Origin of the sequence: Aeromonas sp. s11, assembly GCF_040907945.1 — a bacterium.
GTDB classification, from domain to species: domain Bacteria; phylum Pseudomonadota; class Gammaproteobacteria; order Enterobacterales; family Aeromonadaceae; genus Aeromonas; species Aeromonas veronii.
The window spans coordinates 53,136-166,959 of sequence record NZ_JBFOCU010000004.1; the positions used below are offsets into that span (position 1 = coordinate 53,136).

The following is a 113,824-nucleotide window of genomic DNA, read 5'->3' on the forward strand; positions in this document are numbered from 1 at the left end:
AGTTCCAGAACACCAATCAGGAGCTGGATATGGCGGTGGTCGGTGCCGGTTTCTTCGGCGTCGAGCGCCCGGATGGCGAGACGGCCTATACCCGTAATGGTCAATGGCATCGCAATGCCGAGGGGCAACTGGTTAACGCGGATGGTTTGCCCATGGTGCCGCAGATCCAGATCCCCGATAACGCCACCAAGATCTCCATAGGTACCGACGGCACTGTCAGCGCCTCGTTGCCCGGTCAGCAAGAGAACGTCGAGCTGGGCCGCATCACCCTGACCAATTTCGCCAACCCGGCCGGTCTGGAAGCGCTCGGTGGCAACCTCTACCGTGCAACCGGCGCGTCCGGTGAGCCCATTGAAGGTGTACCGGGTGAAGAGGCGATGGGGGCCGTCAAGCAATTCACGCTGGAGAGTTCCAACGTGAACGTGGTTGAGGAGATGGTCGACATGATCACGACCCAGCGGGCTTACGAGATGAATGCCAAGGTGGTCTCTTCCGCCGACCAGATGCTCAAGTTTGTCACTCAGGCTCTGTAATGATGAAGTCGATGCTGCGTTATATCTGGTTGGTATTGTTGCTGGGCGGCTGTGCCACCTATGAGCTGCAGGCACCCGAGCCGGGTGACGAGAAATGGGCACCATCCCGTCCCAAGGTGACCGCGACTGCGCAGGGCGAAGATGGTGGCCTCTATCGGGGCAACTACATGATGACCCTGTTTCAGGATCGGCGTGCTTACCGTGTTGGTGACATTCTCACCGTGGTGCTGGAAGAGCGTACCCAGTCGAGCAAGAAAGCCAATACCAGCATGAGCAAAAACAGCAGCATGAATGTGCCGGCCCCCTCTATTGGCGGTAAACTGCGCCCCGACTGGGGGGCCGCCCTCAGTGCGGATCGGGATTTTGATGGCGGAGCGACCTCCAGTCAGCAAAATACCCTGGCAGGTTCCATTACCGTGACCGTGGCAGAAGTGATGCCCAACGGAGTGCTGGGGATCCGCGGTGAAAAGTGGATCCGTCTCAATCAGGGGGATGAGTATATCCGCTTGGGCGGCATGGTGCGGGTCGAGGATATTGATCAGAGCAACCGTATCTCGTCCCAGCGCATTGCCGATGCCCGCATCACCTACGCCGGTCGCGGTGCCCTCGCCGACAGTAACCAGATGGGGTGGCTGGGCCGCTTCTTTAGCTCGGCGTTTGCGCCATTTTGAGGAATCACATGAACAGATGGTTTATCGCCCTGCTGTGTCTCTGCTTGCCCTGGGTTAGTCAGGCTGCCGCACCGGCCAAACGAGCCTTGCTGGATATTGCCGATGTGCAGGGGCTGAGAACCAACCAGCTGGTGGGTTATGGTCTGGTGGTCGGTCTCTCCGGGACCGGTGACAAAAGCCAGGTCAAATTTACCGGCCAATCCATGGCCAACATGCTCAAGCAGTTTGGCGTGCAGTTACCGGACGATCTCGATCCCAAGCTCAAGAACGTGGCAGCCGTTTCGGTCCAAGCCACGCTACCAGCCTTGGCTGGCAAGGGGCAGTTGCTCGATGTAACCGTGACTTCCATTGGGGATGCCAAGAGTCTGCGTGGCGGTTCTCTGTTGCTGACCCCCCTGCGTGGTATCGACGGTGAAGTCTATGCCGTGGCGCAGGGCAATTTGGTCGTCGCCGGGGTGAAAGCGGAAGGGCAATCAGGTTCATCGGTCACGATTAACGTGCCGACAGCCGGGATTATCCCAAATGGCGCCACCATCGAGCGAGAGGTGGTCAGCAATTTTGCCGAAAAGCCGGAAGTGACCCTCAATCTACACCAACCCAACTTCAAGACGGCCCGCAATGTGGAGCGTGCCATCAATCATCAGCTGGGGCCGGTTGCCCGCGCGGTGAGTGCCGGGCGGGTTCAGGTTGCTGCTCCCAGGGACGAGAGTCAGCGCATCGCGTTTATGGCACTGTTGGAAGATATAAAGGTGGATCCGGGTCAGGAGCGGCCGAAGGTGGTCTTCAACAGTCGAACCGGTACTGTGGTGATGGGGCAGGGGGTCAAGGTCCACAAGGCTGCCGTCAGTCATGGCAGTCTGACGGTGACCATTGGCGAGAGTCAGACGGTCAGCCAGCCCAACGCCTTCTCCAACGGGCAAACCACCACGACCCCCAACTCCAAGATCCAGGTCGATCGGGAACGTAACAACATGTTTGTCTGGCCGGATGGCACTTCCTTGGAAGTGATCGTCAAGGCTGTCAATTCACTCGGGGCAACCCCCGATGATGTCATGGCCATCTTGCAAGCGCTCAATGAGGCTGGCGCCCTTGAGGGTGAGCTGGTGGTTATCTAAGGATTATCATGACCAGAATTAGCTCGGATCCCGGTTTTTATCAGGATCTCAATGAATTGCAGCAAATCAAAAGCAACCCGGATCAGCGTGCCGCGCTGGATGCTGCAGCCGGTCAGTTTGAAGTCAGTTTTCTGCAAACCGTGCTCAAACATATGCGCTCGGCGACGGATGCCCTGCAGGATGAGGACGACAAGATCATCAAGGGACAATCCCTCTATCGCGATATGTATGACAGCCAGTTGGCGATGAGCATGGTCAAACGTGGTGGCATCGGTCTGCGGGAGCAGATGGTCAACCAGCTGGCTCCGTCATTAAAGAATCCGGACGGGATGGTCGCTTCAGAGCAGCAGACCCTGGCTGCGTTCAGCCAGCCTCTCAACTCGGCAAAAATGAAGAAGGTTGACTGATGTCACTGCTCAATATCGGCGCCAGCGGACTAAATGCAGCCCAGATTGCATTGAACCTGACCGCCCAGAATATCGCGAACGTTAAGACCATCGGGTATAGCCGTCAGGAAGCCATGATGGGCAGTCTGTCCGGTTTCGGGCGGTTGGATAATGGTGCCGGTGTCGAGGTGACAGGTGTACGCAGGGTAACGGATGACTATCTGGTTGCTCAACACTGGCGTAGCCGTTCGGCCACCGGTTCTTCTTATGCCTTTCATCAGTACATCAATACGACAGAGCAGTTGCTGGGCAGTGAGTCGATGAATATCGCAAAAGGGCTCGACAGCTTTTTTGCCTCGCTCAGTGCTGCGCTCGACAGTCCGGAAACCCCGGCACAGCGCAGCCAGATCGTCAGCTCGGCTGGGGCGCTCGCCAACCGCTTTACCCAGCTGGACGAGAGCCTGGTCACCCAGGAAAAACAGATCGACGATCAGTTGAGCAGCACGGTTTCCCAAGTGAACAGCTACCTGTCACAACTGGCCGAATTGAATGTCCAGATTGGCGATCAAGCAGCCAAGGGAGTCAATACCTCAGCGCTGGAAGATAGTCGCGAACAGGTTGTTCGTGAGTTGTCGACCTATATGGAAGTGCGGGTTAATCGTCAGAGTGACGGCGCTTTCGCGATCAGCCTGCCCCAAGGACAGCCGCTGGTGTTGGGGGGAAGCAGCAGTACTCTCGCGCTTGCTGGCGATAAACTCAGCCTCGCTTTCGGTGGTCAGACGTTTGAAGTTCCTAAATTGCACGGTGGTTCGCTGGCGGGGGTGATGGATTATCGCACCACAGTATTGCGGCCGACCAGAGAGGCGTTGAATCAGATAGCGGGCAAGCTGGCAGAGGATTTCAATGCCAAACAGGCCGGTGGTGTTGACCTTCATGGAGTAACCGGGAAACGGCTATTCGCTTTTGACGAAATAAAAGATATCCATGGTAACTACATCAATGCGTTGGGTACATTGCGGGTGGCTGATGGTTTTACCGGAGACGACCTGGCTTTTGCCAAGGCAGGTGGTGGCAAGGGCGATAACCGCAACCTGCAGGACCTGCTGACGATAAAAAATGGCCAATACGATGCCTATAGTGCCCTGCTTGGCAAGATGGCGGTGCAGAGTGGGCAGGCGAAAGCGAGCATGCAGGCCGATGCCAATATGGAAAAACAGATGGCGGCCAAGCTGAGCAGTGTCAGCGGGGTGAATACCGATGAGGAAGGGGTGAAAGTGATGGCTTACACCAAGGCTTATCAGGCTAATGCCAAGGTGATCAGCACCTCGGAACAACTCTTCAATTCCATTCTGAATATGTTCTGAGGAGGGTGACCATGCGCATCAGTACCAACCAGATCCAGCTCAGCATGCTAGACAATTTGCAGCATGGCTTCGGTGAATATGCCCGGCTTGATCGCCAAATCTCCACGCAAAAACGCATTCTTCAGCCCTCTGATGATCCTGTTGGTAGTGTGCAACTGCTGGGCTTGCAGAAAGAGCAGGTGGCGATGGCGCAGTACCAGAAAAATATTGCCAACGCCAAGAGCCAGCTCTCTCAAGGGGAGCTGCAGTTTGAAACCATGACCAACATGCTGATGCGTTTGCGGGAGTTGACCCAGACAGCTGCAACAGGCTCTTTGTCGGATGCGGATCGTAAAGCGGTAGCCAGCGAGGTCGCCATTATCAAGGATGGTCTGCTGGATCTGGCCAATGCGCGTAACGAGAGTGGCTCCAGCCTCTTTACCGGTAGCAAGGTTGATCAGACTGCATTGGTAAAGCAGGCGAGTGGTGACTACAGCTACCAGGGGGACAATCTGGTGCGTGAGGTCAGTATTGCAAACGGCGTCACCGTGGGCTTGAACCAGACTGCTGACCAGCTGTTTCTGAAGCCTGACGATTTTTTCAAACGACTCGATAGCATGGTGACGGCAATTAATGACGCAGCACCTGACGCCGTCGATCAAGCCCGAGCCATGCTCGGCCGCAGCCAGACACTGCAAGATAGTATCAGCCAGGCGGTGAGCACGATTGGTGCCCGGATCAATCTGCTGGATCAGATTGACGAGAGCCATGCCGAGAAAGGTGTCTATAGCAAGGAAGTGAGCAACCAGATAGAGTCGCTGGATTATGTCGAGGCCGCGACCCGACAGGCCCATGTCCTGATGGCATTGCAGGTGCAGCAGCAAGCTTTTGCCAAGGTTAATGGCCTTAGCCTGTTCAACTACATGCCGTAACGAGTGAAGGAGTCATGATGCAGATCCAGCAAACCCGTCTTGGGGGCGTTGCCGAGGCGCAGGCAAAGCCCAAGTTGCAGGGCCGCGCAACTGCACAGGCTCACACTCCGGAAAATCGAAAGCAGAACGAGCGCCACCCCAATATTATCCGGATGGATAGATGGGCCCTGATCGGCGCAGCGCAACAGCGCATTGCCCATGCTCAGGGTGGGGAACAGGCACTCAATCAGGTTTGGGGCGAATTGAAGCGGCTGGAACGCCAGTTAGGTCAGCGTGAGCTGGCCAGCAGTGACGTTGCCAACCGCTTAAAAATGCTGGAAGAGAAAGTCACCCAACCAAGAGGCCCTTTGACTGATGAGCTCAAGCCCAGACTTCTTGCGTCACCTCAGGAGCTGCGCACCCGGTTCAGTGCCGAGCATCTGGATTTATTAAGCGCCAAAAATAGCACTGAGCGACTGGTGTTTTCTTTCCCCCAAAGCAGTAGTGCGGTGGAGGTGACCATCCCCGCCGGAGCACGAGAGGGGGAGGTCGCAACCATACTCGATCGGGCGCTGCGCAAAGAGCATATCCGGGCTCGGCTGAATGAGCTGGGCAAGCTGGAGCTCTCTGTCGCTGACCCCCATCGTCGCAAACTGGATGAGCCGGTACTGATCCGGGGCGAGGGGATTCGTATCCCGGCAGGCAACCCGATCCCGGTGCAGTTCAAGCCCAGGGCCGGAGCGCTTACTCACATGGCCGAAGGGATTGCCAAAGGGGAGATCCGTCAGGAGCGGCAGCGGCTGCAAAAAGTACTTGGCGAGATTGAGCAATCGGTTCGGGAGTTGAAACAGTTTCGCCAGAAGATGGTGCTGCAACTGGATAAGGTCAAGGCTCGCAGTCAGAACCTGAAACAGGAAGAGCTGGCACAGTTGCAATCCTCTCTGGCCGCCCGCCTCTCACAAGGCGGCTATATGGGCACCATGTCCGGTCTGCTGGCGCAGGCCAACGTCACTCGGCAAGGGGTGGTTGCGTTACTCACTTGATAGCGCTGGGCTGTCTCCTCGTAAAAAACCGCACAAGCTGACTTGTGCGGTTTTTTTATCTCTGTGATGCCCTCTTGAGCCAGTGACGACGCTATCTGCTCGCGGGCCCACTGTTTCGCATCCGAACGGGGGGCCAAGAGAAACTGCCGTTCAGCAAAAAAAGATTTAATTTTCACGACGCCGTGGTCGTTCTTCATTGGGGTCAACCCAAACGCTGCCTGTGGCAGCATCTATTTCGAGGAAACGAAAATGAGTCTGTCAATTCATACCAACTTTGCATCCATGGTTACCCAGAACCAACTGACCACCACCAACAAGCTGGCCAGCACTGCCATGCAGCGTCTGGGTACCGGTCTGCGCATCAACTCTGCCGCTGACGATGCCGCTGGTCTGCAAATCGCTACTCGTCTGCAATCCCAGTCCAACAGCCAGAAGATCGGTATGCGCAACGCCCAGGATGCCATCTCCATGATGCAGACTGCCGAAGGTGCAATGGACGAGATGACCAATATCGTTCAGCGTATGAAGGATCTGGCTACCCAGGCTGCCAACGGCACCAGCAGCGAGAAAGATATTGCCGCCATGAACGCCGAATTTGGCGAGCTGACCAAAGAGCTGAAAAATATCGCCAGCAACACCACCTTCGGTGGCGAAAACCTGCTGGATAGCAAAAACGGCAAGTTCGCCAAGGGTGAAGTGACCTTCCAGATCGGTGGCGCTGACGGCGAGCGTCTGACCGTGTCCATCGGTGATACCTTGAAGAAGGTGGTGGGGGGCAGAACACTGACTGCCGCCGAGCAGGGTATTTCAGTCGATGTTACTACCAAGCAGGGGGAGCTTAAAACCGCTACCGACGACTTCAATACAGAAAATAATAAGTTGCCAGCCCTGCAACTGACACTGACCGATGCTGAAAAGGCACTGTTGGATAACACCGATCCAGCCAAAACTGGTGGATTGCAAGCAGCAGTAACAAACGCTAAAAAAGCGCTGGAAGCACAAGAGACGGCGATCGTTCCTAAAAAAACCGCTATGGATGAGGCTACCAAAGCGTTTGATGGCGCGACTGCAAAATTAATGACTGTGGGTGATGGTCTGGATTCCGAGACGCTGAAAACCGGTCTGAAGTCACAAAAGCATGCCCAGGCTGCCATCGGCGAGCTGGAATCCTTTATGCAGGATATCACCAGCGTACGTTCCGCTTTCGGTGCCAATATCAACCGTCTGGAACACACCGTTAACAACCTCTCCAACATGAAAGAGAATACCGATATCGCCAAGGGCCGTATCATGGATGCCGATTTCGCCACCGAAAGCACCAACATGACCAAGAACCAGATGCTGATGCAAGCTGGCATGTCTGTGCTGGGCCAGGCAAACCAGATGACTGGTATGGTCACCGGTCTGCTGCGTTAATCGTTATAAGGGCCGCTACCTGTGTGGCGGCCTCTTTTCTTCCCCTTGCTGATTGAAAAGTGCTGGCGTAACAGTCTTTTTCAACAAGCAAGTCTTGCCCTGATACCGAAGGAGTTGATATATGCAGGTCGATCCCGCTTCAGCCGCGATGAATATGGTGACCAATGAGCGCAAGAATATGGACAAGCTGCTCAAGGGGCAGTTGGCCAATGTCAAGGCGCAGCAGAGTTCGCTGTCATCCATCAACTCCAAACTCTCCAGCTTTCAGACTCTGCTGAAAGATTTGAACAAGCCAGCGGCTTTGCAGGCCCAGAAAGCCAGCCTTTCACAAGAGGGGATCATGACGGTCTCCAGCAATGGCAAGGCGACCCCGGGGCAATATAACTTTGAGGTCAAGCAACTGGCACAGGCCCATCAGTTCGGGGTGCAACTGGCAGATGAAAAGGCGCTATTGCCAACCACCGGCAAAGTGTCGTTCACCCTTGATGGCAAGGCGTTTGCTATCGACTTGGCGACCTTGCCTGCGGGGGCGACAGCCCAGAGTCTGGTTTCTGCGATAAATGATTCGGCGGATAACCCAGGGGTCAAGGCAAGCCTGATCCGCACGGATGGCAAGGTTAACCTGGTGCTGACCAGCAAAGAGAGCGGAGTAGCCAAGGTGTTTACCCCCACCTATGATGGCGACCCAGCTTCTGCGTTCGGCAAGGCTTTTATCGATGGCAAGGTGATCACCCCGGGTCAGGACTCCATCATCAAGATGGGGGTTGGCGACGGTGCGCTGGAGATCAAATCGCCGACCAACAAAATTGAAAACGTAGTTGAAGGGCTGACGCTGGATCTCACCAAGGTGCAAAAGCCAACCGATGGCCCGATGCAGGTGACAGTGGCTTATGACAATGAAGCCGTCACCGGCTCATTGAAGAAATTTGTTGATAGTTACAATGAGTTGCTGGATCTGTTGAACAAAGAGACATCCACCGATATCAAGGCGAAAGGCGTACTGGCTTCTGATGCCACGGTGCGAGGTTTGAAAGGTGCGCTGGCCAACGCGGTTCGCAATCTGCCTGCAGGCATGACCCTGACTCAGCTTGGTATCAAAACCGAGAAGTCGGGCAAGCTGGTGTTTAGTGACTCTGATTTCAAAAAGTCGCTCGAGAAGGACCCTGAACTGCTGGGCAAGGCGCTGATGGGGGATGACGGTTTGCTCAAGCGGATGAGCAAGGTGCTCGACCCTTTCTCCAAGAGCAACGGGGTGATGGCCACTCGCAAGAGCACATTGGAAGCCAATCAAAAGCGACTTGATGATAAAATGGAGTCGCTGGATAAACGGATGGAGTCTGTTTACAAGCGTTACCTCAATCAATTCACCACCATGAACCAGATGATGCAGACCATGGGAGCACTGTAAGCTTTTCCCCTGGATGCACTGGTTTGAACCTGCAATAGCGAGTGACCCATGTTTGAATCTGAAGATGGCTATGATGCCTATCGATTTGCCGCCACAGAAGCCAAGGCCGCGAGTGCCGATCCATATCAGCTGGTGCTGATGTTGATGGATGGCTTGCTTGACGAGATAGCCAGAGCCGAAGGGCATATCTTGGCCAAACAGTTTGAGCGAAAAGGGTTGGCCATCAACAAGTGTCTGCAGATCCTGGGTGGGCTGGACAGTGCGCTTGATATGAATAAGGGGGGCGAACTGGCGGTCAATCTGCATCGTCTTTATGACTACTGCGGTCAAAAATTGTTCGAAATCAGCGTTTCCAACAATGTTGAGGGATTTGCCGAAGTGCGCAAAATCCTGCAAGAGCTGAAAGAGGGTTGGGAAGCAATGGCGCGTCATCCTCGTTAATACGGAAGTAGTACTTCCTTCCTCTCTGTTCTTCCTCACGCCCAACATATTGAAATTTCTTGGTTCTCGGTCTGGCCCACTCCTTGCTTGTGGGCTGGTTCATCTTCTTTTTGGGGCTCGTCATGTCAGGTATTGCTCCCGTGTTGCGTGAGACCGAACTGCAGACTCGCCAGCGTCAGTTATTGGGGTTGGGTACGCTCTTGCTGCAACAAGCGCAAGCTGGCCAGTGGGATGCAGTCAGGCTAACCGATGGGCGTTTCGCACAATTTGTCTCTCAAGTTAGCCGGAATCCCCAACTCTGGGCTGCGTTGCAACCAGCAAGAGATAAAGCCCGAATTTTGTATCGACAGGCATTGCAACTCTGCGAGCAGGAGACCCAGGTTCGTAAACAGGAGTGGCAGCAGCTTTCTTCGATTCGTGAAGGCTTGACCGCCTACGGTGAGACAGAGCAATGGGATTGATTCAATTTAGCGGTTTTGACGCTGCGTATTCGCCGGATGTCACGGCCTTGAACCGTTTGTCCGGCCAAGCCGGCAGTGAAGGGGAGTTATATCAACCGCTGGATGAGGCGGTTGACCCTCTGGTTGCATTGCCCTTGCCCGAGCTGGCTGCCAGCGATGCTGCGGTAGAGGAAAAAGAGAGCGAACAGCCAAGGATGGAAGGCGACCCGGCTGAACAGCTGCAAGCGTTTACCAATATGCCTCCTCTCTTTGTCAGAGTGAGTGATGCCGATCTTGATGGTTTTCGTTTAAGCAACGTTCAAGCCAGAGGCGAGAGTCATAGTGGTGGTGAGCTTGTCAGAGTGGACAGAGAAAAAAGTTGCCAGCCGGTGGTGGATAACAAATTGCCGCCCTCTCTTCGTGCCTTGATGGGGAGTGCGACCACACTGCCCGAGCAAGAGGTGATGCCGCGTCGTGAAACGGTCTCTGCTGCTGCAGAACAGGCGCTCTCTACGTTGCTTGTCAAATCAAATGGGCAAACCGGTGTATTGCCCGGCCGCTTCACCTTGCCTGTTATGGCTGCCGGTTTGGATATGGGAAGTGTGCCTGACACCGCTGCGGTAGAAAACAGGTTGCCAGATGCTCGCCAGCTGGCAGTCGGACAACTCGCTGCTGTACCGCCGCGTCCTGCCGACTATCAGTGGGCTCCTGTCCGGTTGTCAGACAACCAGAGCCAGTGGGGACAGCAGCTGGTTAGCCTGCTTCAGGACAAGGTTGAACTGCAGGTCAATCAACAGGTGAAACAGGCTCATATCCGGCTGGACCCGCCAGAGCTGGGGCGACTGGAGTTGACCGTCAAGCTCGATGGTGACCGGCTCAATGTCCAGTTGAACGTGACCAATCCGGCTGTGCGCGATGCGATGATCCAGTCGATGGAGCGCTTGCGCATGAGCTTGGCTCCCCATCATGCCGGTGGGGTCGAGGTCAATGTGGGGCAAGGTGGCGAACAGGGACAGCAGGAGCGGTGGCAACAGGAGAAGATCCTGGCTGGCCGCCGCCAGTGGCAGGATGATCCGGATTCCCAATGGGATACGGTGCACGACTGGCTCAATACACTGGTCTGATTTTTAACCCGTAACAGCGAGAGTGGTTTTACATTATGCGGCGTGTCATGAAGTGGTTGATGATATTCGTCATGGCTCTGTGTCTGTTGGCCATACTGGCCTATGGCGCATGGCTTAAGCGCGATGTGGTCGAAGTCTGGCTCGGATTGGCAGAGCCAAAGCCCGAGCTGAGCAGCACTCCGCTGTTCAAGCCGATGGAGCGCTTTGTTATCAGTCTGGAAGGGGGTGAACAGTCTCATTATCTGGTGCTGGAGCTGGCACTGGTGACCTACAACCCGGCGCAGGTTGCCAAGCTGGATGAACTGACGCCACTGATCCGCAATGCCATGGTGCAGTATTTCAGCCACCGCTCCCATGATGACGTAAAAGTCGAGTTGCAGAATATTTCCAAGTTGCAAGTCTCTCTGCGCGACAAGCTGGTCACTACGGTACAGGGATATGGCTATAAGCCCTATCTGGATGAAGTGCTGATCACCAAGGTACTGGTACAGTAGCCACGATATGACTGATTCCGTTTGGGATGCTCAACAAGAGTTTGCCGATACTCCGCAACTTCCTCGCACGGGAGAGCCCGCCATTCTTGCTCGCTATCTGCCCTTGGTGAAGCGAGCCGCCAGCCATCTGCGCAGCCAGGTCAGTGCCTCTTTTGATCAGGAGGACATGGAGCAGGTGGGAATGATGGGATTGCTGGAGGCGTGGCGCCGTTATGGCAGCGAGCCAGATGCCCAGTTTGAAAGTTATGCTTTCAAACGGATCCGTGGTGCCATGCTCGATGAGTTGCGCCGTCTGGACTGGCGACCCCGGCAACTGCGACAGCAGGTGCATGGCCATAATCAGGTGCAGCGTGAACTGCACAATCGTTTGGGGCGCCCCCCCTCAGAACAAGAACTTGCTGCTGCGCTCGACTGTTCGGTGGATGAGGTGCGTCAGTTGTCCTACGCCAGCCAGGCTGAAGCGCTGCAGAGTCTGGAAGAGTGGCTGGAGAATGGCGGCAAGGCGCCAACAACCGAGTCTGATGATGTCGATATGGCGATGACCATCAGCAAGGTGTTGGCCACTCTGGATAAACGCGAGCAGTTATTGCTTTCCCTCTATTACCAGCAAGAGCTCAATATGAAAGAGATCGCGCTGGTGCTGGGATTAACCGAATCCCGGGTTTGTCAGTTGCACAAACAATGCGTACTTCAGCTAAAGCAGCGATTGGTCGACTCCATATAGTAGTGCTTCACCTTTACTGGTGACCCTTCTTGTATCGTGCGGGAACATTCATGCAAAAACAGATTGGCATCGGCGTCATATTAGTGTGCGTGCTGGGTGGCTTCATGATGGCCGGGGGGAACCTCGCCGCCTTGTGGCAGCCAGCCGAACTCATCATCATTATCGGCGCAGCGGTAGGCTCCATGTTTCTTGGCAACTCGAAAGAGGTGATGCATGAAATGTGGCGGCAGATAAAAATGTGCTTCAAAGCCAACAAAGAAGAGAAAGAGGTCTATCGTGAGCTGTTGACTCTGATGCATCAACTGCTTGAAGAGACACGCAATAAGGGGATGAAGGCGCTCGACGAGCATATTGAAAATCCCCAGCAGAGCTCGGTTTTCTTGATGTATCCCCAGATTTCGGAAGATCCCCAACTGCTTGGTTTCATTATCGATAATCTGCGTCTGCTCGGAATGGGCAAGATCACACCCCATGAACTGGATACCGTGCTGGAGCAGGAGATCATGGCCATTGAAGAGGACATGCTCAAGCCTGCTCATGCCTTGCACAAAACCGGCGAGGCCTGCCCGGGCTTCGGCATTCTTGCTGCGGTGATGGGAATCATCATCACCATGCAGCAACTGGACGGCCCTCTGAGCAATATCGGTGTCCATGTGGCGGCCGCTCTGGTGGGAACTTTTATCGGTATTTTCCTCTGCTATTGCTTGCTGGAGCCAATCAGCAACGCCATGGAAGAGATGGTCAAGCGCCGTATCGGCCTGTTGATGTGCATCAAGTCGATCCTGATTGCCCAGTTGCGTGGCAAGACACCGCTGCTGGCCGTCGATTCGGGTCGCAAGATCCTGGAGCCTGAAGTCAAACCAAGCTTCCTTGAGCTGGAAGATTGGGTGACCAACAGGGCGATGTAATGCGCAATCACGAACAGATTATCGTTAAGCGCCAGCAGCGTCGTAACAGCGGTCCCAAAGGGGGCGGCGCCTGGAAGGTGGCATTTGCCGACTTCACGTTGGCCATGATGGCTTTCTTTATGGTGCTGTGGATCCTTGCTGTGTCCAATCAGGAGGAGCGGGAAGTCGTTGCCAGCCGCCTGCGGGACTACAGCATCATGGACAGTGAGGCAAACCCGTTTGATATTCGCAATAGCCCCTATCCTGTCGATCTCGGTGGCAATCCCTCAGTGATGGATGAGCTTAACCCCAAGTTCGATCAGCAGGGTCAGCTGATGCCCAAGCATATGGACCGTAATCAGAGCATTTTTTCTGACGGCCCGGGTGGTGGGTATGAAAAGCTGTTGATAGGTAAGCTTGAGGGTGAAGCCCAGATGAAGCAGTTGGCCAGCTTTATCGACCATCTTGCTGAACAGATGCAGGCGAAGAATAACCTCGAGATTCAAATTGTTCCCCAAGGATTGCGGATCCTGATCCGTGATGACGCGGATCGGGAAATGTATAGCCGCGGCAGTGCCCGCATCAGCCCTTTCTTTCGCCATATGTTGATGGCGCTGGCACCCATATTCCAGCGTATCGAGAATCGGGTCATGATTTCTGGCCATACCGACAGCACACCGTTTGCCGGTGACAACTACAGCAACTGGGAGCTATCGTCAGACCGCGCCATGATGGCAAGACGGGTGTTGCTGGTGGGAGGCATGCCACCTGAACGGGTCGGGCAGGTTGTCGCGATGGCCGATACCATGCTGGAAGATACCCGCAATCCACAAAGCAGCCGTAATCGGCGTATTGAATTGCTGGTCATGACAACTCAGGCAGAAACCAATCTGGAGCAACTTTTCAGCTCCCAAACGCAAGCGGCAGCCACCCATGCCAAGGAGATGATTTCCCATGGACGACCCTGAGATCGAGTTTCCGCTGCATACCTCGCACAATGATCCACGCCGAAAGGTGCCGCGCTGGTATCTGCACGATGGAACAACGCCTTTCGAGTCACAGAGTTGCGGGATTGCGGCCAGATTGCTGATTTCCGGATTGCTGTTTGACAAGAGCATCGGCCGCGCAGTGATAAAAGATATTGGCCCGGGCGGGGTCGGTTTCCTTGCTCCGGCCCGATTTGAATTACCCGAAACGGTGACGCTCTCCCTGTTGCCGCGAATTGCGCTGGATTGCAACATCACTCATCGTCGCGCTATTGGTCGGCAGCTCTGCTTTTACGGGGCTCGCTGGTCATATCCGGAAGAGGTTGATTTGGCTCCGGTACTGAGCCATTGGCGCCACTGTTTCATGGTGCCGCAATTAGCGGCCGCTTCTGCTGAATCCCAAGAGGATCAGGCAAGCGTTCCAGTCTGATCTCGCCTCGACTCATATCAAGCCCCCTGGCAGCTTTCAGCAACAGGGGATCATGCAGACTGTCCAGTGAGACTGCTTTGACAATGGCGGTCGCCCCTTTCTTCTGGTTGGCGGTGGGGGCTTTGCCCTTGCTGTAGACGATAGGGCAATGGGTTATCCCTTGCGCGACAGGGAGTTGCCAGGCCGGATTCCAGCGGCTGGCTTCATTCATTGATACGCCTTTTGCCTGAGCCCACGCGGGCAGTGAGCAGCCGTTCGGATGACGGAATATTTGCAAGTCATTGCCGCTGTGCCATGGCGGAAGTTGAAACTGATAGCTGTCAGCCATATCAAGCAGTCTTGCCAGCGCAACAAAGCGCGCGACATAAAAGCGTGTTTCAGTCGGAAGATCCAGTTCCCATATATTACGTGTCCCCGCTTTTAAAACCGCATTGAGTACCCGCCCTTCTCCTGCGTTGTAGGCGGCCAAAGCAAGCAGCCAGTCATTGCCAAAGAAGCGATACAGCCATGCCAGATAGGAAAGGGCAGCCTCTGTCGCCAATGGCAGTGAATAGCGCCCATCAAATTCGCTGGTGATGGGAATGGCAAATCGGGTGGCGGTATCTGGCATCAGCTGCCAGGGGCCTGCGGCGCCAGCAGAAGAGACCACATCCAATCGGTAACTGCTTTCCAGTAAAGGAACAAAGGCAAGCAAGGGCGGCAGTTTGCGTTCGTGAACCTGTTCCGCGACCCAGCGAATAACGGGCTGTGTCTCCGCAAGACGTTGTTGAAGATAAGGGCGCTGCTTCAGCAAGAATTGCTGCTGCTGACCGACCAAATCTGCCCCTTTACCCTGAATCGGGACAGGGAAACCAGCTTGCCACTGATAATTGTGATAAGCATGGCAAGATGTTGATATCATTAACATCCCGCTCATTAGCAAAAAAACGAGCCGGGTCATGAGGCAATTGTTGAGCAAGGATCGCGCAATAATAAAAACATGATATATCTCAACAGTTTTTTGAATTTAAGGTCGTCTGATCATGTGTAATCCAGGACGTAGCAAGCATGATAACACGAGTAAAAAAGAGCCCAAATTCGGGTAAAGCGATTCAGAAGTTTTTGCTGTATCTGATACTCGCCAATTTCATTCTGATGGGCTTGTACATTGGTTACGCTCAAGAGCTGACATTTGCCACCAATATTCTGCTGACATCCCTGCTGATTATTTACAATCTGTTGCTTTGTCAGTTGGTGTCTCTGCGTGCTCGCCGTTCGAAAGATGGTTACATCATCTATCCAGTGATATGTGTCAGTATTTTGCTCTGTGCAGTGGTATTGTTCCGTTTCATCATATCGCCCAGATAGTGACCGCTCACCGACTTGCTGCTTATTAATCACTTTCTGTTTTTTCAGCAATAACTCTTGGAAAATCAACCTACTCAATCCGCAGCATGCAATTGCTGCGTCAATATGTTCCCTCTGTCCCATCTCCTTGCTTGAAAAGCCCCCTGCACGTCCTTAAACTTCAAGGTGGGGAAAAGTGGATCAAAGTGGTTTTTAGAGGGGCAATCTGCCCGCTCACTCACCTTCAGGGACTGCAATTTGTTGCGTGGCGCTCATGCCATCAGCCTGGACAGTAAAGGGCGGCTGGCAATTCCGACCAAATTCCGTGATTGGCTGCGCGATGAAAGCGACGGCCAACTGGTCTGCACCATCGATATTGCCCATCCCTGTCTGCTGCTTTATCCCCTGAATGAGTGGGAAGAGGTCGAGCGCAAGCTCAAGACCCTCTCCAGCATGAATCCGCAAGAGCGCCGTTTGCAGCGACTGCTGCTGGGACATGCAACCGAATGCGAGCTGGATGGCAATGGCCGTCTGCTGCTCAGTCAGCCACTGCGCAACCATGCGGGGCTGGACAAGAAAATCATGCTGGTGGGCCAGCTCAACAAGTTTGAGCTGTGGGATGAAGCCCGCTGGCAACAACAGGTCAATGACGACATCTTGGGTCTGCCCGGGGACGATTGGGCAAGCTCACCACGACTACAGGATTTCTCTTTATAAATGCCCCAAGCCGCTGAACACATCACTGTGCTGCTGCACGAAGCCGTTGAAGGTCTGGCCATCAAGCCGGATGGTGTCTACGTCGACGGTACTTTTGGCCGTGGTGGTCATTCTCGTCTGATCCTGCAGCACCTTGGCCCCAATGGCCGCCTGATCGCCATCGACCGCGACCCGCAGGCGATCGCCGAGGCCGCCAAGATCCAGGATCCCCGTTTCGAAATCGTGCATGGCCCCTTCTCCGGCATCGCCTCCTATCTGGATGAGCGCGGTTTGCTGGGCAAGGTGGATGGCTTCCTGCTGGATCTGGGGGTCTCTTCACCTCAGCTGGATGATGCCGAGCGCGGCTTCAGCTTTATGAAAGATGGTCCGCTCGATATGCGGATGGACCCCACCTCCGGCCAGAGCGCTGCCGAGTGGCTGGCCAAGGCCGATGTGGATGACATCGCCTGGGTGCTGAAGACCTTCGGAGAGGAGCGTTTTGCCAAGAAGATCGCCCGCGCCATCGTGCATGACCGTGTGACCGAGCCTTATGTGCGTACCCGCCAACTGGCGGAGATGATTGCCCGGGTCAATCCGAGCAAGGAGAAAGGCAAGCATGCGGCAACCCGCAGCTTCCAGGCCATCCGCATCTATATCAACAGCGAGCTGGACGAGATCGAAACCGCGCTCAACGGTGCACTGGAAGTGCTGGCACCACATGGCCGTCTCTCAGTGATCAGCTTCCATTCGTTGGAAGACCGGTTGGTGAAGCATTTCATCCGCAAGCACGAGAAGGGGCCGGAAGTGCCTTATGGCATTCCGTTGACCGAGGCCCAGCTGGCTGGCGGTCGCAAATTGAAGTCGGTCGGCAAGGCACTCAAGCCTTCTGATCATGAAGTATCTGAAAACAGCCGGTCACGCAGCTCGGTGCTGCGGGTTGCCGAACGGCTGGCGGAGTAAGCGATGAGCGAAGTGCGTGTTCATCTGGCCAAGGAGATCGTTGCCGATCTCTGGCGGCACAAGCTGCAGATTTTTCTGTCGGTCGCCGTGCTGGTGACCGCGTTTGCCGTGATCCTGGTGACCAACATGACCCGTGGTCTGACGGCCAAGCAGAACGATCTGATGGCGGAAGAGGATCGCCTCAATATCGAATGGCGCCACCTGCTGCTCGAGCAGGGCACCCTGGCTGAGCACTCCCGGGTGGCGAGTCTGGCGATGGACAAGTTGCAGATGGGTCGTCCGCTGGTGACCACCGAGAAGGTAATTACCCAACCATGAAACGCAAGGCTACAGCCAAAGCTGCCAAAGCGAATGTCAAAGCGCCATCGATCTATCCATGGCGCTTTCGCACGCTTGCGGTGTTTATCGGCATCGCGTTTGTGGGTCTGATCCTGCGTCTGGCCTGGATCCAGGTGATCAATCCGGATCGCCTGCGTCAGGAGGGTGACATGCGTTCCCTGCGTACCACCTCTACCCAGGCGGTGCGCGGCATGATCACCGATCGCAACGGCGAGCAGCTGGCGGTTTCGGTACCGGTCGAGGCGGTCTGGGCCGATCCCAAGACGGTGCATGAATCCGGGGCCATTAATAACGAGCGAGCTTGGCTGGCACTTTCTGCCGTGCTCAAGCTCGATATCAATACCCTCAAACACCGTATCGCCAACCCCAGCAAGCGCTTCGTCTATCTGCAGCGTCAGGTTACTCCTGCGGTGGCAGAATATATCAAGGGGCTCAAGCTGGGTGGCGTCTACCTGCGCCCAGAAGCGCGCCGCTTCTATCCGACCGGCGAGATCAGCGCCCATCTGGTGGGGGTGACCAACATCGATGGCAGCGGTATTGAAGGGATTGAGCGCAGCTACAACGAGTGGCTGACGGCGACACCCGGCGAGATGCGGGTGCGCAAGGATCGTCAGGGGCGCGTCATCGAGCGGCTTGGCATCGTCAAAGAGGGCAAGAATGCCAACGATCTGCAGCTCAGTATCGATCAGCGGGTGCAGGCATTGGCCTACCGTGCCCTCAAGCGGGCAACCGACGAGAACAAGGCGACCTCCGGCTCCATGGTGATGCTGGATATCAAGACCGGTGAAGTGCTCGCCATGGTCAACACCCCCTCCTATAACCCGAACAACCGCGGCCAGTATCAGAGCTTCCGGGTACGCAACCGGGTGGTGACCGATACTTATGAGCCGGGTTCGACCGTCAAGCCATTGATTTTGCTCAGTGCTTTGCAGGCAGGTGTCACCAGCTGGAAGGATTTCATTCCCGGTGGTCCGCTCTTTATCGGTGCCAAGCAGATCAAGGACGTCAGCATCCACAAGGCGACCAACCTCTACGATATCCTGCGCTACTCCTCCAACATCGGTATGTCGCGCATCGCGCTGCGGATGCCGGCGCAGGAGATGATCAACACCCTCAGCATGTTCGGTTTCGGCATGGATACCGGCAGCGGGCTGATGGGCGAGAGCAGCGGCATGTTGCCCCAGCGTCGCCGCTGGTCCGATATCGAGCGGGCAACCCTCTCGTTCGGTTATGGCCTGAGGGTTACCCCGCTGCAGCTGGCTTCCGCCTACGCCACCCTGGCCAACAAGGGAAAACGGGTGCCGCTCTCCATCGTCAAGGTGACTACGCCGCCCAAGGGTGAGCAGGTTATTGATCACAACAACGCCGCTGCCATGTTGCAGGCGCTGGAGTATGTGGTCGACAACGCCATTCCAAAAGCCAAGATCCCGGGCTATCGGGTTGGCGGCAAGAGTGGTACCGCCAAGGTCGCCGTCGCCGGTGGCTATGGCAAGGACTACATGGCCTGGTTTGCCGGTTTCGCACCCGCCAGTGATCCCCGTTTCGTCATGGTGGTGGTGATCAACGAGCCAAAAGGCAGCGCCTATTATGGCGGCGCCGTGGCGACGCCACCGTTTGCAGAGGCCATGGGCGGGGTGCTGCAGCTCTTTAATATTCGTCCCGATGCGGTGCCGCCAGCGGTGCCCACCAAACTTGCCCGTACGGAGGCTTCTCTTGTCCCGCGCACTTGATGCATTACTGCGCCCCTTCGGTATCCAGGCGCCGGCGCTCACCCTGACCGATATCCAGCTGGATAGTCGGCGGGTTGGCCCCGGCTCGCTCTTCGTGGCCATTCGCGGCCATCAGGTGGATGGCAGACGGTTTATCGAACAGGCGGTGGCTCAGGGAGCGACCGCTGTTGTGTTTGAGGAGGATGGTGAATTTATCCCACCATCGACTCCGGTTCCCTGTATCGGGATGCGGGATCTGCCCGCTCACCTTTCTGCTCTTGCAGGTTATTTCTACGATCAACCAGCCAAAAAACTGGATCTGGTCGGGATCACCGGCACCAATGGCAAGAGCACTACGGCGCTGCTGGTCGCCAACTGGCGCACCCTGCTGGGTGGCAAGGCGGGTGTGATGGGCACCATCGGCAACGGCCTGTTTGGCAATTTGATCGAAGCGGAAAATACCACCGGCAGCGCCGTGCAGGTGCAAGCCAATCTGGCTGCGCTGCAAGAACAGGGCGCGGATCTGGTGGCGATGGAGGTCTCCAGCCATGGTCTGGTGCAGCATCGTGTTGCCGCACTGCCGTTTGCCGCTGCCGTTTTCACCAACCTGAGCCGGGATCACCTCGATTATCACGGCACCATGGAAGCCTATGGCGCCGCCAAGGAGCAGCTGTTGCAGCTGGTCGATGAGTCGAATGCGGTGATCAACCGCGATGACGCGCTGGGTGCCAAGTGGATCGAAAAATACCCGACAGCGGTGGCGTTCAGCGTTAATGGCCCGATCGAAAACCATTCTGGCCGTCAATTAACGGCGCAGCAGCTCGATTTTCACCAGCAAGGTTTTCGCGCGCAGATTAACTCCAGCTGGGGGAATGGTGTATTATCCGCCCCCTTGCTCGGGCGCTTCAACGTCAGCAATGTGCTTGCCGCAATGGGCGTGATGCTGGTGCTCGGTTACGACTTCAACGAGCTGCTGGCGACAGCGCCTCAATTGCAGCCGGTGACCGGTCGCATGGAGTGTTTCGGCGGTGGCGATACGCCGCTGGCGGTGGTCGATTACGCCCACACCCCGGATGCGCTGGAGAAGGCATTGCAGGCCCTGCGGGTGCACTGTACAGGCCAGCTCTGGTGTCTGGTCGGTTGTGGTGGCGACCGCGATCGCGGCAAGCGCCCCATGATGGCCGCCATGGCCGAGCAGTATGCGGATCGCGTGATCCTGACCGACGACAATCCCCGTACCGAGGAGCCGGCCCGGATCATGGCCGACATGGTGGCGGGTCTTCGCGATCCTGCTGCGGTGCAGGTCGAGCACGATCGGGTCAAGGCGATTGCGCTGGCCATCGGTCAGGCGAGCAAACAGGACATCATCCTGGTGGCCGGTAAGGGTCACGAGGATTATCAGATCATTGGAACCGACAAGCGGCACTACAGCGACCGGGAAACCGTCGCGGCCGCCTTGCACACATTATTGGAGTCATTCAAATGATGACCCTCAGGCTTGCCGAACTGGCGCAGGTACTCGATGCCCGTCTGATTGGTGACGATGGCGAGATCACCGTCGTCAGTACCGACACCCGCACTCTGGGCGCGGGTGCCCTGTTCGTTGCCCTGCGCGGCGAGCGCTTCGATGCCCACGATTTTTGCGAGCAGGCCGTTCAGGCAGGGGCCTCTGCCCTGCTGGTCGAGCGCGAACTGCCGCTGGCAATCACCCAGCTGGTGGTGACCGACAGTCTGAAGGGACTGGGCCGTCTCGGCAAACTGGTGCGTGAGCGCATCAATCCGAAAGTGCTGGCCATTACCGGCAGCTGCGGCAAGACCACGGTGAAGGAGATGGCAACCGCCATCCTGCGCAACGAAGGGGAAGTACTGGCCACCGCTGGCAACTTCAACAACGAGGTGGGCGTGCCGCTCACCCTGCTGCGCCTCGAGCCGAAGCACAAGTTTGCGGTGATGGAGCTGGGGGCCAACCATCCGGGCGAGATCGCCTGGACTACCTCGCTGGCCAAACCCGATGCTGCCATCATCAACAACGTGGCGGCGGCCCATCTGGAGGGCTTCGGCTCGCTGGAAGGCGTGTTTCACGCCAAGAGCGAAATCTTTGAGGGGCTGAGCGAAGGCGGCACCGCCATCGTCAATGCCGACAACGAATTCTGGCCGAAGTGGCGGGAACGCGGCATTCAGTGCGCCTTCTCCATCGAAGATCAGAGCCAGCCGTTCCATGCGCGCAACCTTGTACTCAACGAACAAGGCTGCGCCGAGTTCGTGATGGTGACCCCGCAAGGCGAGCTGAGCCTGACTCTGGCGATCCCGGGTCGCCACAACGTGGCCAATGCGTTGGCTGCCGCCTCGGGCTGTCTGGCCCTCGGCGCATCCCTCGACTCTGTCAAGGCGGGGCTGGAACAGATGGCACCGGTCAAGGGGCGCTTCTGCGTGCAGCGCTGGGGCGGTCTGACCTTGGTGGATGATACCTACAATGCCAGCGTGGAATCCGTGCTGGCGGGCATCGATGCCCTGACCGCCATGGGTGGTTTCAAGGTGCTGGTGTTCGGTGATATGCGGGAACTGGGTGAGGAGTCTGCCGAGCAACACGCCCGGGTTGGCCGTCATGCCCGCGAGCGTGGTCTGGATGCCGTGCTGACAGTGGGGGAAGAGAGTCGCCACACCGCAGATGCCGCGGTTGGCCGACATTTCGATAACAAGGCGTCGTTGTTTGAAGTGCTTGCGCAAATGATAAATACACATCAGGAAATTTCGATTCTGGTCAAGGGAGCACGTGGCTCCCGCATGGAAGATATCGTCGAGATGGTCAAAGACCGTCAGGAGTCAGCCATATGCTAGTCTGGCTGGCTGAACTGCTCACCCCGCACTTCACCTTCTTCAACGTCTTCTCCTACCTGACGTTTCGCGCCATCCTGTCGATCATCACCGGACTGGGGGTTGCCCTCTGGATGGGGCCACGCCTGATCCGCCGTCTGCAGATCCTGAAGTTTGGTCAGGTGATCCGCAACGACGGTCCCGAGTCCCATCTCAGCAAGCGGGGCACGCCGACCATGGGGGGCCTGATGATCATTGCTGCGATTTTCACTTCAGTGTTGCTCTGGTGCCGCCTCGACAACCCCTATGTCTGGCTGGTGCTGTTTGTGCTGGGTGCCTACGGCGCCATCGGCTTTGCCGACGACTACCTCAAGGTGGTGCGCAAGAATACCGACGGCCTGATCGCTCGCTGGAAGTATTTCTGGCAATCCGCGGTAGCGCTGGCGGTGGCGGTGTTCCTCTATGCGACCGCAACCCATGAGGGCCAAACCCAGCTGGTGGTGCCTTTCCTCAAGGATGTGATGCCGCAGCTTGGCTTGATGTTTATCGTGCTGACCTACTTTGTCATCGTCGGCACCTCCAACGCGGTCAACCTGACCGACGGTCTCGACGGCCTGGCCATCATGCCGACCGTGATGGTAGCGGGGGGCTTTGCCCTGATCGCCTGGGCTACCGGTAACGTCAACTTTGCCAACTACCTGCACATTCCCTACGTGCCCTATACCTCCGAACTGGTGATCGTCTGTACCGCCATCGTCGGGGCGGGTCTGGGTTTCCTCTGGTTCAACACCTATCCGGCCCAGGTCTTTATGGGCGACGTTGGCTCTCTGGCCCTCGGTGGCGCGCTCGGCACCATCGCAGTGCTGGTACGTCAGGAGTTCCTGTTGGTGATCATGGGCGGCGTCTTCGTGATGGAGACCGTTTCGGTGATCCTGCAGGTGGGTTCATACAAACTGCGCGGTGTGCGGATCTTCCGCATGGCGCCGATCCATCACCACTACGAGAAGAAGGGCTGGCCGGAGCCGCGCGTTATCGTGCGCTTCTGGATCATCACCCTCGTGCTGGTGCTGCTGGGTCTTGCCACCCTGAAGGTGAGGTAAGGCCATGGTCATCATCATCGGATTGGGCAAAACCGGACTCTCCTGTGTCGATTACTTCCTTGGCCGTGGCGTGACGCCACTGGTGATGGATACCCGTGCCAACCCGCCCGGCAAGGATCAACTGCCGTCTGAGGTTGAGCTCATTCACGGTCTCGACGAGGCGCTGCTCAAGCAGGCGCACATGATTGTCGCGAGCCCGGGTATCGCGCTGGCGACCCCCGAACTGAAAGCGGCTGCCGAGTGTGGCGTGCAGATCGTCGGCGACATCGAACTGTTTGTTCGCGAGACCCAGACGCCGGTCATCGCCATTACCGGCTCCAACGGCAAGAGCACCGTCACTACCTTGGTGGGTGAGATGATTGCCGAAGCCGGTCTCAATGTCGGCGTGGGCGGCAATATCGGCACGCCTGCGCTGGAGCTGCTCAAGCAGCCGATGGATCTCTGTGTGCTGGAGCTCTCCAGCTTCCAGCTGGAAACTACTCACAGTTTGCGTGCTGCCGCCTCCGTGGTGCTGAACCTCTCCGAAGATCACATGGATCGTTATCAGGGCATGGCCGACTATCGCGCCGCCAAGATGGAGATCCATCAGCACTCCAAACACATTCTGGTCAATCGTGACGATGCCCAGACCCTGCCGGATGTGGGTCAGGTGTGGCAGAGCTTTGGTCTCGACTGCAATGGTTATGGCCGCTGCCTGCTGGATGGCCGCTACTGGTTGACGTTGCACGGCGAACCGCTGCTGGCGGTAGACGAGATGAAGATCGTCGGTGCACACAATCAGGCCAACGCGCTGGCCGCCATGGCGCTGTGCGATGCGGTCGGCATTCCCCGAGCGGCTCAGCTTACCGTGCTGCGTCGTTTCGAGGGCTTGCCGCACCGTGCTCGCTTCGTGCGCGAGGTGAACGGGGTGCGCTGGATCAACGACTCCAAGGCCACCAACGTGGGAGCCACGCTGGCTGCCGTTGCCGGTGTGCGCGAGTCGGTCAAGGGGCGCCTGCTGCTGCTGGCCGGTGGTCAGGGCAAGGGGCAGGATTTTGGCCCGATCCAGGCGCTGCTGGGCAACCAGATCGATCACATGTACTGCTTCGGTCAGGATGCAGAGGTGCTGCTGGCGCTGGGCGAGCAGACCGAACGGGTGGCCGACCTGGCCGCTGCGGTTGCCAAAGCAGCGGCCGATGCGAAGCCCGGTGACTGGGTGCTGCTGGCGCCGGCCTGTGCCAGCCTCGATCAGTTCAAGTCGTTCGAGGTGCGCGGCGATCGTTTCACCGAGATGGTGCTGGCACTATGAACGCCCTTCGCGCAGCAGCAGGTCTGTTCCAGCGCTGGTTGTTACCGGCGCGTCCTGCCGGTCTCTACGATCGGCAGCTGGTACTGCTGGCGCTCTCCCTGATGGCGGTCGGGGTGGTCATCGTGGCCTCGGCGTCGATCCCCGAAGGGATTGCGCTGGGGGATGACCCCTTCATGTTTGTGAAGCGTCACGCCCTGTTTCTGGTGATGGCGCTCGGTATCTCCTGGTTTGTGTTGCAGGTGCCGATGGCGCGCTGGCAACAGCACAACGGCCCCATGCTGCTGCTGGCGATCTTGATGCTGGTGCTGGTGCTGCTGGTGGGCCGAAACGTTAACGGTGCGGTGCGCTGGTTGCCGCTCGGCCCCTTCAACCTGCAGCCTGCCGAGTTTGGCAAGCTGGCGCTGTTTGTCTATCTGGCCGGTTATCTGGTGCGGCGCCAGAGCGAAGTGCGTGAAGCCTGGATCGGCTTCCTGAAACCGCTGGCGGTGTTCGGGGTGCTGGCGGTCTTGCTGCTGTTGCAGCCTGACCTGGGTTCCACCGTGGTGATGTTCGTTACCTCGTTTGGCATGCTGTTTCTGGCCGGAGCCCGACTGGGACAGTTTTTGACCCTGATCGGCGCGGGTCTCGGCTCTGTGGTGATGCTGATCATCGTCGAGCCCTACCGGATGCGGCGGGTGACCTCCTTTATGGACCCCTGGGCCGATCCGTTTGGTAGTGGCTACCAGTTGACCCAGTCGCTGATGGCGTTTGGTCGTGGCAGCTGGTTTGGCGAAGGGCTTGGCAACTCTATCCAGAAGATGGAATACCTGCCGGAAGCGCACACCGACTTCGTGTTTGCGATCCTCGGTGAAGAGCTGGGTTACGTCGGGGTGCTGGGCGCCCTGTTCCTGATTTTTGCTCTGGCGGTCAAGGCGCTCAAGCTGGGGCATCGCGCGCTAGTGGCAGAGCGGCTCTATGACGGTTATCTGGCGATCGGCATTGGCATCTGGTTCAGCTTCCAGACCTTCGTCAACGTCGGCGCGGCCAGCGGCATGATGCCAACCAAGGGCTTGACCCTGCCGCTGGTCAGTTACGGTGGTTCCAGTCTCATCATCATGTCGGTGGCGGTGAGCATGTTGATTCGAATCGATTTTGAGTTGCGTCAGGCGACAGCCCAGGCGCGCGTGCGGGAGGTTTAGTGAGCAAGACTCTGTTGGTGATGGCAGGTGGTACCGGTGGGCATGTGTTCCCCGGTCTGGCCGTGGCCGATCGCCTGAAGGCCCAGGGCTGGACTGTCCACTGGCTCGGCACTGCCGACCGGATGGAGGCGGAGCTGGTGCCCGCCCACGGTTATCCCATCTCCTTCATCGATATTCAGGGAGTGCGTGGCAACGGCATCAAGCGACTGCTGGTGGCGCCCTATCGCATCGTCAAATCGATCCTGCAGGCGCGTCAGGTGCTCAAGACCGTTCGCCCTGATGTGGTGCTCGGCATGGGCGGTTTTGCTTCCGGCCCGGGTGGCGTGGCGGCCTGGTTCTCCGGCATCCCGCTGCTGCTCCATGAGCAGAATGCTGCTGCCGGCATGACCAACAAGTTGCTGGCCCGTATTGCCAGGCGGGTGTTGATGGCATTTCCGGGCGCCTTCGCGCCGAGCCGTCGCACCGCCGTGGTAGGCAATCCGGTGCGTCCCGAAGTGGTCGCACTGCCGGATCCGCAATTGCGCAGCGGAGCCGAGCCGCTCCATCTGCTGATCGTGGGTGGCAGTCTGGGGGCGCGGGTGCTCAACGAGCAGGTACCTGCTGCGGTAGCGGCATCCGGCGTGCCCATTGAAGTGCGTCACCAGTGTGGCAAGGGCAATGCCGAGGCTGTCTCTGCTGCCTATGCCCAGCACGGCATCAATGCCGAGGTGAGTGAATTTATCAAGGATATGGCCAGCGCCTACGCCTGGGCCGACCTGGTGGTCTGCCGTGCCGGTGCGCTGACCGTTTCCGAAGTGGCTGCCGCCGGTGTGGCTGCCATTTTCGTGCCGCTGCCCCATGCGGTGGATGATCACCAGACCCGTAACGCCCTGACCCTGGTCGACGGCGGTGCAGCCGAGTTTCTGCCCCAGTCCGAGCTGAATACCGCATCGCTGGCGGCGCGCCTGACCTGGCTGGCTGGTCGCAGGGAGACCCTGTTTAACATGGCGAAAGCGGCTCGCCGCGTCGCCATCACCGATGCGGCCGAGCGGGTTGCAGATGAGTGCAAACAGCTCGCAACCGGGCAGCGTGGTAAAGATTGATGAGCAAGGTTGCAGCGGTGACACCGTGCAGCCTTGTACCTGTATGTATCGATGCCGCCGTGCAACTGCGCTTTGACGGCACATGGCCTGCGGCAGACTAAAGAGACGATTATGACCAAGGTTGAACTGGCAAAACTGCGTACTGTGATCCCCGAAATGCGCCGCGTGCGTCGCATCCACTTTATCGGCATCGGTGGTGCCGGTATGGGCGGGATCGCCGAAGTGCTTGCCAACGAAGGGTATCAGGTAACGGGTTCTGATCTGGCTCGCAACGCCGTGACCGAGCGGTTGGCCGGACTGGGCGCCCACATCTTCGTCGGGCACAGTGCCGAACACGTTGAGGGTGCCAGCGTGGTGGTGGTCTCTACCGCCATCAAGCAGGACAACCCGGAGCTGCTGGCTGCCCGCGAACTGCGGATCCCGGTCGTGCGCCGTGCCGAGATGCTGGCCGAGCTGATGCGTTTCCGTCACGGCATCGCCATTGCCGGTACCCACGGCAAGACCACCACCACCAGTCTGGTGGCGAGTATCTATGCCGAAGCCGACCGCGACCCGACCTTCGTCATCGGTGGCCTGCTCAACAGTGCCGGCACCAATGCCCGCCTGGGCAGCAGCCGCTACCTGATTGCCGAGGCGGACGAGAGCGACGCCTCTTTCCTGCATCTGCAGCCGATGGTCTCTATCGTGACCAATATCGAAGCGGATCACATGGATACCTACGGCGGTGACTTCTCCAAGCTGAAGGCCACCTTCATCGAGTTTCTGCACAATCTGCCCTTCTACGGACTGGCGGTGGTCTGCATCGATGATCCGGTGATCCGTGGCATGTTGCCCGAGATTGCCCGTCCGACCCTGACCTACGGTCTCTCTGACGATGCCGATGTGCAGGTGCTGGATTTTGTCCAGACCACCAACCACAGCTGCTTCCGTGTTCGCCGCAAAGAGGCCGGTGAGCTGCAGGTGACCCTCAATTTGCCGGGTATTCACAATGCATTGAACGCCGCAGCGGCGATAGCTGTCGCGACAGAGGACGGTGTTAGCGACGAGGCCATCATCTCTGCACTGGCCAAATTTGAAGGGGTCGGTCGTCGCTTCCAGCAGTATGGCGAGTTTGAAACCGGTCGCGGCAAGGCGATGCTGGTGGATGATTACGGTCACCACCCGAGCGAAGTGAAGGTCACCATCAACGCCGCTCGTGCCGGTTGGCCCGAGAAGCGTCTGGTGATGGTGTTCCAGCCGCACCGTTATACCCGCACCCGCGACCTCTACGAGGACTTCGCCGATGTGCTCTCCAGGGTAGACGTGCTGGTGATGCTGGAGGTTTATGCTGCCGGTGAGGAGCCGATCCCGGGCGCTGATGGACGGGCACTGTGCCGCTCCATTCGCTCGCGCGGCAACCTGGAACCCATCTTCGTCGCTACGCCAGATGACGTGCCAGCCGTGCTGGCCGACCTGATCGGCGAGGGGGATTTGGTGCTGACTCAAGGCGCCGGGAACGTCGGGGCGCTGGCCCGTCGTCTCGGAGAGATGAAATTGAGCATAGATAGCATGAAATCTGGCGCCTGAGGGCCCAATGAGTATTTTGACCGCCAAGCCGGGGCCTATATAATGGCGAACCGGTCTGTCAAAGGCCGGTTTAGCGCGTTACACGGGGATCGATCGGGTGGAGGCAAGGGCACAGGGGCGCACCAAGGGTGGCTTCATCGCAGGGGTAGCGTTTTTCCTGCTGGTGATATGGGGCTGCTACCGGACGGCGCTGGATGTTAAAGGTTGGCTGACAGATGCCAACCGGTTGCCCATGAGCGAGCTGTTGCTGCAGGGGCAACACCAGTATTTGCAAACCGAAGAGCTGCGGATGGCCGTGCTGGATGGCGCCGAGCTGCGCAACTTCTTCGAATTGGACGTCAACGAATTGCAGGCAAGGCTCAACGCCCTGCCATGGGTGGCCTCGGTCTCGGTACGAAAGAAGTGGCCGAACAAGATCAAGATCTACCTCACGGAACAAGATGTGGCGGCGCGCTGGAATGGCAACCGCTTCGTCAACACCAAGGGCAAGGTATTCAGTGCCCCGGATCGGGTCAAGACGCCGCTGTTGCAGCTGTCAGGGCCGGATGACCAGGCTGCCCGGGTGTTGAAAGAGAGTCGGCAGTACGAGTCGCAACTGGCTGCCAAGGGATACAAGTTGCTGGGGGTGAATCTGACCCCCCGCCATGCCTGGGAACTGACCCTGGATGGCAATATCAAGCTGTTCCTGGGACGCAATGACATTGCGCTCCGGCTGCAGCGGTTTATCGATGCCTTCCCGGTTATCGAACCCCGTGCGCAAGTCGCCTACGTGGATCTTCGATACGACACCGGAATGGCAGTTGGCTGGAAGAAGAGCGAAGAGAAAGTGCATGACCAACACCGCAGATAGGAATTTGATTGTCGGACTGGATATCGGCACAACCAAGGTGGCGGTTCTGGTCGGGGAAGTATTGCCGGACGGTGAACTGAACGTCATCGGTATGGGCAGTCACGCTTCTCGCGGAATGGAGAAGGGCGGGGTCAATGACCTCGACTCCGTGGTCAAGTCACTGCGCCGCGCGGTGGAAGAGGCCGAGATGATGGCAGACTGCCAGATCAGCTCGGTCTATCTGGGGTTGTCCGGCAAGCATATCGACTGCCGCAACGAGACCGGTATGGTGCCCATCTCCGATGAAGAGGTGACCCAGGAGGATGTGGACAACGTGATCCACACCGCCAAGTCGGTTCGCCTCTCCGACGAGCTGCGCGTGCTGCATGTGCTGCCTCAGGAGTTTGCCATCGATTATCAGGAAGGGATCAAGAATCCGGTTGGCCTCTCCGGTGTGCGGATGGCAGCCAAGGTTCACCTGATCACCTGCCATAACGACATGGCTCGCAACATCGAGAAGTGTGTCGAGAAGGTCGGTTTGCGTGTGGATCAACTGATCTTCTCCGCGCTGGCCTCCAGCTATGCGGTGTTGACCGAAGACGAGAAAGAGCTGGGTGTCTGCGTGGTGGACATCGGTGGCGGCACCATGGATATGTCGCTGTTTACCGGCGGTGCCCTGCGCCACACCAAGGTGATCCCGTATGCTGGCAGCACTGTGACCAGCGACATCGCCTACGCCTTTGGCACGCCGCCGCTCGACGCGGAAGCGATCAAGGTGCGCTACGGTTGTGCCCTCGGTCGTCTGGTCAGCAAGGAAGACAATATTGAAGTACCCAGTGTCGGCGGCCGCCCGGCGCGCAGCCTGCAACGGCAGACACTGGCTGAAGTGATTGAGCCCCGTTACACCGAGTTGCTCTCCATGGTGAATGATGAGCTGGTGCGGGTACAAAGCGAATTGAAAGCGCAGGGGGTCAAGCATCAGCTGGCAGCCGGTGTGGTCTTGACCGGCGGCGCTGCCCAGATTGAAGGCATTGTGGAGTGTGCAGAGCAGATCTTCCAGAGCCAGGTCCGGGTGGGAGAGCCCATGAACATACGTGGTTTGAGTGATTACGTGCAGGCACCGGTGTACTCGACTGCGGTCGGGTTGCTGCAATATGGCCGCACCCATCAAGCCACAGGTAGCAACAAAGAATATGCCGCCAAGGCAAGCGTCGGTGGCCTGGTCAAACGGGTTAGCAACTGGCTGCGTGGCGAGTTCTAAGAATTTTGCTGAGTCAGGCAAATAAAGCGGAGAGACAACATGTTTGAATTTATGGATAGCCACACTGACGAAGCCGTCATTAAAGTGATCGGTGTAGGTGGCGGCGGCGGTAACGCTGTCGAGCACATGGTTCGTCAAAATATTGAGGGTGTTGAGTTCATTACCGTCAACACCGATGCCCAGGCACTGCGTAACTCCAGCGCCAACACTACCCTGCAGATCGGCGGTGGCATCACCAAGGGTCTGGGTGCCGGAGCCAATCCGGAAGTGGGTCGTGATGCAGCCATGGAAGATCGCGAAGCACTGCGTGAGCTGCTGACCGGTTCCGACATGGTGTTCATCGCCGCCGGTATGGGTGGTGGTACCGGTACCGGTGCTGCGCCGATCGTGGCCGAGGTGGCGCGCGAGATGGGCATCCTGACCGTTGCTGTGGTGACCAAGCCGTTTTCCTTCGAAGGGAAGAAGCGGATGGGCTTCGCCGCGCACGGTATCGAAGAGCTCTCCAAGAACGTCGACTCCCTGATCACCATCCCCAACGACAAGTTGCTGAAGGTACTGGGTCGCGGTATCTCCCTGCTGGATGCCTTCAAGGCGGCCAACGATGTACTGCTTGGCGCGGTACAGGGCATTGCCGAGCTGATCACCCGTCCAGGCTTGATCAACGTCGACTTCGCGGACGTGCGTACCGTAATGCGTGAAATGGGTACCGCCATGATGGGTACCGGTTCCGCCTCCGGTGATGACCGTGCCGAAGAAGCGGCCGAGAAAGCCATCTCCAGCCCGCTGCTGGAAGACGTGGATCTGGCTGGTGCCCGTGGCATCCTGGTCAACATCACCGCCGGTATGGACATGACCATCGAAGAGTTCGAAACCGTGGGTAACGCGGTCAAGGCCTTCGCTTCCGAGAACGCCACTGTAGTAGTGGGTACCGTAATCGATCCGGAAATGCACGACGAACTGCGTGTGACCGTGGTTGCTACCGGTATCGGTGCCGAGCGCAAGCCCGACATCACGCTAGTCAAGAGCAGCCAGGTGCAAGAGCGCCCGGTGCGTCAGCCGCTGGTTAGCGACATGATGCAAGGCCGCGTGATGGACGAAGCCCCGGCCAAGGTGGTCAACGCCGAGCCGCAAGCTCGTCGTGAACCGGATTACCTGGATATTCCGGCGTTCCTGCGCAAGCAAGCTGACTAAGCCTCTTATGGCTCTCGTTTGTTTGTTGTTCAAGGAATGTGCTAAGATGGCCTGCCAACGACCATCTGGTCCGGATTTTAAGCTGTTTAGGGTACACCCATGATTAGACAAAGAACCTTGAAAACGAGTGTACAGGCGACTGGTGTCGGCCTGCATTCGGGCCGGAAAGTCACCATGACGTTCCGTCCGGCGCCTGTGAACACAGGGATCGTTTACTTGCGTACCGACCTGAATCCTGTGGTGGAGCTGCCAGCCAATGCCGATCAGGTGCGCGATACCGTGCTCTGTACCGCTCTGGTCAACGAAGCCGGTGTCCGTGTCTCTACCATTGAGCACCTCTCTGCCGCGCTGGCCGGGATGGGGATCGACAACCTCTACGTTGAGGTTGACGCACCCGAGATCCCGGTAATGGACGGCAGTGCGCATCCCTTTATCTACCTGCTGCAGGAAGTCGGGATCCGTGAGCAGAATGCTGCCAAGCAGTTTGTGCGGATCAAGAAGAGCATCCGGGTTGAAGACGGTGACAAGTGGGCGGAATTCCACCCCTATCGCAACGGCTTCAAGATGGATCTCGAGATCGATTTCCAGCATCCGGTCTTTGAAGGGCGCAACCAGCGTTGTGTGCTGGATTTCTCCGGTGCCTCCTTCGTGAAAGAGATCAGCCGTGCCCGTACCTTCGGGTTCATGCGTGATATCGAGTACCTGCGTTCCCAGAACCTGGCGCTGGGCGGAAGCCTGGAAAACGCCGTGGTACTGGACGACTATCGGGTGCTGAACGAAGATGGTTTGCGTTATGAGGACGAGTTCGTCAAGCACAAGATGCTGGACGCGATCGGTGACCTCTACATGTGTAACCGCAGCATCATCGGTGAGTTCCGTGCCTACAAGACCGGACATGCCCTGAACAACAAGCTGCTGCGTGCCTTGCTGGCCGAGCAGGAGGCTTGGGAACTGGTGACCTTCGAGGGTGAGGGCGACAAAGCGCCTATCGCTTACTACGATAACGGTCTGGTTCTGGCCTGATAGCTGTGCAACGGAACGTCGGTCCTCTCTCCGCACCGACGTTCCGTCATTTGTTTACTCCATCCTTTAATACCGATTATCTCCCGGTTTTATTTCCCGTGCAGGCTCCTGGCCGCACCTGACCGAGCAGACTGATTTCTATGAGCATTACCCTGATCCTCCACGGCAAGCAGCGACGCAAGTTGCACCTGCCCAAACAACGTCTGGCCTGGGTCGGCGGTATTCTCTTCTCCCTGTTGGCCCTTGGTGGTGGTTGGCTCTGGCAGAGCTGGCACCAGAAAATGGAGGCGCTGGAAGTGGCGCTTGCCGTTGTCGAGCAACAGTCCGTTGGCCAGAGTGGCGACGAAGCCCGTGAACAGTTGGCGATGCTGGCTGCTCAGGTGGGCACCATGCAGGGCCAGCTTGGCCGTCTCAATGCCCTCGGCGAACGATTGACCGAGCAGGCCGATCTCGATCCCGACGAGTTCAATTTCAAAGAGCTGCCCCCCATGGGCGGCCCTTCTTATGATGAAGAGCTGGAAGTGAGCCTCAACGAGCTGCAAGCCTCGATGAAACACCTCAGCCAGCAGCTCAGCAGCCGTGAAGAGCAGCTGTCGGTACTTGAATCTTTCATCATGAATCACCATATCACCGATGCCGGTTTTATTTCCGGCACGCCAGTCAAACAGGAGCGAGTTTGGGTCTCGTCCGGGTTTGGTGGACGGGTCGATCCGTTCAACGGGCGTGCCAAGATGCACAAAGGGGTCGATTTCCGTGGCAAACCCGGAACCCCGATTCTGGCCACCGGGCCCGGCATTGTCAGCTGGGCGGGCCGTCATCCGGAATTTGGCAATATGGTGGAGATTAATCACGGCAATGGCCTGGTCACCCGCTATGCCCACAACTCCAAGTTGCTGGTCGAGGTGGGCACCCTGGTTGATCAGGGGCAGAAGATTGCCTTGATGGGACGCACCGGTCGCGCGACCGGGGTCCATTTGCATTACGAAGTGTTGAAAGATGGTCGTCAGGTCAACCCCGCACGCTTTCTCAGTGCCAGACGGGGTTAGTTTTTTTTCTTCAGGTTCCAGTGACGGAACGCTTTTATAACCAGAAATAGTTGGTACCCATGATTAGCACACTGCTTACCAAGATTATCGGCAGCCGGAACGACAGAACGCTCAAGGCTTTGCGCAAAATTGTAAAACAGATCAATGCCATGGAGCCTCAGTTCGAGGCTCTGTCCGATGCCGAGTTGCAGGCCAAAACGGCTGAATATCGTCAGCGTATCGAGCAGGGTGAGACCCTGGAGCAGTTGCTGCCGGAAGCGTTCGCGACCGTGCGTGAAGCCTCCAAGCGGGTGTTTGGCATGCGTCACTTCGACGTGCAGCTGATCGGCGGCATGGTGCTGAACTCCAACCGCATCGCGGAAATGAAAACCGGTGAAGGTAAGACCCTGACCGCAACCCTGCCAGCTTATCTGAACGCCCTGAGTGGCCGCGGTGTGCACGTCGTGACGGTGAACGACTACCTGGCCAAGCGTGATGCGGAAGCGAACCGTCCGCTGTTCGCCTTCCTCGGAATGACCGTCGACTGCAACGTGCCCGGTATGGATGCGTCCCAGAAGCGTGACGCCTACGCCGCCGACATTACCTACGGTACCAACAACGAATTCGGTTTTGACTACCTGCGCGACAACATGGCGTTCTCGCCCGAGCAGCGCGTACAGCGTCCGCTCAACTATGCGCTGGTGGATGAGGTGGACTCGGTGCTTATCGATGAAGCTCGGACTCCACTCATCATCTCCGGTCCGGCCGAAGATAGCTCCGAGCTCTATATCCGCGTCAACAAACTGATCCCGCTGTTGGTCAAGCAGGACAAGGAAGATACCGAAGAGTACACCGGCGACGGTCACTACACAGTAGACGAGAAGAACCGTCAGGCCCTGCTGACCGAAAACGGCCAGATCTTCGTGGAAGAGCTGCTCAAGAAAGAGGGGCTGCTGGACGAGAACGATTCCCTGTTCTCCGCCTCCAACATCAGCCTGCTGCACCACGTCAATGCGGGTCTGCGTGCTCACACTCTGTTCGAGCGCAACGTGGACTACATCGTCCAGAAAGACGAGATCGTCATCGTTGACGAGCACACCGGCCGTACCATGCCGGGTCGTCGCTGGTCCGATGGTCTGCATCAGGCCGTTGAAGCGAAGGAAGGGGTGAAGATCCAGAACGAGAACCAGACGCTGGCATCTATCACCTTCCAGAACTACTTCCGTCTCTACAACAAGCTGGCGGGCATGACCGGTACTGCGGATACCGAAGCTTTTGAATTCCAGCAGATTTATGGCCTGGATACCGTGGTTATCCCGACCAACAAGCCGATGGTGCGCAAGGATATGGGCGATCTGGTCTACCTGACCGCCAATGAGAAGTATGCCGCCATCATCGAAGATATTCGTCAGTGCGTGGCCAAGGGCCAGCCTGTACTGGTTGGTACAGTCTCTATCGAGAACTCCGAGCTGCTCTCCGGCATCCTGACCAAGGAGAAGATCCCGCACAAGGTGCTGAACGCCAAGTTCCACGCCATGGAAGCGGAGATCGTCGCCCAGGCCGGTCAGACTGGCGCGGTCACTATCGCCACCAACATGGCCGGTCGTGGTACCGACATCGTGTTGGGCGGCAACTGGCAGGCAGAGATTGCCAAGCTGGAGAACCCGACCAGCGAGCAGATTGCCGAGCTGAAAGCCGCCTGGCAGGTGCGTCACGATGCGGTGCTGGCCGCCGGTGGTCTGCACATTATCGGCACCGAGCGTCACGAATCCCGTCGTATCGACAACCAGCTGCGCGGCCGTTCCGGTCGTCAGGGTGACCCGGGCTCCTCCCGTTTCTACCTCTCCATGGAAGATACCCTGATGCGGATCTTCGCCTCCGATCGCGTGACCGGCATGATGAAGAAGCTGGGCATGGAAGAGGGCGAAGCCATCGAGCACCCGTGGGTCACCAAGGCGATCGAAAACGCTCAGCGCAAGGTGGAAGGCCGCAACTTCGACATCCGCAAGAGCTTGCTGGAGTTTGACGACGTTGCCAACGACCAGCGTAAGGTGGTCTACGAGCAGCGCAACGAGCTGCTGGATACCAACGACATCTCCGAGACCATTCACGTTATCCGTGACGACGTCTACGGCGCGGTGATCGACGAGTACATCCCGCCCCAGTCTCTGGAAGAGATGTGGGATGTGCCGGGTCTGGAAGCACGCCTGAAGGCCGACTTCGCGCTGGATCTGCCGCTGCAGCAGTGGCTGGCGGAAGATGACAAGCTGTATGAAGAGAAGCTGCGCGAGCGCATTCTGGACGAAGCCACCAAGCTCTATGCCCACAAGGAAGAGCTGGTTGGCAAAGAGGTGCTGCGCAACTTCGAGAAAGCGGTGATGCTACAAACTCTGGATGGTCTGTGGAAAGAGCATCTGGCCGCCATGGATCACCTGCGTCAGGGCATCCATCTGCGCGGCTACGCCCAGAAGAACCCCAAGCAGGAGTACAAGCGCGAATCCTTCGATCTGTTCACCCAGATGCTGGAAACCCTCAAGCGCGACGTGGTCAGCATCCTGAGCCGTGTTCAGGTGCAGGAGCGCGATGTGGAAGCGATGGAAGAGCAGCAGCGCCAGCAGGCGGAAGCCGCTCCCCGTACCTATACCCACGCCGCCGCTGAGAGCCAGCTGGCCGATGAACAGGCCGCAGGCGAAGAGGGGCACACCACCTTCGTACGCGACGAGCAGAAGGTCGGTCGAAACGATCCCTGCCCGTGTGGTTCCGGCAAGAAGTACAAGCACTGCCACGGTCAGTTGACCTGATCGACGCTATGCCATAACAAGGCGGGCCAAGAGCCCGCCTTGTTTTTGTCAGAAGGTGGCGAAGTCACTGTAGTGGCGCCACTTTGCAAAGGATTATCGGATATAAGGCATTATCGGTCGTTCACCCAGCCAGAGGTTGGGCGCATCGAACGGCCCGGTCATGTATTGCGTGTAAAGGTACCAAGATGGAACAGAAAAAACGGATCTGGGTGGCGGTTGGCGTCATCGAGAATGAACGGGGCGATATCTTCATCGCTAGACGCTCCTCCGATCGCCATCAGGGGGATCGCTGGGAGTTTCCCGGCGGCAAGGTGGAGTCCGGTGAGGATCTGCTCACCGCGCTGGATCGGGAGCTGTGGGAAGAGATCGGCATCCGGGTATTGGATTGTGCCCCCTTCATGGAACTGCAGCACGACTACCCCGAGAAGCAGGTATTGCTGGATATCTGGAAGGTGACTCGTTTCAGCGGTGAGCCGTTCGGCAAAGAGGGGCAGGAGTGCCTGTGGGTGCCGGTGGCCGAGCTGCACAACTACCACTTCCCCGACGCCAATGGCCCGATTGTAGCGCGGCTACAGGGTCTGCTGGCTTGAGCCGGTAGTAATCAACCAACATGAAAAAAGGGCCAATCGGCCCTTTTTTCATATTGCGGAGGTAGGTGATCTGGGGCTTATAGCCACTGGTCACCCTCTTCCGGCTCCGGCAGCAGATCCGGGTTGATCTCCCCCGGGATCCGCTTCTCTTCATCGGCCCATTCGCCGAGATCGATCAGCTGGCAGCGCTTGCTGCAGAAGGGGCGGAACGGGCTCTGCGGGCCCCATTCCACTTCACTCTGACAGGTCGGACACTTTACCTTGGTGACCATAAGCCCTCCTTAGCAGCAGGCGAGCTGGAACGGCACGTCGCCAATCGGCTGTTCTGCGGTGGGCAGAAAGCGCAGGGCGAAGCGGTTCTTGTGGCCGCTCAGGGTTGGATAGCAGAACAGATTGCCCGGCAGCTTGATGCGGATCAGCTCGGCGCTCTCGGCGGTGTCCTGGAAGAAACCGTTGCTGGCAACCTGCTCACTGAAACTGCCTGATTCACGCCACAGGCGCAGCAGCAGGGTGATGGCATTCATCAGCAGGTTGATATCGCTCAGCCAGCCCTGCATCTGCTGGTGACGGGTGATGGCCGGGGTACCGAGCCAGTGGTGCAGCTGCGGCACATCGAAGGCACACAGGCCACCGGGGATGGAGAAACGCTGGCGGATGGAGCCGAGCAGACGATCCTCTTTCAGGCGGGCACCCGGGCGTGGCGAGTTGAGCAGGTTACGGGAGAGCTGACTGCTCTCTTGCTGCATCTGCTTGATCTGCTCCAGATCGACATCGGGCAGGCTGGCCCAGTGGCTCAGACGCTGGCCGAGACGCTCCAGATCCTTGATGAGGTCGGCGCGCAGGTCACCACGCTCCAGCAACTCCTGCAGATCGAACAGCCCCTTGAAGAAGGCGATATGTGCCCAGGATTGTTCACTCTCCAGATTGTCGCGGATCTGGGAAAACAGGGACTCCAGACGAAGATAGGTCCGGCTTTTTTCATTGAGGGGGAAATCGTAAATCATGCCTAATCCTGGCCAGCCATAAACCGGCCTAGTGTACTCACACTTGGCGGCCTTGTTGAGAGGCAATTGCCAGATATGTCTCGTGCAGCGCCAAAATCCGCGTTTTAATCGCCATTTCGCTGCCATTGTGGTTTTCGATGACATCATCCGCCGCAGCGAGACGTTCCGACCGGCTCGCCTGAGCGGCGATGATGGCCCGGGCCTGCTCGGCCGATACCCCATCCCGACGGCAGGTGCGCTCAATCTGGGTGGCTTCATCCACATCGATCACCAGTACCCGATTGGCGAGGCCGGTGAGTTTGTTCTCCACCAGCAGTGGCACCACCAGCAGGCAGTAAGGTGAGCGTGCCGCGGCACACTGGCGCTGCATTTCACTGCGAATCAGCGGATGGAGCAGGGCATTGAGCCACCCCTTGGCCTGTGGATCGCTGAAGACCCGCTCGCGCAGGGCACGACGGTCGAGTGGACCGCTCGGAGCAATCACATCAGGGCCAAAATGGTCGGCGATGGCGGCAAGGGCCGGGGTACCCGGCTCGACCACTTCGCGGGCGATCACATCGGCATCCACCACCTCGATACCCAGCGCGGCAAACTGATTGGCGATAGTGGTCTTGCCGCTGCCGATACCACCTGTGATAGCAACTACATACATGGGGGCCTCTTGCTCAAAGCAGGGTAGAGAGATACCAGCGGGTGATGGTATCGCCCCATAGCAGGGCGATCCAGCCCGCGATGGCGAGGTAGGGGCCGAAGGGGATGGGCTTGCCCTGATGATGTTTTTGCAAGGCGATCAGGCTGATGCCGATCACGGCACCGACCAGAGATGAGAGCAGCAGAATTATGGGCAGCGCCTGCCAACCGAGCCAGGCGCCCAGCGCCGCCAGCAGCTTGAAGTCGCCATAGCCCATCCCCTCCTTGCCAGTTAGCAGCTTGAAAGCCCAGTAGAGGCTCCAGAGCACCAGATAGCCCGCTATGGCACCGATCACCGCATCCGCCAGCGGCACGAAGCCGCCTGCCAGGTTGAACAGCAGCCCACCCCACAGCAGTGGCAGGGTGAGCTGGTCGGGCAGCAGCATCTTGTCGAGATCGATGAAGGTGAGGGCGACCAGCACCCAGGTCAGCAACAGGGCGGCCAGCGTCCCCCAGCCCGGCGTTATGACCATGGCAACGGCCACCGAGAGCAGGGCGGTCAGCAGCTCTACCAGCGGATAGCGGGCCGAGATGGGGGCCTGACAGTCGCGGCAACGCCCTTTGAGCCAGAGCCAGCTCAACAGCGGGATGTTCTCCAGCGCAGTGATGGCGTGGCCACAGTGAGGACATGCGGAGCGGGGGACCATCAGGTTGTAGCGCTCTGGCGCAGTGGCCTCCTCATCGGGGGAAAAGTAGCTGCGATACTCGGCCTGCCACTCCTGCTCCAGCATGATGGGCAGGCGGTGGATCACTACGTTGAGGAAGCTGCCGATCATCAGGGAGAAGAGAAAAACCAGCGAGAAGTATAGCCAGGGCAAGCTGTGAGCCAGCTCGAGAAGAAGTGTCATAACCAACCGTCAGTTATTGAATGAGGGGGAGGGCATGGTTGTGGTGCCATGCCCTGATAAATCAGCCTACCACGTCGCCAAGCTTGAAGATGGGCAGGTACATGGCGATAACCATGCCGCCGACCAGCACCCCGAGCACCACCATGATGAGGGGTTCTAGCAGGCTGGTGAGGCCATCGACCAGATCATCCACCTCCTGTTCGAAGATGGTGGCGACCTTGGAGAGCATATCATCGATGGCGCCGGACTCCTCACCGATCATCACCATCTGGATCACCATGTCGGGGAAGAGATCGACGGTGCGCATTGCCACGTTGATCTGCATACCGGCCACCACCTCATTGCGGATCGCCATGACGGCGGTGCGATAGACATAGTTGCCGGAGGCTCCGGCCGCCGAGATGAGTGCATCCACTAGCGGGATACCGGCGGAGAAGGTGGTCGACAGGGTGCGGGCAAAGCGGGCCATCGCCGCCTTGTGCAGGATCATTCCGACCACCGGAATGGTGAGGACGAACTTGTCGGTATTGTCTTTCACCTTCTGGGAGGCCCGCCAGGCCCGCACGTAAAGGAAGATGCCAAGGGCCGTGCCACCAAAGAAGACATACCACCAGTTCTGCATAAAGCGGGAGATGCCGATAACAAACTGGGTGAACACCGGCAGCTCGGCACCAAAGCTCTTGAAGATATCCTCGAACTGCGGAATGACGAACAGCAGCAGGATGGAGGTCACCACGATAGCGACCAGAATGACCATGGTGGGGTAGAACATCGCCTTCTTGATCTTCGACTTGAGCGCTTCCGACTTTTCCCGATAGGTGGCGATACGGTCGTAGATGGTTTCCAGCGCACCGGATTGCTCACCGGCTTCCACCAGATCGCAGTAGAGATCATCGAAATAGAGAGGATGGCGACGCAGCGCCTCCGACATGGGGGTACCAGTCTCCACATCGGCGGCAATCTGCCCCATCAGCTCGCGCATCGAGGCTTTCTCGTGACTGCGGGCGATGATCTGCAGGCTCTGCACCAGTGGTACGCCGGCGGAGAGCATGGTGGTGATCTGGCGTGAGACGATGGCGATATCCATCGGCTTGATCTTGGCGCCGCCCTTGGAGAAGAGCCCCTGGGATTTCTTGGCTACCTTGGTGACGTTGACCCCCTGCTTGCGCAGTTCGGTCTTGACGGTGTTGATGCTGTCGGCCTGCAGCTCGCCGGAGACCTTCTGCCCCTTGCGGTTTACCCCGTGCCAGCGGAAGGCGAAGACTTTCTTGGGGGCATTGTTCTTTTTCGTTAGGGTTGCCATCTTTGCATCCTGCAATGGGGTTGGTTGTCAGAGTCGGGCTCTGCACGTCACCAACCTGGTCAAGGTGCCCGACTGGCTTGATGCCTGCGGGGTACTGATAGGGTGGGTGGTACCTTCTTGGCGCCATCCCAGTCACTTTAATGCCTGATTATTCTGTCGCTCGGGTTACCATCCATACCGAGTTTGTGGGCGAATGATGCGTTCTGCCAACCAAACCGGCGGGTCGTTCCGCTACGCGGATCAGTTGGTTGTGACCCGGTTGACCTCGGCCAGACTGGTGACCCCGAGCCGGGCTTTCTCCAGTCCTGAGGTACGAAGGGTTCGCATCCCCTCTTTCTGCGCGATAGCGGCGATTTGCAGGGAGTTTGCGCCCTGCATGATCAATTTGGCGATGTTCTCCGACATCAACATGATTTCGTAGATGCCGACCCGTCCCTTGTAGCCGCCAGAACACTCCTTGCAGCCGACCGGTTTGAACAGTCGCAGCCCGGCCGCCAGTTGCTGCGGCGTAAAGCCCAGCTCCAGCAGTTCGGCTTCCGGCACCACTTCCGGCGCTTTGCAGTGGTCGCACAGTTTACGGGCCAACCGCTGGGCCATGATCAGGGTCACCGAGGAGGCGATGTTGAAGGCCGGAACCCCCATGTTCATCATCCGGGTCAGGGTCTCGGCGGCGGAGTTGGTATGCAGGGTGGATAGCACCAGGTGGCCGGTCTGTGCCGCCTTGATGGCGATTTCGGCGGTTTCGAGATCGCGAATTTCACCCACCATCACCACATCCGGGTCTTGCCGCAAAAAGGAGCGCAGGGCACTGGCGAAGGTGAGCCCCGCCTTGGGGTTGACCTGCACCTGGTTGACGCCGGGCAGGTTGATCTCCACCGGATCTTCGGCGGTAGAGATATTTACCTCGGTGGTGTTGAGAATATTGAGGCCGGTATAGAGCGAGACCGTCTTGCCCGAGCCGGTGGGGCCGGTCACCAGGATCATCCCCTGTGGCTTGGAGAGGGCGCGCAGGTACTGCGCCTTCTGCCGGTCATCAAAGCCGAGTTGCTCGATATTAAGGCGTGCCGCCGAGGAGTCGAGCAGACGGATAACAATCTTCTCCCCCCACATGGTGGGCAGGGTATTAACCCGCATATCCATCGACTTGTTGCGCGACAGCTTCAGCTTGATGCGGCCATCCTGTGGCAGCCGCCGCTCGGCAATATCGAGCCGCGCCATGACCTTGAGGCGGGCGGAGAAGCGGTTGGAGAGGTTGACCGGCGGCGTAGCGATTTCATGCAGAATGCCGTCGATGCGAAAGCGGACCCGATACTTGAACTCATAGGGCTCGAAGTGCAGGTCGGAGGCACCGCGCTTGATGGCGTCCATCAGGATCTTGTTGATGTACTTGACGATGGGAGCATCGTCATCGGCGGTATTGACGCTTTCGTCCAGCCGACTGTTTTCGTCGGATACCTCGAGATCCGAAATCTCGGATTCGTCGATATCCTCCATGCCGAGGGCGTCGTTTTCGCTCTCCAGCAGCTTGCCGATGGCGGCGGTGAGCTTGTTCTCCTCCACCAGCAGGGCTTCAGTATGAAGACCGAAGCTGAAGCCGAAGTCCTCCAACGCCGAGACATTGGTCGGATCCGACATGGCGATATAGAGGGTGTGGCCCTGGGTGTAGATGGGCAGGACGTGGTGTTTCTCAATCAGCTTCTGATTGAGGTACTTCTGCGGGATCTCGGCCAAATCAAAGGCGGCAAGATCCAGCAGAGGTACCCCATACTCCAGCTCGCAAAAATCGGCGAGCGCCTTGCTGTCGAGGATCTCGTTCTCTATCAGAAATGTCACAAAGGGTTTGCGCTGGGCCTTGGCCTGGCTCAGATAGCGCTGGGAGTCCTCTTCACTGATCAGTGAAGAGGCGGCCAGGCTTAACGCCAGGCCGCTATTAGGGCTAGAGGTCATGCTATAGCTTTAGCAGAGGCCACTCGTTTTGCAGGCCCCAGATGCTGCCCATGTTACTTTGCCATCAGTTTCAACACTCGGTGTTAAGATATATGTCATGCCAGTACCAAAAGTAGCTTCTTTACCGGTTGCGGTTATAGCGTTGGTTGTATCACTTACCTCAACACTTTTAACCTCTCCTGTCCCAGCTGTAAGATTGGAGGGTACACCATTGGACCCCGCATCACAGGTGCTTAGTGCTCCCGAGGCTGCACCTGTTGTTTGCGCACAAATTTCAATTGCAGTTTTATAAGCTCCAGTAGCCGCCACTACTTCAGTAAACTTAGCTTTTTTGGTGTAGGTCTGGTACGCCGGCAGTGCTACTGCCGCCAGAATGGCCACGATCGCGACCACGATCATCAGTTCAATAAGGGTAAAACCCGATTGTTTCTTCATTTCGCTCTTCATGGAAAATATCCTTTTATCCTTGGTTCCTGGGAAGTGTCGGTGGAAAATCATCCGCACGTCAGTATCTTATCCGAGCTGTCAGGGGTGGCAACAGAGATTGCTGCCTTTGTTAACTACTTTCATGTCATTTACCAAAAACTTGATGCGAGTCATAAAATAAGTGGCTTCTTATGACTCTTTGTTACGGGTGAAAGCGGGTCCGTCATCACACTCCTTTGCTGAGGGATTCTGCATAAAGAAAAGGCGCCTATGGCGCCTTTTGCAAGTCGTTTATCCGGTTAGGTCGAGTATTTGCTCAGGCCTGCGGGGTGAATCTCACTGCTGGATAAAGCGCATGGAGAGATCGAGCGCCCGTACATGCTTGGTCAGCGCCCCGACAGAGATAAAATCGACACCGGTGGCGGCAAACTCGGCCAGAGTATCCAGCGTCACATTGCCGGAAACTTCGAGCTTGGCGCGGCCCTGATTGATGGCGACCGCTTCCCGCATCATGGCAACATCGAAGTTGTCCAGCATCACGATATCGGCGTTGGCCGCCAGCGCCTGCTCCAGTTCTGCCAGCGATTCCACTTCCACCTCCACCGGTTTGCCCGGATTGAGATGACGAGCCTCATTAATCGCCTCGGCAATGCTGCCGCAGGCGAGGATGTGGTTTTCTTTGATGAGATAGGCGTCGTAGAGACCGATGCGGTGATTCTTGCCGCCGCCGCAGGTGACTGCGTACTTCTGGGCGGTACGCAGCCCCGGTATGGTCTTGCGGGTGTCGAGCAGGCGGCAGTCAGTGCCCTCCAGCTCTGCCACATAGCGGGCGGTGAGGGTGGCGACGCCTGAGAGGGTCTGGACAAAGTTCAGCGCATTGCGCTCGCCGGTCAGCAGTAGGCGGGCAGGGCCATGGAGGCGGAACAGCTCCTGATTGGGGGAGAGCACTTCCCCATCCTGCACCAGCCACTCCACCTTCACTTCGCCACCGAGCTGGGCCTTCAGTTGCAGGAAGACTTCATCCACCCAGGGCTGGCCGCAGAATACTCCTGCTTCACGGGTGATGACCCGGGCGCTGGCCATCCGGTCGGCCGGGATCAGCTGTGCGGTGATATCGGCGCTGGCGTCCGGTTGGTCCAGCGTGGTGAGGGCATTGCCCAGATCTTCGAGTAGTGCGGCGCGCACGGCGCGGCTGACATCCTGTTGAAACATGCCTTATTCCTGCAAGGGTCTGAGCAGCAGTTGCCGCTCCTTTTGAACCAGCTCCAGCCGACCGAGGGCGTTCATGCCAACCAGCACTTCGTCACCGTCTGCCGCCGGATTGATAAAGATGGCCAGATCGTACAAGGTCAATGGCCCCATCGCCAGCGTTTCGATGGTGCCGTTGCCAACCCGGATCTGCCCTGCGGCGGTATTGACCTGGCTGCTGCCATAAGCGGTCAGGCCGAGCCGCTCGGCAACCTGCTGCGGGATGGTGATACGGGTGGCGCCGGTATCGAGCAGCAGTTGCACCGGCTGGCCGTTGATGGCACCCTCCAGACGATAGTGGCCGCTCTGGTCGGCCCGCAGCAGCAGCTCGCCGCTGGCGGTGACGCTTGGTTGGTTGCGGGAGTGAAAATAGAGGGTCAGCAGGCCCATCAAAGAGAGCCAGGCCAGTAACCACATCCAGCGTGCCGTGTGCTGCATACCCCATCCATATCGAGCGGAAGATGACTCAGCCTAACATACCATTTCCCGTTGATTCAGTGAGTTGGTGTCGGGTTGCCTATCAGGTATCTTCGTTTTCTCGCCATTTAGCAGCCAACTCGAGTAGCCGATGACTCAACTCCCTTCGCAACCTTGTTTCTCTATCGATGCCGCTGGCTGGTGCCAGCAGGCGCGCCGTGTGCCTTCTCCCCATCACAACGAGCGGGCCGCACCGGAAGATATCTCCCTGCTGGTGGTGCATGGCATCAGCCTGCCACCGGGGGAGTTTGGTGGCCCCTTTATTGACGATCTTTTTATGGGGCGGCTCGACCCCGATGCCCATCCCTATTTTGCCGGTATCCATCAGTTGCGGGTTTCGGCCCATTGCTTGATCCGCCGTGATGGCGAGTTGGTGCAGTATGTGCCGTTCGGCGCACGCGCCTGGCATGCTGGTATCTCGAGCTGGCAGGGGAGAGAGGCATGCAATGACTTCTCCATCGGCATCGAGCTGGAAGGGACCGACGAGACCCCCTACACCGAGGCTCAATATCGGGCATTGGCAGGGCTCACTCGAGCCATTTCAGAACGCTATCCGGCGATTACCCGCGAAAAAATTGTCGGTCATTGCGACATAGCTCCAGGGCGCAAGACGGATCCCGGAGCCAGTTTCCAGTGGGATTACTACCGGCAACTACTAAACAGCTAAAGTAAATAATCAAATTTAGTTTGGATTTTAAAATCAATGGCTTGCCGATCTGGCAGGCCATTTTTGTCTCTGGTTGCGCAAATGTTATTTGTGAGCGAGGTCAAGAATATTGGTCAGACCATTTTCTATGAGCTAAATCATGTTTCCCCTGCTTTACCCCTTAAGTGGTGGGGTTGATTCTTGACTCAGATCATCTTTTGAGTGGACTTTTCAAAAGGCCTCTGCTAATTTTCGCCCCATCCATAAAATTGGTAATACCAATTTAACAAAGTAGCCTCATGCCCTATCGCAAGATTACGCAACCCAAGTTGGCCGACTCCATTGTCGCCGAGCTGGAACAGATGATTCTGGAAGGCAGCCTGCAGCCGGGGCAGAAATTGCCTCCCGAGCGGGAACTCGCCATCCAGTTTCAGGTATCGCGCCCCTCCTTGCGCGAAGCCATCCAGCGACTGGAAGCGCGCGGATTGCTTTATCGCCGTCAGGGCGGCGGCACTTATGTGCAGAATGCCCTGAGCAAGGGGATCGCCGATCCTCTGTTCGAACTGCTCAGTACACACCCGGAAGCCCAGTATGACCTGCTGGAGTTTCGCCACGCGCTGGAAGGCATCTGTGCCTACTACGCGGCCTTGCGGGGAACCGGGTCTGATTTCGAGCGCATTCGTCAGGTGCAAACCACCATCGAAGAGGCGGGCCAGCTGGGCTCGCTGGTGGCCGAATCGGCAGCCGTGACCCAGTTCTATCTGGCGGTGGCCGAGGCGTCCCACAACGTGGTGCTGCTGCACCTGCTGCGGGCCATGAGCCCGATGCTCGAACAGAACATTCTGCAGAATAACGAGATTTTGAATCGCCGCCCGGGAGTGGTAGCCAAGATACGTCGCCATCGCGCGAATCTGATCGAGGCTATTCTTTCGGGGGCTCCGGAGCGGGCCAGAACAGCTTGTCATGAGCATCTGGCCTTTATCGAGGACACCTTGTTGGATATGCAGAGGGAAGACAGCCGGATCCAGCGATCCATGCGTCGGATCCGTCAGCAGGAAAACTAATCCCACAAGGCTTTATTGTCGAATGCTTGCGCCCTTCGCCGTGCAATGCCGTGCAATCACAACAACATAGGAACCAGCCATGTCTGATATCCTGAAGAACGATGTGGACCCGATAGAAACGCTGGAGTGGCTTGCCTCTCTGGAATCCCTGCTGCGTGAAGAGGGTCCGCAACGCGCTCAGTTCATCCTTGAACAGTTGGCCGAGAAAGCCCGCGTAAGCGGTGTGGACGTGGCTGCCAAGGCAAATCGCGATTACATCAACACCATCCCGTCCAGCGACGAGCCGGACTACCCGGGTGACCTGGAGATGGAACGCCGCATTCGCGCCATCATCCGCTGGAACGCCATGATGATCGTGCTGCGCGCGTCCAAGAAAGACCTGGACCTGGGTGGTCACATGTCTTCCTTCGCTTCTTCTGCGACCATCTATGATGTCTGCTTCAACCACTTCTTCCGTGCTCGCAACGAGAAGGATGGTGGCGATCTGGTTTACTTCCAGGGTCACATCTCCCCGGGCATCTATGCTCGCGCCTTTGCTGAAGGTCGTCTGACCGAAGAGCAGCTGGACAACTTCCGTCAGGAAGTGGACGGCAAGGGTATCCCTTCCTATCCGCACCCGAAACTGATGCCGGACTTCTGGCAGTTCCCGACCGTATCCATGGGTCTGGGCCCTATCGCCGCCATCTATCAGGCTCGCTTCCTGAAGTACCTGACCGACCGTGGTATCAAGGATTGCTCCGAGCAGACCGTTTACGCCTTCCTGGGTGACGGTGAGATGGACGAGCCGGAAGCCAAGGGTGCCCTGACCGTTGCCGTGCGTGAAAAGCTCGACAACCTGGTGTTCGTGGTCAACTGCAACCTGCAGCGTCTGGATGGTCCGGTTGTCGGTAACGGCAAGGTCATCAACGAGCTGGAAGGCCTGTTTGCTGGCGCCGGTTGGGATGTCACCAAGGTTATCTGGGGCCGCAAGTGGGATGAGCTGCTGAAGAAAGACACTTCCGGCAAGCTGATCCAGTTGATGAACGAGACCGTGGACGGTGACTACCAGACCATGAAGTCCCGCGACGGTGGCTACATCCGCGAGCACTTCTTCAACCGTTATCCGGAAACTGCCGCGCTGGTCAAAGATATGACCGACGAGGAGATCTTCGCCCTGAACCGCGGTGGTCACGATCCTCGCAAACTGTTCGCTGCATTCAACAAGGCGACCCAGACCAAGGGCAAGCCGACCGTTATTCTGGCCAAGACCATCAAGGGTTACGGCATGGGTGAAGCGGCCGAAGGCAAGAACATCGCTCACCAGGTCAAGAAGATGGAGCTGGACTCCGTGCGTCACCTGCGTGACCGCTTCAACCTGCCGGTGGCCGACGAGCAGCTGGCCGATCTGCCTTACCTGAAGATCGAAGCCGGTTCTGCCGAGCACAAATACCTGCACGACCGTCGCACTGCCCTGAAAGGCTATGTGCCGACCCGTCTGCGTGAAAGCACCACCAAGCTGGAAATCCCGGCGCTGGATGCCTTCGGTCCGCTGCTGGGTGAGCAGGCGCGCGAAATCTCCACCACCATGGCGTTCGTGCGTTCCCTGAACGTGATGCTGAAAGACAAGTCCATCGGCAAGCGCATCGTTCCGATCCTGGCTGACGAAGCCCGTACCTTCGGTATGGAAGGTCTGTTCCGCCAGATCGGTATCTACAGCCCGCACGGTCAGCAGTACACCCCGCAAGACCGCGACATCGTCTCCTACTACAAGGAAGACAAGCAGGGTCAGGTTCTGCAAGACGGTATCAACGAGCTGGGCGCCATGTCCTCCTGGCTGGCTGCTGCGACCTCTTACAGCACCAACGATTGCCCGATGATCCCGTTCTACATCTACTACTCCATGTTCGGCTTCCAGCGGATCGGCGACATGGCGTGGGCAGCCGGTGACCAGCAAGCCCGTGGCTTCCTGCTGGGTGCAACCTCCGGTCGTACTACCCTGAACGGCGAAGGTCTGCAGCACGAAGATGGTCACAGCCACATCCTGGCGAACACCATCCCGAACTGCATCTCCTACGACCCGTCCTACGCCTATGAAGTGGCGGTGATCGTACAGGATGGCCTGCGCCGCATGTACGGTGAGAACCCGGAGAACGTGTTCTACTACATCACCACCCTGAACGAGAACTATGCCATGCCGGCCATGCCGGAAGGCGCCGAGGAAGGCATCCGCAAGGGTATCTACAAGCTGGAATCCGTCGCCGGTGCCAAGGCGAAAGTTCAGCTGCTGGGTTGTGGTTCCATCCTGGGTCACGTGCGCAAGGCTGCCCAGATCCTGGCCAGCGAGTACGGCATCGGTTCCGATGTGTTCAGCGTCACCTCCTTCAACGAGCTGGCTCGTGACGGTCAGGACGCGGATCGCTGGAACATGCTGCACCCGACCTCTGAAGCGCGTGTTCCCTACATCGCTCAGGTACTGGGTTCCGAAGCCACCATCGCTGCGACCGACTACATGAAGTCCTTCGCCGATCAGGTTCGCGCCTTCGTTCCGACCGAGAACTACCGCGTGCTGGGTACCGACGGCTACGGCCGTTCCGACAGCCGTGCCAACCTGCGTCGTCACTTCGAAGTGAACGAGTTCTACGTGGTGGTTGCTGCTCTGACCGAACTGGCCAAGCGCGGCGAGGTAGACAAGCAGGTTGTGGCCGACGCCATCGCCAAGTACGGCATCGATGCCGACAAGGTCAACCCGCTGTACGCGTAAGTGGATCAAGGGTCGCGCCAACATTCGGCGCGACCCTGCCAGGATTTAAAACGGTTAACGCGAGATGTGCGTGGCGGCATCAACCAGTCACGCGGATCGACGCAAGAGGATAAAGCACAATGTCCAAACAGATTATGGTGCCGGATATCGGCGCCGATGAAGTTGAAGTCACCGAGATCATGGTGGCCGTGGGTGACAAGGTCGAGCTGGACCAGTCCATCATCGCGGTAGAAGGCGACAAGGCCTCCATGGAAGTACCGGCTCCGTCCGCCGGTATCGTCAAAGAGATCCTGATCAAGGTGGGCGACAAGGTTGCCACCGGTTCCCAGATCATGATCTTCGAAGCCGAAGGCGCTGCCGCCCCTGCTGAAGTGGCTGCACCGGTTGCTGCTGCTCCGGCCGCCGCACCTGCCGCTGCCGTGCGCAAAGATGTGCACGTACCGGACATCGGTGACGACGAAGTGGACGTGACTGAAATCATGGTTGCCGTGGGCGACATGGTAGAAGCTGACCAGTCCATCATTGCCGTGGAAGGTGACAAGGCCTCCATGGAAGTACCGGCACCGTTCGCAGGCCGCGTAGTCGAGATCAAGGTTGCCGCTGGTGCCAAGGTCTCTACCGGTTCTCTGGTGATGGTATTTGAAGTGGCTGGCGCTGCGCCTGCTGCCGTTGCTGCTCCGGCTCAAGCTGTCGCGCCCGTGGCTGCGGCCCCGGTTGCCGCCGCTGCCAAAGAGGTCAACGTACCGGATATCGGTGGCGACGAAGTGGAAGTCACCGAGATCATGGTTGCCGTGGGTGACAAGGTTGAAGCCGACCAGTCCCTGATCGCCGTGGAAGGTGACAAGGCCTCCATGGAAGTGCCTGCGCCGTTCGCCGGTGTGGTCAAAGAGATCAAGGTGAAGGCGGGTGACAAGGTATCCACCGGTTCCCTGATCATGGTATTCGAAGTGGCTGGCGCTGCTCCTGCTGCCGCGCCGGTTGCTCAAGCTGCCGCTCCGGTCGCTGCAGCCCCTGTTGCCGCTGCTCCGGCACCGGTTGCCCAGGCTGCTGCTGCGACCGATTTCGTTGCCAACGACGCCTACGTGCACGCTTCTCCGGCGGTACGCCGTCTGGCGCGCGAGTTCGGCGTCAACCTGGCCAAGGTGAAAGCCTCCGGTCGCAAGGGCCGCATCGTCAAAGAAGACGTGCAAGCCTACGTGAAGGATGCCATCAAGCGTGCCGAGTCCGCTCCTGCCTCTGCCGGCGTAGCCGGTGGTAACGGTCTGGGCGTACTGCCGTGGCCGAAAGTAGACTTCAGCAAGTTCGGTGATGTGGAAGAGGTCGAGCTGACCCGCATCCAGAAGATCTCCGGTCCGAACCTGCACCGTAACTGGGTCATGATCCCTCATGTCACCCAGTTCGACGAAGCCGATACCACCGAGCTGGAAGCGTTCCGTAAAGAGCAGAATGCGATGCTCGAGAAGCAGAAGGCAGACGTGAAGATCACCCCGCTGGTGTTCATCCTGAAAGCCGCCGCCAAGGCGCTGGAAGCTCACCCGCGCTTCTGCAGCTCCCTGTCCGAAGATGGCAGCAAGCTGATCATGAAGAAGTACATCCACATCGGTGTGGCGGTAGATACCCCCAACGGTCTGGTTGTGCCCGTGGTGCGCGATGTTAACAAGAAGGGCATCATGGAGCTCTCTCGCGATCTGGCCGAGATCTCCAAGAAGGCCCGTGCCGGCAAGCTGACCGCTGCCGACATGCAGGGCGGTTGCTTCACCATCTCCAGCCTGGGTGGCATCGGCGGTACCAGCTTTACCCCGATCGTCAACGCGCCGGAAGTGGCCATCCTCGGTGTTTCCAAGTCCGAGATGAAGCCGAAGTGGAACGGCAAAGAGTTCGCGCCGCGCCTGATGCTGCCGCTGGCTCTGAGCTACGACCACCGCGTGATCGATGGTGCCGATGGGGCTCGCTTCATCACCACCATGAACGGCGTGCTGTCCGACATTCGTCGACTGGTCCTGTAAGTGAGAGGGCGGGCCCAGAGCCTGCCCTTTTTACTTCTCATTTCATTAACATGATCGTAAACTTGCCCCGTTTTTTTCACGGCTGCAGCCACCCGTTTCGGTATAAGACTGCGCTGTCCGGGGATATAAGAACGACAAAGAGGTCATGATGAGTAAAGAAATCAAAACCCAGGTCGTAGTACTGGGTGCTGGCCCTGCCGGTTATTCCGCTGCTTTCCGTGCAGCCGATCTGGGTCTGGATACTATTATCGTCGAGCGTTACTCCACCCTGGGTGGCGTCTGCCTGAACGTGGGCTGCATCCCCTCCAAGGCGCTGCTGCACGTTGCCAAAGTGATTGAAGAAGCCAAGGCGCTGGCCGAGCACGGCATTGTCTTCGGTGCACCGCAGACCGACATCGACAAGATCCGTCTGTGGAAAGAGAAGGTTATCAACCAGCTGACCGGCGGTCTGGCTGGCATGGCCAAGATGCGTAAAGTTCAGGTTGTTAACGGCTTGGGTAAATTTACCGGCCCGAACACCCTTGAAGTGGAAGGTGCAGACGGCAAGACTACCGTGACCTTCGACAACGCCATCATCGCGGCCGGTTCCCGTCCGGTGAAACTGCCGTTCATCCCCCACGATGACCCGCGCGTATGGGACTCTACCGATGCGCTGGAGCTGAAAACCGTTCCCGGCAAACTGCTGGTTATCGGTGGCGGCATCATCGGTCTGGAGATGGGTACCGTTTACTCCTCTCTGGGTTCCGAGATCGACGTGGTGGAATTTGCCGACCAGCTGGTTCCGGCTGCCGACAAAGACATCGTCAAGATCTACACCAAGCGCGTCGCCAAGAAATTCAACATCATGCTGGAGACCAAGGTCACCGCAGTTGAAGCGCGCGAAGACGGCCTGTACGTCTCCTATGAAGGCAAGCACGCTCCGGCCGAGCCGGTTCGCTACGACAACGTGCTGGTTGCCGTAGGTCGTGTGCCGAACGGCAAGATGCTCGATGCCGAGAAGGCAGGCGTTGCTGTGACCGAGCGCGGTTTCATCGAGGTGGACAAGCAGCTGCGTACCAACGTGGCGCACATCCACGCCATCGGTGACATCGTGGGTCAGCCGATGCTGGCGCACAAAGGTGTTCACGAAGGTCACGTTGCCGCCGAAGTGATCGCTGGCAAGAAGCACTACTTCGACCCGAAAGTGATCCCGTCCATCGCCTACACCGAGCCAGAGATGGCATGGGTTGGTCTGACCGAGAAGGAAGCCAAGCAACAGGGCCTGAACTTCGAAGTCGCCACCTTCCCGTGGGCTGCTTCCGGTCGCGCCATTGCGTCCGACTGTTCCGACGGTATGACCAAGCTGATCTTCGACAAGGAGAGCGGCCGTGTCATCGGTGGTGCCATCGTGGGTACCAACGGCGGTGAACTGCTGGGTGAAATCGGTCTGGCCATCGAGATGGGTGCTGACGCCGAAGATATCGCGCTGACCATCCACGCTCACCCGACTCTGCACGAGTCCGTGGGTCTGGCTGCCGAAGTGTTCGAAGGCTCCATCACCGACCTGCCGAACGCCAAGGCCAAGAAGAAAAAGTAATTTTCTTCCCCGCTTGTCTAAAAAGCCGCTCGAATGAGCGGCTTTTTGTTTTCTCCTTGCTGCCCCGACTTCAGCAAAGCCCAATATGCTAAAGATAGGTTTTGGCACTGATGAGAGAGGCTCGATGCTAGAAGCACCTATTCCACCCGATGAGGCATTGCGGCTGGAGACCCTGCGGCGGCTATCTTTGCTGGATTCCGAGGCCGAGGAGCGGTTTGACCGGCTGACCCGCATGGCCCGACGGGTGTTCAATGTCCCCATCGCGCTGGTGAGTCTGGTGGATGAAGATCGCCAGTGGTTCAAATCCTGTATCGGACTGGAGGTCCACGAGACCGCCCGGGACATTTCGTTCTGCGGCCACGCCATCATGGGCAATGAGACCTTTATCGTGCCGGATGCTTCGCAGGATCCCCGCTTTGCCGACAATCCGCTGGTGGTGGGCGGGCCCGGTATCCGCTTCTATGCCGGACAGCCACTGCAGATCGCCAACGGCTGCAAACTGGGGACGCTCTGCATCATAGATACGGTGCCGCGGGAATTGAGTGAGGAGGATGTCGGGCTGCTCAAGGATCTGGCGGCGATGGTGGTGCGGGAGCTAGAAGCAGTGCAGCTCGCCACCATTGATGAGTTGACCCTGATCTCCAATCGGCGCGGGTTCGTGATGCTGGCGGAGAAGAGCCTCTCGCTGGCCAGTCGCTTGCAGATGCCACTGGCGCTGCTCTATCTGGATCTCAATGGCTTTAAGGGGATCAACGATCGGTGGGGGCATGCAGAAGGGGATCGGGCCCTGATCGCCTTTGCCACTCTGCTCAAGCAGGCTTTTCGTGGCGCCGATGTGTTTGCCCGCATGGGCGGCGATGAGTTCGCCGTCCTGCTGCCCAATGTGGTGGAGGCGCAGGCACAGCTGGCCTATGAGCGTTTCAATGCCATGTTGGCCGAGCACAATCAGCACAGTGGTTGCGGTTATGCGCTGACCTGCAGCACCGGGATTGTCTGCTATGACGGGCGCGGCTGTGCCTCTCTGGCCGAGCTGCTCACCCGCGCGGATGAGCTGATGTATCAGCGCAAACGGGATGGCAAGGGCTGACTGCTATGCCGGATTAGCCGCCACCAAAACAACAGAGAGCGCCACGGCGCTCTCTGTTTTTGATGACTCAGGTCAAGGTCGGGGTCAGAGTCGGAAGTTGCCAACCAGCTTGTCCAGCTGACCGGAGAGCTGCTGCAGGCTGCGGCTGGACTCGGTCAGCTGGTGGGCGATATCGGCGGTCTCCATGGTGAGCTGGTTGATATCTTCCACGTTGCGGTTGATCTCGCCGACCACACTGGACTGCTCCTCGGTGGCGGTGGCGACCTGGATATTCATGTCGTTGATCTGGGTGATGTGGGCGGTGATCTGGCCGAGGGCGGCGTTGGCCTCATCGGCCTGGCTCACCACCTCCAGACTCTGGTTGCGCCCCTGCGCCATGGCGCTGACAGCGCGGGCACTCTGCTCCTGCAAGCGGTTGATCATCCCCTGGATCTCGGCGGTCGAGGCGGCGGAGCGGTTGGCCAGATTGCGCACTTCATCTGCCACCACGGCGAAACCGCGACCCTGTTCACCGGCGCGAGCGGCCTCGATGGCGGCGTTCAGTGCCAGCAGGTTGGTCTGCTCCGAGATGCTGCGGATGGTTTCGAGGATACTGCCGATGGAGTCGGTCTGGCTCGCCAGCGACTCGATGACCCCTGCCACCTGCTCAATCTCGCCGGAGAGGTCGACGATGCCGTGGCGCGCCTGCGCTACCACTACTGCCCCTGCATCGGCCTGATCGTTGGCCTGTCTGGCTACTTCGGCAGCCAGCGAAGCGTTACCTGCGATCTCGCTCACCGTGGCCCCCATTTCGTGGATGGCGGTGGCCACCTGCACGGTGCGGTCACGTTGGGCAGTACAGTTGTGCTGGGTCAGCTGCGCCTTGTTGGCCACCTCGTTGGCTGTGGCCGCGAGCTGGCGGGAGTTCTCCGCCACCTGCTCGATGGAGCCGTGGATCTTGGCGACGAAGTTGTTGAAGCCGGTGGCGACCTGACTCAGTTCGTCACGTCCTTCCACCTTGAGGCGCTGGGTAAGATCCCCATCGCCGCTCCCCAGCTCCTTGAACAGGCGGGCCAGTTCGTTGAGCGGGCGGCTGACCGAGCCTGCCAGCAGCATCCCCATCAGCCCCATGGCAAGGGCAATCACCAGCGAGATCATCAGGATCTCGTTGCGGGTCTGATCCAGCTCGGCATAGATCTCGGCTTCTGGTACCTGGGCCACCAGATACCAGTCGAGCAGCGGGATATAGCTGCTGGCCAGTACCATGGGCTCGCCATTGACTTCGGCGTTGATGACGGCAAAGGGGCGTTTGGCCAGCAGGCTGCCGGTATCTCCGCTGGCAATGTTGCCAAGCGTGTCACGCTCGATGCGGTTGGCCTCGGGGTGCAGCTTCACCTTGCCGCTGCCATCGACCATAAAGACGATGCCGCTCTCTTCCAGCCGGAAGTTGGAGACCATGGTCACCATGGTGTCGAGGGATTTGGCAAAGCCCGCCAGCCCGCGCCCGTTGAGCTGCTGGAAGTTGACGAACAGCTTCACCTCGCCGTTGCTCTCGCGGAAGATGCTGAGGGTCATCTCCTTCTGGCTCTTGGTGTAGTCATAGAACCAGGCATCTTGCGTGGGGGTCAGGTTGCGCAGAAAGCCATCCTGGTTGTAGTAGGCGGCTGTCTGTCGATCGGCGAAGGAGGCGGTCACCAGACCATACTGGTTGGCCACATCCTTGAGCTGGTTGATGAGGATTGGCTCCTGCTCTTTGGGCATGCCCCGATCCACCCAGTCGAGGATAAAGCGGTCGGTGGCCAGTTGGCGTGCGGCCTGGGCGATGCCGTGGAGATCCTGTTCAATCTCCTTGCTGATCCGCTGGGTCAGGTTGGGGAGCTCCTGCTCGAACATCCGGTTTTCGATCAGTTGCTGGGCCGAGCGTTGGCTGAAGTAGCCTACCAGCAGGCAGGAGACGACCACGGCCAGGGTGACCGTGGCCAGTATTTTCTGTTTAAGAGTGAGGGTTGCCAGCATAAAGGTGCTCAAAAGGTTGAGATTGACGACGCTCATATTAGCGGCAGCGCGGCGCTACCCATGAGGCTTGCAGCCCTTTATTTGCGGATTACGTTTGCGCTCACAGGGGCGGCGGCGTGCCCCTTTGCCATGCTGCACTCGCGGGATGCGGATTGACGGTTGCGCTAACTGCCGGGCCCCTTATAGTAGAGGCCATCCTTGGTGACTGACCCTCTGAATAATATGGAAAATATGATGCGCAGCTTAGGTGCGGGATGGACCCGTCTGCTTTTGGTGATGCTGGCGGCGATGCCGCTGCTGGCTGTGGCGGCACAGGGGGATCGCCCGAAAATTGCGGTGGTGCTCAGCGGCGGCGGCGCCAAGGGGTCTGCCCATATCGGCATTCTCAAGGTGCTGGAGCAGAAACAGATTCCGGTCGATATCATAGTCGGTACCAGCATGGGCTCTTATGTGGCGGGGATGTATGCCATGGGCCTCAGTGCCGAGGAGGTGGAGCGCACCACCTTGGCCATCGACTGGAACAAGGGCTATCAGGACAAGGTGGGCCGCGACGAGCTGTCGCTGCGCAAAAAGCAGCAGAACGAGCAGTATCAGCTGCGCACCGACATCGGGGTGAATGGCGACACCACCCAGCTGCCGGACGGTTTCTTCCAGGGCCAATCCATGGCCAGCCTGCTGCGGGGGGCCACCTCCAACCTGCCGGTGCAGGAGAGCTTCGATGATCTCCCCATTCCCTACCGCGCCATGGCGACCGACATGGAGACGGTCACACCCTTCGTGCTGGATCACGGCAGCCTGGCCAAGGCGATGCAGGCCTCCATGTCCATTCCCGGTGCCCTCAAGCCTGTGGAGTGGGAGGGGCACATCCTGGCGGACGGCGGCAGCGTCAACAACATGCCGGTGGATGTCGCCAAGGCGATGGGGGCCGACGTGGTGATCGCGGTGGATATCGGTGCCAAGCTGCGTACCCGGGAGTCCCTCAAGTCAGGGTTGGCCATGATCGACCAGCTCACTACTTACATGACCCAGGTGGGCACTGACAAACAGAAGGCGCTGATGGGACCGAAGGATATTCTGATCGCCCCCGAGTTTGGCGATATGGGGATCGCCGACTTTGCCCGCATGCCGGAGGGGATCAAGATCGGTGAGGCGGCGGCTGACAAGGTGTCGTTGCAACTCGATAAACTGTCGCTCACCAAGGCGCAGTACAACGCCTATCGCAACCAGAAGCTGAGCCGCCGTGCCGAGCGTAGCGGTCAGCCCGCCTACTTCATCGACAAGGTGGAGATCATCAACAAGTCGCGCCTCTCCGACGAGACGGTGCGCGCCATGCTGAAAGTGCGGCCGGACAAGGTGCAGACCAACGAGAGTCTGGAAGCGGGCATTCGCCGCCTCTATGCCCTTGAGTCCTTCGATCGCATCACCTACGAGGTGGAGGAGCGTGACGGGGAAAACGTGCTGCTGGTGGACGCCAGCGAGAAGAACTGGGGGCCGGGCTACCTCAACTTCCAGTTCGGTTTCACCGATGACTTCGAAAACACCTCCAACTACAACGTCGGCATGTCCTATACCCTCACCAACGTCAACGAGTGGGGGGCGGAGTGGCTGACCGAAGCGTCGCTGGGCACGGCCAAACATATCAAGACCGACTTCTATACCCCGCTCGAACCCTCCCAGACCTTCTATGGTGAGGCGAGTCTGGCCTATGACCAGACCCTGCGCCGCCTGTTTTTCCCCAATCCGGATCCCGAGGCGGTTTCGATAAGCTATCTCGACTCCGAATACTCCTTCTTCAGCGGTGATCTGGCGGTGGGCTGGAACCGCCAGCCCTGGAGCCGGTTGTCGATGGGACTGGAGGGACAACTGGGCACGATTGATGTGAAGAACTTCAAGGGGCTGGAGATGGATGCCACGGCGTGGGGCCCCTATGTCCGCTTTGAACACGACAATCTGGATAGCCGCTATTTCCCCTATCAGGGGGTGAAATGGGATATGAAACTGGGCCACTCCCACGTCAGTGTGGATGGGCTCGAGTCGGCAGATGGCCGCAGTGAAGGCTGGAATTATCAGCTCTCGATGATCAAGCCCTGGTCATGGGACAGGCACAGCCTCAACCTGATCCTCGAAGGGGGTGGCTCGGGCAGTGAAGAGGTGGTGCCGCTGCATATTCAGGATCTGGGCGGGCTGTTCCGCCTCTCCGGCTTCCAGCGCTACCAGCTGAGCGGTCGTTACAGCCTGTTTGGTGGCCTGCGCTACATCTATCGGGTGGCGGACAACGACTTCGGTGCCCTCAAGATGCCGCTCTATCTGGGCGGATCTCTGGAGCAGGGCGGGGTCTGGAACAAGGGTGAGGATATCAGTCTGGAGAGCTCCTTCACCGCCGGTTCGCTTTATGTCGGGGTGGAGAGCTTCCTCGGCCCTGTGTTCCTCGGCTACGGCATGGCGGAGGGGGGCAATGACGTCTTCTATCTGCAATTGGGCAGTACGTTCGAATAATGCTGAAATGATGCCAATTTGTTAACTCTGGTTGAGGGCGTTCAATTAATTTTCAAAAAACACCAGCATGTTTAATTGGTTACGATTTTGTGGTGAATAAGTAAACAGGGTTTGGATTTTAATTAGTCGTTAAAACTTATATAGTGGGGAGCACCCTACGGGGTGTCCCGCAAGGACGATCGCCGCGAGCTTGGGCGAACCCCCAAAAAAAGACCAAAGAGGAATTAGTCGTGCTTGAAACATACCGTAAACACGTCGCAGAACGTGCCGCCGAAGGCGTGGTTGCCAAACCTCTGGACGCAGAGCAGGTCGCTGCCCTGGTTGAACTGCTCAAGAACCCGCCCGCCGGTGAACATGATTTTCTGAAAGAGCTGTTGTCCTCCCGCATTCCTCCCGGCGTTGATGAAGCGGCCTATGTGAAAGCCGGTTTCCTCACCGCCGTCGCCAAGGGCGAAGCCCACTCTCCCATCCTGACCGCCGCCGAAGCCGTCGAGCTGCTCGGTACCATGCAGGGTGGTTACAACATCCAGCCGCTGATCGACCTGCTGGACGATGCGACCCTGGCTCCTCTTGCTGCCAAGGGCCTCTCCCACACCCTGCTGATGTTCGACTCCTTCCACGACGTGGAAGAGAAGGCCAAGGCGGGCAATGCCCACGCCAAGCAGGTGCTGCAATCCTGGGCCGACGCCGAGTGGTTCCTCTCCCGTCCGGCTCTGGCCGAGAAGATCACCGTCACCGTCTTCAAGGTGACCGGCGAGACCAACACCGACGATCTGTCGCCGGCGCCGGATGCCTGGTCCCGCCCGGACATTCCGCTGCACGCCCTGGCGATGCTGAAGAACGCCCGTCCCGGCATCACCCCGGACAAGGATGGCGTCATCGGCCCCATCAAGACCATCGATGCCCTGAAAGAGCAAGGTTTCCCGCTGGCCTACGTCGGTGACGTGGTCGGTACCGGTTCTTCGCGCAAATCCGCCACCAACTCCGTGCTCTGGTTCATGGGCGACGACATTCCGTTCGTGCCGAACAAGCGTGCCGGCGGCGTCTGCCTCGGCGGCAAGATCGCCCCCATCTTCTTCAACACCATGGAAGATGCCGGCGCCCTGCCCATCGAAGTGGACGTCTCCAAACTGGAAATGGGCGATGTGATCGACATCTACCCGTACCAGGGCAAGATCTGCAAGCACGGCACCGACCAGGTGCTGGCCCAGTTTGAATTGAAAACCGAGGTGCTGATCGACGAAGTACGCGCCGGTGGCCGCATTCCGCTCATCATCGGCCGCGGCCTGACCGACAAGGCCCGCGAAGCGCTGGGTCTGCCGTTCTCCACCGTGTTCCGCCGTCCGCAGCCGGTCGCCGACACTGGCAAGGGCTACACCCTGGCACAGAAGATGGTGGGCAAGGCGTGCGGCGTGCAGGGCATTCGTCCGGGCACCTACTGCGAGCCCAGGATGACCACGGTCGGCTCCCAGGACACCACGGGCCCCATGACCCGCGACGAGCTGAAGGATCTGGCCTGCCTCGGCTTCTCCGCCGATCTGACCATGCAGTCCTTCTGCCACACCGCGGCTTATCCCAAGCCCATCGACGTACAGACCCACCACACCCTGCCGGACTTCATCATGAACCGCGGCGGTGTCTCCCTGCGTCCGGGTGACGGCGTCATCCACTCCTGGCTGAACCGCATGCTGCTGCCGGATACCGTGGGTACCGGTGGTGACTCCCACACCCGTTTCCCCATCGGCATCTCCTTCCCGGCGGGCTCCGGCCTCGTGGCCTTCGCCGCCGCCACCGGCGTGATGCCGCTGGACATGCCGGAATCCGTGCTGGTGCGCTTCAAGGGCGAACTGCAACCGGGCATCACCCTGCGTGATCTGGTCCATGCCATCCCGTACGCCGCCATCCAGAAAGGGCTGCTGACCGTCGAGAAGGCGGGCAAGAAGAACATCTTCTCCGGCCGTATCCTCGAGATCGAAGGTCTGCCGACCCTGAAGGTGGAGCAGGCGTTCGAGCTGGCGGACGCCAGCGCCGAGCGCTCCGCCGCCGGTTGCACCATCAAGCTGGATAAAGAGCCGATCATCGAGTATCTGAAGTCCAACATCGTGATGCTGAAATGGATGCTGTCCGAAGGTTATGGCGATGTGCGCACCATCACCCGCCGTATCAAGGGGATGGAAGAGTGGCTGGCCAACCCGGTGCTGATGGAAGCGGACAAGGATGCCGAGTACGCCGAGATCATCGAGATCGATCTGGCCGCCATCAAGGAGCCGATCCTGTGCGCGCCGAACGATCCGGACGACGCCCGTCTGCTGAGTGACGTGGCCGGCGACCAGATCGACGAGGTGTTCATCGGTTCCTGCATGACCAATATTGGCCACTTCCGCGCCGCCGGCAAACTGCTCGAGAAGTATCAGGGCGAACTGCCGACCCGCATGTGGATCGCGCCGCCCACCAAGATGGACAAGGATCAGCTGACCGAAGAGGGCTACTACGGCATCTTTGGTCGCGTCGGTGCCCGCATCGAGATCCCGGGCTGTTCCCTGTGCATGGGTAACCAGGCGCGCGTGGCGGAAGGGGCCTCCGTGGTCTCCACTTCCACCCGCAACTTCCCGAACCGTCTGGGCAAGGGGGCCAACGTCTACCTGGCCTCTGCCGAACTGGCCGCTGTGGCTGCCATCATCGGCAAGATCCCGACCGTGGCGGAGTACCTGCAGTATGCCAAGGCGCTGGATGCCACCGCCGCAGATACTTACCGCTACCTCAACTTCAACGAGATCGCCTCCTACACCAAGAAGGCCGATGCGGTGATCCTGCAGCAAGCCGTTTAACGGAGTTCTTGCGCGATTTGCGCGATAAGAAGCCAATAATGCCGCGTATTTACGCGGCATTATTTATTTGTGTGTTATTCACGGTCTTTTTTGAAGATTGTTTGCACGATCCTTGCTAGAGAGATCCAACCACCTGTTTGGTGGTTCGTTTTATAAACGCTTTGGGTTATGTTGTTCGGTTATGTGCGGTAATGATGAGGCATCGTTATCGAGGGAAAGTGGATATCTGTTCACTGGGTGCTTGCGTTGGCAGGCCTGACGAATTGCGGCGTGGTTCTTTATGTTTCTGTTCAGGATCGATCTCTCCCGAACCGGGTTACGCTTCGGCGGTGCCTTGCTGGTCTTTACCCTGCCGCTGCTGGTGGGAGCTTGGCTCATCCACAGCAATTATGTGCAGGAGCTGAAAGCGGAATCCAGCGCCTCGGCCCACAAGGCCAGAACCCTGATGGAGTCGATGCTGGATCATGCGGAGCAGGCCAACCGCTCCGTGCTGCCTCTGGTGAATGCTCCCTGTCACGACAACCTGCTGGTGCTGCGCAAGAAGGTCGCCATCGAGCCCTTCCTGCGTTCGGTCAATCTGGTGCGAAACGGCATCATCAATTGCACCTCGCTGTTTGGTGAGGCCAATGATGCCGATGACGGCTCCATTTACACCGGCCGCAAGCTGTTGCTGATGAGTGGCAACCGGGTGCGGCAAAATCACCCGCTGCTGGTGGTGCGCACCGAGCGGGGCAAGGATGCTGCCTTGAGCGCCATCGACAGTACCCAGCTCAGCTTCATGCTCACCATGAGCGGAAAATCCAGTGCGCTCTATCTGCAGGTGGGGTCGGCCTGGCTCAATGAGTCTGGCCGCTATCTGAGCGAGGCGCCCACCCTCCATCGCGGGATCAGCCAGGCCCTCACCTCATCCCATTATCTTTTCACCATCCATGCCGGTTATGCCATGCCGGTCTATTGGAAGTCGCTGTGGGCCGCGCGGCATGTAGCGCTGTCGTGGCTGGCGGTTTCCTCGCTTTTGTTGGCCTGGCTGGTGTGGTGGGTGCTGGGGCGCCCCGGCTCGCCAACAGATGAGTTGCGACGCGCCCTGCGGGCCAGGGAGTTTGTTCCCTATCTGCAACCGCTGATTGCCAGCCACGATGGCAAGATGATGGGCGCCGAGGTGTTGATGCGCTGGGAGCATGTCAATGAAGGGGTGATCCGGCCCGATCTCTTTATTCCGCAAGCGGAGGAGTCGGGACTGATCGTCCCCATGACCACCCATATCATGAAGCAGGTGGCGACACGGTTGAACCGCTCTCAGGAGCAGTTGCCCGATGGGTTTCATATCAGCTTCAACATCAGCGCCGCCCATTGTCACGATTTTGCCCTGCTGGCCGAGTGCCGCGCCTTTCTCGGTCACTTCCTCCCCGGCAAGGTGGTACTGGTGCTGGAGCTGACCGAGCGGGAGCTGTTGATGTCCGATCCCCAGACCCTCTCCCTGTTCCGCCAGCTGGACGAGATGGGGGTCAAACTCGCCATCGACGACTTTGGTACCGGCCACTCCAGCCTGGCTTACCTGCAGCAGTTTCATGTGGATTACCTCAAGATCGACAAATCCTTTATCGCCCGCATCGGTACCGAGTCGCTCTCGGAACATATTGTGGACAATGTGATCGATCTGGCGACCCGGCTCGGTCTGGCGCTGGTAGCGGAAGGGGTGGAGAGCGAGCGTCAGGCTGACTACCTCAGGGCCAAAGGGGTCGATTATTTACAGGGATACCTGTTTGCCCGCCCCATGCCGCTGCGCCAGTTCTGCGAGGAGCTGCTGCCGGAAGAGGCACAAACCCGCCAGCCAGATGGGGTGCGAGGCATCCCGAACGCCACCTGATTTATCGGTGACAGACGGGCGGACACGCTCCCGTCTGGCAGGGTAGGGGAGTGCTCTCTCCCTATCCCCCCTCGAGTGCAGGGGCTTGTTTTTCATGCCTTGCGGCTCGCTTTTCGGTAGAATCAGCGCTCATTTTGACGTCAGTAAGAGATGAGGCGCGGTATGACGGTTCAGTTCCAGGCATTTCACAGCATCAAGGCGATCGGTAATCGGGAGGTGCTGTTCAACTGGTCGAGAACCAATCCCCTCGGGGCGCTGGATCAGGTGTGGCGCCCGAAAAGCCGCGACGAACTGCAGCAACTGCTGCGGGAACACCCCGAGCGCAAGCTGCGCCTTATCGGCTCCGGCCTCTCCTTCGAACCCATCCACAGCGTCTATGCCGAGGGCTGTCAGGCACTGCTGGTGGACTTGCACCACCTGCGCGGTCAGCTGGCCAAAACCGCCGATACCGTGACCTATCAGGCGGGGACGCCCCTCGATACCGTTTATGCCGAGCTGATCGCCATGGAGCGGATGCTGCCCGCATCCCCCGGTGTCATCGGTATCCAGACCCTGGGCGGCGCCCTCAGCACCGGCACCCACGGCCAGGGGCTGCACCAGTCAGCCCTCTGCGATGCGGTGGAGGCGATGACGGTGATGCTGGCCAGTGGCGACATCATCCGGGTGGATCGCACCGACCCGCGCTTCGGCGCCTTCGTGATGGGGATGGGGATGCTCGGCATCCTGCTCGACGTCACCCTGCGCACCGTGCCCAACCGCATTATGCGCTGCACCAAGTTCACCACCGATTACCCCTTCCTCTTGGAGCACAACGAGCGGCTTAACCGCGAGCACGGCTTTGTGAAGAGCTGGTGGTTTGCCTGGACCGGCGAGAGCCACATCTGGCTGGTGGATCCCGCCTCCGATGAGGAGGTGGCCCGTTACCGCGCCGGCGGCAGCGAGCCGCTGCTGCTGGATGGCGATATCGACGCCCGCATGAATGCCACCATTGATGCCACTTTGCAGAAGATGGCGAAAGATACCAAGGATGAGGCGTTGGCTGGCGAGCACTTCGAGACAGTACGCCGCTTCAAGGATGCCTCCGATCTGGTGGGCAACGTCTACCAAATTCTCTGCAAGGGGATCCCGGCCCCCCAGATCAACTGTGAGGTGGCGGTGCCGCTTCATCGCATGAACGAGGCACTGGAGACCCTGCAGGCCTGGCAGCAGGCCAACCCGGGCGTGCTGCACTACCCCTTTATCCTGCGCTGTACCGGCCCCTCTGAGGCCTGGCTCAGCGCCGCTTATGGCCAGCCGGTCTGCTGGATCGGTTTTCTGGTCTATCTGGCGGCGGACGGCACCTTCGTCAACGGCTCCATGGAGCAGATGCGCGAGCTGCAACAACTGCTGGTGCCGCTCGGCGGCATTCCCCACTTCGGCAAACATCTGGCGATGGATCTCTACGACTTCCCGGCCCTGCTGCCGCGCTGGAACGACTTCGTGGCGTTGAAAGCCGAGCTCGACCCCTATGGCCGCTTTGAAAACCGCTGGCTCAGCGACCTGTTTGCCAACCGGTAAGGATCTGACATGACCGATATGCAAGATACCCGTATCCCAGTGACCCTGCTGACCGGCTTTCTCGGTAGCGGCAAGACCACCTTGCTCAATCACTGGGTCAAGCAGCCGGAGCTTGGTGAGTGCGCCGTGCTGATCAACGAGTTCGGCTCGGTGGGGCTGGATCACCATCTGGTGCAACAGGTGGATGAGCAGGTGATGCTGCTCGACTCCGGCTGCATCTGCTGCTCGGTGCAGGGCTCTTTGGTGGAGGCGTTGCAGGGGCTCTTTATGAAGGCCATCCAGCGCAAGATCAAACCGTTCAAGCGGCTGATTATCGAGACCACCGGTCTGGCAGATCCTGCCCCCGTGCTCTTTACCCTGCGCGAAGAGGGCTTTATCGCCCAGCGCTACCGCTTCGATGGCACTGTCACCGTCGTGGATGCCGGCCATATCGAGCAACAGCTGGCGGCTCAATATGAAGCGGTGAAACAGGTGGCGCTGGCGGATCTGCTGGTGGTGAGCAAAGGCGATCTGGTGGATGACGAGCAGCTGGCACGGGTCGAAGCCCAGTTGGCGGCACTCAATCCGGCGGCCCCGATCCAGCAGGTGACCAATGGTGAACTGTCGCCAGCAGTGCTGGAGAAGCTCGGCGTCTACAACGAAGCGGCAGGGCGCGATGTGCGCCAGCTGCTGGCCTGGCTGCGCACCGAATCCCCCAAGCAGGGGCTGGCGTCACCGATGCAGCCGAAGATGCAACCGTTCGCCGCCAAGGTGGGCACAGCAGCGCCCACCCACTTCGAGCACGGCAACATCGAGAGTTTCTCTTTGCGTATCGGCGAGCCGCTCAAGCCCTCTCGTCTGCTGGCCGCCATCGATGCGGTGCAGGCGCAGTATGGCGATGCCCTGCTGCGCCTCAAGGGGATTTTGCAGCTGGAAGGGGAGAGCCAGCCGGTGGTGATCCACGGCGTCCACGGCCAGCTCTATCCGCTGCAGGCATTGGGTGACTGGCCGGAGGGCAAGGCCCAGTCCCGACTGGTGTTTATCGTCAAGAGTCAGGACAAGGCCGGTATCGAGCAGCTCTTTATGGCGACCCTCAAGGCCCCCGAGCCCACTCTGGAAGAGCGGCTCAAAGCCATGCTGGGTCAGCCCGACAACTGATCTTGCGCGTTGCAGCTCTCCTGCACCGGGTCAGGATGGCGGCGGTTGAACAGCACAAACGCCACCGGCACAAAGTAGAACGAGAGCAGGGTCGCCAGCGCTGTGCCACCGGCGATGGCGATGGCAAAGGGTGGCCAGAAGCCGCCGCCCCCCAGCAATAGCGGGATGAAGCCACCCACTGTGGTGATGGTGGTCGAGACGATGTGGCGGCTGCAACCGGCCACCAGATCACGGATCTGCGGCAGATTGCCCTGTTGTGCCAGCGGGTCTGCCTTCAGCTCGGCCAGAATGACGATGGCGGCGTTGATGGCCAGCCCCATCAGTCCCAGCAGGGCGATGATCACCGTAAACCCGAAGGGGTAGCCCAGTAGCCAGACCCACAGTAGGCCGAGCCCCGCCGACTGGATCGCCACCAGGGTGACGATGCCTGCCAGCCGGAACGAGTTGAAGCTGAGCACCAGCACGGCCACCAGCAGCACGGCGACCAGGCTGACATGGGCCATCAGATTACCCACCGATTCATCCCGTTTGGCGGCTTCCCCGCCAAACTCCAGTCGATAGCCCGGCGGCAACGCCAGCGCCTTGACGGCCAGCCTCTCTTTGACCTGCTCCAGCACGGTTTGCGGCAGTACGCCGACCGCCAGATAGGCCTCCAGCACATTGACCCGCTCACCATCCCGACGGCTGATCTCCCCCCAGCTTGGCAGCAGCTCGGGAGTGGCCAGCGCCCGCAAGGTGAGATTGGCTGCCCCTTGCTGGCCGGTGCCGGTGAGCGATAGCGGCACATTGAGCAGCGCATCCGGATCCTGACGCAAGGGCTCGGCCAGTCGCACCCGAACCGGGATTGACTCGGTGCCTTCCAGCACAGTGCCGCCCAACCTGCCATCCAGTGCGCCCGCCAGCCGGGAGGCAACATCGGTCAGGCTCATGCCTGCCAGTCGGGCGGCCTCCTCATCGACCTGCAACCAGAGTTTGGGTGCCCCTGCCTGCAAGGTGGCGCGGGTCTGCACCACGGCCGGGGTATTGGCGAGCAGACTGCGCAGCTCCTCTCCCAGACGGTGTAGTTGTTCAAGGTCGGGGCCAAACAGCCGCAGCTCGACCGGGGCATTGAAGGGCGGCCCCTGTTCCAGCTTGCGCACCAGGATCTGCGCTTCGGGAAATTTTGCATCGAGCCGCTGCTGCAGTTGTGGAATGAGCCGCTCGGCGGCATCGGCATCCTGCAGAGTGATCATCCCCTGGGCGTAATCGGCCCGCCCCTGTTTTCTGGGCACCAGGTTGTAGTAGAAGCTGGGGGCGTTGTCGCCCACCACCCAATCCTGACGAACCAGCTCGGGGAGGCTGGCCAGCTCGGCGGAGATCCCCAGTGCCAGCTCGCGGGTGCGCGCCAGGCTCGCCTGTGGGGAGAGGCTGGCCTCGATGTGGATCATGTCCCGGTCGGCAGGGGGAAAGAACTGTTCGGTGAGGCGGCCCGCCACCCAGAAACCGAGCAGGGGCAGCAGACTGACCAGCAGCAGGGTTCGCCATGGGTGAGCAAGCGCCATGGCGATGCTCTGCTGGAAACGGGCGCTCACCCGGGGCAGGTGCAAGCCATCCTGATACCAGCGCCCCCCCTGATCACTGCCAATCCAGCGGGCTGCGAGGCCAGCCACCAGGGTGTGGGCGATGAGGTAGGATCCCAGCAGCGAGCAGATCACCGCCCAGGCGATGCCGCCGACAAACTCGCCTGCGGGGCCCGGCATCAGAATGATCGGCATAAAGGCGAGCATGGTGGTGAGGGTGGAGCCCAGCAGTGGCAGCCAGAGGTGGCCGATGGCTTCCAGTGCGGCGGCACTCATGGCCATGCCGTGGCGGCGCTGATACTGCACCCGATCCGCCATGACGATGGCGTTGTCCACCATGATCCCGAGCGCCACCACCAGACCGGTGACCGACATCTGGTGAATGGGCAGATTGATCAGGTTCATGCAGGCGAATGAGAACGCCACGGTAAGCGGCAGCGACAGGGCCACGATAATGGCGGCCTTGACCCCCAAGGTCACCAGCAGCACGGCCACTATGATGAGAAAACCCTGCACAATGTTGATGAGCAGGGTGTCGAGCCGCTGATCGGTATAACGCTGCTGATCGAAGCTGGTGACGAGGCCGATATTATCCGGCAAGTCCTGTTGCAGCTGGGCCAGCATGGAGTCGACCCGTGCCGACCAGAGGTCGATGCGGTGATCCTGTGTCATGCGCAGACCGACCACCACGGCCCGCTCACCATTGGCAAAGGCCAGCTGGCTCTCCGGCTGGTGCAGGGTACGTCTTACCTCGGCCAGATCGCCAAGGCGCAGGGTCTGGCCCTGCTCGCCGGTACGCAGCGGGATCTGGCGGATCCGCTCCAGGGTATCGAGGGCACCGCGGATCTCTACCTGAAAGCGATTGTGGCTGCCCTGCAACTCCCCGGCGGCCACTTTGGCATCGGCACCGCTCAGCGCCTGGGCAAGCTGTTCGCCACTCATGCCGCTGGCACTGAGGGCGAGGGGATCGAACCGCACCTCGATCTCCTCCTGCGGTGCCCCGACCCGCTCGACGTATTCGGTACCCGGCAGCTGGCGAGCCCGGCGTTCCAGCTCGGCGCTGTAGCGGGCGAGGCGATCCAGCTGTGGCTGGCCCGGCCCGCGCCAGACCACATTGACCAGCCGGGTGAAGGGGTAGCCCTTCTCGTCATCCAGCTTGGGGGCACTGGCGCCGGCTGGCAGTCCGGCGGCCAGATCTGCCAGCCGGTCACGGACTCTGGACCAGACGGGTTCGACATCGCTGACCTCATCCTTGAGCTCCAGATTGATGATGGAGAGGCCGGGGCGAGAGCTCGACTCGATCAGCTTGATCTCGCTCTGGGCCCGCAGCCGGTTCTCGATGGGCTCGCTCACCAGCGCTTCCACCCGCTCGGCGCTGGCCCCGGGGAAGTGGGTAACCACGCTGGCAAAGCGGCTGGTGAGCTGGGGATCTTCGGTTCTGGGCAGGGTCTGCAATGCCGCAAGGGCGGCCGTCAGCAGCAGCGCGACCGTCAGCAGCAGCAGGCGGCCATTCTCGATAAACGGGCGGATCATGACTGTGGCTCCGGATGCGCCGCCTGCTGATCCACGCTGGTTGTCAGGGTGACCTGCTGGCCCGGCACCAGTTTATGCAGGCCATCGGTCACCAGCTGTTCCTGTCCGTTCAGGGCACCACTTATCCAGGCTCGTTCGCCATCTTGCTGCAGCAGGGTGACGTCCCGACTGACCACTCGGGGTGGCGTTTCGTCGTTGAGCAGATAGAGGGTCCAGCTGCCGCGCAATCCCTGGGTCAGCGCGGTGAGCGGCACCTCGTAAGCACGGGTGGGCTCGCGGGTCTGATGCAACAGGGTGATCAGTTGCCCCTCTGCCAGTTGTTCGCCGCCCCGGGTCAGCTGGAAGCGGGCGGTGCGGGTGTGGGTCTGCCCGTCCACTTGTACCCCCAGATTAAGCAGGCGCCCCTCCAGTGATTGCTCCCCGCTTTGCAGGGGGTAGTGTTGGCCGACGATCAGGGACTCGGCCTGTTTCACCGGCACGCCGATATCGGCCTCCCACTGGCCGCTGCGGGTCAGGGAGAAGAGAGGCTGGCCTGCGGCCACCACGGCCCCCAATGCCTGCTCGCGGCTGACTACGATCCCGTTGAAGGGGGCGCGCAGCTGTGATTTCTCCTGTTTGACCCGGTTGGCTTCGAGGGCGGCGGCCAGCTGGTTGGCGCTTGCCTCCAGCATGCGGACTTTGCCTTGCTGTTCATCCAGCGCCTGACGGGAGCTGAACTGCTGCTGGCGCAGGGCGGTGAGTCGTTCGAGCGTCTGTCGGGCAAGGGTCAGCTCGGCCTCGTTCTGGGCGGCCCGGGCGGCCAGCTCTTTGGCTTCCACTGCCAGCAGCCGGGTATCCAGTGTGGCGAGCAGTTCGCCAGCCGCGACCGGCTCTCCCCGTCCCTTGTGCAGGGTGGCGATCCGCCCTGCCAGCTCGAAGCCTATCTGGCTGTGCTCGGGGGCGATCACCCTGCCATTGAAGCGGTGTAGCACCGGGTAGTGATCGCTGGCTTGCAGTGGCTGGGCGATCACCCGGGTCAGGGCGGGTGTTTCTTCTGACTCTGTGACCGGGCTGCAGCCACTCAGTAACAGCGCCAGCAGGATTAAGCAAAGTGTCATGACATCATCCTCTGGTTGACATAACATCAAATCACACCGGTGAGTCTAGTTTTTCGAAACTAGACTGTCCAGTTTGATTGTGGAGGAAAAATGAACATTTCACCCCGTAGTCAGCAGAAGCGGGCTGCGATCCTCGATGCTGCCGGGCGGCTCTTCTGTCAGCACGGTCTGCATCTGGTCAGCATGGACATGGTGGCCAGTGAAGCGGGCGTCTCCAAGCAGACGGTCTACAGCCATTTTGCCAACAAGGAGTCGCTGTTTGCCGAAGCGGTGGGCAGCAAGTGCGTCAGCAGCGAGCTGATGCCGGAGGTATTGTTGCGTGGCAACAATGTGCGGGAGAGCCTGATTGCCTTTGGTCGCAGCTTTCGCAAGTTGATCCTGAGCGATGATGCCATCAATATCTTTCGCACCTGCATCAGCTGCAACGATGCCCAGCTGGCCACCCTTTTTTTCGAGGCGGGCCCGCTCTACGTGACCGAGATGCTGTCCAACTGGCTGGAGCAGCAGAAGCAGCAAGGCCTGCTGTGCCATCAAGACAGCGAACAGGCCGCCTTGCAGCTGTTGCTGATGTGGCAGGGCAAGGAGCGCATGCTCCGTGAGCTGGGTCTGCCGTTGACCCAGAGCGCTGCCGAGCAGGATGCCTGGACCCTGAGTTGTGTCGATCTCTTCCTGACCGCCGCCGCTCCCCCGCAAAAATAATGGAGGTGGCAATGAGCCACACAGTGACAGATGCCCAGCGCAAGTGGCTGCCCCTGCTGGCGGCGGTCGGTTTCTTTATGCAGGCGCTGGATGGCACCATTCTCAACACCGCCCTGCCCAGCATGGCCGAGACCTTGGGGGAGAGCCCGCTGCAGATGCAGTCGGTGATCATTGCCTACATGTTGACGGTGGCGTTGCTGATCCCGGCTTCCGGCTGGCTGGCTGACAGATTCGGCACCCGCCGTATCTATCTGGCCGCCATCTCGCTCTTTACCCTCGGCTCGCTCGCCTGTGCCGCCTCCAATTCGCTCTCCATGCTGGTGGCCGCCCGGGTGCTTCAGGGGATTGGCGGTGCGCTGCTGATGCCGGTAGGACGGTTGGCGGTGCTGCGGGTCTATGACAAGCACGAGCTGCTGCGGGTGATGTCGTTTGTCACCATCCCGGGGCTGCTCGGCCCGCTGATGGGGCCGGCACTCGGTGGCTGGCTGGTGGAAGTGGCGAGCTGGCACTGGGTATTTCTCATCAACCTGCCGGTGGGGCTGCTCGGCTTTATCGCCAGCTGGCACTTTATGCCGGAGCTGCGGCAGCAGACCGCCCGGTTCGACTGGCAGGGCTTTGTGATGTTCAGCGTCGGCATGGTGCTGGTGTCGGTCGGCTTGCAGGGGCTGGGGGAGCACAGCATCTCCACCGGTTGGGCGCTGTTTGCGCTGATCTTCGGCTTGGCGGCGATGGCGAGCTACTGGCTCTATGCCGCCAATGCACCGCAGCCGCTCTTTAGCCTGAACCTGTTCAAGACCACCACCTTTGCCATCGGCATCTGGGGCAACCTGTTTGCCCGCCTCGGCAGCGGCGCCATGCCTTTCCTCACTCCGCTGTTTCTGCAACTGGGGCTCGGTTTCTCCCCGAGCAAGGCGGGGATGACCATGATCCCCACCGTGATTGGCGCCATGCTGACCAAGACGCTGGTGAACAAGCTTATTCCGAAGGTGGGCTATCGCCGCATCCTGATCGGCAACACCCTGCTACTGGGGGCGATGATCGCCAGCTTCTACTTTATCGACAACCAGCTCCCCTACGGGGTCTTGCTGGGCTGGCTGGCGATCTTCGGCGCCATCAACTCGCTGCAGTTCTCCGCCATGAACACTCTCACGCTGCAAGATCTCAGTCCGACCCTGGCCAGCAGTGGCAACGGTCTGCTCTCGGTGGTGATGCAACTCTCCATGAGTTTGGGGGTGGCGATTGCCGCCAGCCTGCTCGGGCTCTTCTCGGCGGGTACCTCAGCGGGCACCTTAGTGGCCGAGGGTCAGTGGCTGGCCGGGTTCCACCTTACCTACCTCTGTGTCGGGCTGCTCTCCATGCTGGCGGCGCTGATCTTCGCCCAGCTGGCGCGCGATGGGGCTACGCCGTCGGGGCGGGCAGATAGCTGACCTCGCAGGGGAGCTGCGCCAGTACCTCGGCCAGATGCTCGGTCGCCAGCAGAAAGGTCTGCTCCGGGTGGCCCGGAGTCCAGGTGAAGGCGGTGTGGTTGAGCAGTTGCGGATCCACCAGTAGCGGAATATCGGCGCGGGGCAGGAAGGGGCAGACCGCCCCCGGCAGGCAGCCGATCTCCGCCTGCATCTCTTCGGCGGTGCAGATGGAGGGCTTGGCGCCGAGCGCAGCCTTGACCGCCTTGTTGTCGAGCCGTCCGTCCCTGTGAGTCAGCAGCAGGGCGAAGCGGCCATCCTTGAACTTGAGAAACAGGGTCTTGCTGAACTCCGCCTGCCAGCCGAGGCGGGCTTTGACCTTTTCATCGGTGGCGTAGTCGAGGATGGGTTCATGCTCATAGCGCTGGTGGGGCAGTTCGGCCAGTAGCTGGCAGTTGAAATGGTGAATGGTATCGAGTGGCATGGGGTTCTCCTGTAGTGGGCGCTATCCTGCCAGCCTCGCAGGGTCAGGCCCAATGACACTTTCTTATCCGTGATAAGCAACTCTGTCCGTGAAAACAACAAGGGCGCCGTGAGGCGCCCTTGCGGATCAGTGATGCTGCAATTCGCACGCTTCCCAGTGAAAGGGAATGGGGCACAGCTGCTGGGAGGCCTTGTCATAGGCTTGCCACAGCTCGCCCATGGTGCGGCCATCGACGGGGTGGCGCAGTTTGGGGGCCAGCTCGGCCAGTGGCCAGAGCACGAAGGCGTTGGTGAGCACTTCACCACGCGGCAGCACCAGCGGGGTGTCGCAGACCAGATCGCCATAGAGCAGCAGATCGAGATCCAGGGTGCGCGGGGCGAACTTCTTGGCATCCGGCTCGCGGCCGTGGGCGAACTCCATGGCCCGCAGTCGCTGGCAGACGGTGGCCAGTGGCAGATCGGTCTCGGCTGCCGCCACCAGGTTGTAGAAGGGGCGGCCGTTGAAGCCGATGGCCTCGCTTTCGAATACCCGGGAGACCCGCAGCTCGCCAAATTCGGCGTGCAGGGCATCGAGCCCGGCGCGGATATGGCGATCCCGCTCGATGTTGGAGCCGAGGCTGATATAGATGGTGGTCATCAGTTGCTGCTCGCGGCCGGCGTGCGATGGCGCAGGATCTCGACGCCGACTCCGGCGGCATTGGGCACGGCGCTCGGCTTGGTAAGGGTCACCTTGACCCACTGTACCCGCTCGTCGGCGAGCACCAGCATGGCAACCTGCTCGGCCATGGTCTCGACCAGTTCGACGACTTTGCCGGTGACATGCTCGCAAATCTTGTTGGAGAGGTCGGCATAATCCAGTGCCAGATTGATGTCGTCGGTTGCTGCCGCGGGGCGATTGTCGAACCCCATCTCGAGGTCAAAACGGAGCTTTTGGCGAATGCCCTTCTCCCACTCATATACACCGATGGTGGTCAAAACTTCGAGTCCGCGAATAAACACCTTGTCCATGACTGTACTTCTTCTTTACTCTTGATGGGCTGTGATGACAGCGCAGGGATGCTGGCCGGGCAACAGGCTTGCCGAGGCGCTCTGGGTGGGCATGGGCCCATGCCAGCGTATGTGGCCCGCATCATACCCCATTCATATCGTGGTAAAAACGACCAAGATGACGGCCCTGACGATTTTGATGATTATTCTGGCCTACCTGGGTGGTTCACTATCCAGTGCTGTGCTGGTCTCTCGCTGCAGCGGTCTGCCCGACCCGCGGGATCATGGCTCCCACAACCCCGGCGCTACCAATGTGCTGCGCCTCGGTGGCCGGATGGCTGCGCTGGTGGTGCTGCTGCTCGATGTGCTCAAGGGCACTGTGCCCGTCTATCTCGCCTGGTATCTGCAGATCAAACCCGTCTACCTCGGCTTTATCGGGGTCGCCGCCTGCCTCGGCCATATGTACCCCATCTTCTTTCATTTTCGTGGTGGCAAAGGGGTGGCGACGGCGCTGGGCACCATGATGCCTATCGGTTTCACCATGGGGGGCGCCGTGATAGGTACCTGGCTGCTGGTGCTGCTGGTGAGCGGCTACTCCTCGCTGGCCTCCATCATTACCGTGCTGCTGACGCCGCTCTTTACCTACCTGCTCAAACCCGAATATACCCTGCCAGTCTCCCTGCTCTCCTGCCTTATCCTGATCCGCCATCACGAGAACATCTCCCGCCTGCTCAAGGGGGAGGAACCCAGAGTCTGGGGGCGAAAAGGCGCGGCCTGTGCCGAAGAAGTGGCAGAAATGGACGATGTTGAGCAAAAAAGAGACGAACGAGACAAAAAGTGAAATTTCCCGTTGACCATCCGCCTTAAAATCCGTTTAATAGCGCCCACGCCCAGATAGCTCAGTCGGTAGAGCAGGGGATTGAAAATCCCCGTGTCGGCGGTTCGATTCCGTCTCTGGGCACCAATTTTGGTGCCATGAAATAAAAAATTTGTTCATGCACAATGGTTTAAAGTGTGCCGGCTTAGCTCAGTAGGTAGAGCAACTGACTTGTAATCAGTAGGTCACCAGTTCGATTCCGGTAGCCGGCACCATTTGCCCAGATAGCTCAGTCGGTAGAGCAGGGGATTGAAAATCCCCGTGTCGGCGGTTCGATTCCGTCTCTGGGCACCAATTACAATTCCTCCTTAGTTCAGTCGGTAGAACGGCGGACTGTTAATCCGTATGTCACTGGTTCAAGTCCAGTAGGAGGAGCCAATTCAAAAAGCCCTTGTCGCAAGACAAGGGCTTTTTTCTATTTGGCGCAGCCATTTTTTAACCATAAAAACAACCACACACGCACAGATGAACCGCAGGATAGATATGGAAAATCATGTAGTTATAGAGTCAAAGGGGCGACTTGCCGCCATTCGGAACTGGATGGAACCCGTGCTGGTGCTGCTTATTCTTGGCAGCCTGTTCGGTTACCTCGGCAGCCAGATGGGCCTCTCTGCCATGGTCAACACCCTGTTCAATACCGCCCACCAGCTGCTGCTCAATACTGTGCTCTTTATCATGGGGATCACTGTGCTTTCCGGTGCCCTGAGCCAGCTCTTGAGCGAGTTCGGGGTGATCCGCCTGCTGGAAGTGCTGCTGGCGCCCCTGATGAAACCGGTGTTTCGTCTGCCCGGTCGCACAGCGCTGGCGGCCCTGATGACCTTCTTCTCCGACAACCCGGCGGTGATCAGCCTCGCCAAGGACAGCCGCTTTCGCAAAGGCTTCACCCCTTGGCAGCTGGTGTCGCTCACCAACTTCGGCACCGCCTTCGGCATGGGGCTGATCGTGGTGACCTTTATGGCCACCTTGCAGCTGCCGAGCGGTGAATCCACGGCCAGTGCGGCGCTGATCGGGTTGCTGGGTGCTCTGGTGGGCTCGGTGGTCTCTACCCGACTGATGCAACGGATGATCCGCCCCTTGGTGGGGGAAGTGCTGAACGATGACGCTGTATCGTCCGACGGCCGCAAGGTAGGGGTGACCAAAGAGGCGGCTCCCGGCTGGCTGCGGATCCTCAACTCTCTGCTCGATGGTGGCAAATCCGGTGTGGAGCTGGGGATGGCGGTGATCCCCGGGGTGCTGATCATCAGCACCTTCGTGATGTTGCTCACCTTTGGCCCGGGCGACAAGGGCTATACCGGCGAAGCGTTTCAGGGGGTTGCCCTTCTGCCGGTGCTGGCCGCCAAGGTGAGTTGGCTGTTTGACCTGCTGTTCGGCTTCCAGCAGCCGGAGCTGGTTGCCTTCCCGGCTACCTCCCTTGGTGCGGTCGGTGCCGCCATGTCGCTGGTGCCCCCTTTTATCGCCAAGGGGTGGATCACTGGTAACGAGGTCGCGGTGTTTACCGCCATGGGGATGTGCTGGAGCGGCTTTTTGAGCACCCATACAGCCATGCTCGATGCCCTCGGCTATCGCCATCTCACCTCCCGCGCCATCGTCGCCCACACTATCGGTGGCCTGTGTGCCGGTGTGGCCGCTCACCAGCTCTATCTGCTGCTGGGCTGAGTCGGGTTCAGACACGGAAACAAAAAGAGGCTCTTCGGAGCCTCTTTTCATTTCTATTGGTCACGCCTTGTGGGCGGATCACCGCTCGATTAGTAAGCCCGCAGGTCGTTATTCGGTGCCTGATCGCTGCGGTGCTTTTGTCAGGTTTTACTCTGTTGGTGCCATCAGCAGCGGAAGTGGCTCAAAGAGTTGGCGATCCGGGTGTGAAAAGAGGGCGATAGCTGCCGGGGGGGCGGCAAAACGCTTTGCCACCATATTGCCACTACCGCCCGTGGCGGCAGCTACTGGCCGCCTGACCCCCCCCTTTGCGCTCGGCCATCTCCTGCGTGCTGGTTGAACAAATAGATCAGCCATTCAAGGGATTAGCCGGTGCGGTGCGTTTTATCATCGTGCTGGCCCCGCTTATGCAGACCTCTTGGCAACACCATCAAGGGTCGTTGTCGCGGAGAGTTATCATGATCAGCAGCCTGCTTCCCCTTGCCTCGATCGCCCTCAAGCTGGGCAGTCAACTGCTTGTCAGCAGTAGCAAACCCCAGCCCGTACAGCCTGCCGTACAGGAGGATCGCCTTGCCCCGACTGTCCAGAGCTTGTTCCAGCGACTCGGTATCAAGGATGCCGACAACGAGCAGAACCGCTCGGCCATCAACCACTTTATGGGGGAGCTGATGCAGACTCTGGGGCAGGAGAATGTCGGCCAATCCCTCCCTGCCGCCATCGATAGCACCCGCAACCAGCTGGCGAGCGGCACCCAGAGTACCCGCCTCGATGCGCTGCAAAGTGAACTCGATACCCTAAAGGGCACCCTTGGTGCCAGCGATCTCAACCTCGACCAACTGCTCGGTGCCTTTAAACAGACCTTGCCCAATGGCAAGGGGGAGGGGGTTGGCAAACTGCTTAATGCCAGCGCCTGAACCGCGGTGAGCAATAAAAAACGGCAACCTGAGGTTGCCGTTTTGCTTTCTAGTTCGAATGACAAGCAGGTTGGTTTAACCCGTCCGTTTTGCCAGCCAGGTTTCGGCGGTGGTCAGGGCTGCTTCTACCTGTTCGCGGGCGACGCCGCCTTTGGCGACCCGCTTGGCCAGGGTCGCTTCCAGTTCCAGATTGGGGTAGACGTCGAACTCGATCACCGGGCTGAAGCGCTGGAACTCGCCGATGGAGAGCTCCTCCAGCGGTTTGCCCACGCTGATGGCGAATACCACAGTTTCGCCGACGATATGGTGCGCTTCACGGAATGGAATCCCCTTGGCTACCAGATAGTCCGCCAGCTCGGTAGCGTTGGCATAGCCGCCTTGCGCCGCCGCCATGGTGCGCTCGCCATTCACTTTCAGATCGATCAGCACCAGCGCGGCCATATCGAGGCAGTCGTGCCAGGTATCGAGGGCATCGAACAGCCCCTCTTTGTCTTCCTGCATGTCCTTGTTGTAGGCCAGCGGCAGCGCCTTGAGGCTCATCAGCATGCCCATCTGGGCGCCAACCACCCGGCCGGTCTTGCCACGAATAAGCTCCAGCGCATCCGGGTTCTTCTTCTGTGGCATCAGGGACGAGCCGGAAGTGACCGCATCGGAGAGCTCGACAAAGCCCGCCTCGCCGGTGTTGTAGAAGATGAGATCTTCGGCAAAGCGCGACAGGTGGGTCATGGACAGCGACGCCACGTGCATCAGCTCCACCACGTGATCCCGATCCGACACTGAATCCAGGCTGTTGCGGGTGGCGCCGCTAAAGCCCATGTCGAGCGCCAAGGCTTCGCGGTCGATGGCGTAGGCAGTGCCCGCCAGCGCGCCGCAGCCGAGCGGGCTGGTGTCGAGCCGCTTCAGCGCATCCTGCAGGCGGGAGTAGTCCCGCTCCAGCATCTCCACATAGGCCAGCGCCCAGTGGGCGTAGGTGACCGGCTGGGCCCGTTGCAGGTGGGTGTAACCGGGCAGTACCGCCGCCTGATTGGCGCGAGCGGAGGCGACCAGCCCCTGTTGCAGGGAGGTGATGGAGCCGAGCAGCAGCTCGCCCTGCGCCTTGCACCAGAGTTTCAAGTCGGTGGCGACCTGATCGTTGCGCGAGCGGCCGGTGTGCAGCTTCTTGCCGAGATCGCCGACGGCGGCAATCAGCTGGCTCTCGACCCAGGAGTGGATATCTTCGGCGTCCGAACTCAGGATCTGCTGGGGATCCTGCTGCACAGAGGCGAGCAGCACTTCCATCGCCTGCTGCAGTTTGCCCTGCTCATCGGCGGTCAAGACGCCCACTTTCACCAGCGCTTTGGCCCAGGCCATGGAGCCCTGAATATCCTGCTCCGCCAGCCGGTAATCGAACCGCAGCGAATCGTTGAACTGCTTGAACCGGCTATCGGCTCCCTGACTGAAGCGTCCACCCCAAAGTGCCATACTGCTCTCCTTGAATGCGTTGTCGGCGGCGCCCTGGCCACCGAGCTTGAAATCGTGCCCTGTTTTTCTGCGAGCCTGTTATCTCACAGAAGCGGCCGGGGCGCTGCCGCTCTTGTCACACCCGCCGATGATGGGTCAGGGGTTATGTCCTCTGCCTATAGAAGAGGGGGCCATGCCCCCTCAACGGAATCAACGGGTTATCGCGCTTGCTTAACCGTGGGTATGGTCGCCACCGATGGCCTGATGCTGCTCCTTCATGGCGCGGATCCGGCTGGCCAGGGTGTAGAGACGGATAAAGCCTTCGGCATGGCTCTGGTCATACACTTCGTCGGCGCCGAAGGTGGCGAAGTCTTCGGAGTAGAGGCTGTTCGGCGACTTCTTCTGCACCGCGGTGACCTGCCCCTTGTACATCTTCAGCACCACTTCACCGTCGAGATCTTCGGCGATGGCGTTGGCAGAGGCGAGGATCGCCTTGCACAGCGGGGTGAACCAGCGACCGTCATAGACCAGATGGGAGAACTCGGCACCCAGCTTCTCCCGCCAGGCGCGGGTCGGGCGATCCAGTACCAGCTCTTCCACGGCGCGCAGCGCGGCGACCATCACGGTACCGCCCGGGGTCTCGTAGCATCCGCGGGACTTCATCCCCACCATCCGGTTTTCGGTGATGTCGATGCGGCCCACGCCGTGCTTGCCTGCACGCTCGTTCAGGGTCATCAGGATCTGGTGCGGGCTCAGCGGCTGGTCGTCAACAGCCACCACTTCACCCTGCGCCACGGTCAGCTTGACGTACTCCGGCTGATCCGGTGCCTGTTCGGCCGGTACGGTCCACTGCCAGACCGCTTCGGACGGCTCGTTCCAGGTGCTCTCCAGCTCGCCACCCTCGGTGGAGATGTGCCAGGCGTTGGCGTCGCGGCTGTAGATCTTCTTCAGGGTCGCCTTGCAGGGGATGTTGCGGGTCTCCAGATAGGAGAGCAGATCTTCCCGGGAGCGCATGTCCCAGATCCGCCAGGGGGCGATCACTTTCAGCTGGGGCGCCAGCGCGGCGACCGCGCCTTCGAAACGCACCTGATCGTTACCCTTGCCGGTGCAACCGTGGGAGATGGCATCGGCCCCTTCCGCCAGTGCCGCTTCCACCATCGCCTTGGCGATCACCGGACGGGCCATGGAGGTGCCCAGCAGATAGGTGCCCTCATAGACGGCGCCGGTCTTCAGGGTCGGGTAGACGTACTCTTTGACGAACTCTTCCCGCAGATCCTTGATGATGCACTTGGTGGCGCCGGAGGCGATCGCCTTCTGCTCGATCCCTTCCAGATCGTCGCGCTCCTGACCGACGTCGGCCACAAAGGCGATGATTTCGGCGTCATAGTGCTCTTTCAGCCAGGGAATGATGGCCGAGGTATCCAGTCCACCCGAGTAAGCCAGTACGATCTTGTTGATTCCGCTCATGTTACTTCTCTCCGTGATGATTCGATGATGATTCAATAAAAGGGTCGTGATTCAGGTTGAGTGCCGCGTTACTTGCCGCCGAGAAGGGTCAGCAACACGGCGTTCTGGATATGCATCCGGTTTTCGGCCTCGTCCATGATGAGGGAGGCGGGGCCATCCATCACCTGCGAGGTGATCTCCAGCTCCCGGTGCGCCGGTTGGCAGTGCAGCACGTGCTGGATGCCGGTGCGGTCGAGCAGGGCCTGGTTGATCTGGTAAGGCATAAAGAGGTCTTTGACCTGCTCCATCGGGGTGTTGTCACCCATGGAGACCCAGGTATCTGTGTAGGCCACGTCAAACCCTTCGATATCCGCCACGTCATCGCTGATGTGGATTGTCGCTCCCGACTTGGCCGCCAGAGCCTGCGCCTGCAGGAAGATCTGGGTATCCGGGCCGTGACCTTTCGGGCAGATCAGGGTCACGTCGGTGCCCAGGGTCGCCCCCAGCAGCAGCAGAGAGTGGCTGACGTTGTTGCCATCACCGAGGTAGGCAAGTTTCACCTTCGACAGATCGTCGTAGTGCTCGGCAATGGTCATAAAGTCGGCCAGCCCCTGACAGGGGTGGTAGAGGTTGCACAGGCTGTTCACCACCGGCACTGTGCCGTGCTCCGCCAGCTCGACCAGGGTCTGGTGATCGAACACCCGGGCGACGATGGCATCACACCAGCGCGACAGGTTGGCGGCGAAATCCTTCACCGACTCCCGCTTGCCCAGCGCGCCGTTTTGCTGATCCAGATAGACGCTGTGGCCGCCCAGTCTGGCAATGCCGATGTCGAAAGTGACCCGGGTACGCAGGGAGGGCTTCTCGAACAGGGTGACCACGCTCTTGCCGGCCAGCGCCTGACTGTACTTCTTCGGGTCGGCCTTCACTGCCTTGCCCAGCGCAATCAGCGCTTCAATCTGGGCTTTGTTCAGATCACTGTCTTTCAGAAGATGTTGCATCGGATATTCCTTGTTCCGGTGAGGATTAGAGGGCTACCTGATTGCCATCGGCAATCTTGACCAGAGTGCCGACCGCGCCGCCAGCCAGCAGCTTGAGCAGCTGATCCGGGTAGCGCCAGCTGGCGACACAGACCGGCTTGCCGAGGGTCTCGGCGGCGTGCAGGGCTGCTTCTACCTTGACCGCCATGCCGTCCGTGATCACCCCTTTCTCCATCAAATCCAGCGCGGTCAGCTTGTCGAGTTGGGGCACCAGCTTGCCCTTGCCATCGAGGATGCCGCTCACATCGGAGAGCATCACCAGATCGGCACCGAGCGCCTCGGCAATGGCGGTGGCCGCCTGATCCGCGTTGACGTTCATCAGTTGCCCGTCGGCGGTGATGCCGATGGAGCTCACTACCGGCAGGAAGCCCTGACCGAGGATGCCAGCCACCAGTGCCGGATTGCCCGGCTTGCACTCGCCGACGGCGCCGAGATCCGGGTCGAGCTGGGTCACCTGACACAGGCCGCCATCTGCCAGACAGAGCCCCACCGCCGGAATACCGGTGGCGATCGCCTTGGCCATCATCTGCTTGTTGGCCGTCCCTGCCAGCGCCCCGGCAATAAAGGGGATCTGCTCGAACGGGGTCACCCGCAGACCATTCTTCTTGGTAGAGGTGAGACCCAGCCCCTTGAGCAGGTCATCCACCAGACAGCCACCGCCGTGTACCAGCACCAGCGGACGATGCTGATCGTCGAGAAAGGTTTTGAGGGTGGCGAACAGGGCGGTCAGCGCCTCGTCGTTCTCGATAAGGGCGCCGCCCAGCTTGATTACCAACGTCTGTTTGTCCATGTTCGAGATCCTTCCTAAGTCCTTAAATCAGGCCGGTGGCCGGTTCAAAACCAAATTTGATATTTATGCACTGCATGGCTTGCGAGGCGGCGCCCTTGAGCAGGTTGTCGATGGCCGAGACCACTACCAGCATGTTGCCCTGCTGTTGCCAGGCGATATCGCAGTAAGGGGTGTTTGCCACACCGCGAATAGAGGGCATCTGGCCGGTGAGGCGCACCAGCGGCTTGCCTTCGTAAGCCTTGAGGAAGGCCTGATCCACCTGGGTGGGGGTGACGCCGTCCGCCAGCTGCACATAGATGGTGGCCAGAATGCCGCGCACATAGTTGCCAAGGTGGGGCTGGAACAGCACCTCCTTGCCGAGGTGGTGGCTGATCTCCGGCTGGTGTCTGTGATTGAAGGTGCCGTAGGGATTGAGGCTCACTTCGCAGAAGCTGGTGTTGATGGCCGCCTTGCGCCCGGCGCCGGAAACCCCGGAGACGGCGTTGATGATGGGCTGCCACCCCTTGGCAATCAGACCATCCCGCTGCAGCGGCTTGAGAGCGCACAGCGATGCGGTCGGGTAGCAACCCGGCACCGCAATCAGCTGGGCGGTAGCGATGGCATCGGCATTCCACTCCGCCAGGCCATAGACGGCCTGATCCAGCCACTGCTCGCTGTCGTGGGTGAAGCCGTAGAAGCTGTCGTAAAAGCCCTGATCCTTGACCCGGAAAGCGCCGGAGAGATCGAACACCGGCAGCCCCTTGGCGAGAAACTTGGGTGCGAGCTCGGCGCTCACTTCGTGGGCGGTGGCTAGCAGCACCAGATCGGCCTGGGTCAGGATCCGGGTCATGCCGTCGTCGTCCAGCGGCAGCAGCGGCTGATCGAGGGCTCCGACCCACTGGGGATGCAGGGAAGAGAAGCGCTTGTGGGCATCCTGACTGCCGGCGGAGACATAGAGGCCGAACAGTTTGAGTTGTGGATGGTTCTGTACCAGTGCGGCCAGTTCGGCTCCCGCGTAGCCACTGGCACCGACGATAACGGTGTTAAGCATGTTGAATATTCCAAGTCAGAGTTCGAGATTCACAGCATGACGCTGCAGTGCAAAAGGGTGTTCGAGCGCCCCTTTGCACAAGTGCGGAGGGGCAATTCAGGCGGGTGTGTGTCGTCGGTTATAGATCAGGTGACAGAACATTAACTTTCCCTTACAACTAGAAGCCTTTGTTGATGAGCCAGATATTCAGGTAAAATTACAGAATATTCATGCACTCACTTTGCATTTGTATTTTCTAACAGAAACATTCCGGGGACGCAAGGAGGAGCTGATGGCCAATCTGGATTTTTTTTCACTTTATAAGAATATTATTGCGATTCCCTCTATCAGCAGCACGGATCCCAAGTGGGATCAGAGCAACGAGGCGGTGATCCGGCTGCTGGCTGACTGGTTCGGTCAGCTCGGTTTTCAGTGCGAGGTGACGGCGCTCCCCGACCTGCCGGGCAAGTTCAATCTGGTGGCGACGATCGGTCAGGGGGAGGGCGGTCTGCTGCTGGCGGGTCATACCGATACGGTACCGTTCGATGAGGGGGGATGGAGCAAGGATCCCTTCAAGGTGACCGAAGAGGGCAATCGCCTCTATGGCCTCGGCACCATCGATATGAAGGGCTTCTTCGCCTTTATCGTCGAGGCGCTCAAAGAGATCGACCTCACCAAGCTGACCAAGCCGCTGCGCATTCTCGCCACTGCCGACGAAGAGACCACCATGGCGGGGGCCCGCGCCATCGCCGCGGCGGCCGAATTGAAACCCGACTACGCCGTGATTGGCGAGCCGACCGGACTGGTGCCGGTGGTGGCCCACAAGGGGCATATGTCGGAGGCGATCCGCATTACCGGCAAGAGCGGTCACAGCTCGGATCCCGCCAACGGCGTCAACGCCATGGAGATCATGCACAAGGCGATGGGGCAGGTGCTGCGCTTGCAGCAGGATCTGAAAGATCGCTACGCCGACCACCGCTTTGCCGTGCCGCAGCCGACCCTTAACCTGGGTTACATCCAGGGCGGCGACAGCCCGAACCGCATCTGCGGCTGCTGCGAGCTACATATCGACCTGCGACCCACTCCGCAGGTGGGGCCGGATGAGCTGATGGGGATGCTCAAAGAGGCGCTCTCTCCCATCGAGATCCACCAGCCGGGCTGCCTGCATCTGCAACATCTGCACGAGCCTATTCCCGCCTACGCCTGTGCCGACGACTCTGTGCTGGTTCGCGAAGCTGAGAAGGCGAGCGGCCGCGCCGCCGAGTCGGTCAACTACTGCACCGAGGCTCCGTTTATCCAGCAGCTTGGCTGCGAGACCATAGTGATGGGCCCCGGTCATATCACCCAGGCGCACCAGCCGGATGAGTATCTCGACCTCTCCTTCGTCAAGCCGACCACCTCGGTGTTGCAGCACCTGATCAGACGTTTTTGCCTGTAGCGGCGGCGGTGAAAGGGGCGTAAAAACTGTAAGTAAGTTACATAACAAGCCGGTTGTGGAGTGGTGATGGAAATACATGTTCTGAATCGGCCTGTTATTTGACCTTGCGCAGACAATCTGGGTAGATTGTCACCCTAAGATGACGGAGCATATGTTGTAATCGCACAACAATAAGTGAGGTCGTCTAGCACCCCGGATGGGTGTCAGGCACCAACAAGATAAGGATGTGGAATGAACGAAAAGTACGCCGCACTACGCGCCAACGTAGGTATGCTGGGTCAGCTGCTGGGTAAATCCATCAAGGATCATCAGGGTCAGGCCTTTCTCGACAAGATCGAAACCATTCGCCAATTGGCCAAGTCCTCCCGCAAGGGCAATGAATCAGACCGGGAACGTCTGCTCGATACCCTGCGCACCCTGAGCGATGATGAACTGCTGCCGGTGGCCCGCGCCTTCAGCCAGTTCCTCAATCTGGCCAACGTGGCGGAACAGTTCCACACCATCTCCCGTCGCTGCGAAGAGCAGGTCTGCACCCCGGATCCGCTGGAGCAGATGTTCGACAAACTGAAAGCCTCCAACCTGTCGCAAGAGGCCATCACTCAGGCCGTGCGCGAGCTGGATATCGATCTGGTTCTGACCGCTCACCCCACCGAGGTGACCCGTCGCACCCTGATCCACAAGCACGTACAGCTCAACGACTGCCTCGAGGCGCTGGAGCTTTCCGACCTGCTGCCCCGTGAGCGGGACAAGATCCTCAATCGCATCGAACAGCTCATCAATCAGGCGTGGCACACCAACGAGATCCGCGAACAGCGCCCGACTCCGGTCGACGAGGCCAAGTGGGGCTTCGCTGTGGTGGAGAACAGCCTGTGGCCTGCCATCCCAGAATTCATGCGCAATCTGGACGAGCGTCTGCAACACCATCTGGGTGTGCGGCTGCCGCTGGATGCCGCGCCGGTCAAGTTCACCTCCTGGATGGGCGGTGACCGCGACGGCAACCCCTTCGTTACCGCCAAGGTGACTGCCGAAGTGCTGGAGCTGGGCCGCTGGATGGCGGTGAGCCTGTTCTACAAAGACATCAAGGAGCTCACCTCCGAGCTCTCCATGTCCGACTGTACCGACGCCGTGCGCGCTCGCGTTGGCGATCACCCCGAGCCCTACCGTGCACTGGTGCGTGAGCTGCGTGAAGCGCTGCGCGAAACCAAGGAGCACCTCACCGCCAAGGTGCAGGGCCAGGTGAGCGAGAGCCAGGATCTGGTCAAGACCACCGCCCAGCTGCGCGAGCCGCTGGAGCTCTGCTACCACTCATTGCACGCCTGTGGCATGGGCAACATCGCCGATGGCATGCTGCTGGACGTGCTGCGCAAGGTCGCCTGTTTCGGCATCCATCTGGTCAAGCTGGATATCCGTCAGGATGGTGAGCGTCACGGGCTGGTCTTCTCCGAGCTGACCCGCTATCTGGGTCTGGGTGACTACGCCGAGTGGAGCGAAGATGACAAGCAGGCCTTCCTGCTCAACGAACTGAACTCCCGCCGCCCGCTCATTCCCCACGACTGGGAGCCGAGCGCCGAGGTGCGCGAGACGCTGGATACCTGTCAGGTCATCGCCGAGCACGACCCCGATGCGTTTGGCATCTACATCATCTCCATGGCCGGTGCGCCGTCCGATGTGCTGTCGGTGCAACTGCTGCTCAAAGAGGCGGGCTGCAAGTTCCGCATGCCGGTCGCCCCGCTGTTTGAAACCCAGGATGACCTGATGGCAGGTACCGCCGTGATGGAGCGCCTGCTCTCGGTGGACTGGTATCGTGGCTACATTCAGGGCCGTCAGTACGTGATGATCGGTTACTCCGACTCTGCCAAGGATGCGGGCATGATGGCCGCTGGCTGGGCCCAGTACGCCGCCATGGAATCCCTGGTGGGGCTGGCCGAAGCCAACAACATCCGACTCACCCTGTTCCATGGCCGTGGCGGTACCGTTGGTCGTGGCGGTGCGCCTGCCCATCAGGCCATCCTCTCCCAGCCGCCGGGATCCCTGCGCGGCGGTCTGCGTACCACCGAACAGGGGGAGATGATCCGCTTCAAGTTCGGCCTGCCGAAAGTGGCGATCAAGAGTCTGGAGCTCTACACCAGCGCCGTGCTGGAAGGGAACCTGCTGCCGCCGCCCAAGCCGAAAGAGTGCTGGCGCGAGGTGATGGAACAGCTGGCCGCCGACTCCTGCGAGCACTACCGCAGTATCGTGCGCGGTCATCCGGACTTCGTCCCTTACTTCCGTGCCGCCACCCCGGAGATGGAGCTCGGCAAGCTGCCGCTCGGCTCCCGTCCCTCCAAGCGCAAGCCCAACGGCGGCGTCGAGAGCCTGCGCGCCATTCCGTGGATCTTCGCCTGGACCCAGAACCGCCTGATGCTGCCGGCTTGGCTCGGTGCCCACAAGGCGCTGCAACAGGCGATCGACGGCGGCAAGCTGGCGGTGCTGGAAGAGATGAGCGCCCAGTGGCCCTTCTTCCGCACTCGCCTTGAGATGCTGGAGATGGTGTTCCTGAAAGCGGACGTCTGGCTCGCCGAGTACTACGACACCCGTCTGGTGCCGCAGGAGCTGTGGGGCCTTGGCAAACAGCTGCGTCAGGAGCTCGCCGAGTCCATCGAGGTGGTGCTGAAACTGAGCCCGCGCGGGGATCTGCTGGAGGATCAGCCCTGGATCAAGGAGTCCATCAAGCTGCGCAACCCCTACACAGACCCGCTCAACGTGCTGCAAGCCGAGCTGCTCAACCGCTCCCGCAACCACCCGGAGACCCTGCACCCCGAGCTGGACAAGGCGCTGATGGTCACCATCGCCGGTATTGCCGCAGGTATGCGCAACACCGGTTGATCGCCAGCCCAAGCCAGCAGGCTTCAGCGATATCCATCCAGCCAAAGGGCGCCGACAAGGCGCCCTTTTCAAAATTTGTTGATTGCAGCATCATTTCAGCCTTTATGGGGGGAATCTATTCATGCGCCAACTCTATTTACTTTTCCTGCTCGTTTCTTCCGCATCATGGGCTAATACAACGGATATCAACACGGTCTGTGATGGCTTGATTACTAAAGCTCAAGACTATTCCACTATGTCTCCCGCCATCCTAAAAGAGCTCAGAGAATCAACGTTCGATGCTACCTTGGATGATTTCCGTCAGGAGTATGGTTCAACAGTTGATGACTCGATTTCTCAATTGGTTGCGTCCACTCATCTCACACATGAGCGGGCTGAGTTCAATGTTTTGCGCCAGCTCCGGATTTTCCGGAGTCTATTGATCAATATGGGCTTGAAACTAAATGGCGTTACAGACCCCAAACTATGGGGCAAGTTTCGTAAGGAGTGTATTGAACTGAATGGGCAATGGCCTGCCATGTGACTAATCGCTCCTCACTAGTTTGTTAAAAGTATTGGCTTGCTCTAACTCTTGCCGAACATCAACGTTCGAGCGTGACTTGCATCACCCAAGTGTAAGGAGCAGACTGTTTGGCCTTGTTTTTATGCGATTCGATTCAAGGCAACCATCATGACTCCTGCCATCAACCTGCTGAAGAAGCTCAAAATTCCCCACAAGCTCTACCCCTACGAATGCGAAGCCCACGACGATTTCGGCAAGCATGCCGCGACCCAGCTCGGGCTGCCGGAGGCGCAGGTTTTCAAGACCCTGGTCGCCCATCACGACAAGCAGGCGGTGGTGGCTATCGTTCCCTCATCCGGCATGTGCAGTCTGAAACAGCTTGCCAAGGCGACCGGCCTCAAGAAGGTGGAGATGATGAAACCGGCGGAAGCGGAGAAGCTGACCGGCTACAAGGTGGGCGGCATCAGCCCGCTGGGCCAGAAGAAATTGTTGCCCACTGTGCTCGACGAATCGGCGCTGCAGTTTGACGAGATCCTGGTGAGCGGCGGCAAGCGCGGCCTCTCGGTCGGCGTGGCGCCGCAGGATATGCTGACGCTGATGAAGTGGATCGCCGCTCCCATCGGCGAAGAGTAGTGCCGGGCACGGTGTGAACCTGCCCTCCGGGCCTGTGGTGGCCCGGATGTATCCTTGTTGGCTCACTCCTGGCTGATATAGTGGAGATGGAATAATTGCCGCCAAGGATATGGCCCATGCGCGCATCTGCCCGCTTCCTGCTCTTCATCTCGTTGCTGCTGCCCGCCACCGGCAGTGCGACCCCAGCCTTTACGCTGCGTACCTGCTTTGAAAACAGTGATTCCTACCCCTGGCTGCTGCAATCTGGGGAGGGGGTTGTGCAATATCACCTCAAGGCGGTTGCTACCGCTCTTGATGCCGAGATCGTGCTGACGCCGCTACCGTGGAAGCGCTGCCTCTCTCGGGTGAGCAGTGGCCAGATGGATGCGGCCATCAAGATGAGCTATAGCGTCGAGCGGGCGACCACAGTGGGGGTCTATCCCATGCGTGAGGGCAAACCCGACCCTGCCAAGCGGCTGCTGACCGAGAGTTACAGTCTCTACCAGCTCAAGGGGGGTAAGAGCAAGTGGGATGGCACCACCCTCAGGGTCAATGGCGTGGTGGCGGCCCAGTCCGGATTTTCCATCGTCGACTTGTTGCAGGCTGCGGGAGCCGAGGTGGATGACTCCAGCCGTGACCCGCTGATCATTTTGAAAAAGCTGGTGATGGATCGGGCGCAGGCGACCGCCATCCAGACCGAGGTGGCTGACAGTATTCTGGCGGCCCATCCCGCGTTGCAGACTCGCATCGAGCGGCTGTCGCCGGTGCTGGTGGAGAAGCCCTACTATCTGGTCTTCTCTCACCGCTTCTATCAGGCCCATCCCCGACAAAGCCGGCAGGTGTGGGATGCTATCGAGCAGGTGCGCGACTCTGCTGCCTATCAACGTTATGCCACCTCGCTCAGAAGCACACCTCCGGTGGGGGAGTAGGCAGATGAATGCGACTGGCCGAAAAGGGGAGGAGAGCGTGGGGTGGTGGCAGGGCCGAGCGCCCACGCTCAGGGCTACACTGAAAGTACCCCTTCAGCCAAGGCGCGGTTTATGTCACCCCTGCATCTGCTGACCACCGCTCTGCTCTGCATGTTGTCGCTGACCGGACAGGCGGCCACCCGGTTTACCTATATCAGCCCGGAGAGCGAGCGGGATCCGCGCACCACTTATGATCGGGAGCTGCTGCGGCTCGCCCTCGACAAGACCCGCGACCGGTTTGGCGACTATCTGCTGGAGCCTGCACCGCCCATGACCAAGGCGCGTGAGCGGCTCAGCATGCAGCTCGACAGCTACCCCAACCTCTTTGTGATGGACAGCTACAGCAGCACCCGCGAGGATCTGGGGCTCGCCTATGTCCGTTTTCCCATCCATCTGGGCATCGTCAGCTACCGCATCTGTTTTGTCAGCCCGCAGCAAAAGGCGGCGGTGAGCAAAGTGACCGACCTCAAGGGGCTGCGGCAGTTCACCTTCGGTCAGGGCAAGGGGTGGCTGGATGTGGATATCCTGCGCTACGCCGGGATGGAGGTGGTGGAAGTGGAGGGGTACGAGAAACTGTTCAAAATGGTGGCGCGGGGCCGCTTCGATCTCTTCTGCCGCGGGGTGAGCGAGCTGCGCAGCGAGCAGCTGACCCACAAGGAGATGACGGATCTGCTGGTGGATGACGCACTGTTGATCTACTACCCGCTGCCCCGGGTTTTCTACACCAATTCCAACAATCGCGAGGCGCTCAAGCGGGTCGAGCGGGGGTTGCAGCTGGCGTGGCAGGATGGTTCGCTACAGGCGCTGTGGCGCAAGAGCTTTGGCCCGGCCATCGCCTTTGCCAAGCTCTCCCAGCGCCGACTGTTGTGGCTGGATAATCCTTTCCTCGACGGGATCAGCTTCGATTACCGCCCCTACTTCTACAATCCGCAGACCGATCGCTTCGGCGATTACTGAGGTGCCTGCCGCTGGCGGCAGAGGGCCAGCCAGGCCTCGGCTGTGCGCGACAGATAGCGCTCGCTCGGCCAGATCACCCCGAGTCGCCAGCTCAATTCGGGCTCCAGCAGTCGCAGCACCAGACCATCCGGGGTCAGCCGGTTGCAGACCGGCTCCGGCAAGAAGGCGACCCCCATGCCGCTGCGTACCATGGCGGTGAGAAAATCCCACTGGCTGCTGCGCGCCGCCACCTGCGGCACAAAGCCCGCCTCCTGACACGCCTGCTCCAGCCGCTCGCTCAGGGTAAATGCCTGGGTATAGAGCAGGAAGGGCTCCTCCTGCAGGGACTCCAGCCGCAGCGGTGCCTCGCCATGCCAGCGCGGTTGATCAGGCAGCACCACCCGGATCGGGTATTGATCCAACTCCAGCGCGCTGAGGGCGCCCCCCTCTTTGGTCGGCAGCATGGTGATGGCGAGATCCAGCTCCCCCTCCAGCACCGCCTGTTCGATGCGGCGACCGCCGTACTCCACCAGGGTCAGCTCCACTTTGGGATAGCGGGTGCGGTAGGCGCGGATCAGGTCCGCATAGACGTGACCCACCATGGGGGGAATGCCGAGGGTGAGGCGACCATGTTGCAGGCTCTGCAGATCCGCCAGTTCGGCCTCCAGCTGCTGCATCTCCGCCAAGATGGTCTGGGCTCGGTTGAACAGCACCTGGCCGCTGTCGGTCAGGGTGAAGCGGCGCCCTTCCCGGTTGAGCAGGGGTTGGCCCAGCTCCTCTTCGATATTGCGGATCATCTTGCTGATGGTGGGCTGGGTGACGAACAGCTTTTCAGAGGCGCGGGTGAAGCTTTTTTCCCGCACCAGTTCGACAAAATAGCGCAGGGCGCGAATATCCATGGACTCTCTCGACTCGTGTTGGCGGGTACGGGATGAAGTATGCCTATGCGGCATGAATTTGATAATTTTAATTCATTTCTGGCAGGTTTTGCTCAACTCTATACTGTGAGCCGGTTCACAGAAAGACGATGATCATGAAAGCCCTCTGTTTGCGCTGGTTACAGACTCCCTTCCAGATTGTGTTGCTGGCAGCCATCTGGCTGCTGGCCGATACCGCGGTTCGTACCCTCCATCTGCCGCTGCCCGCCAACCTCACCGGCATGCTGTTGCTGCTGGCCTGTATCCTGCTCGGGGTGGTCAAGGCGCAGTGGTTTGAGGCGGGGGCTCGCTGGCTGCTGGCCGAGATGCTGCTCTTCTTCGTGCCCGCCGTGGTGGCGGTGGTCAACTATCAGGATCTGCTGCTGCAGGAGGGGTGGCGCATCATGGTGGTGCTGCTGGTGAGCACCACGCTGGTGCTCGGCACTACCGCGCTGGTTGTGGACAGGGTCTACCGCCTCGAACTGAAACTGGCCCGCCGGAGTCGCCGTCATGTCTGATACCCTGCTCGGGCTGATCTGTTTCGCCCTTACCCTGCTCTTCTACTACGCCAGCAAATGGCTCTACGGCAAAAAACGGATCCTGCCGCTGATGCCGCTGCTGCTGGCGCCGACCCTGCTGGTGGCCGTGGTGCTGCTGTTCCACATCCCCTATCAGGATTACATGGCGGAATCCCACTGGCTGCTCTGGCTGCTGGGCCCAGCCACCGTCGCCTTCGCGGTGCCGGTCTACGAGAACCGCCAGCTCATTCGTCGCCACTGGTTGTCGCTGTCGGTGGGGGTGGTCGCCTCGGTCATCATGGCGGTGGGGAGTACCGTGCTGCTGGCCCGCTGGCTGGATCTCTCCGACATGTTGCAACGCAGTCTGGCGATGCGCTCCATCACCACGCCGTTTGCGGTGGAGGCGACCCGCGCCATCGGCGGTCAGAGCGATCTCACCGCGCTGTTTGTGGTGCTGACCGGCGTCATCGGCATGGCGGTGGGGGAGAGCGTGCTCACCGTGCTGGCCATTCGCAGTCGTCTCGGCAAGGGGGCGGGGTTTGGTGCCTCGGCCCACGGCGCCGGTACTGCCAGGGCTTATCAGATGGGAAATGAAGAGGGAGTGGTCTCCAGCATGGTGATGATGATCGCCGGTATGGTGACCGTGCTGCTGGCGCCCCTGCTGGGCCAGCTGTTCTGGTAGGCCGGGCTTCCCTTTAGAAGGCGGCTCGTCCCGGCGCTACACTCTAGTGAGCCTGTATTTCCGGGATGAGCAGTATGACCTTTCATCGTCTCGCTTCCTGCTTGCTGCTGTGCAGTCTTTCCCTCCTTGCCAGTCCCCTACGGGCGAGTGACGTCATCACTCATATCAGCCCCGAAAGCGATCGGGACTTGCGTACCCTCTATTTTCGCGATCTGTTGCAGCTGGCGCTGGAGAAGACCCGCGACAGCTTCGGTGACTACGAGCTGCGAACCGCGCCGCCGATGAACCGTATCCGGATGCGACAGATTGTGCAGACTCAGCAATACCCCAATCTGTTTGTGGCTGACAGTCTGCGCCCGGCCGCAGAGAGCGAAGCGCTGGATTACGTCCGCTTTCCGGTGGAGCTGGGCATCCTCGGTTATCGCATCTGCTTTGTCAGCCCGCAGCAGGCCGACGCAGTGGCAAGGGTCAATACCCTGACCGACCTGCAGCAATTTCTGCACGGGCAGGGGCGTGGCTGGCAGGATGCGGAGATCCTGCGTCATGGGGGTTTCAAGGTGCAGGAGATCGACGGTTACGAGCGGCTGTTCAAGCTGGTGGCCCGTGGCCGCATCGATCTCTTCTGCCGCGGTGCCAACGAGCTCTTTATCGAGCAGGAGCAGCACAGTGATCTGCCCGGCCTCACCGTGGATCGGCGAGTGGCGCTGCACTATCCCTTCCTCCACCTCTTCTACACCCACAAGGATAATCAGGCCGCCATCCGCCGCCTCTCGGTCGGCCTCAAGCTGGCGTGGCGGGATGGCTCGCTGCAACAGCTCTGGCTGCGCCACTTCAAACCTTCCCTCGAGCAGGCGCAGCTCCACAGGCGCCTGTTGTTCGAGTTGGCCAATCCGCGCCTTGATAAGGTGGACTTTGACTATCGGGCGTACCACTACAACCCCGTCGACGGGACGTTCGGGCCCGGGCTGCCTTGATCCTGATGGTGCTGTTAGCGGATAAAGGGCCGTCTCTGCTGATGTGCTAAATCATGCCAAAAAGGCATGTTTTTTATTATTTAAATTCATTTTTTGAAGGTTGGTGCGCTGCATATACTGGGGGTCGCTTCACGGTTCAGGTTTGCTCCTGCCCGCTTCTGGCTTGCGCGAGTGAGCCTGAATCGTCCTGCTGCGGCGTCTTGATGTTCTGCATGAAGGCGTCCATCACTGGGCTGGGATCGATCCCGGCAGGTATTACAGCTGACGGAGCCTTGTTATGTTTAATCCCCACTCTTGCGCCCTGATTGTCGAAGGGGGCGCGATGCGCGGCATCTTTGCCAGCGGCGTGCTCGATGCGTTTGTCGAAAGTCACCACTACCCGTTCGATTTCGTCATGGGCGTCTCGGCCGGCGCCACCAATCTGGTCTCCTATCTGAGCGAACAGCCGCGCCGCAGTCACCACATCATCACCGAGCTGGCTTGCAGTTCCCGTTTTCTCGATCCCCTGCGTTTCGTCAAAGGGGGCGATCTGGTGGACATCGGCTGGCTATGGCAGGCCAGTCGCCATCGCTTCCCGCTCGATCTCGAGACCTTCTGCGCCCGCGGCATTCCCTTTTACGCGGTGGCGACCGATGTGGCGAGCGGCAAGGCCATCTATCTGCCGGTGCGGCCCGACAACATGGATGAGGTGCTGACCGCTACCTGCGCTCTGCCGGTGGTGCAGCACGATACCCCCTGCGTCGATGGTCGCCCGATGGCTGATGGCGGCATCAGCGACTCCATTCCGGTGATAGAGGCCTATCGGCGCGGGGCGCGGCGGATGACGGTGGTGCTGTCGGAGCCCTGGGGATATCGCAAGAAGCCGGCCCGTTTCTGCTGGATGGTCAAAGCCTTGCTGAAAACCCAGCCTGCACTGGCGCAAGCCATGCTGGAGCGGGATCGTGCCTACAACCGGGCACTCGATTTCATCGCCAATCCCCCTGCCGATTGCGAGATCGAAGTGATCGCGCCACCGGCCGATTTCATGGTCTCCCGTTTTACCCAGGATCCGGTCAAGCTGGAGTCTGGCTATCTGCAGGGCTACTGGCAGGGGCGCCAGAGCCTGCTGCGGGCCCGTGGAGAGGCGCGAGCGGTGGCCTGACTGGTTTGCCGGGTGCTGAATATAGAAAGGGGAACCTCGCGGTTCCCCTTTTGCATGCTTGTGCGGTAGTCGCTGATTACAGCATCTGCTTGAGGCGATAGAGCAGATCCAGTGCCTGACGGGGGGTGAGCTCGTCGGGGCGCACCGCTTCCAGCTCTTCCACCACCGGATGAGGCTGCGGTGCGAGAGTCACCGGGGCCGGGCGGCGTTCACCGTCGGCGACCGGAGTGGCGCTCTCCAGCTCATGCAGCTTGTGGCGGGCCTGCTGGATCACCGATTTCGGCACCCCGGCCAACGCCGCCACTTGCAGGCCGTAGGAGCGGCTGGCCGCCCCTTCCTGCACTGCGTGCATAAAGGCGATGGTGTCGCCGTGCTCTACCGCATCGAGGTGGACGTTGGCCAGCCCGCTCATCAGCTCCGGCAAGCGGGTCAGCTCGAAGTAGTGGGTGGCGAACAGGGTGTAGGCGCCAATCTTGCTCGCCAGCTGCTCGGCGCAGGCCCACGCCAGCGAGAGACCGTCGTAGGTGCTGGTGCCGCGGCCAATCTCGTCCATCAGCACCAGACTGCGGGCGGTGGCGTTGTTGAGGATATTGGCGGTCTCGGTCATCTCCACCATAAAGGTGGAGCGGCCGGAGGCGAGATCGTCCGATGCCCCGATGCGGGTAAAGATGCGGTCGATGGGGCCGATGCGGGCGCTGTCGGCGGGGACGAAGGCACCGATATGGGCCAGCAGCACGATCAGCGCGGTCTGGCGCATGTAGGTCGATTTACCGCCCATGTTGGGGCCTGTGATGATCAGCATCCGCCGCTCCCGCTCCAGCCGGATAGGGTTGGCGATAAAGGGATCTGTCATCACCTGCTCAACCACCGGATGGCGGCCCGCTTCAATGATGATCTGATCTTCGTCGATGAGGGTCGGGCTGCGGTAGTCGAGGGTCTCGGCCCGCTCGGCCAGGTTGGCCAGCACGTCCAGCTCCGCCAGTGCGGCGGCGGAATCCTGGAGATCGCCGAGGTGGGGCAGCAGAGTATCGAGCAGCTCTTCGTAGAGCCGTTTCTCCAGCGCCAGCGCTTGGGACTGGGCGGTGAGTACCTTGTCCTCGTACTTCTTCAGCTCATCGATGATGTAGCGTTCGTTGTTCTTGAGGGTCTGGCGGCGGATGTAGTGGGCCGGCACCAGATGGCTGTTGGCGCGGCTCACCTCGATATAGAAGCCGTGCACCTTGTTGTAACCCACCTTGAGGGTGTTGATACCGGTCAGCAGCTTCTCCCGCTCCTCGATGCGGGCGAGGCTGGCGGTGGCGCCGTTGGCGAGATCCCGCAGCTCGTCCAGCTCCTGATTGAAGCCGTCACGGATGACGCCACCATCGCGGATCAGCACTGGCGGCGCCTCCATCACCGCACGCTCCAGCAGGTCGAGCAGCTCGGGGAAGGTGCTGGCGCGCTCTGCCAGCTGCTGCACCGCTTCGTGTTCGTTATCCGCCAGCAGGCGCTGCAATTCGGGTAACTGGGCGAAAGCCTGACGCAGGCGGGTGAGGTCGCGCGGGCGCGCCGAGCGCAGGGCGAGACGGGCCAGCACCCGCTCCACATCCCCCACCTGACGCAGCAAACCGCCCAGCTTGTCGTAGAGGTTCTGCTCGATGAGCTCCTTGATGGTGCTCTGGCGACCTTTCAGGATCACCCGATCGCGGATCGGCTGGTGGATCCAGCGCTTGAGCAGGCGGCTGCCCATGGGGGTGGCGGTGCGATCCAGCACCTCGGCCAGGGTATTTTCATAGCCACCGGCCAGATTCTGGGTCAGCTCCAGATTGCGGCGGGTGGCGGCATCCATGATGACGGCGTGATCCGGCTGCTCGAGGCGCACGTTGCGGATGTGGGGCAGGGCGGTGCGCTGGGTATCTTTGACGTACTGCATCAGGCAGCCAGCGGCGCACAGGGCGGTCTCGCTCTTGTCTACGCCAAAGCCCACCAGGTCCTGGGTGCCGAATTGTTGGCAGAGCAGCTTGCGAGCTGTGCCCAGCTCAAACTCCCACTCCGGACGGCGGCGCAGGCCGCGGCGACCCTCGATATGGTGCAGGAACTCGAACGATTCGGGATAGAGCAGTTCGGCCGGATTGGTGCGTTGCAGCTCAGCCAGCAGGGTCTCTTCCTTCTCGAACTGATTGATGAAGAAGCGGCCGGAGCCGATGTCCATGGTGCCATAGCCGAAGCGGCGGCCATCGTGGTAGACGGCGGCGATCAGGTTGTCCTGTCGCTCGCTGAGCAAAGCCTCGTCGGAGACGGTACCCGGGGTGATGATGCGAATGACCTTGCGCTCCACCGGCCCCTTGCTGGTGGCGGGATCCCCGACTTGTTCGCAGATGGCGGCCGACTCGCCGAGCTGTACCAGTTTGGCCAGATAGCCCTCGATGGCGTGATAGGGCACCCCCGCCATCGGGATGGGGCTGCCAGCCGACTGGCCGCGCTTGGTCAGGGAGATGTCGAGCAGTTGGGAGGCCTTGCGGGCATCGTCATAGAACAGCTCGTAGAAGTCGCCCATCCGGTAGAACAGCAGGATCTCCGGGTTCTCGGCCTTGAGGCCAAGGTACTGCTGCATCATGGGCGTGTGGGCGCTCAGATTGGCGCCGGGAGCGGAGCTTGTGGCGCCGCTGGCTTGGTGTTGTGCGGTCATGTTCTGTTCCAGAAGGGGCCTCAGCGGGCCAGTGTCTGCGGTGATGAGCCTTGAGCTTGATGGCGCCATTCTACACATAAGCGCCGCGACGGGGGAGCGGGTGTTCCGGGCGCAGCTGCTCTGCGCTATTGAAGGCATGGCACCGATGCGGCACCTCACATTGCGGCAGGCAAGGGCGGTCTGCCGTGGTTGCGGGCGGCGCTAGCGGGATCGCATAATGTGCCTCTTGAGCTGATCAGAAGGAGTCGTGATGAAACTGGATGCAGAGATAGAGCACCTTGCCATCGAGCTGGGACGGGCCCTCGGCCAGCGGGGCTGGCTGGCTGCGACTGCCGAATCCTGTACCGGCGGCGGGGTGGCCTGCGCCATCACCGACATCGCGGGCAGCTCCGGCTGGTTCGATCGCGGATTTGTCACCTACACCAACGAGGCCAAGCAGCAGATGTTGGGGGTGAGCAGCGATAGCCTTGAACAGCACGGTGCGGTGAGTGAAGCCGTGGTGCTGGAGATGGCCCGCGGCGCGCTGGCGCACTCGTCTGCCTCCATCAGCGTTGCTATCAGTGGTATCGCCGGCCCCGGCGGCGCCACCGAGGGCAAGCCGGTCGGCACCGTCTGGTTCGCCTGGGCCGACCGCAACGGCCGTCACCACTCCCTGCTCGCCCGCTTCGACGGGGATCGCCGGCAGGTACGTCAGCAGGCGGTGAGACAGGCCTTGTCGGGTCTGTTGGCTCTGCTCAGATAAATTGGGCTTGATACTGTATGAATAGACAGTATACTTAGCCCAACTTCACTTCTTACTCACGATTTCCAGCGGAGATTGGCATGGATCAGAACAAACAGAAGGCACTGGCGGCTGCGCTGGGTCAGATTGAAAAGCAGTTCGGCAAAGGTTCCATCATGCGTCTGGGCGACAGCAAGACCATGGATATCGAAGCCATCTCTACCGGTTCCCTCTCGCTGGACGTGGCGCTGGGCATTGGCGGTCTGCCGTGTGGCCGTATCGTCGAGATCTACGGCCCGGAATCTTCCGGTAAAACCACCCTCACCCTGCAGGTGATCGCGGAAGCCCAGAAGAAAGGCAAAACCTGTGCCTTCGTCGATGCGGAGCACGCGCTGGATCCTATTTATGCTGCCAAGCTGGGCGTCAACGTCGACGACCTGCTGATCTCCCAGCCGGATACCGGTGAACAGGCGCTGGAGATCTGCGACATGCTGGTTCGCTCCAACGCGGTTGACGTCATCATCGTCGACTCCGTGGCGGCCCTGACGCCGAAAGCGGAAATCGAAGGGGAGATGGGTGACTCCCACGTTGGTCTGCAGGCCCGTCTGATGTCCCAGGCGCTGCGCAAGCTGACCGCCAACATCAAGAACGCCAACTGCCTGTGCATCTTCATCAACCAGATCCGGATGAAGATCGGCGTCATGTTCGGTAGCCCGGAAACCACCACAGGTGGTAACGCGCTCAAGTTCTACGCCTCCGTGCGTCTGGATATCCGTCGTATCGGCGCCATCAAGGAAGGTGACGAAGTGGTCGGTAACGAGACTCGCGTCAAAGTGGTCAAGAACAAGGTGGCCCCGCCCTTCAAGCAAGCCGAATTCCAGATCTTCTACGGCGCCGGTATCTCCAAAGAGGGTGAGCTGGTGGATCTCGGCGTCAAGCACAAGCTGATCGACAAGGCCGGTGCCTGGTACAGCTACAACGGCGAGAAGATCGGTCAGGGCAAGGCCAACGTGATGAAGCTGTTCGCCGAAAACAAGGTGATGGCTGGTGAAGTGGAGGCTCGTCTGCGCGAGCTGCTGCTCTCCGGCGCAGTGCCTGTCGATGACAAGGCTGCACCGGTTGAGGCAGACGAGTTCGATGCCGAAAGCGAACAAGAGTTCGAATAAGGAACAAAGGAAGGCCGGGTAGATACCCGGCCTTGTTATTTATGATGGTTGATGAATCCGTTACCGAACCGGTCGAGCCTGCCGAACCGACCTTTGCAGAGCAGCTTACCGCCGCCCGCGCCTTTGCCATGCGCAGTCTGGCCCGTCGCGAGAGTGCCGAGTCGGAGCTGGCCAACCGGCTGCGCCAGCAGGGCTTCAATGAAGAGGTGATCGAGGCGGTGGTCGACTACTGCCGTGGTTACAACTGGGTCAATGACGAACGTTACGGCGGTATGGCTGTACGTGCCGGAGCCGCCAAGGGCCATGGCCCCATTAAGATCCGCTTCGATCTGCGCCGCAAGGGGCTCGACGATATGCAGATTGATGCCGCATTCGAGCAACCCGAGCTGGACTGGTTCGAACTGGCGTTTGCCCTGCTCGAACGGCGCGCCCGGGTGGCCGATCTGGCGGATTTCAAGCTGCGGATGAAGTGGCTCAAGTATCTGCTGGGGCGCGGCTTTACCCAGGATCAGGCACGTTACGCTATCTCTGCCCTGCAGGAGCGGGAGGAGTAACGCCACTGCGTGGCAACAGTCGTCTTACCTCTCCTTGTGGCAGGTTTTTCCTGCCCGTTCAGTAGCTTGCGCACACAATCCCGAAAAAGCGGCCTTTTGTTCATCTCATCCCTCTTTATGCGCTGCTTTTTTGCCTCTCGACAGTGGAAAAAGCCACTGTAGGCGGTGCCGCTCTTTTCTGGCCCGTTTATGTGCGCTTTTTCGCCCGTGGCGGCCCTGTCCGTTTTACTTTACCCCGCAGAAAACTTACATTAATGCGGTTAAAAGTCCGTATTCGAATCAAGCAGGATTTTCCATGTATATGTCCACGTCAGAGATTCGCGCTGCGTTTCTCGAGTATTTCCGTTCCCAGGGGCACCAGGTTGTCTCCTCCAGCTCGCTGGTACCGCATAACGACCCGACCCTGTTGTTTACCAACGCGGGTATGAACCAGTTCAAGGACGTGTTCCTTGGCGCAGACAAGCGTGCCTACAATCGCGCGACGACTTCCCAGCGTTGCGTGCGTGCCGGTGGTAAGCACAACGATCTGGAAAACGTCGGCTATACCGCTCGTCACCACACCTTCTTTGAAATGCTGGGCAACTTCAGCTTCGGTGACTACTTCAAGCAGGATGCCATCAAGTTTGCATGGGGCTTCCTGACCGAGGTGCTGCAGCTGCCGAAAGATCGCCTGCTGGTGACCGTCTACGCGACTGACGATGAAGCTTTCGATATCTGGGAAAAAGAGGTCGGTGTCCCGGCCGATCGCATCGTCCGCATCGGTGACAACAAGGGTGCCCCTTACGCTTCCGACAACTTCTGGGCGATGGGCGATACCGGCCCGTGCGGTCCTTGCACCGAGATCTTCTATGACCACGGCGATCACATCTGGGGTGGCCGTCCCGGCTCACCGGAAGAGGATGGTGACCGTTTCATCGAGATCTGGAACGTGGTCTTCATGCAGTTTAACCGTCAGGCTGACGGCACCATGGAGCCGCTGCCGCGTCCGTCCGTGGATACTGGCATGGGTCTGGAGCGTATCTCCGCCATCATGCAGGGTGTCCACTCCAACTACGAAATCGACATCTTCCAGGCGCTGATCAAGAAAGCGGCCGAGATTGTCGGCACCACCGATCTGAGCAACCAGTCCCTGCGCGTCATCGCTGACCACATCCGTTCCTGCGCCTTCCTGGTGGCAGATGGCGTGATGCCGTCCAACGAAGGCCGTGGCTATGTGCTGCGTCGCATTATCCGCCGCGCCGTGCGTCACGGTCGCAAGCTGGGCGCGACCGATGTCTTCTTCTACAAACTGGCTGCCGAGCTGGCAGTGCAGATGAAGGATGTCGCTGCCGAGCTGATCGCCCAGCTGCCGCTGGTCGAGCGCGTGCTGCGCATCGAAGAGGAGCAGTTCGTCCGCACGCTGGATCGCGGTCTGCTGCTGCTGGAAGACGCTCTGGCCAACTTGGGTGATGCCAAGGTTATTCCGGGCGAGGTGGTGTTCAAGCTCTATGACACTTACGGCTTCCCGGCCGACCTGACTGCCGACGTGGTGCGCGAGCGCGAGATCGGCATCGATGAAGAGGGCTTCAAGGCTGAGATGGAGAAGCAGCGTGCTCGCGCCAAAGAGGCCTCCAGCTTCGGCGTGAACTACAACGAGATGCTCAAGCTCGACTTCGAGACCCCCTTCACCGGTTACAAGACCCTGACCGAGCGCACTCGCGTGGTCGGTATCTACAAGGGTGTGGAAGAGGTGAGCGGTCTTATCGCCGGTGACGAAGCGGTCATCGTGCTGGAAGAGACCCCCTTCTACGCCGAGTCCGGCGGCCAGATTGGCGACAGTGGTACCCTGAAAGTGGACGACGGTATCTTTGCCGTGACCGACACCCTGAAAGCGGGCAAGGCGATCATCCACAAGGGCTACATGGAGCTGGGCACTCTGGAGAAGGGCGCCGAAGTGGAAGCCGTGGTTGATGGCGATCGTCGTCAGGCCATCGCCCTGAACCACTCCGTGACTCACCTGCTGCACGCTGCCCTGCGTCAGGCACTGGGCGAACATGTCACCCAGAAAGGTTCTCTGGTTGGGGCCGAGCGCATGCGCTTTGACTTCTCCCACTTCGAGGGGCTGACCATGGCGACCATTCGCCGGGTCGAGGAGCTGGTCAACAACCAGATCCGCGCCAACCACGAAATCACCACCCAGCTGATGGATCTGGAAGCGGCCAAGTCCGCCGGTGCCATGGCGCTGTTTGGTGAGAAATATGAAGACGACGTGCGTGTTGTGCGCATGGGCGACTACTCCACCGAGCTGTGCGGCGGTACTCACGCCAAGCGCACCGGTGATATCGGCTTCTTCAAGATCATCGCCGAGAGCGGCATCGCAGCTGGCGTGCGCCGTATCGAAGCGGTGACCGGCAAAGCGGCCATCGACTTCATGCATCAGGTTGGCGAGCAGATCGAAGAGGCTGCCGCTCTGGTGAAAGGTGACCAGTTCTGCATCGCCGACAAGGTTCGCCAGATGCTGGACAAGGCCAAGATGATGGAGCGCGAGCTGGAGCAGCTTAAGGCCAAGCTGGCCGCTCAGGCCGGTAACGACCTGCTGGGCCAGGTAATCGAGATCAACGGTCAGAAGGTGCTGGTTGCAGCGCTGGAAGGGGCCGATCCGAAATCCCTGCGCGGCATGCTGGACGAGCTGAAGAACCAGATGAAGTCTGGTGTCGTGCTGCTGGCCACCTGTGCCGATGGCAAGGTCAACCTGATCGCGGGTGTCACCAACGACCTGACCGGCAAGGTCAAGGCCGGTGAGCTGGTCAATCTGGTTGCCCAGCAGGTGGGTGGCAAGGGCGGTGGCCGTCCGGACATGGCACAGGCGGGTGGTACCCAGCCTGAGGCGGTGCCGGCAGCGCTGCAATCCGTTCATTCCTGGCTGGAAGAGCGCCTGTAATCGGGCGAGGTGATCTGTGGCACTCTATGTACAGAAGTACGGCGGCACCTCGGTCGGCACACTGGAGCGGATCGAGGCGGTAGCTGAGCGGGTCGAGCAGACCCGCGCCCAGGGACACGACGTGGTGGTGGTTGTCTCCGCCATGTCGGGCGAAACCAACCGGTTGCTGGGCATGGCCCAGCAACTGGATCCTGATGCCAACCGGCGGGAGATGGATGTACTGGTCTCCACCGGTGAGCAGGTCACCATAGCGCTGCTGGCGATCGCGTTGAACAAACGCGGTTGCCCGGCGGTCTCAATGACCGGTGATCAGGTGCGGATTCATACCGATTCCGCCTATGGCAAGGCGCGCATCACCCACATCGACACCGAGCTGGTTCAGGCTGAACTGGCTGCGGGCAAGGTGGTGGTGATCGCCGGTTTCCAGGGCCGTGACGAGCATAACGCCATCACGACGCTGGGCCGCGGCGGTTCGGATACCACGGCGGTTGCTGTGGCGGCGGCCATCAAGGCCGATGAGTGCCAGATCTTTACCGATGTGGATGGGGTATACACCACGGATCCGCGCATCGAGCCCAAGGCGCGTCGTCTCGACACCATCACCTTCGAGGAGATGCTGGAGATGGCCAGTCTCGGCGCCAAGGTGCTGCAGATCCGCTCGGTGGAGTTTGCGGGCAAGTACCGCGTCCCGCTGCGGGTGCTGTCGAGCTTTATCGATGGAGAGGGAACCTTAATCACATATGGAGGTGATAGGATGGAAGCTCCCCTGGTATCCGGGATCGCTTTTAACCGCAACGAGGCCAGCCTGACCATTCTGGGCGTGCCGGACAGACCAACCGTTGCCGCGCAGATCCTGAATCCGATCAGCGACGCCAACATTGATGTCGACATGATTGTGCAGAACACCTTGGGAGATGGCACCGCTGACTTCACCTTCACGGTGAATCGTGACGATTATCGCCGCGCCCGGGCGCTGTTGGAGGAGACCGCCACCGAACTTGGCGCCTCCTGCGTGCAGGGAAATGGCGAGATTGCCAAGGTCTCCATTGTCGGTGTCGGCATGTGGAACCATCCCGGTGTTGCGCGCACCATGTTCAAGGTATTGGGCGAGGAGGGGATCAACATGCAGTTGATCTCGACCTCTGAAATCAAAATCTCTGTGGTGATTGACGAGAAGTATCTGGAGCTGGCGGTGCGAGCCCTGCACGCGGCTTTCGGGTTGGATCAGGCACCGCAAGAGCAGCCCTTGGGCTAACAATCTCTGATTGATTTAGTTTCAACCATTTACCATATCGGTATCTTTGTTAGATAATGTCGCATATCGATATAAAAACAAAACAGGATACAGGAGCAAGCGAATGCTTATTTTGACTCGTCGTGTTGGGGAAACCCTGATGATTGGTGATGAAGTGACTGTCACCGTACTGGGCGTTAAAGGCAACCAGGTCCGTATCGGTGTTAACGCGCCGAAAGAGGTCTCCGTACACCGCGAAGAGATCTACCAGCGCATCCAGGCCGAGAAAGTTCCGGGCCAACCGGGCTTCTAAGCCACTTTCATGGCTGTGACAAGGCGACACCTCATGTGTCGCCTTTTGTTTTTTCTCGGTCCCTGAAATCGCCCTGCAGGGCGCGAAACTGCGGGATAAGTGCCGATATTGTTTGAATATTCCACGCTTTGGCCAAATGCTGAGCGAACGCACTTTTTTCTCCAAAAAAGTGTTTGACTAAAAATCCCTGTGAAGTATTATCAGCCCCGCAAACGGAGAGGTGGCCGAGAGGCTGAAGGCGCTCCCCTGCTAAGGGAGTATGCGGCTTATACCCGCATCGGGGGTTCGAATCCCCCCTTCTCCGCCATTTGCGCCCGTAGCTCAGCTGGATAGAGTACCTGGCTACGAACCAGGTGGTCAGAGGTTCGAATCCTCTCGGGCGCACCATATTACGACTCAAGCAAGAGTCACGTGTTGACCATCAGCAAGTCGACACTTTGGAAAAGGCTTACTGATAAGTAAGCTTTTTTTATCGTTTTAAAACAGGGCGCCCGTAGCTCAGCTGGATAGAGTACCTGGCTACGAACCAGGTGGTCAGAGGTTCGAATCCTCTCGGGCGCACCATTTAAAACGACACAACGATTTATGAGCGCCCGTAGCTCAGCTGGATAGAGTACCTGGCTACGAACCAGGTGGTCAGAGGTTCGAATCCTCTCGGGCGCACCATATTTTAAGCAGTACCCAAAGTTTGTGAGCGCCCGTAGCTCAGCTGGATAGAGTACCTGGCTACGAACCAGGTGGTCAGAGGTTCGAATCCTCTCGGGCGCACCATTTTCAAGCAGTACCAAAAGTTTATGAGCGCCCGTAGCTCAGCTGGATAGAGTACCTGGCTACGAACCAGGTGGTCAGAGGTTCGAATCCTCTCGGGCGCACCATACAGACAGCCTCGACTTCGGTCGGGGCTGTTTTTTTATGGGCGATATTTAGCATTTTGGTGCGGATCCCCGTGCGCTGTGGCGGCCGGGTCACCCTCCTGCCTGTCTGTTCTTGTCCTCTTTTATACCTCTTCTGTTATTGAGCCGCGTTCTTCTGAACGGTACAAGCCTTTGCCTCATCTGCAAGCGGGCTGTATGTCTGCTGTTGCAACGGCAGATGCCGCGTAGCACATCACTCAGGGTTTGCTAACCGACATCCTGCAAGGCCTGCAGAGGCGTTTTGCGGACAATAAAAAAGGATGCCGCAGCATCCTTTTGTGTTGAGATATTTACTCAGCTTTTCAGCCATTTGCGAATGCGGTTGGCATCGCCGATGGGGGTGCGTTTGCCCACCGAGTTGAGCAGCACGATGGCGAGTTCTCGGCTGTCCGGTTTGGCGCGCATCACCAGACAGCGCCCCGCTTCGTCAGTGAAACCTGTCTTGGAGAGGCGTACGTCCCAATCCGGGTTTTTCACCAGCGGGTTGGTGTTATTGAACATCAGGCTGTAGGCGGGGGCACTGAAGCGCATCTCCCGGTTCTCATCCTGAGTGAACTGACGGATCAGCGGCTGACGATAGGCGGCGGCGGCCAGCTTGCCGAGATCCCGGGCGGTGGAGACGTTGCGGGTGGAGAGGCCGGTGGAGTCGTAGAAGTGGGTATTGCGCATTCCGAGCGCTCTGGCCTTGTTGTTCATGGCCCGCACGAAGGCGCTGCGGCCGCCCGGATAGTGACGCGCCAGTGCCGAGGCCATCCGGTTTTCGGAGGACATCAGCGCCAGATGCAGGGCGTCACGGCGGGTCACCTTGGTGCCCATGCGGATGCGGGAATGAGTGTGTTTGACCCGATCCAGATCGTTCTTGTCGACCGTAATGGTCTGGTTGAGATTCTGTTTGGCATCCAGCACCACCAGCGCTGTCATCAGCTTGGTGAGGGAGGCGATGGGACGCACCTTGGTGGCATTCTTCTGGTAGAGCGTCTTGCCCGTTTTTACATCCACGACCAGGGCGCTGCTTGAGCGTACTTCCAGTTTGGCTGGGTTGGGTGCCGCGCTGACCGCAGGCAATCCCAGCATTCCCATCAACCCGACAACCAGCGCTGCTGCGCGAATCCGACACCACATACAACCGACTCCATTCCCATCCAAAAAAAGGCGCTAGATTCACTCATTTTTACCCCGGCTTTACAAGGGCCGAGCGGGACTATTTCTGCTATTTGCGCAAAATTGGCGATCAAAAAAGCCCTCTGGCGAGGGCTTTCGGGTCGGGCGTTGGGCGAAGGGTCAATCCCGCGGCTGCGCGGCCCTGCGTTTGCTGATCCAGCGCCAGACCAGCGCCACCATGCCACCCACCAGCAGGGCCACCGGCAGATAGATGATGATGTTGAAGAACTGGGTCTGGTATTCGGCTGCCAACTTGGTGTGGCTCAGGTAGTAGCCAAACCCGACCAGCGGGCAGATCCACATGATGGAGCTGATCAGATTGACGATGAGGAAGCGCCCCTGGGGCAGCTCGGTGGCACCGACGATGTAGGGGTAGGCGGTGCGTACGAAGGCGATATAGCGCGCGGTGATCAGGGTGATGATCCCGTACTTGTCCAGCAGGTGGTAGACCTTCTGTTGGTGTCGCTCTTCCACGTGGGACATCAGCCGATGGTAGAGCTGGGTGTGGCCAAGGAAGCGCCCCTGCATGTAACCGAGCCAGGTGCCGACAAAGGTAGCCATGATCAACAGCGGGATCACCCCGAGAGACAATACATCCTGATAGATGAGTACGCCGGTGAGGATCAGCAGGCTGTCACCGGGCAGAAAGGCGGTAGGGATGAATCCGTTTTCCAGTACCAGAAACGTCAGAATCACACCACAGATCATGAAGGCCATCTTGGGATCGGAAAGTGTGTTCAGATCGTGATTCATAAAGGCGTGAGCCAGTTGGTAAAACTGCTCCATACTTGCAAACTCCGCAGGTTAGCTGGGTTGATCGGTCAAGGGCATGGCGAGCACCTTGTCGATGCGCAGGCCATCCATGTCAACAATTTCCAGTTGCCACTGTTCCAGTGTCACCAGGTCTCCGGTTTGTGGAACACGACCAAGGAGCAGCATGATAAGCCCTCCGAGGGTGTGATAGTGATGTTTTTCTTCTTCTGGCAGACGAACCAGCTCCAGACAGTCCTTCAACTCCGGCAACGGGATCAGGCCATCGAGCAGCCAGCTGCCGTCGGCGCGCCGGAATGCCCAGTTGTCCTCGCCATCCTCCTGCTGGAAATCCCCCGCCAGCGCCTCCAGCAGATCCTGCTGGGTGACCAGTCCCTGCAACTCGCCATATTCGTCCACCACCAGCGCCATCTGTTCGCTGTGGGTGCGGAAGTGGTTGAGCAGCTCGACGCCGTTGAGGGTCTCGGGCAGCAAGCTGCCCTCCTGGGTCAGGGCTGCCAGATCGATGGGCTCCCCCTTGATATAGGCGTGCAGCACCTTGCTGACATTGATGATACCCACCAATTCTGACAGGTTGCCGTCGCAGACCGGAAAATAGCTGTGGCGATACTCCACCAGTCGTTGCAGGTTGGTCTCCAGCGGCAGCGCCAGATCCAGATAGCGGATATCGCTGCGCGGCACCATCAGGGAGGAGAGGCTGCGCTCGTCGAGACGGAAGACGTTGCGCAGCATGGTGTGTTCATGATCCTCGATCACCCCGGCTTCCGATCCTTCCACCAGCATGGCGTGGATCTCCTCCTCGGTAACGTTGGCGCTGCCGTTCTGGTTGACCCGCAGCAGCCGCAGGCTGGCATTGGTAGAGGCCGACAGCAGCCAGACGAAGGGGCGGGTCAGGGTGGCGAGCCAGTGCATGGGGCGCGCGACCAGACAGGCGATGCGCTCGGCATTGAGCTGGCCGAGCCGCTTGGGCACCAGCTCCCCTACCACGATGGAGAGATAAGTAACCACCACCACCACTATGACGGTGGCGATCAGGCCACTGCTCTTGGCCGGGAGCCCCCACTCCTGCAACCAGAGGGAGAAGGGCTGGGCCAGCAGGGATTCGCCGTAGATACCGTTGAGCAGACCGATGCTGGTAATGCCGATTTGGACGGCAGAGAGAAAATGGGTCGGGTCTTCGCCCAGTTTGAGGGCAATGGCGGCGGAGCGGTTGCCTTCAGAGGCAAGCTTGCCGAGGCGAGCCTTGCGTGCGGTGACGATGGCGATTTCTGACATGGCGAAGACGCCATTAAGCAAAATCAATCCCAGCAGGATCAATATTTCCATACAGCAACAGCACTCCTTGAGTGGATAAGATCGCTGGCAGTGTAATGAATTTGGCGGCGATGCGCTTGTGAAAGCGGGTGATCCGGCTCGCTAATTTGATGACAGCGCTTTGCGATGGCTGAAAAAGATGGCCGGAAAAGAGAGGGACGACCCCGCAAAACGGCGTAATGGGCGAGGTGGCATTGCAGGAGTGAAAAGGGCGGGAAGTCCCGCCCTTGCTTGTCACTTGTCAGGCAACCGTTGTCAGAACTGCTGGAACCAGCGCTGGATCTGGGCCGGGTCTTTGCTCTGGGTCAGGGAGAGCATCAGCAGCACCCGCGCTTTCTGCGGGTTGAGAGTGCCGGAGGCCACGAAGCCGTACTTGGCATCATCGATCTCGGCATCCAGGGTGGTGGCGCCGGTCGGTACGCGGGCGGAACGCACCACGCGGATACCATCCTTGCTCGCCTTGGCCAGGGTATCGAACAGGGTGTGGTAGAGATTGCCGTTACCCACCCCGGCGCTGACGATGCCGTCGAACTTGGCATCCACCATCGCCTTGGCCGGCAAGTCGGTGGCGTTGGCGTAGCTGTAGACGATGCCCACTTGCGGCAGCTTGTCGAGCTTGCTCACGTCAAACGGCGTCTTGCTGGTGTGCAGACGGGCCGGGCTGCGCTGATAGTCGATCTTGCCGTTGTGGATGTAACCCAGCGGGCCGAAGTTGGGGGAGGCGAAGGTCTGCACCCCGGTGGTGTTGGTCTTGGTGACGTCGCGGGCATCCAGCACGGTGTCGTTCATCGCCACCATCACGCCACGTCCCTTGGAGGCGGGGTCGGAGGCTGTCACCACGGCGTTGTAGAGGTTGAGCGGGCCATCGGCACTCATGGCGGTGGAGGGGCGCATGGCGCCAACCAGTACCACCGGCTTGTCGCTCTTGACAGTCAGATTGAGGAAGTAGGCGGTCTCTTCCATGGTGTCGGTGCCGTGGGTGATGACAATGCCATCCACGTCATCCTTGGCCAGCAGCTCGTTGACCCGTTTGGCCAGCTTGAGCCACACCTCGTCGTTCATGTCCTGGGAGCCGATCTTCACCACCTGCTCACCCTGCACGTCGGCCACGTTTTTCATCTCGGGCACGGCAGCGATCAGCGTCTCGATGGCTACCTTGCCAGCCTCGTAGTTGGACTGGGTAGCCGACTGGCCAGATCCGGCAATGGTGCCGCCGGTTGCCAGAATATGGACGTTGGGCAGGGCCATTGCCATGGGGGAGAGGGTCAGGCCGACGACGGCGGCGAGCAGGGTCTTGCGGATCGGTAGGGTCATGCTGCAAATCCTTATGGTTGGAATAATCGCAGCAAGTTTGCCCGTTTAATAACCCGGGTCTGTGATAAAACTCACCAAAAGACAGGTGAGTACAGATTTTTAACCTGTTTTATACCTCTATGGAGATAATTTAACTCGCAGAGAAACCCTTGGCTTCGATCAGGGCGATCAGCTCGGCCTTGCTCAGCTCGCTCTCAATGACGGCCTTGCTGCTGGCGAAATCGACGGTTGCGGTGGTGACCGCAGGCTGGGCCAGCAGCGCTTTTTGCAGACTGGCGGCGCAGCCACCACAGGACATGCCGGACACGGTGAGTTCGATGGTCATGGAATATCTCCTCTGTTGATGGGCGCCAGCCTAAAGCTGCCGCCTCCGGCAAGGTCAAGCCGTTAGTACATCAACCCTAGGTAGTTCATCAGAGTCGCCCCGAGGCTGGTAGTGACCAGCGAACCGAGGGTGGTAGTGGCGATGATGTTTGCGGCCAGCACGCTGTCGCCCCCCATGGCGCGGGTCATCACATAGCTGGCGGCGGCAGTCGGGGTGGCGCTGATGAGAAACAGAATGCCCAGCTCCAGATGGCTGAAGCCGAGCAGGGCCGCCCCAAGAGTGAACGCAGCCGGAATGAGACAGAGCCGCATGATGCTGGCCCAGCCCGCAATGGCTGCACCACCACGCAGAGCATCCAGGCTGAGGGAGGCGCCGGTGCAGAGCAGCGCCAGCGGCAACGTCATGTTGGCGAAGTAGCTACCGGTGGTGAGCAGCAGTTGCGGCATCTTGATACCGAGCAGGGTAAACGGCAGCGCTGCCACAATGGCGATGATCAGCGGATTCTTGATGATGCCGAGCAGGATGGGGCGAATGCCGGTGGCGCCGCCGAGACTGCGGGTGAGGGTGATCACCGCGAGAATGTTGTAGAGCACAGTCACAGCGCCGACATAGAAGGCCGCCGCCCCCAACCCTTCGTGGCCATAGGCGTTTTGCACATAGGCGAGCCCGATAATGGCGCTGTTGCCGCGAAAGCTCCCCTGCACGAAGATCCCGCGCAGCCGCTGCTCCCCGATAAAACGCCCGGCCAGCAGCTCCAGCACCAGATAGCTGATACCGGTGGCGAGCAGGCCATAGCCGATAAACCAGAGGCTCGGCATGGTGGCGAAGTTGGTACCCAGAATACTGAGAAAGAGCAGAGCGGGCAGGGTGACCTGAAACACCAGTCGCGAGGCGGATTCGGTAAAGGGATCCGGCAGCAGCCCCAACCGCTTGAGCAAGATGCCGAGCAGCAGCACCACGCAGATGGGGCCTGTGATGGAGAGGGAGAAGAGCAGACTGGCCAGCAGATCCATGATGGGCGTCCTGTGTTGTGCCCACACACCCTGACGGCGGGGCAAAAAGGGCATTCTAACGCCATGGGCTTGTATTCACAGGGGTTAATCACAACAATGTGGGCAATTCCACCGCCTAGCCTCCTGTGAGCCAATTCATGGACAAGAAACTGACCATCCTCGATATCGCCAGACTGAGTGGCGTCGGCAAGTCGACCGTCTCCCGGGTGCTTAATCAGGATCCCAAGGTGAAGCAGGAGACCCGCGAGCGGGTGGAGCAGATCATCGCCGAACATGGCTTCGTGCCGAGCAAGTCGGCGCGGGCCATGCGCAGCCAGAGCCAGCAGGTGGTGGGGATCATCGTCTCGCGGCTCGACTCCAGCTCGGAGAATCAGGCGGTGCGCGGCATGCTGGAGACCCTCTATCAGCGCGGCTACGATGCTGTGCTGATGGAGAGCAAGTTCTCCCCGGCCAAGGTACAGGAGCATCTGGCGGTGCTGGAGCGGCGCGGGGTGGATGGCATTATCCTGTTCGCCTTCAATAACTTGGACTATGCCGCCATGGCGCCGCTGAAAGAGAAGCTGGTGCTGGTCGCTCGTGAATATCCCGGTTTCTCCTCGGTCTGCTTCGACGACGCCGGTGCGGTACGCACCATGCTGGCGCAACTGGCAAGCCGTGGCGCCCGCGACATCGCTTATCTGGGGGTGGATGCCTCGGATCTCACCACCGGCCAGCGCCGCCTAGATGCTTATCTCGCTTACTGCGCAGAGCAGGGGTTGCGCCCGCGCAGCGCCCTCGGCGATCTCAGCCTGCAGAGCGGCTACCGGCTGGCGGCCGAGCTGCTTACCCCCTCCACCCAGGCGTTGGTCTGCGCCAGCGATACCCTCGCCATCGGTGCAGCAAAATACCTTCAAGAACAAGGGCGTAGCGAGGTGCTGGTGACCGGCCTTGGCAACAACCCCATGCTCAGCTTCCTCTTCCCCAACGCCCTCAGTCTCGATCTTGGTTACAAAGGGGCGGGGGAGCAGGCGGCGCGTCAGCTGCTCGGCCAGATTGAGCAGGCTCAGCCTCCGTTGGTGACAATCGCCCCCTGCCGAACCCTGTGAGCCCCATCACTTCCGACTGAACAAAAAGTGCGCTTTTTGTGACGCTGGCCACGAATTGGGAACGTTCCCATTTCGATCTGACCAGATTGTCGGCATGCTAAATGGGAACGATACCAAAAACGCTCCGGCCGACAGACTGGCTCAAAAGGGCGATACAGACCACTATTCAATGGCGTCACAGAGGGAAGACCCATGTCCAAGATCAACGCACAGCAGCTTGCCACCCTGATCGACAAGATCGGCGGCAAGGAGAACATCGCCACCGTCAGCCACTGCCTGACCCGGTTGCGCTTCGTCCTGAATGATCCGGCCAAGGCCGACAGCAAGGCCATCGAAACCATTCCGGCAGTGAAGGGAAGCTTCACCCAGGGCGGTCAGTTCCAGGTGGTGATCGGCAACGAGGTAGAGCAGTGGTACAAGGCGCTGACCGAAGAGCTCGGCGTCAGCGGTGGCAGCAAGGAGACCGCCAAGCAGGCGGCGCGCCAGAACATGAACCCGCTGGAGCGGGGTATCTCCCATCTGGCGGAGATCTTCGTTCCGCTGCTGCCCGCCATCATCACCGGTGGTCTGATCCTGGGCTTTCGCAACGTCATCGGCGACATCAAGATGTTCGACGATGGCACTCACACTCTCACCGAGATCAGCCAGTTCTGGGCTCAGGTGCACGCCTTCCTCTGGCTGCTGGGCGAGGCTATTTTCCACTTCCTGCCGGTCGGCGTCTGCTGGTCTGCAGTGAAGAAGATGGGCGGCTCCGAGATCCTAGGTATCGTGCTGGGGGTGACGCTGGTGTCACCGCAGTTGATGAATGCCTACGGCATTGGTCAGCAGACTCCCGAGGTGTGGGACTTCGGCCTGTTCGTGATCCAGAAGGTAGGTTATCAGGCCCAGGTCATTCCGGCGCTGCTGGCGGGTGTCTTCCTGGCTTGGGTTGAGACCAACCTCAAGCGGATCATTCCGGCTTACCTCTATCTGGTGATTGTGCCGTTTGTCTCGCTGCTGCTGGCGGTGATCGTGGCTCACGCCTTTATCGGCCCGTTCGGCCGCTGGATTGGTGACGGTGTCGGCTTCGCTGCCAAGGCTGCCATGACCGGATCCTTTGCTCCCATCGGCGCTGCCCTGTTCGGTTTCCTCTACGCACCGCTGGTCATCACCGGCATCCACCACACCACCAACGCAGTGGATCTGCAACTGATGCAGAGCATGGGCGGCACCCCGATCTGGCCGCTGATCGCCCTCTCCAACATCGCTCAGGCTTCTGCGGTCGTCGGCATCATTCTGATTAGCCGCAAGGAGAACGAACGGGAGATCTCGGTGCCTGCCGCCATCTCCGCCTACCTCGGGGTTACCGAACCGGCCATGTACGGTATCAACCTCAAGTACAAGTTCCCCATGCTGTGCGCCATGGTGGGCTCCAGCCTTGCCGCCCTCATTTGTGGCTTTGCCGGGGTAATGGCCAACGGCATCGGGGTAGGCGGCCTGCCCGGCATCCTCTCCATCCAGCCGCAATACTGGGCTGTGTTCGCCATCGCCATGCTGGTCGCCATCGTGGTGCCTGTGGTGCTGACCCTGCTGGTCTACAAGCGCCAGCAAGCCGCAGGCAAGTTGGCCCAAGCCAGCGCCTGACACTGATTATCAGGGCGACCCGTGGGTCGCCCTCTCCATTTTCTATTCGAGACAAGAGAAAGACCCATGAGCCAAACACCCTGGTGGCAGAGTGCCGTGATTTACCAGATTTACCCCAAGAGCTTTCAGGATTCCGGCGCCCGTGGCACCGGAGATCTCAAGGGGATCATGGC

Annotated in this window: 99 protein-coding genes, 10 tRNA genes and 1 pseudogene (2 of these 110 only partly in view); 81 read left to right on the forward strand and 29 right to left on the reverse strand. The window is 59.5% G+C overall.

The window, feature by feature from the left end:
- From lfgG to AB5Y84_RS00430, 18 genes and pseudogenes are all read left to right on the forward strand, one after another.
- On the forward strand, positions 1-533 hold the 3' portion of the coding sequence (gene lfgG, locus AB5Y84_RS00345; RefSeq protein ID WP_005336212.1) for a lateral flagellar basal-body rod protein LfgG. Its footprint begins 253 nt before the window's first position; the window shows 533 of its 786 coding nt (coding positions 254-786); its start codon lies off the left edge, out of view; it ends in the stop codon at positions 531-533.
- Positions 533-1,204, forward strand: coding sequence for a flagellar basal body L-ring protein FlgH (gene flgH, locus AB5Y84_RS00350; protein ID WP_040068881.1), 672 nt, complete (start codon positions 533-535; stop codon positions 1,202-1,204). Before lfgG ends, flgH begins: the two co-directional genes overlap by 1 nt.
- 8 nt (positions 1,205-1,212) lie before the next feature.
- The gene (fgIL, locus tag AB5Y84_RS00355) at positions 1,213-2,319 is read left to right on the forward strand and encodes a lateral flagellar basal body P-ring FlgIL (protein WP_047438683.1); all 1,107 of its coding nucleotides are present in this window, start codon (positions 1,213-1,215) and stop codon (positions 2,317-2,319) included.
- Between the two features lie 8 nt (positions 2,320-2,327).
- The gene (locus tag AB5Y84_RS00360; protein WP_118854516.1) at positions 2,328-2,726 is read left to right on the forward strand and encodes a rod-binding protein; all 399 of its coding nucleotides are present in this window, start codon (positions 2,328-2,330) and stop codon (positions 2,724-2,726) included.
- Entirely contained in the window at positions 2,726-4,069 is a 1,344-nt protein-coding gene (lfgK, locus tag AB5Y84_RS00365; RefSeq protein WP_139494764.1) for a lateral flagellar hook-associated protein LfgK, read from the forward strand. The genes AB5Y84_RS00360 and lfgK overlap by 1 nt, the downstream gene beginning before the upstream one ends.
- Before the next feature lie 11 nt (positions 4,070-4,080).
- Positions 4,081-4,980, forward strand: a complete 900-nt coding sequence (gene lfgL / locus AB5Y84_RS00370) for a lateral flagellar hook-associated protein LfgL (RefSeq protein ID WP_368176150.1) — start codon at positions 4,081-4,083, stop codon at positions 4,978-4,980.
- A 17-nt stretch (positions 4,981-4,997) separates the two neighbouring features.
- On the forward strand, positions 4,998-6,002 hold the full coding sequence (locus tag AB5Y84_RS00375) for a hypothetical protein (protein ID WP_368176151.1): 1,005 nt from the start codon (positions 4,998-5,000) through the stop codon (positions 6,000-6,002).
- Positions 6,003-6,251: 249 nt separating this feature from the next.
- Positions 6,252-6,737: pseudogene (locus AB5Y84_RS00380) on the forward strand (Lateral flagellin); the annotation flags it as partial.
- 438 nt (positions 6,738-7,175) lie between these two features.
- On the forward strand, positions 7,176-7,418 hold the full coding sequence (locus AB5Y84_RS00385) for a flagellin (RefSeq protein WP_232297811.1): 243 nt from the start codon (positions 7,176-7,178) through the stop codon (positions 7,416-7,418).
- Positions 7,419-7,539: 121 nt separating this feature from the next.
- A complete protein-coding gene (gene lafB / locus AB5Y84_RS00390) occupies positions 7,540-8,826 on the forward strand; it encodes a lateral flagellar capping protein LafB (RefSeq protein ID WP_368176152.1) in 1,287 nt (428 codons plus the stop codon).
- Between the two features lie 48 nt (positions 8,827-8,874).
- Positions 8,875-9,267, forward strand: coding sequence for a lateral flagellar export chaperone LafC (gene lafC, locus AB5Y84_RS00395; RefSeq protein WP_005336195.1), 393 nt, complete (start codon positions 8,875-8,877; stop codon positions 9,265-9,267).
- Between the two features lie 59 nt (positions 9,268-9,326).
- Positions 9,327-9,728, forward strand: a complete 402-nt coding sequence (locus AB5Y84_RS00400) for a LafX (RefSeq protein ID WP_234921483.1) — start codon at positions 9,327-9,329, stop codon at positions 9,726-9,728.
- A gap of 47 nt (positions 9,729-9,775) precedes the next feature.
- Positions 9,776-10,831, forward strand: a complete 1,056-nt coding sequence (locus AB5Y84_RS00405) for a flagellar hook-length control protein FliK (protein WP_368176153.1) — start codon at positions 9,776-9,778, stop codon at positions 10,829-10,831.
- Positions 10,832-10,902: 71 nt separating this feature from the next.
- On the forward strand, positions 10,903-11,325 hold the full coding sequence (gene lafF / locus AB5Y84_RS00410; protein ID WP_269428984.1) for a lateral flagellar basal body-associated protein LafF: 423 nt from the start codon (positions 10,903-10,905) through the stop codon (positions 11,323-11,325).
- Between the two features lie 7 nt (positions 11,326-11,332).
- Entirely contained in the window at positions 11,333-12,049 is a 717-nt protein-coding gene (lafS, locus tag AB5Y84_RS00415; RefSeq protein WP_368176154.1) for a lateral flagellar system RNA polymerase sigma factor LafS, read from the forward strand.
- A gap of 50 nt (positions 12,050-12,099) precedes the next feature.
- The gene (lafT, locus tag AB5Y84_RS00420) at positions 12,100-12,957 is read left to right on the forward strand and encodes a lateral flagellar motor stator protein LafT (protein ID WP_019444796.1); all 858 of its coding nucleotides are present in this window, start codon (positions 12,100-12,102) and stop codon (positions 12,955-12,957) included.
- The gene (gene lafU / locus AB5Y84_RS00425; protein WP_368176155.1) at positions 12,957-13,904 is read left to right on the forward strand and encodes a lateral flagellar motor protein LafU; all 948 of its coding nucleotides are present in this window, start codon (positions 12,957-12,959) and stop codon (positions 13,902-13,904) included. Before lafT ends, lafU begins: the two co-directional genes overlap by 1 nt.
- A complete protein-coding gene (locus tag AB5Y84_RS00430; protein ID WP_005336178.1) occupies positions 13,891-14,352 on the forward strand; it encodes a hypothetical protein in 462 nt (153 codons plus the stop codon). Before lafU ends, AB5Y84_RS00430 begins: the two co-directional genes overlap by 14 nt.
- Here AB5Y84_RS00430 and AB5Y84_RS00435 read toward each other — a convergent pair.
- Entirely contained in the window at positions 14,285-15,259 is a 975-nt protein-coding gene (locus AB5Y84_RS00435; RefSeq protein ID WP_368176156.1) for a lytic transglycosylase domain-containing protein, read from the reverse strand. The two genes, AB5Y84_RS00430 and AB5Y84_RS00435, sit on opposite strands and share 68 nt — an antisense overlap.
- A 677-nt stretch (positions 15,260-15,936) precedes the next feature.
- Here AB5Y84_RS00435 and mraZ point away from each other — a divergent pair.
- From mraZ to mutT, 18 genes are all read left to right on the forward strand, one after another.
- On the forward strand, positions 15,937-16,395 hold the full coding sequence (gene mraZ / locus AB5Y84_RS00440; RefSeq protein WP_013723406.1) for a division/cell wall cluster transcriptional repressor MraZ: 459 nt from the start codon (positions 15,937-15,939) through the stop codon (positions 16,393-16,395).
- Positions 16,396-17,334: a 16S rRNA (cytosine(1402)-N(4))-methyltransferase RsmH gene (gene rsmH / locus AB5Y84_RS00445; protein WP_368176157.1), complete on the forward strand. Its 939-nt coding sequence runs from the start codon at positions 16,396-16,398 to the stop codon at positions 17,332-17,334.
- A gap of 3 nt (positions 17,335-17,337) precedes the next feature.
- Positions 17,338-17,652 (forward strand): cell division protein FtsL, encoded by a 315-nt coding sequence (gene ftsL, locus AB5Y84_RS00450; protein ID WP_005336166.1) that lies wholly within the window; start codon positions 17,338-17,340, stop codon positions 17,650-17,652.
- Positions 17,649-19,403 (forward strand): peptidoglycan glycosyltransferase FtsI, encoded by a 1,755-nt coding sequence (locus AB5Y84_RS00455; RefSeq protein ID WP_005336163.1) that lies wholly within the window; start codon positions 17,649-17,651, stop codon positions 19,401-19,403. Before ftsL ends, AB5Y84_RS00455 begins: the two co-directional genes overlap by 4 nt.
- The gene (gene murE / locus AB5Y84_RS00460; RefSeq protein ID WP_368176158.1) at positions 19,336-20,868 is read left to right on the forward strand and encodes a UDP-N-acetylmuramoyl-L-alanyl-D-glutamate--2,6-diaminopimelate ligase; all 1,533 of its coding nucleotides are present in this window, start codon (positions 19,336-19,338) and stop codon (positions 20,866-20,868) included. The genes AB5Y84_RS00455 and murE overlap by 68 nt, the downstream gene beginning before the upstream one ends.
- Positions 20,865-22,220: a UDP-N-acetylmuramoyl-tripeptide--D-alanyl-D-alanine ligase gene (gene murF / locus AB5Y84_RS00465; RefSeq protein ID WP_368176159.1), complete on the forward strand. Its 1,356-nt coding sequence runs from the start codon at positions 20,865-20,867 to the stop codon at positions 22,218-22,220. Before murE ends, murF begins: the two co-directional genes overlap by 4 nt.
- Positions 22,214-23,296 (forward strand): phospho-N-acetylmuramoyl-pentapeptide-transferase, encoded by a 1,083-nt coding sequence (gene mraY / locus AB5Y84_RS00470; protein ID WP_005355120.1) that lies wholly within the window; start codon positions 22,214-22,216, stop codon positions 23,294-23,296. The genes murF and mraY overlap by 7 nt, the downstream gene beginning before the upstream one ends.
- 4 nt (positions 23,297-23,300) lie before the next feature.
- Entirely contained in the window at positions 23,301-24,584 is a 1,284-nt protein-coding gene (gene murD, locus AB5Y84_RS00475) for a UDP-N-acetylmuramoyl-L-alanine--D-glutamate ligase (protein ID WP_227272922.1), read from the forward strand.
- Positions 24,581-25,762 (forward strand): cell division protein FtsW, encoded by a 1,182-nt coding sequence (gene ftsW / locus AB5Y84_RS00480; RefSeq protein ID WP_005336154.1) that lies wholly within the window; start codon positions 24,581-24,583, stop codon positions 25,760-25,762. Before murD ends, ftsW begins: the two co-directional genes overlap by 4 nt.
- The gene (gene murG, locus AB5Y84_RS00485; RefSeq protein WP_043821958.1) at positions 25,762-26,844 is read left to right on the forward strand and encodes an undecaprenyldiphospho-muramoylpentapeptide beta-N-acetylglucosaminyltransferase; all 1,083 of its coding nucleotides are present in this window, start codon (positions 25,762-25,764) and stop codon (positions 26,842-26,844) included. The genes ftsW and murG overlap by 1 nt, the downstream gene beginning before the upstream one ends.
- 111 nt (positions 26,845-26,955) lie before the next feature.
- On the forward strand, positions 26,956-28,410 hold the full coding sequence (murC, locus tag AB5Y84_RS00490; protein WP_368176160.1) for a UDP-N-acetylmuramate--L-alanine ligase: 1,455 nt from the start codon (positions 26,956-26,958) through the stop codon (positions 28,408-28,410).
- A 97-nt stretch (positions 28,411-28,507) separates the two neighbouring features.
- Complete coding sequence (locus tag AB5Y84_RS00495; protein ID WP_005336149.1) at positions 28,508-29,260, forward strand: cell division protein FtsQ/DivIB; 753 nt, start codon at positions 28,508-28,510, stop codon at positions 29,258-29,260.
- Entirely contained in the window at positions 29,241-30,500 is a 1,260-nt protein-coding gene (gene ftsA, locus AB5Y84_RS00500; RefSeq protein ID WP_005336148.1) for a cell division protein FtsA, read from the forward strand. The genes AB5Y84_RS00495 and ftsA overlap by 20 nt, the downstream gene beginning before the upstream one ends.
- A gap of 39 nt (positions 30,501-30,539) precedes the next feature.
- Positions 30,540-31,691 (forward strand): cell division protein FtsZ, encoded by a 1,152-nt coding sequence (ftsZ, locus tag AB5Y84_RS00505; protein ID WP_005336147.1) that lies wholly within the window; start codon positions 30,540-30,542, stop codon positions 31,689-31,691.
- Between the two features lie 99 nt (positions 31,692-31,790).
- A complete protein-coding gene (gene lpxC, locus AB5Y84_RS00510) occupies positions 31,791-32,714 on the forward strand; it encodes a UDP-3-O-acyl-N-acetylglucosamine deacetylase (RefSeq protein ID WP_005336146.1) in 924 nt (307 codons plus the stop codon).
- A 140-nt stretch (positions 32,715-32,854) separates the two neighbouring features.
- Positions 32,855-33,760: a peptidoglycan DD-metalloendopeptidase family protein gene (locus AB5Y84_RS00515; protein ID WP_368176161.1), complete on the forward strand. Its 906-nt coding sequence runs from the start codon at positions 32,855-32,857 to the stop codon at positions 33,758-33,760.
- 59 nt (positions 33,761-33,819) lie between these two features.
- Entirely contained in the window at positions 33,820-36,540 is a 2,721-nt protein-coding gene (gene secA / locus AB5Y84_RS00520) for a preprotein translocase subunit SecA (RefSeq protein WP_005336144.1), read from the forward strand.
- Positions 36,541-36,725: 185 nt separating this feature from the next.
- On the forward strand, positions 36,726-37,130 hold the full coding sequence (gene mutT, locus AB5Y84_RS00525) for an 8-oxo-dGTP diphosphatase MutT (RefSeq protein WP_019444787.1): 405 nt from the start codon (positions 36,726-36,728) through the stop codon (positions 37,128-37,130).
- Positions 37,131-37,207: 77 nt separating this feature from the next.
- Here mutT and yacG read toward each other — a convergent pair whose 3' ends face one another.
- From yacG to AB5Y84_RS00570, 9 genes are all read right to left on the reverse strand, one after another.
- The gene (yacG, locus tag AB5Y84_RS00530) at positions 37,208-37,402 is read right to left on the reverse strand and encodes a DNA gyrase inhibitor YacG (RefSeq protein ID WP_005336142.1); all 195 of its coding nucleotides are present in this window, start codon (positions 37,400-37,402) and stop codon (positions 37,208-37,210) included.
- 9 nt (positions 37,403-37,411) lie between these two features.
- A complete protein-coding gene (zapD, locus tag AB5Y84_RS00535) occupies positions 37,412-38,134 on the reverse strand; it encodes a cell division protein ZapD (RefSeq protein ID WP_201296125.1) in 723 nt (240 codons plus the stop codon).
- A gap of 37 nt (positions 38,135-38,171) precedes the next feature.
- Entirely contained in the window at positions 38,172-38,786 is a 615-nt protein-coding gene (coaE, locus tag AB5Y84_RS00540) for a dephospho-CoA kinase (protein ID WP_368176162.1), read from the reverse strand.
- A gap of 13 nt (positions 38,787-38,799) precedes the next feature.
- Complete coding sequence (locus AB5Y84_RS00545) at positions 38,800-39,672, reverse strand: A24 family peptidase (RefSeq protein ID WP_368176163.1); 873 nt, start codon at positions 39,670-39,672, stop codon at positions 38,800-38,802.
- Between the two features lie 61 nt (positions 39,673-39,733).
- Positions 39,734-40,975, reverse strand: a complete 1,242-nt coding sequence (locus AB5Y84_RS00550; RefSeq protein ID WP_005336136.1) for a type II secretion system F family protein — start codon at positions 40,973-40,975, stop codon at positions 39,734-39,736.
- Positions 40,976-41,215: 240 nt separating this feature from the next.
- The gene (gene tapB / locus AB5Y84_RS00555; protein ID WP_005336134.1) at positions 41,216-42,922 is read right to left on the reverse strand and encodes a PilB family type IVa pilus assembly ATPase TapB; all 1,707 of its coding nucleotides are present in this window, start codon (positions 42,920-42,922) and stop codon (positions 41,216-41,218) included.
- A 9-nt stretch (positions 42,923-42,931) separates the two neighbouring features.
- Entirely contained in the window at positions 42,932-43,357 is a 426-nt protein-coding gene (gene tapA, locus AB5Y84_RS00560) for a type IVa pilus major pilin TapA (protein WP_082182205.1), read from the reverse strand.
- A 327-nt stretch (positions 43,358-43,684) separates the two neighbouring features.
- Positions 43,685-44,560, reverse strand: a complete 876-nt coding sequence (gene nadC, locus AB5Y84_RS00565) for a carboxylating nicotinate-nucleotide diphosphorylase (protein ID WP_368176164.1) — start codon at positions 44,558-44,560, stop codon at positions 43,685-43,687.
- Between the two features lie 3 nt (positions 44,561-44,563).
- A complete protein-coding gene (locus tag AB5Y84_RS00570) occupies positions 44,564-45,034 on the reverse strand; it encodes a TIGR02281 family clan AA aspartic protease (RefSeq protein ID WP_005336129.1) in 471 nt (156 codons plus the stop codon).
- Positions 45,035-45,164: 130 nt separating this feature from the next.
- Here AB5Y84_RS00570 and ampD point away from each other — a divergent pair, with 130 nt between their 5' ends.
- The 6 genes from ampD to AB5Y84_RS00600 all read left to right on the forward strand — a co-directional run bounded on the left by ampD (position 45,165) and on the right by AB5Y84_RS00600 (position 54,192).
- Positions 45,165-45,740 carry a 1,6-anhydro-N-acetylmuramyl-L-alanine amidase AmpD gene (ampD, locus tag AB5Y84_RS00575; RefSeq protein WP_236268701.1) on the forward strand — a complete coding sequence of 192 codons (576 nt, stop codon included), beginning with the start codon at positions 45,165-45,167 and terminating at the stop codon, positions 45,738-45,740.
- Between the two features lie 278 nt (positions 45,741-46,018).
- Complete coding sequence (pdhR, locus tag AB5Y84_RS00580) at positions 46,019-46,783, forward strand: pyruvate dehydrogenase complex transcriptional repressor PdhR (protein WP_005336127.1); 765 nt, start codon at positions 46,019-46,021, stop codon at positions 46,781-46,783.
- Between the two features lie 79 nt (positions 46,784-46,862).
- Positions 46,863-49,523, forward strand: coding sequence for a pyruvate dehydrogenase (acetyl-transferring), homodimeric type (aceE, locus tag AB5Y84_RS00585; RefSeq protein WP_040068936.1), 2,661 nt, complete (start codon positions 46,863-46,865; stop codon positions 49,521-49,523).
- A 119-nt stretch (positions 49,524-49,642) separates the two neighbouring features.
- Entirely contained in the window at positions 49,643-51,529 is a 1,887-nt protein-coding gene (gene aceF / locus AB5Y84_RS00590) for a pyruvate dehydrogenase complex dihydrolipoyllysine-residue acetyltransferase (RefSeq protein WP_368176165.1), read from the forward strand.
- A 148-nt stretch (positions 51,530-51,677) separates the two neighbouring features.
- Positions 51,678-53,105, forward strand: coding sequence for a dihydrolipoyl dehydrogenase (lpdA, locus tag AB5Y84_RS00595; RefSeq protein WP_005336123.1), 1,428 nt, complete (start codon positions 51,678-51,680; stop codon positions 53,103-53,105).
- A 124-nt stretch (positions 53,106-53,229) separates the two neighbouring features.
- The gene (locus AB5Y84_RS00600) at positions 53,230-54,192 is read left to right on the forward strand and encodes a sensor domain-containing diguanylate cyclase (RefSeq protein ID WP_368176166.1); all 963 of its coding nucleotides are present in this window, start codon (positions 53,230-53,232) and stop codon (positions 54,190-54,192) included.
- An 84-nt stretch (positions 54,193-54,276) separates the two neighbouring features.
- Here AB5Y84_RS00600 and AB5Y84_RS00605 read toward each other — a convergent pair whose 3' ends face one another.
- Positions 54,277-56,187, reverse strand: coding sequence for a methyl-accepting chemotaxis protein (locus AB5Y84_RS00605; protein WP_110304492.1), 1,911 nt, complete (start codon positions 56,185-56,187; stop codon positions 54,277-54,279).
- A 234-nt stretch (positions 56,188-56,421) separates the two neighbouring features.
- Here AB5Y84_RS00605 and AB5Y84_RS00610 point away from each other — a divergent pair, with 234 nt between their 5' ends.
- From AB5Y84_RS00610 to AB5Y84_RS00630, 5 genes are all read left to right on the forward strand, one after another.
- A complete protein-coding gene (locus AB5Y84_RS00610; RefSeq protein ID WP_368176167.1) occupies positions 56,422-58,683 on the forward strand; it encodes a patatin-like phospholipase family protein in 2,262 nt (753 codons plus the stop codon).
- A gap of 230 nt (positions 58,684-58,913) precedes the next feature.
- The gene (gene acnB / locus AB5Y84_RS00615; RefSeq protein ID WP_368176168.1) at positions 58,914-61,511 is read left to right on the forward strand and encodes a bifunctional aconitate hydratase 2/2-methylisocitrate dehydratase; all 2,598 of its coding nucleotides are present in this window, start codon (positions 58,914-58,916) and stop codon (positions 61,509-61,511) included.
- Between the two features lie 280 nt (positions 61,512-61,791).
- Positions 61,792-63,378: an EAL domain-containing protein gene (locus AB5Y84_RS00620; protein WP_368176169.1), complete on the forward strand. Its 1,587-nt coding sequence runs from the start codon at positions 61,792-61,794 to the stop codon at positions 63,376-63,378.
- Between the two features lie 162 nt (positions 63,379-63,540).
- A complete protein-coding gene (locus tag AB5Y84_RS00625) occupies positions 63,541-64,935 on the forward strand; it encodes a D-arabinono-1,4-lactone oxidase (RefSeq protein ID WP_258721558.1) in 1,395 nt (464 codons plus the stop codon).
- A 9-nt stretch (positions 64,936-64,944) separates the two neighbouring features.
- The gene (locus AB5Y84_RS00630; protein WP_258721559.1) at positions 64,945-66,072 is read left to right on the forward strand and encodes a GTP-binding protein; all 1,128 of its coding nucleotides are present in this window, start codon (positions 64,945-64,947) and stop codon (positions 66,070-66,072) included.
- Here the strand turns inward: AB5Y84_RS00630 and AB5Y84_RS00635 are convergent.
- Together AB5Y84_RS00635 and AB5Y84_RS00640 are read right to left on the reverse strand one after the other, a co-directional pair.
- Positions 66,057-69,164 (reverse strand): efflux RND transporter permease subunit, encoded by a 3,108-nt coding sequence (locus AB5Y84_RS00635; RefSeq protein WP_368176170.1) that lies wholly within the window; start codon positions 69,162-69,164, stop codon positions 66,057-66,059. The two genes, AB5Y84_RS00630 and AB5Y84_RS00635, sit on opposite strands and share 16 nt — an antisense overlap.
- Positions 69,161-70,261, reverse strand: a complete 1,101-nt coding sequence (locus AB5Y84_RS00640; protein ID WP_201905163.1) for an efflux RND transporter periplasmic adaptor subunit — start codon at positions 70,259-70,261, stop codon at positions 69,161-69,163. The genes AB5Y84_RS00635 and AB5Y84_RS00640 overlap by 4 nt, the downstream gene beginning before the upstream one ends.
- A gap of 90 nt (positions 70,262-70,351) precedes the next feature.
- Between AB5Y84_RS00640 and AB5Y84_RS00645 the strand changes: the two genes are divergently transcribed.
- Entirely contained in the window at positions 70,352-70,960 is a 609-nt protein-coding gene (locus AB5Y84_RS00645; protein ID WP_005355070.1) for a TetR/AcrR family transcriptional regulator, read from the forward strand.
- Positions 70,961-70,971: 11 nt separating this feature from the next.
- On the forward strand, positions 70,972-72,387 hold the full coding sequence (gene mdtD, locus AB5Y84_RS00650; protein WP_368176171.1) for a multidrug transporter subunit MdtD: 1,416 nt from the start codon (positions 70,972-70,974) through the stop codon (positions 72,385-72,387).
- Here mdtD and AB5Y84_RS00655 read toward each other — a convergent pair.
- The 3 genes from AB5Y84_RS00655 to folB all read right to left on the reverse strand — a co-directional run bounded on the left by AB5Y84_RS00655 (position 72,359) and on the right by folB (position 73,854).
- A complete protein-coding gene (locus AB5Y84_RS00655; protein ID WP_005336108.1) occupies positions 72,359-72,847 on the reverse strand; it encodes a YbaK/EbsC family protein in 489 nt (162 codons plus the stop codon). The genes mdtD and AB5Y84_RS00655 overlap by 29 nt on opposite strands.
- A 126-nt stretch (positions 72,848-72,973) precedes the next feature.
- Positions 72,974-73,483 (reverse strand): 2-amino-4-hydroxy-6-hydroxymethyldihydropteridine diphosphokinase, encoded by a 510-nt coding sequence (gene folK / locus AB5Y84_RS00660; RefSeq protein WP_335820107.1) that lies wholly within the window; start codon positions 73,481-73,483, stop codon positions 72,974-72,976.
- The gene (gene folB, locus AB5Y84_RS00665) at positions 73,483-73,854 is read right to left on the reverse strand and encodes a dihydroneopterin aldolase (protein ID WP_335820108.1); all 372 of its coding nucleotides are present in this window, start codon (positions 73,852-73,854) and stop codon (positions 73,483-73,485) included. Before folB ends, folK begins: the two co-directional genes overlap by 1 nt.
- Before the next feature lie 157 nt (positions 73,855-74,011).
- Here folB and plsY point away from each other — a divergent pair, with 157 nt between their 5' ends.
- The 7 genes from plsY to AB5Y84_RS00700 all read left to right on the forward strand — a co-directional run bounded on the left by plsY (position 74,012) and on the right by AB5Y84_RS00700 (position 77,277).
- On the forward strand, positions 74,012-74,674 hold the full coding sequence (gene plsY, locus AB5Y84_RS00670; protein ID WP_335820109.1) for a glycerol-3-phosphate 1-O-acyltransferase PlsY: 663 nt from the start codon (positions 74,012-74,014) through the stop codon (positions 74,672-74,674).
- A 47-nt stretch (positions 74,675-74,721) separates the two neighbouring features.
- A tRNA-Phe gene (locus AB5Y84_RS00675) sits at positions 74,722-74,797 on the forward strand.
- 52 nt (positions 74,798-74,849) lie between these two features.
- Positions 74,850-74,925 (forward strand) — tRNA-Thr (locus AB5Y84_RS00680).
- A 3-nt stretch (positions 74,926-74,928) separates the two neighbouring features.
- Positions 74,929-75,004: transfer RNA gene (locus tag AB5Y84_RS00685), tRNA-Phe, on the forward strand.
- 8 nt (positions 75,005-75,012) lie between these two features.
- A tRNA-Asn gene (locus tag AB5Y84_RS00690) sits at positions 75,013-75,088 on the forward strand.
- 105 nt (positions 75,089-75,193) lie between these two features.
- Positions 75,194-76,366, forward strand: coding sequence for a nucleoside recognition domain-containing protein (locus tag AB5Y84_RS00695; protein ID WP_005355060.1), 1,173 nt, complete (start codon positions 75,194-75,196; stop codon positions 76,364-76,366).
- Between the two features lie 455 nt (positions 76,367-76,821).
- A complete protein-coding gene (locus AB5Y84_RS00700; RefSeq protein ID WP_368176172.1) occupies positions 76,822-77,277 on the forward strand; it encodes a hypothetical protein in 456 nt (151 codons plus the stop codon).
- A gap of 75 nt (positions 77,278-77,352) precedes the next feature.
- Here AB5Y84_RS00700 and argH read toward each other — a convergent pair whose 3' ends face one another.
- The 5 genes from argH to argC form a co-directional block, all read right to left on the reverse strand.
- Entirely contained in the window at positions 77,353-78,738 is a 1,386-nt protein-coding gene (gene argH / locus AB5Y84_RS00705) for an argininosuccinate lyase (RefSeq protein WP_368176173.1), read from the reverse strand.
- 210 nt (positions 78,739-78,948) lie between these two features.
- Entirely contained in the window at positions 78,949-80,184 is a 1,236-nt protein-coding gene (locus tag AB5Y84_RS00710; RefSeq protein WP_033115910.1) for an argininosuccinate synthase, read from the reverse strand.
- A 68-nt stretch (positions 80,185-80,252) separates the two neighbouring features.
- Complete coding sequence (locus AB5Y84_RS00715; protein WP_368176174.1) at positions 80,253-81,164, reverse strand: ornithine carbamoyltransferase; 912 nt, start codon at positions 81,162-81,164, stop codon at positions 80,253-80,255.
- A 25-nt stretch (positions 81,165-81,189) separates the two neighbouring features.
- Positions 81,190-81,993, reverse strand: coding sequence for an acetylglutamate kinase (argB, locus tag AB5Y84_RS00720; RefSeq protein ID WP_101530026.1), 804 nt, complete (start codon positions 81,991-81,993; stop codon positions 81,190-81,192).
- Positions 81,994-82,015: 22 nt separating this feature from the next.
- Positions 82,016-83,023, reverse strand: a complete 1,008-nt coding sequence (argC, locus tag AB5Y84_RS00725) for an N-acetyl-gamma-glutamyl-phosphate reductase (protein ID WP_368176175.1) — start codon at positions 83,021-83,023, stop codon at positions 82,016-82,018.
- 271 nt (positions 83,024-83,294) lie between these two features.
- On the opposite strand from argC, the gene argE reads away from it, so the two are divergent.
- From argE to AB5Y84_RS00755, 6 genes are all read left to right on the forward strand, one after another.
- Positions 83,295-84,440: an acetylornithine deacetylase gene (argE, locus tag AB5Y84_RS00730; RefSeq protein ID WP_005341595.1), complete on the forward strand. Its 1,146-nt coding sequence runs from the start codon at positions 83,295-83,297 to the stop codon at positions 84,438-84,440.
- 231 nt (positions 84,441-84,671) lie between these two features.
- On the forward strand, positions 84,672-87,305 hold the full coding sequence (gene ppc / locus AB5Y84_RS00735) for a phosphoenolpyruvate carboxylase (RefSeq protein WP_129503178.1): 2,634 nt from the start codon (positions 84,672-84,674) through the stop codon (positions 87,303-87,305).
- A gap of 121 nt (positions 87,306-87,426) precedes the next feature.
- On the forward strand, positions 87,427-87,828 hold the full coding sequence (locus AB5Y84_RS00740; RefSeq protein ID WP_021231250.1) for a hypothetical protein: 402 nt from the start codon (positions 87,427-87,429) through the stop codon (positions 87,826-87,828).
- A gap of 147 nt (positions 87,829-87,975) precedes the next feature.
- Positions 87,976-88,440, forward strand: a complete 465-nt coding sequence (gene ybaK / locus AB5Y84_RS00745; protein ID WP_021231249.1) for a Cys-tRNA(Pro) deacylase — start codon at positions 87,976-87,978, stop codon at positions 88,438-88,440.
- 116 nt (positions 88,441-88,556) lie between these two features.
- Entirely contained in the window at positions 88,557-89,348 is a 792-nt protein-coding gene (locus AB5Y84_RS00750; RefSeq protein WP_368176176.1) for a substrate-binding periplasmic protein, read from the forward strand.
- 111 nt (positions 89,349-89,459) lie between these two features.
- Positions 89,460-90,344, forward strand: a complete 885-nt coding sequence (locus AB5Y84_RS00755; protein ID WP_368176177.1) for a transporter substrate-binding domain-containing protein — start codon at positions 89,460-89,462, stop codon at positions 90,342-90,344.
- On the opposite strand, the gene AB5Y84_RS00760 is transcribed toward AB5Y84_RS00755, so the two are convergent.
- Positions 90,338-91,222 carry a LysR family transcriptional regulator gene (locus AB5Y84_RS00760; protein WP_139411631.1) on the reverse strand — a complete coding sequence of 295 codons (885 nt, stop codon included), beginning with the start codon at positions 91,220-91,222 and terminating at the stop codon, positions 90,338-90,340. The genes AB5Y84_RS00755 and AB5Y84_RS00760 overlap by 7 nt on opposite strands.
- A 134-nt stretch (positions 91,223-91,356) precedes the next feature.
- Here AB5Y84_RS00760 and AB5Y84_RS00765 point away from each other — a divergent pair, with 134 nt between their 5' ends.
- From AB5Y84_RS00765 to AB5Y84_RS00780, 4 genes are all read left to right on the forward strand, one after another.
- Positions 91,357-91,758 (forward strand): CidA/LrgA family protein, encoded by a 402-nt coding sequence (locus AB5Y84_RS00765; RefSeq protein WP_088868378.1) that lies wholly within the window; start codon positions 91,357-91,359, stop codon positions 91,756-91,758.
- Positions 91,751-92,440 (forward strand): LrgB family protein, encoded by a 690-nt coding sequence (locus tag AB5Y84_RS00770; protein ID WP_042081343.1) that lies wholly within the window; start codon positions 91,751-91,753, stop codon positions 92,438-92,440. Before AB5Y84_RS00765 ends, AB5Y84_RS00770 begins: the two co-directional genes overlap by 8 nt.
- A gap of 74 nt (positions 92,441-92,514) precedes the next feature.
- Positions 92,515-93,414, forward strand: a complete 900-nt coding sequence (locus AB5Y84_RS00775; RefSeq protein WP_368176178.1) for a hypothetical protein — start codon at positions 92,515-92,517, stop codon at positions 93,412-93,414.
- 277 nt (positions 93,415-93,691) lie between these two features.
- A complete protein-coding gene (locus tag AB5Y84_RS00780; RefSeq protein ID WP_368176179.1) occupies positions 93,692-94,555 on the forward strand; it encodes a patatin family protein in 864 nt (287 codons plus the stop codon).
- A 76-nt stretch (positions 94,556-94,631) separates the two neighbouring features.
- On the opposite strand, the gene mutS is transcribed toward AB5Y84_RS00780, so the two are convergent.
- Positions 94,632-97,151, reverse strand: coding sequence for a DNA mismatch repair protein MutS (gene mutS, locus AB5Y84_RS00785; protein ID WP_368176185.1), 2,520 nt, complete (start codon positions 97,149-97,151; stop codon positions 94,632-94,634).
- 322 nt (positions 97,152-97,473) lie between these two features.
- Here mutS and pncC point away from each other — a divergent pair, with 322 nt between their 5' ends.
- From pncC to AB5Y84_RS00845, 12 genes are all read left to right on the forward strand, one after another.
- Positions 97,474-97,965, forward strand: coding sequence for a nicotinamide-nucleotide amidase (gene pncC, locus AB5Y84_RS00790; protein ID WP_245130890.1), 492 nt, complete (start codon positions 97,474-97,476; stop codon positions 97,963-97,965).
- An 80-nt stretch (positions 97,966-98,045) separates the two neighbouring features.
- Positions 98,046-99,110 (forward strand): recombinase RecA, encoded by a 1,065-nt coding sequence (gene recA, locus AB5Y84_RS00795; protein ID WP_005348744.1) that lies wholly within the window; start codon positions 98,046-98,048, stop codon positions 99,108-99,110.
- 44 nt (positions 99,111-99,154) lie between these two features.
- A complete protein-coding gene (locus AB5Y84_RS00800) occupies positions 99,155-99,664 on the forward strand; it encodes a regulatory protein RecX (RefSeq protein ID WP_184235532.1) in 510 nt (169 codons plus the stop codon).
- A 295-nt stretch (positions 99,665-99,959) separates the two neighbouring features.
- Positions 99,960-102,584 carry an alanine--tRNA ligase gene (gene alaS, locus AB5Y84_RS00805; protein WP_005343004.1) on the forward strand — a complete coding sequence of 875 codons (2,625 nt, stop codon included), beginning with the start codon at positions 99,960-99,962 and terminating at the stop codon, positions 102,582-102,584.
- A 16-nt stretch (positions 102,585-102,600) separates the two neighbouring features.
- Positions 102,601-103,839 carry an aspartate kinase gene (locus AB5Y84_RS00810; RefSeq protein WP_111809428.1) on the forward strand — a complete coding sequence of 413 codons (1,239 nt, stop codon included), beginning with the start codon at positions 102,601-102,603 and terminating at the stop codon, positions 103,837-103,839.
- A 103-nt stretch (positions 103,840-103,942) separates the two neighbouring features.
- Complete coding sequence (gene csrA / locus AB5Y84_RS00815) at positions 103,943-104,131, forward strand: carbon storage regulator CsrA (protein ID WP_005336053.1); 189 nt, start codon at positions 103,943-103,945, stop codon at positions 104,129-104,131.
- Between the two features lie 214 nt (positions 104,132-104,345).
- Positions 104,346-104,438: transfer RNA gene (locus AB5Y84_RS00820), tRNA-Ser, on the forward strand.
- A gap of 3 nt (positions 104,439-104,441) precedes the next feature.
- A tRNA-Arg gene (locus AB5Y84_RS00825) sits at positions 104,442-104,518 on the forward strand.
- 100 nt (positions 104,519-104,618) lie between these two features.
- Positions 104,619-104,695, forward strand: a tRNA-Arg gene (locus AB5Y84_RS00830).
- Between the two features lie 25 nt (positions 104,696-104,720).
- A tRNA-Arg gene (locus AB5Y84_RS00835) sits at positions 104,721-104,797 on the forward strand.
- A 28-nt stretch (positions 104,798-104,825) separates the two neighbouring features.
- Positions 104,826-104,902: transfer RNA gene (locus AB5Y84_RS00840), tRNA-Arg, on the forward strand.
- Positions 104,903-104,929: 27 nt separating this feature from the next.
- Positions 104,930-105,006: transfer RNA gene (locus tag AB5Y84_RS00845), tRNA-Arg, on the forward strand.
- Positions 105,007-105,339: 333 nt separating this feature from the next.
- On the opposite strand, the gene pbpG is transcribed toward AB5Y84_RS00845, so the two are convergent.
- From pbpG to AB5Y84_RS00875, 6 genes are all read right to left on the reverse strand, one after another.
- Complete coding sequence (gene pbpG / locus AB5Y84_RS00850) at positions 105,340-106,167, reverse strand: D-alanyl-D-alanine endopeptidase (RefSeq protein ID WP_201995869.1); 828 nt, start codon at positions 106,165-106,167, stop codon at positions 105,340-105,342.
- Positions 106,168-106,326: 159 nt separating this feature from the next.
- Positions 106,327-106,992 (reverse strand): DedA family protein, encoded by a 666-nt coding sequence (locus tag AB5Y84_RS00855; protein ID WP_005343012.1) that lies wholly within the window; start codon positions 106,990-106,992, stop codon positions 106,327-106,329.
- A gap of 18 nt (positions 106,993-107,010) precedes the next feature.
- Positions 107,011-108,303: a hemolysin family protein gene (locus AB5Y84_RS00860; RefSeq protein WP_040069001.1), complete on the reverse strand. Its 1,293-nt coding sequence runs from the start codon at positions 108,301-108,303 to the stop codon at positions 107,011-107,013.
- A gap of 243 nt (positions 108,304-108,546) precedes the next feature.
- On the reverse strand, positions 108,547-109,605 hold the full coding sequence (ansB, locus tag AB5Y84_RS00865; RefSeq protein WP_368176180.1) for an L-asparaginase 2: 1,059 nt from the start codon (positions 109,603-109,605) through the stop codon (positions 108,547-108,549).
- A gap of 130 nt (positions 109,606-109,735) precedes the next feature.
- Positions 109,736-109,930: a heavy-metal-associated domain-containing protein gene (locus AB5Y84_RS00870; RefSeq protein WP_005357810.1), complete on the reverse strand. Its 195-nt coding sequence runs from the start codon at positions 109,928-109,930 to the stop codon at positions 109,736-109,738.
- A gap of 62 nt (positions 109,931-109,992) precedes the next feature.
- The gene (locus AB5Y84_RS00875) at positions 109,993-110,943 is read right to left on the reverse strand and encodes an AEC family transporter (RefSeq protein WP_368176181.1); all 951 of its coding nucleotides are present in this window, start codon (positions 110,941-110,943) and stop codon (positions 109,993-109,995) included.
- 137 nt (positions 110,944-111,080) lie between these two features.
- Between AB5Y84_RS00875 and treR the strand changes: the two genes are divergently transcribed.
- The 3 genes from treR to treC form a co-directional block, all read left to right on the forward strand.
- Positions 111,081-112,028 carry a trehalose operon repressor TreR gene (treR, locus tag AB5Y84_RS00880; RefSeq protein WP_236320039.1) on the forward strand — a complete coding sequence of 316 codons (948 nt, stop codon included), beginning with the start codon at positions 111,081-111,083 and terminating at the stop codon, positions 112,026-112,028.
- 192 nt (positions 112,029-112,220) lie between these two features.
- Positions 112,221-113,651 (forward strand): PTS trehalose transporter subunit IIBC, encoded by a 1,431-nt coding sequence (gene treB, locus AB5Y84_RS00885; RefSeq protein ID WP_167567821.1) that lies wholly within the window; start codon positions 112,221-112,223, stop codon positions 113,649-113,651.
- Between the two features lie 66 nt (positions 113,652-113,717).
- Positions 113,718-113,824, forward strand: partial view of an alpha,alpha-phosphotrehalase gene (gene treC / locus AB5Y84_RS00890; RefSeq protein ID WP_368176182.1) — the 5' portion only. It continues 1,555 nt past the right edge of the window; the window shows 107 of its 1,662 coding nt (coding positions 1-107); it begins with the start codon at positions 113,718-113,720; the stop codon falls past the right edge of the window.

What these genes read in the sequence shown, in the direction of transcription:
- flgH (WP_040068881.1), top strand. Translation starts at nt 533, where the DNA reads ATGATGAAGTCGATGCTGCGTTATATCTGGTTGGTATTGTTGCTGGGC.
- fgIL (WP_047438683.1), top strand. Translation starts at nt 1,213, where the DNA reads ATGAACAGATGGTTTATCGCCCTGCTGTGTCTCTGCTTGCCCTGGGTT.
- AB5Y84_RS00360 (WP_118854516.1), top strand. Translation starts at nt 2,328, where the DNA reads ATGACCAGAATTAGCTCGGATCCCGGTTTTTATCAGGATCTCAATGAA.
- lfgK (WP_139494764.1), top strand. Translation starts at nt 2,726, where the DNA reads ATGTCACTGCTCAATATCGGCGCCAGCGGACTAAATGCAGCCCAGATT.
- lfgL (WP_368176150.1), top strand. Translation starts at nt 4,081, where the DNA reads ATGCGCATCAGTACCAACCAGATCCAGCTCAGCATGCTAGACAATTTG.
- AB5Y84_RS00375 (WP_368176151.1), top strand. Translation starts at nt 4,998, where the DNA reads ATGCAGATCCAGCAAACCCGTCTTGGGGGCGTTGCCGAGGCGCAGGCA.
- AB5Y84_RS00385 (WP_232297811.1), top strand. Translation starts at nt 7,176, where the DNA reads ATGCAGGATATCACCAGCGTACGTTCCGCTTTCGGTGCCAATATCAAC.
- lafB (WP_368176152.1), top strand. Translation starts at nt 7,540, where the DNA reads ATGCAGGTCGATCCCGCTTCAGCCGCGATGAATATGGTGACCAATGAG.
- lafC (WP_005336195.1), top strand. Translation starts at nt 8,875, where the DNA reads ATGTTTGAATCTGAAGATGGCTATGATGCCTATCGATTTGCCGCCACA.
- lafF (WP_269428984.1), top strand. Translation starts at nt 10,903, where the DNA reads ATGGCTCTGTGTCTGTTGGCCATACTGGCCTATGGCGCATGGCTTAAG.
- lafS (WP_368176154.1), top strand. Translation starts at nt 11,333, where the DNA reads ATGACTGATTCCGTTTGGGATGCTCAACAAGAGTTTGCCGATACTCCG.
- lafT (WP_019444796.1), top strand. Translation starts at nt 12,100, where the DNA reads ATGCAAAAACAGATTGGCATCGGCGTCATATTAGTGTGCGTGCTGGGT.
- lafU (WP_368176155.1), top strand. Translation starts at nt 12,957, where the DNA reads ATGCGCAATCACGAACAGATTATCGTTAAGCGCCAGCAGCGTCGTAAC.
- AB5Y84_RS00430 (WP_005336178.1), top strand. Translation starts at nt 13,891, where the DNA reads ATGGACGACCCTGAGATCGAGTTTCCGCTGCATACCTCGCACAATGAT.
- AB5Y84_RS00435 (WP_368176156.1), bottom strand. Translation starts at nt 15,259, where the DNA reads ATGTTAATGATATCAACATCTTGCCATGCTTATCACAATTATCAGTGG.
- rsmH (WP_368176157.1), top strand. Translation starts at nt 16,396, where the DNA reads ATGCCCCAAGCCGCTGAACACATCACTGTGCTGCTGCACGAAGCCGTT.
- ftsL (WP_005336166.1), top strand. Translation starts at nt 17,338, where the DNA reads ATGAGCGAAGTGCGTGTTCATCTGGCCAAGGAGATCGTTGCCGATCTC.
- AB5Y84_RS00455 (WP_005336163.1), top strand. Translation starts at nt 17,649, where the DNA reads ATGAAACGCAAGGCTACAGCCAAAGCTGCCAAAGCGAATGTCAAAGCG.
- murE (WP_368176158.1), top strand. Translation starts at nt 19,336, where the DNA reads ATGCGGTGCCGCCAGCGGTGCCCACCAAACTTGCCCGTACGGAGGCTT.
- murF (WP_368176159.1), top strand. Translation starts at nt 20,865, where the DNA reads ATGATGACCCTCAGGCTTGCCGAACTGGCGCAGGTACTCGATGCCCGT.
- mraY (WP_005355120.1), top strand. Translation starts at nt 22,214, where the DNA reads ATGCTAGTCTGGCTGGCTGAACTGCTCACCCCGCACTTCACCTTCTTC.
- murD (WP_227272922.1), top strand. Translation starts at nt 23,301, where the DNA reads ATGGTCATCATCATCGGATTGGGCAAAACCGGACTCTCCTGTGTCGAT.
- ftsW (WP_005336154.1), top strand. Translation starts at nt 24,581, where the DNA reads ATGAACGCCCTTCGCGCAGCAGCAGGTCTGTTCCAGCGCTGGTTGTTA.
- murC (WP_368176160.1), top strand. Translation starts at nt 26,956, where the DNA reads ATGACCAAGGTTGAACTGGCAAAACTGCGTACTGTGATCCCCGAAATG.
- ftsA (WP_005336148.1), top strand. Translation starts at nt 29,241, where the DNA reads ATGACCAACACCGCAGATAGGAATTTGATTGTCGGACTGGATATCGGC.
- ftsZ (WP_005336147.1), top strand. Translation starts at nt 30,540, where the DNA reads ATGTTTGAATTTATGGATAGCCACACTGACGAAGCCGTCATTAAAGTG.
- lpxC (WP_005336146.1), top strand. Translation starts at nt 31,791, where the DNA reads ATGATTAGACAAAGAACCTTGAAAACGAGTGTACAGGCGACTGGTGTC.
- AB5Y84_RS00515 (WP_368176161.1), top strand. Translation starts at nt 32,855, where the DNA reads ATGAGCATTACCCTGATCCTCCACGGCAAGCAGCGACGCAAGTTGCAC.
- secA (WP_005336144.1), top strand. Translation starts at nt 33,820, where the DNA reads ATGATTAGCACACTGCTTACCAAGATTATCGGCAGCCGGAACGACAGA.
- mutT (WP_019444787.1), top strand. Translation starts at nt 36,726, where the DNA reads ATGGAACAGAAAAAACGGATCTGGGTGGCGGTTGGCGTCATCGAGAAT.
- yacG (WP_005336142.1), bottom strand. Translation starts at nt 37,402, where the DNA reads ATGGTCACCAAGGTAAAGTGTCCGACCTGTCAGAGTGAAGTGGAATGG.
- zapD (WP_201296125.1), bottom strand. Translation starts at nt 38,134, where the DNA reads ATGATTTACGATTTCCCCCTCAATGAAAAAAGCCGGACCTATCTTCGT.
- coaE (WP_368176162.1), bottom strand. Translation starts at nt 38,786, where the DNA reads ATGTATGTAGTTGCTATCACAGGTGGTATCGGCAGCGGCAAGACCACT.
- AB5Y84_RS00545 (WP_368176163.1), bottom strand. Translation starts at nt 39,672, where the DNA reads ATGACACTTCTTCTCGAGCTGGCTCACAGCTTGCCCTGGCTATACTTC.
- AB5Y84_RS00550 (WP_005336136.1), bottom strand. Translation starts at nt 40,975, where the DNA reads ATGGCAACCCTAACGAAAAAGAACAATGCCCCCAAGAAAGTCTTCGCC.
- tapB (WP_005336134.1), bottom strand. Translation starts at nt 42,922, where the DNA reads ATGACCTCTAGCCCTAATAGCGGCCTGGCGTTAAGCCTGGCCGCCTCT.
- tapA (WP_082182205.1), bottom strand. Translation starts at nt 43,357, where the DNA reads ATGAAGAAACAATCGGGTTTTACCCTTATTGAACTGATGATCGTGGTC.
- nadC (WP_368176164.1), bottom strand. Translation starts at nt 44,560, where the DNA reads ATGTTTCAACAGGATGTCAGCCGCGCCGTGCGCGCCGCACTACTCGAA.
- AB5Y84_RS00570 (WP_005336129.1), bottom strand. Translation starts at nt 45,034, where the DNA reads ATGCAGCACACGGCACGCTGGATGTGGTTACTGGCCTGGCTCTCTTTG.
- ampD (WP_236268701.1), top strand. Translation starts at nt 45,165, where the DNA reads ATGACTCAACTCCCTTCGCAACCTTGTTTCTCTATCGATGCCGCTGGC.
- pdhR (WP_005336127.1), top strand. Translation starts at nt 46,019, where the DNA reads ATGCCCTATCGCAAGATTACGCAACCCAAGTTGGCCGACTCCATTGTC.
- aceE (WP_040068936.1), top strand. Translation starts at nt 46,863, where the DNA reads ATGTCTGATATCCTGAAGAACGATGTGGACCCGATAGAAACGCTGGAG.
- aceF (WP_368176165.1), top strand. Translation starts at nt 49,643, where the DNA reads ATGTCCAAACAGATTATGGTGCCGGATATCGGCGCCGATGAAGTTGAA.
- lpdA (WP_005336123.1), top strand. Translation starts at nt 51,678, where the DNA reads ATGAGTAAAGAAATCAAAACCCAGGTCGTAGTACTGGGTGCTGGCCCT.
- AB5Y84_RS00600 (WP_368176166.1), top strand. Translation starts at nt 53,230, where the DNA reads ATGCTAGAAGCACCTATTCCACCCGATGAGGCATTGCGGCTGGAGACC.
- AB5Y84_RS00605 (WP_110304492.1), bottom strand. Translation starts at nt 56,187, where the DNA reads ATGCTGGCAACCCTCACTCTTAAACAGAAAATACTGGCCACGGTCACC.
- AB5Y84_RS00610 (WP_368176167.1), top strand. Translation starts at nt 56,422, where the DNA reads ATGCGCAGCTTAGGTGCGGGATGGACCCGTCTGCTTTTGGTGATGCTG.
- AB5Y84_RS00620 (WP_368176169.1), top strand. Translation starts at nt 61,792, where the DNA reads ATGTTTCTGTTCAGGATCGATCTCTCCCGAACCGGGTTACGCTTCGGC.
- AB5Y84_RS00625 (WP_258721558.1), top strand. Translation starts at nt 63,541, where the DNA reads ATGACGGTTCAGTTCCAGGCATTTCACAGCATCAAGGCGATCGGTAAT.
- AB5Y84_RS00630 (WP_258721559.1), top strand. Translation starts at nt 64,945, where the DNA reads ATGACCGATATGCAAGATACCCGTATCCCAGTGACCCTGCTGACCGGC.
- AB5Y84_RS00635 (WP_368176170.1), bottom strand. Translation starts at nt 69,164, where the DNA reads ATGATCCGCCCGTTTATCGAGAATGGCCGCCTGCTGCTGCTGACGGTC.
- AB5Y84_RS00640 (WP_201905163.1), bottom strand. Translation starts at nt 70,261, where the DNA reads ATGACACTTTGCTTAATCCTGCTGGCGCTGTTACTGAGTGGCTGCAGC.
- AB5Y84_RS00645 (WP_005355070.1), top strand. Translation starts at nt 70,352, where the DNA reads ATGAACATTTCACCCCGTAGTCAGCAGAAGCGGGCTGCGATCCTCGAT.
- mdtD (WP_368176171.1), top strand. Translation starts at nt 70,972, where the DNA reads ATGAGCCACACAGTGACAGATGCCCAGCGCAAGTGGCTGCCCCTGCTG.
- AB5Y84_RS00655 (WP_005336108.1), bottom strand. Translation starts at nt 72,847, where the DNA reads ATGCCACTCGATACCATTCACCATTTCAACTGCCAGCTACTGGCCGAA.
- folK (WP_335820107.1), bottom strand. Translation starts at nt 73,483, where the DNA reads ATGACCACCATCTATATCAGCCTCGGCTCCAACATCGAGCGGGATCGC.
- folB (WP_335820108.1), bottom strand. Translation starts at nt 73,854, where the DNA reads ATGGACAAGGTGTTTATTCGCGGACTCGAAGTTTTGACCACCATCGGT.
- plsY (WP_335820109.1), top strand. Translation starts at nt 74,012, where the DNA reads ATGACGGCCCTGACGATTTTGATGATTATTCTGGCCTACCTGGGTGGT.
- AB5Y84_RS00695 (WP_005355060.1), top strand. Translation starts at nt 75,194, where the DNA reads ATGGAAAATCATGTAGTTATAGAGTCAAAGGGGCGACTTGCCGCCATT.
- AB5Y84_RS00700 (WP_368176172.1), top strand. Translation starts at nt 76,822, where the DNA reads ATGATCAGCAGCCTGCTTCCCCTTGCCTCGATCGCCCTCAAGCTGGGC.
- argH (WP_368176173.1), bottom strand. Translation starts at nt 78,738, where the DNA reads ATGGCACTTTGGGGTGGACGCTTCAGTCAGGGAGCCGATAGCCGGTTC.
- AB5Y84_RS00710 (WP_033115910.1), bottom strand. Translation starts at nt 80,184, where the DNA reads ATGAGCGGAATCAACAAGATCGTACTGGCTTACTCGGGTGGACTGGAT.
- AB5Y84_RS00715 (WP_368176174.1), bottom strand. Translation starts at nt 81,164, where the DNA reads ATGCAACATCTTCTGAAAGACAGTGATCTGAACAAAGCCCAGATTGAA.
- argB (WP_101530026.1), bottom strand. Translation starts at nt 81,993, where the DNA reads ATGGACAAACAGACGTTGGTAATCAAGCTGGGCGGCGCCCTTATCGAG.
- argC (WP_368176175.1), bottom strand. Translation starts at nt 83,023, where the DNA reads ATGCTTAACACCGTTATCGTCGGTGCCAGTGGCTACGCGGGAGCCGAA.
- argE (WP_005341595.1), top strand. Translation starts at nt 83,295, where the DNA reads ATGGCCAATCTGGATTTTTTTTCACTTTATAAGAATATTATTGCGATT.
- ppc (WP_129503178.1), top strand. Translation starts at nt 84,672, where the DNA reads ATGAACGAAAAGTACGCCGCACTACGCGCCAACGTAGGTATGCTGGGT.
- AB5Y84_RS00740 (WP_021231250.1), top strand. Translation starts at nt 87,427, where the DNA reads ATGCGCCAACTCTATTTACTTTTCCTGCTCGTTTCTTCCGCATCATGG.
- ybaK (WP_021231249.1), top strand. Translation starts at nt 87,976, where the DNA reads ATGACTCCTGCCATCAACCTGCTGAAGAAGCTCAAAATTCCCCACAAG.
- AB5Y84_RS00750 (WP_368176176.1), top strand. Translation starts at nt 88,557, where the DNA reads ATGCGCGCATCTGCCCGCTTCCTGCTCTTCATCTCGTTGCTGCTGCCC.
- AB5Y84_RS00755 (WP_368176177.1), top strand. Translation starts at nt 89,460, where the DNA reads ATGTCACCCCTGCATCTGCTGACCACCGCTCTGCTCTGCATGTTGTCG.
- AB5Y84_RS00760 (WP_139411631.1), bottom strand. Translation starts at nt 91,222, where the DNA reads ATGGATATTCGCGCCCTGCGCTATTTTGTCGAACTGGTGCGGGAAAAA.
- AB5Y84_RS00765 (WP_088868378.1), top strand. Translation starts at nt 91,357, where the DNA reads ATGAAAGCCCTCTGTTTGCGCTGGTTACAGACTCCCTTCCAGATTGTG.
- AB5Y84_RS00770 (WP_042081343.1), top strand. Translation starts at nt 91,751, where the DNA reads ATGTCTGATACCCTGCTCGGGCTGATCTGTTTCGCCCTTACCCTGCTC.
- AB5Y84_RS00775 (WP_368176178.1), top strand. Translation starts at nt 92,515, where the DNA reads ATGACCTTTCATCGTCTCGCTTCCTGCTTGCTGCTGTGCAGTCTTTCC.
- AB5Y84_RS00780 (WP_368176179.1), top strand. Translation starts at nt 93,692, where the DNA reads ATGTTTAATCCCCACTCTTGCGCCCTGATTGTCGAAGGGGGCGCGATG.
- mutS (WP_368176185.1), bottom strand. Translation starts at nt 97,151, where the DNA reads ATGATGCAGCAGTACCTTGGCCTCAAGGCCGAGAACCCGGAGATCCTG.
- pncC (WP_245130890.1), top strand. Translation starts at nt 97,474, where the DNA reads ATGAAACTGGATGCAGAGATAGAGCACCTTGCCATCGAGCTGGGACGG.
- recA (WP_005348744.1), top strand. Translation starts at nt 98,046, where the DNA reads ATGGATCAGAACAAACAGAAGGCACTGGCGGCTGCGCTGGGTCAGATT.
- AB5Y84_RS00800 (WP_184235532.1), top strand. Translation starts at nt 99,155, where the DNA reads ATGGTTGATGAATCCGTTACCGAACCGGTCGAGCCTGCCGAACCGACC.
- alaS (WP_005343004.1), top strand. Translation starts at nt 99,960, where the DNA reads ATGTATATGTCCACGTCAGAGATTCGCGCTGCGTTTCTCGAGTATTTC.
- csrA (WP_005336053.1), top strand. Translation starts at nt 103,943, where the DNA reads ATGCTTATTTTGACTCGTCGTGTTGGGGAAACCCTGATGATTGGTGAT.
- pbpG (WP_201995869.1), bottom strand. Translation starts at nt 106,167, where the DNA reads ATGTGGTGTCGGATTCGCGCAGCAGCGCTGGTTGTCGGGTTGATGGGA.
- AB5Y84_RS00855 (WP_005343012.1), bottom strand. Translation starts at nt 106,992, where the DNA reads ATGGAGCAGTTTTACCAACTGGCTCACGCCTTTATGAATCACGATCTG.
- AB5Y84_RS00860 (WP_040069001.1), bottom strand. Translation starts at nt 108,303, where the DNA reads ATGGAAATATTGATCCTGCTGGGATTGATTTTGCTTAATGGCGTCTTC.
- ansB (WP_368176180.1), bottom strand. Translation starts at nt 109,605, where the DNA reads ATGACCCTACCGATCCGCAAGACCCTGCTCGCCGCCGTCGTCGGCCTG.
- AB5Y84_RS00870 (WP_005357810.1), bottom strand. Translation starts at nt 109,930, where the DNA reads ATGACCATCGAACTCACCGTGTCCGGCATGTCCTGTGGTGGCTGCGCC.
- AB5Y84_RS00875 (WP_368176181.1), bottom strand. Translation starts at nt 110,943, where the DNA reads ATGGATCTGCTGGCCAGTCTGCTCTTCTCCCTCTCCATCACAGGCCCC.
- treR (WP_236320039.1), top strand. Translation starts at nt 111,081, where the DNA reads ATGGACAAGAAACTGACCATCCTCGATATCGCCAGACTGAGTGGCGTC.
- treB (WP_167567821.1), top strand. Translation starts at nt 112,221, where the DNA reads ATGTCCAAGATCAACGCACAGCAGCTTGCCACCCTGATCGACAAGATC.